A 111349-nucleotide genomic window follows, 5' to 3' on the forward strand; every position below is an offset into this window, starting at 1 on the left:
TGAGCACCCTGCTGGCCCTGGTGGCGGCCGGGCAGGGCCTGGCCCTGCTGCCGGAATCGGCGGGTGGCGAGGCCCCGGTGGTGGCCCTGCCGGTCCGCGGCGAGAGCCTGGCCCGGCCGCTGGGCATCCTGACCCCCACCGGCCGCAGCCTCACCCCGGCGGCTCAGGCCTTCGTCGCCTTGCTCCGGGAGCGGCTGCAGGCCGGCTAGTACTCGAAGGGCTGGCCCAGCTCCTGTTGCAGCCAGTCCAGAAAGCGCCGCACCCGGGCGTAGCGCGAGTGCGCCCGGGGAAACACCAGGTGGTGAGCGGCCACCGGCAGGTCGTCATCCTGGGGCAGCACCCGCACCAGATCACCGCGGGCCAGATAGTCCGCCGCCAGCACCGTGCTCTCCAAGGCGAAGCCCAGGCCATGGCGAGCGGCTTCCAAGGTCATGTAGGAGCGATCGAAACTCAGGGTATAGGGGCGTTCCGGCAGCGCCAGGCCCTGCTGGGCGAACCAGTTGGGCCACTTCATCAGAGTGGCCTCGGACAGAATCAGCTCGCTGTGCAGCAGATCCGCCGGCGACTGGATCGGACGTTTTTCCAGCAACTGCGGCGCGGCCAGGACCGCCAGGCGCTCGCGCTGCAGGGTGCGGATCTCCAGGTTCGGCCAGCTGGGCAGGCCGTGGCGGATGTCGATGTCCACCTTGTCGCGGCTGAAGTGCAGGGATTCGTAGGAGCAGGAGAGATTGATCTGCAGGTCGGGATGGCTCTGGCGGAACTGTTCCAGCCGTGGCATCAGCCAGAGCAGGCCGAAGCTCGGCGCCGAGTGCAGGCGCAGGCATTCCAGGCCGGCATCGCTGGCGGCGCGATCCGTGGCCATGGCCAGCCGGTGCAGCACCTCGCTGACCTCTTCGAGGTATTGCTCCCCGGCCGGGGTCAGGGTCATGCCGCGCGCGCCGCGGACGAAGAGGGCGCGCCCCACCAGGGCTTCGAGCTTGGCCAACTGATGGCTGACCGCCGAGGGCGTCAGCGCCAGTTGCTCGGCCGCGCGGGCGACGTTGGCGAAGCGGGCGGTCTGCTCGAAGGCTTGAAGGGCTTTCAGGGGTGGCAGGGAAAGCGTCTTGCCGGAATCCATGAGTTGCGGGTCCTGTGGCCAGTTCGAGGTCGATTCTCAGGTGGTAAGACCCGACTGCCAAGCCGCAGGCATGAATTTTATTCAGCACGGTCTGACGCAGGCTGCGTTGCTGGGGCCCTGGGGCGGGGGCACTCTGGCCCTCAGCGAAAGCCCTCCACAACAACAAGAAGGATAGCGTCATGCCCCTGCATTCCCTGCTGCTGCAAGACAAGATCGCCCTCGTCACCGGCGCCGCCTCCGCGCGCGGCATCGGTCGAGCCACGGCCCAGGCCTTCGCCGCCCAGGGCGCGCGGGTCATCATCCTCGACCTCGATGCCAGCGCCGCGCGGGATGCCGCCGCCAGCCTCGGCGAAGGCCACCTGGGCCTGGCGGCCAACGTGGCCGACGAGGCCCAGGTCAGGGCCGCGGTCGACCAGGCGCTCGCCCACTACGGTCGCCTCGACGTGCTGGTCAACAACGCCGGCATCACCCAGCCGGTGAAGACCCTGGAGATCGGCCGCGCCGACTACGACCGCATCCTCGACGTCAACCTGCGCGGCACCCTGCTGATGTCCCAGGCGGTGATCCCGGCCATGCGCGAGCAGGGCGGTGGCAGCATCGTCTGCCTGTCCTCGGTGTCCGCCCAGCGCGGCGGCGGCATCTTCGGCGGTCCGCACTACAGCGCCGCCAAGGCCGGGGTGCTGGGCCTGACCAGGGCCATGGCGCGGGAATTCGGACCGGACGGCATCCGCGTGAATGCCCTGACCCCCGGCCTGATCCAGACCGATATCACCGGCGGGCTGATGCACGACGAGCGCCGCCAGTCGATCATCGACGGCATCCCCCTGGGTCGCCTGGGCGAGCCCAGGGACGTTGCCAATGCCGCGCTGTTCCTGGCCAGCGATCTCTCCGGCTACCTGACCGGCGTCACCCTGGACGTCAACGGCGGCATGCTGATCCACTGATCGCCCCCTCGTTTTCAACGCTCTGCATCGACAAGGACGCCGCGCCTACTGCGTCCATAACAACAAGAGATCAGACCATGACTACGCTCACCCTGGCAGCGGCCACCTCGGCGCGCGCCAACGCCTATCGCAAGACCGCCTGGCGGCTGATGCCCTTCCTCATGCTGTGCTACTTCTGCGCCTATCTGGACCGGGTCAACGTCGGCTTCGCCAAGCTGCAGATGATGAACGACCTGGCCCTGAGCGAAGCCGTCTACGGCCTTGGCGCCGGCATGTTCTTCATCGGCTACTTCCTTTGCGAGGTACCCAGCAACATCATCCTGCACAAGGTCGGCGCCCGCCGCTGGATCGCCCGCATCATGATCACCTGGGGCATCCTTTCCGGGATGTTCGCCTTCGTCGAGACGGCCTGGCAGTTCTACCTGCTGCGCTTCCTGCTCGGCGTGGCCGAGGCCGGCCTGGCGCCGGGCCTGCTGCTCTATCTCACCTACTGGTTTCCTTCCTACCGCCGCGCTCGCATGACGGTGCTCTGGTTCGTCGCCATCCCGCTGTCGGGCATGATCGGCGGACCGCTGTCGGGCTGGATCATGAATCAGTTCGCCGGGGTCCATGGCTGGGCCGGCTGGCAATGGATGTTCGTCATCGAAGCCATCCCCACGGTGGTGGTGGGGCTGATGGTGCTCGGCTATCTCAAGGACGGCGTGCACCAGGCGACCTGGCTGGACGACGACGAAAAGGCGCTGATCCAGAAGGAGCTGGCCGAGGACAACCAGCACAAGACCGAGCACGCCAGCGTGCGCGACTTCATCCGTGATCGCCGGCTGTGGCTGCTGGCCGCCATCTACTTCTGCGTGGTCATGGGCCAGTACGCCATCACCTTCTGGCTGCCGACCCTGGTGCGCAATTCGGGGGTCGCCGATCCGCTGCACATCGGCCTGCTCACCAGCCTGCCCTATATGTGCGCCATCGTCGCCATGCTGCTGGCCGGGCGCAGCGGCGACCGGCACCGCGAGCGCCGCTGGCACCTGGTGATTCCCATGCTGCTGGGCGCCTGCGGCCTCAGCCTCGCGGCGGTGTTCGGCCACAACGTCACCCTGTCGATCCTCAGCCTGTGCCTGGCAGCGGCCGGCATCCTCTCCGCGTCCTCGCTGTTCTGGATGCTGCCCACCACGCTGCTGGGCGGGGTCACCGCCGCCGCCGGCATCGCCGCGGTGAACAGCTTCGCCAACCTGGCCGGCTTCTGCTCGCCCTACCTGATCGGCTGGATCACCACCAGCACCGGCTCCAGCGCCATCGGCATGTTCCTCATCACCGGGGTGCTGGTGATCGGCGCCACGCTGGTCCTGCGCATTCCCGCCGCCCTGGTCAATCGCTAATCGAGGTACAGATCATGACCGCTTCTTCGCCACAACCCACAACGCTCTCGCTGGCCGAGCGCGCCCACAACATCCGCCGCCATGCCCTGCGCATGGGCCAGATCCAGGGCCAGGGTTATGTCGGCCAGGCCCTGGGCGTCGCCGACGTCCTGGCGGTCGCCTACTTCCATGCCCTGAGCTACCAGCCCCAGGAGCCCGAATGGGAAGGGCGCGATCGCTTCTACCTGTCCATCGGCCACTACGCCATCGCCCTCTATGCCGCGCTGATCGAGGCCGGGATCGTGCCGCAGGAAGAACTGGAGACCTATGGCTGCGACGACAGCCGCCTGCCCATGTCGGGCATGGCTGCCTACACCCCCGGCATGGAGATCACCGGCGGTTCCCTCGGCCAGGGCCTGGGCATCGCCGTGGGCGCCTGCCTCGGCCTCAAGCGCAAGCAGTCGAAATCCTTCGTCTACAACCTGCTGTCCGATGGCGAACTCAACGAAGGCGCCACCTGGGAAGCGGCCATGTCGGCTTCCCACTGGCAACTGGACAATCTCATCGCCCTGGTGGACGTGAACAACCAGCAGGCCGACGGCCACTGCCGCGAGATCCTGGCGTTCGAGCCCCTCGCCGAGCGCTGGCAGGCCTTCGGCTGGTTCGTCCAGCGCGTCGACGGCAACGACCGCGCGGCGCTGGTCGCCGCCTTCGACCGGGCTCGCCAGCACCCGGGCGCGCAGCCCCGGATCATTCTCTGCGATACCCGCATGGGCAAGGGCGTGCCCTTCCTGGAAACCCGCGACAAGACTCACTTCATCCGCGTCGAGGCGCACGAATGGGCCCTGGCCCTCGACGCCCTGGATGCCGGGAGGGACTTCTGATGACTACCACCGCCACCAAGCCACGCCTGACCACCTCGGCGATGATCGCCAGCATCGCCGCCGAGGGCCAGCCGACCCGACCAGCACCGTTCGGCCATGCCCTGGCGGCCCTGGCCGAGCAGCGCCAGGACATCGTCGGCCTCACCGCCGACCTCGCCAAGTACACCGACCTGCACATCTTCGCCAAGGCCCATCCCGAGCGCTTCTACCAGATGGGCATGGCCGAGCAGCTGCTGATGAGCGCCGCCGCCGGTATGGCCCGCGAAGGCTGCGTGCCCTTCGCCACCACCTATGCGGTGTTCGCCTCGCGACGCGCCTACGACTTCATCTGCATGGCCATCGCCGAGGAGAATCTCAACGTCAAGATCGTCTGCGGCCTGCCCGGGCTGACCACCGGCTACGGCCCCAGCCACCAGGCCACCGACGACCTGGCGATCTTTCGCGCCATGCCCAACCTCATGGTGATCGACCCCTGCGATGCCCTGGAGATCGAGCAGGCGGTGCCGGCCATCGCCGCCCACCAGGGGCCGGTCTATATGCGCCTGCTGCGCGGCAACGTGCCCCTGGTGCTGGATCGCTACGACTACCGCTTCCAGCTCGGCAAGGCCCAGGTGGTGCGCCCCGGACGCGACGTGCTGGTGGTGTCCACCGGCCTGATGACCATGCGCGCCCTGGAGGCCGCCGAGGCCCTGGCCGCGGATGGCGTGGACGTCTCGGTGCTGCACGTACCGACCATCAAGCCACTGGACGAAGCCACCCTCCTGGCGGAAGCCCGCAAGCCGGGGCGGCTGGTGGTGGCGGCGGAGAACCATTCGCTGATCGGTGGCCTGGGCGAGGCCGTCGCGACCACCCTGTTGCGCAACGGCGTGACGCCCACCTTCCGCCAGATCGCGCTGCCCGACGCCTTCCTCGACGCCGGGGCGCTGCCGACCTTGCACGACCGCTACGGCATCTCCACCACGGCGGTCTGCCAGCAGATCAAGGGTTGGTTGTAGGGCGGGGAGAGGGCGCCTGGTTACCTCAGGGAGTGCACTGAGGAAGCCAGGCGCCGCCAGGGCGATTCGAAGACTCGACGCCGTCCGCCCATCCGGGCAAGGTGATCAGCTGTCTCTCATCGCCCGCTGGCCGCCATGTCCGATACCGATGACCTCACCCTGCGCAAGCTGGAGATCTTTCTGGCCTTCATGCGCAGTCGCAACCTGGCGCGGGCCGCCGCCGAGCTGGGCACCAGCCATGTCAGCGTGCACCGCGCCATCCATTCGCTGGAGAACGCCCTGCGCTGTCCGCTGTTCAAGCACGAGGGGCGTACCCTGACGCCGCTGGACGGCGCCTTCGTTCTGGAGGCGCGCGCCGAGCGACTGCTGCAGGACCTGGCGGAGACGGTGCGGCTGACCCGGCAGGCGGCGGGCTTCTCGGCCGATCGCTTTCGCCTGGGTGCGCTCTATTCGCTGACGGTCAAAACCGTGCCCCAGCTGATCATGGGCCTCAAGCTCAGGCGCAGCGAACTCAACATCGACCTGGTGCTGGGTTCCAACGCCGATCTCGCCGAACAGCTGCACGACTTCAAGCTGGACGCCATGCTGGTGGCCCTGGACGACGCCGTGGTGGATGCCGATTGCGAGAGCGTCGAGCTGTTCAGCGACGATATCTTTCTCGCCGCACCCAGCGACTCGCCCTTCGCCGACCAGGCCGAGGTGGACCTGCGCGATCTCGCCGGGGTGCCCTTCGTGACCCTGACCCAGGGCTTCGCCACCTTTCGCGACGGCCGCCAGGTGTTCGCCCAGGCCGGCTTCGAGCCGGAGGTGATCATGCAGGTCAACGACATCTTCTCGCTGATGAGCATGGTCAGCTCAGGGGTGGGCTACGCCCTGCTGCCCGGGCGGGTCGAGGCGGTCTACCAGAACCGCCTCAAGCTGCTGCCCCTGGCCCCGCGCTACCGCCTGCAGCAGCGCATCGGCGCGGTCTTCCTGCGCAGCCGCGAGCGCGATCCCAATCTGCTGGCCTTCGTCGCCGAATGCCGGATGTACGCGCGCAACTAACCCACCAGCGCCCGCACGCAGAAAAACAGCAGCGACGGCCCCAACAGGCAGCCCAGACCCGTGTGGAAGGTGGCGGTGAGGGCGCCATAGGGCACCAGGCGGCGGTCGGTGGCGGCGAGCCCCGCGGTGACGCCGCTGACGGTGCCGGCCAGACCGCCGAAGACCATCGCCGAGCGCGGGTTGTCCAGCGCCAGCAGGCGCGCCGACGCGGGCGTCGCCACCATGACGATGATCGCCTTGATCAGGCCGGTGGCGATGGACAGCGCCATGACGTCGGAGCTGGCGCCCAGGGCGGCGCCGGTCACCGGGCCGACGATGTAGGTCACCGCGCCCGCGCCTATGGTGGTCATGCTCACCGCGTCGCGGTAGCCGAAGGCCCAGGCCACGGCGGCGCCGACGATGAAGGGCAGCACGGTGCCGAGCAGCAGGGCCACGGCGCCGATCATTCCGGCCTTGCGCGCCTCGGTGGCCTGGACCTCGAAGGCGGTGGCGACGATGGCGAAGTCGCGCAGCATGGCGCCGCCCATCAGGCCGATACCGGAAAACAGCGCGAGGTCGGCCAGGCCCTTCTGGCCGCCGGTGACGGTCCCGCCGACCCAGGCCAGTACCAGGCCGATGACGATGGCGATGGCCGAGCCGTGCACCCGGCCAAAGGTCAGTCGGCGCGAAAGGATCACCGAGATCCACATGATCAGGCCGATCAGCGCGAACGCGGCAACCAGGCCGTTGTGTTGCAGGGCTTTGGTGACGATGTCGTTCATCCTAGCGACCTCCGACCGGTGCGGGATGGGCGACCGCTGATGCGGGGGCCACGGCGGCGTCCGGCAAGGGCGGTAGCGGTTCGCCGCGATGGCTGCGGCTGATCAGGGCGATGGTCAAGCCGCAGATCCCCACGGCGCCCACGGCAGCCAGCACCGCCACCGGTCCGCCGTGCAGGGCGGTGACCACGTTCTGCTGGGCCGCCATGGCCACCACCACCGGGATGTACAGCGCGCCCCAGAAGCCGACGCCGAATTCGCATTCCTTGCTCATGCCGCCATGCCGCTCCATGTAGAGCCGGGCGCAGATCAGCAGGAGCATGGCGATGCCCACCCCGCCGACATTGGACTTGACCCCGAGCAGGACGCCCAGGAAGTCGCCGATGATGACGCCTGCAAGCATGCAGACGGCCAGGAGCGCTACACCGTAGATGATCATTGTTGTTGTCCTCGGTTGTGCTTGGGGTGGGGTGAAGCCTGGGGCAGCGCTCCCGCTCTTGCCCCCTCTCCCTGAGGGAGAGGGCTGGGGTGAGGGCAGCCGCCCTGTCTGAAGGTCTCCGTTGTTCCTGTAGGTTGGGTGTAAGCCTGGCACGGCTCCCGCTCTTACCCCCTCTCCCTCAGGGGGAGGGCCGGGGTGAGGGCGGCCGACTCGTGCGAAAAGCTCAGTCCAGTCGCGCCGCCTCCTCGCGCCGCAGCGCGTCCAGGGTATCGGGGTGGGTATCCTGCCAGGCCAGAACACCGCTGGCGGGCAGCACGCGCCTGGCCAGCTGGGTGAGCACGCTGCCCGGCGCCAGCTCAATGGCCAGGCGCACGCCGCGCTCGCGGGCGGCTTCCAGGGTGGCGTGCCATTCGATGGGCCGCGCCATGTTGAAGGCAAGGTCGTCGCGCAGCTGTTCGGCGCGCACCAGCCGCCGTGCCGAAGTACCGCTCAGATAGGCCAGTCGCGGCGCGCGCAGCTCGACGCCGGCGAACGCCTCGTCCAGGGTCACAGCGGCCTCCGCCAGCAGCGGGCAGTGGGACGGCACGCTCATGGCCAGGCGCTTGGCTGCCGCCGCGCCCTCGGTGCGCGCCGCCTCGGCCAGCACGGCCAAGCCCGCGTCGCTCCCCGCCACCACGTATTGCTGCTCGGCATTGGCATTGGCCAGGTACAACGGCGCGTCAGGACGCTGGTGGTCAGAGACCAGCTTCTCGACCGCGCCGCGCCCCAGGCCGAGGATCGCCAGCATGCCGTAGCCCGACGGGTAGGCCGCCTGCATCAGCTCGCCGCGCCGTGCTACCAGGCGCAGGGAGTCGGCAAAGTCCAGGGCCTCGGCCACCACCGCGGCGGCATAGGCGCCGATGGACAGCCCGGCCACCAGTTGCGGCACCGGGCCGCGACTCAAGAGCAGGCGCGCCGTGGCGACGCCGGCGATCAGCAGGCAGAGCTGCACGGCGCGGGTGTGTTCCAGGGTCTGGGCGGAGTCCAGGCTCAGGGGGTCGGTGTCCAGCACCTCGGCGGCTTCCGCCAGCGTCCGCCGGATCTCGGCGTCGTCGGGCAGAGCGTGCAGCATGTCGGGCCGCTGGGCGCCCTGGCCGGGAAACTGGAAGAGGGTACTCATGCGGCATGCGCCTCCGGCCAGGGATCGCCTACCAGCCGGGGGCCGGCAGTGGTCTTGAGCAGCACGCGTGGGGCGTTTCCGGCCCAATCGGCCAGGGCCACGCCGCCGAGCGGAGTTTCCAGCAGGATGTCCAGACGACAAAGCGCTTGCCCCTGCAGGGACGTCAGCAAGGCCCGGGCCTGGTCGCGCGACAGCGGGGTTGCGCAGCGGATCAGCAGATCCAGATCGCTCCCGGCGTGCAGCGCCGGCCAGCCGGAGGCCAATTCATAACCCGCGGCGCCGGTGGGTCCCCAGGGCAGCCCCAGGTCATCCAATAGCGGTTCGATAAAGGCCAGGGTCGAGAAGACGGGCAGGTCACGGCAATCACTGGAGACTCTCAGGGCCTCGGGTGAGAGCTGGCGTCTCACGGCAGCCGGCTCCAGCCAGGCCGCCATCCGTTCGGCGCGGGTGGTGCCGCGCAGGCCGACCGGAATGCGGTCAGCCTCGGGTGCAGCCCGCCGGACCACCACCGGCAGGCCGGCCTGGACAACCTCTACCGCCCAGGCCGGGGCTTCCGGCGGGAGGCCATCCGGCGTCAGGCCCCAGAGCAGGTCGTGGGGTCTGTATTGGGCTCCCATCGACCGCCCGCTCATCACGCGTTCCATCCTGCCCGCAGGCGTTCGCGCACCTCGCGAGAGGCCGCGCGATTGGCGCCATCCAGCCGCAGCCTGAGATCGGTGGCTCCGCTGGCCAGGACATCCGCCTGGGCGTCGGCCAGGGCCTGGCGCACCTGCTGCACAGCTTCGGCCGAGGGCTGGTCGGGCTGAGCCACTTCCAGCTGGCGCCAGAGCAGGCCCAGGGAGGCATAGCTGTCCAGATCATAGGCCATGGGTGGAATGTCGGCCGCCAGGCGTTCCAACTCCTCGACGCTACGCAGGGTGACCCGCGCCGCCGAGGCCTTGCCCATGGCATGCACCTGCACCTGGGGATCGCGCAGGGCCAGCAGGCGATTGGCCTGGTAGCCATGGGCGAGAAAGCCGCCGGACATGGCCTTGCCCACCAGCAGGCCCAGCACCGGATGCCCGGCCAGACGCGCCTCGGCATAAGCCCCGGCGGCCCCGGCCAGGGCCTGGTGGATGCCAAAGGCTTCCTCGCGGCGCCCATAGGCCTGGCTGGGGACGTCCACCAGGGCGATTAGGGTGCGTTTCACCGCGGCGTCACGATCTTCGGCGATGGCCTGCTGGATGGCCCGGGCCAGGCCCCAGCCCTCCAGCAGGCCCACCTCGCCCTGGCGGGCGCGGGGAAAGGGATTGCCGGCATCCGCTACCACCGCCAGCCAGCGCGCGGGGCGTCCGGCCAGTTCGAGGTCGGCGACGCGCAGGGAGGCGGGCAGGCCGGTGACGGCCTCGCCCTGACCGGCCAAGGCCTGGAACCAGGTCAGGCCGCGTTGCGAAGGCTGGGTGCTCATGGCTGGTCTCCGGCATAGAGGTGGCGAACCGCGGCGGCGTCCGCTTGGGGACGGGTGTCGAGATCGGCAAGACGCGTCAGATAGTGTTCGGCCTGCTGGCTGCGCAAGGCGCCGGCAACGCCCCGGGTGAAGCCCTGGCGGATGGCGGCGGTCACGGCGGCGCTGTCGTCGGCGACGAAGACATCGGCCAGGCCTGTGGCGACCCGTTGCTCGCCGCCGGTCAGGCTCCAGATGAAGGGGCGGTCGCGGGAGTCGTATTCCTCGATCCCGGCTTCCTGCTCGATCACCTGGGGTCCGTTGAGGCCCAGGCGGGCCTCGCGGGTGACGATCAGCTGACTGCATAGCCCCGCGGCGATGGACATGCCACCAAAGCAGCCGACGCTGCCGGCGATGACACCGATCACCGGCTGGTGGCTGCGCAAGGCGACGATGGCCGCCTGGATCTCGGCGATGGCCGCCAGCCCCAGGTTGGCTTCCTGCAGCCGTACACCGCCGGTTTCCAGCAGCAGCACGGCGCGGGTCGGGGTGCCGGAGAGGTTGTCTTCCAGCGCCAATTCCAGCGCCCCGGCGATCTTGGCGCCGCCCACTTCGCCCATGCTGCCGCCCTGGAAGGCACCTTCGATGGCGCAGACCACCGCCGGCTGGCCGTCGATCAGCCCCTTGGCCACCACCACGCCGTCATCGGCCTGGCAGACGATGCCCTGCCTGGGCAGCCAGGGCGACATCAGCCGCTCGAAGGGCCCGACCAGCTCGCGAAAGCTACCGGCGTCGAGCACCGTGCGCGCCCGTTCGCGGGCACCGAGTTCGACGAAGCTGCGGCTGTGCAGCAATTCCTGCACGTCGGGAAGGGTGGCTTCAGACATGGGCGGCTTCCTCCAGGTCGAGGGTTTCCAGACCCTGCTCCAGGCGCAGGCGCACCACGCCCGGGGTGGCGCCGAAGTCGTGGATGTCCAGGGTCAGGGCCGGCAGGTCGTCACGGGCGGCGAACAGCCGGTCGAAGAGGGCACGCCAGCGCGGTTCGCTGCCATTGACCGAAGTGGTCACCCTGAGGGTGAAGTCGGCGTCGGCGGGTTCGAGCAGGACCTCCAGGTCCCCCGAGCCGACGCAACCCACCAGGGCCCGACACCGGCGGCGCTGGCTGGCCGGATAGCTGCAGCTGAAATGTTCCATCAGAGGTCTCCAGGGAGCCGTGGCTCCAGGCGATCGACGAGAAGGGTGGCGGCCAGCAGATCGGCGGCCCCACCGGGCGAGGCATTGGCGGCCAGCAACTCCCGATCCAGGGCCAGCAGCTGGCGGCGCCCGGCCAGGCTGGCGCTGCCACCGGCGTCCAGTACCGCCTGGGCACCCTGGTGCATGGCGCTGAGGGCGGCGGGGCCGCCGCGGTGCAGCACGCAGGTGTCGTCCAGCCGGGTCATGATCGCCAGCAGGGCATCCAGACGGGCGTTCTGCTCGCCGGCACCCGCCTGGCGGCTGGCGCGCAGTTGCGGCAGGCCGCGCTGATGGATGGCGGGAAAGCCCGCGGCCGCTTCGGCCCGGGCGCCGCCGACGCCATAACGTTGGGCGACGCGCTGGCCGTGGCTCGGCAGAGTGCAGGGAGCATCAGGATCCGGGAGGCTAGCCAGGCGACCTGCCGCAAGGCACAAGGCCTCAGCAGAGCCAGGATGCCCATGCACGGCCGCCGTCACCAGCAGCCCCAGCGCCCAGATGGCGCCGCGATGGGTGTTGACGCCACCGGTCACGCTCAGCATCGCGGCTTCGCCATCGCGACCCAGGCGGCCGATCAGGCGGCGCAGGTCGGCCATGGGCAGCCCCAGTTCAGCGGCTTCGGCCATGGCCTGGAAACAGGGCCTCAGTGCCTGGGCGGAGGTCAGCATCAGGCCAAGGCTGAGGTCCTGGTGGGCACCCTGGCCGCGACGATCCACCAGGGCCGGCTTGGGCGAAAGTTCGGCTTCGTCCACCAGGGCCGTTACGGCCAGGTCGGCCAGGTGCTCGGCGGGAGACGGGGCAAGACGGGCGAGGGCGCGCATCACCAGCTCCTGAATTTGGCCGGGGGTTGATAGAGGCCGCCGGACCATTCCACCAGTTCGCCGATGCTCTTGGCGGCGAGCAATTCGCGACTGGCGTCGGTGCGGCGGATGCCGAGGTCCTCGGGCAGCGCGACAAGGCCTTCCTGGCGCAGCCGCCGCGCTTCGGCCGGATCGCTGCGCAGGCCGATGGCGGTGACCCCGGCCACGGCGGCGATCATCGCCCGGCGCTCCTCCAGGGAGCGGGCGCGATAGAGATAGGCGATGCCTTCCTCGGTGAGCAGGTGGGTGACGTCGTCGCCATAGACCATGATGGGCGCTAACGGCATGCCGCTCTTGCGCGCCACCTCCACGGCATCCAGGGTGTCGACGAAGGTGGGTTTGCCGCCTTCCTGGAAGGTCTCGACCATCTGCACCACGAGCTTCTTGCCGCGCTCCAGCAGCGCCGGGGCGCTGTCGCCCGTCTGTTGGCGCATGTCCAGCCAGGCCGGGGTGGGATGCCGGCGGCCGCGCGGGTCATGACCCATGTTGGGCGCGCCGCCAAAGCCGGCCAGGCGCCCGCGGGTCACGGTGGAGGAATGGCCATCGCCATCCACCTGCAGGGTGGCGCCGATGAAGAGGTCCACGGCGTACTGACCGGCCAGCTGGCAGAGCAGGCGGTTGGAGCGGAGCGAACCGTCCCGACCGGTAAAGAAGACGTCCGGACGCTGGGCGATGTAGCCCTCCATGCCCAGCTCGGTGCCGAAGCAGTGCACGCTTTCCACCCAGCCGCTCTCGATGGCCGGGATCAGCGTGGGGTGGGGATTGAGCGTCCAGTGCCGGCAGATCTTGCCCTTGAGTCCCAGGCGCTCGCCGTAGGTGGGCAGGATCAGTTCGATGGCCGCGGTGTTGAAACCGATGCCGTGGTTGAGCGACTGCACCTGGTGGCGCTCGTAGATGCCGCGGATGGCCATCATCGCCATGAGCACGTGCACCGGCTTGATATGGCGCGGATCGCGGGTGAACAGGGGTTCGATATAGAAGGGCCGGTCGGCCACCACCACGAAATCCACCCAGTCCGCGGGGATGTCGACCCGCGGCAACTCGGACACGTCGTCCACCAGCTGGTTGACCTGGACGATGACGATGCCGTCGCTGAAGGCCGCCGGCTCGATCAGCGCCGGGCTGTCCTCGGTGCTGGGGCCGGTATAGATGTTACCGGCGCGATCGGCCATGAAGCCGGCACTGAGCACCACCTTGGGGATGAGGTCCACCAGCAGCCGGGCATAGAGTTCGATGTAGGTGTGGATGGCGCCCACTTCCAGCAGCCCGTCTTCCAGCAGCTGGCTGATCCTCAGGCTCTGGGTGCCGGCAAAGGAGAAGTCCAGCTTGCGGGCGATGCCGCGTTCGAAGAGATCCAGGTGCTCGGCGCGACCGACGCTGGGCATGATCATGTGCAGGTCATGCAGCCGGGCCGGATCGACCTGGGCGAGACTGCGGGAGAGGAAATCGGCCTGCTTCTGGTTGTTGCCTTCCAGCACCACCCGGTCGCCGGGGGCGAGCAGCTGTTCCAGGGCCGCGACGATGGATGCGGTGGGCAGCACCTTGCCATCGGCCAGCGCGGCCACCCGGTCCAGGCGCTGCTGCTTGTCACCGCGGCGCCTGGCGATCCGAGCCGGTGGGTGGGATGTCGTTGTCATTGGAGTCTCCACGAATCACCTGTCGTGGAGTCACCCTAGACCTCGCCTCCCTGGCGTTCAATCAACCTGAAGGCGGAATCGTTACGCTGAAGTTAACGATCCCGCCTGCATCAGGCCGCCGCGACCGGCTCAGGTCTTGTCGACCGGAGTGAACACCGTGGTGGTCTTGGAGAACCAGCCGGTGGGGGTCACGTCGACGTTGGCGTTGTCATATCTCAGGCTGTTCTGCACCTGCTTGAGCGTCAGGTTGGCCTGCCAGTATTGCTCGTGGCCCAGCTCCTGATTGGCCCGGTGCACCAGATCCAGGGTTTCCTGGGCCGGCAGCACGGCGGTGGAGTAGTCGACGTCGACGCCGGCCACCTTGAGGATCTCGCCGGCGGCCTTGGTATCGCCCTGCTGGATCTTCTCGTTGGCCTGGACCACGGCCTGGTTCTTGGCCGGGGTGGCGACATAGTCGTCACGCAGCGCCATGCCGCTCCAGATCGGCAGCCAGGACGTGGCCTTGGCGTCCTGCGCGGAGACCTGCATGAGTTTGCCGTCCTGACCGCGCAGGTCCCTGGCCGACTTGAGGTAGGCGGTCTTGTCGGTCTGGGCGGTCTGCAGCGCGCTCTCGGCGGCGGCCAGGTGCTGCTTGGCCTGATCGACATGGGCCTCGAAGAGGTCCTGGCGGGCGGCGACCACGTCCATGAAGGCCTGCTGGCCCTGCTGGGAGATCGCCGGCAGGGTGGCGACCTGCTGGGTGGCGATGTCGGGTCGGGTGTCGGCCAGGGCGGCGGTGGAAAACACCGAGGCGATGGTCAGGACGAGGAGGCTCTTGGCGATACGACGATTGAGGTTCATGTGCTTCTCCCGGATACGAAAGTAACTGGAACCGCGGGGGTATCGGGCAGGGTTGCGAGATACCTTGGGGTCAGTGTCCATCCGGTGAGCTTAACGAACGCTTAGCAGGCTATCGGTAGGTGTAATTCCAGGTGTCGGACGCTGGAACGGAAACAGCGCCCGCCCCGGAGAGTCCGGAGCGGGCGCTGTTGGCGGGCCGAAGGGCCTAGCGCACCAGGCAGGGCTTCTTGTTATCGAAGGTCCAGTTGGGCGAGAGGAATTGCATGGCCATGGCGTCGTCGCGCGCACCGAGGCCCTTGGCCTTGTACAGCTCGTGGGCGCGGGCCAGGGCGTCCAGGTCCAGCTCCACGCCCAGGCCACCCTGCTGCGGCACCGCCACCAGGCCGCCCTTGATCTCCAGCGGTTGCCGGGTCAGGCGCTGGCCGTCCTGCCAGATCCAGTGGGTGTCGATGGCAGTGATCTTGCCCGGCGCCGCGGCGGCGACGTGGGTGAACATGGCCAGGGAGATGTCGAAGTGGTTGTTGGAGTGCGAACCCCAGGTCAGGCCCCAGTCGTTGCACATCTGCGCCACCCGCACCGAGCCCTGCATGGTCCAGAAGTGCGGATCGGCCAGGGGGATGTCCACCGATTGCAGCTGGATGGCGTGACCCATCTGGCGCCAGTCGGTGGCGATCATGTTGGTGGCGGTGGGCAGGCCGGTGGCGCGGCGGAATTCGGCCATCACCTCGCGTCCGGAATAGCCGTTCTCGGCGCCACAGGGATCCTCGGCATAGGCCAGCACATGGTGCTGGTCGCGGCACAGGCGGATGGCTTCCTTGAGCGACCAGGCGCCGTTGGGGTCCAGGGTCACGCGCGCCTCGGGGAAGCGCTCGGCCAGGGCGGTGACCGCCTCGATTTCGGCGTCGCCGCTGAGTACGCCGCCCTTGAGCTTGAAGTCCTTGAAGCCGTAACGGTCATAGGCCGCCTCGGCCAGGCGCACCACGGTCTCGGGGGTCAGGGCCTCTTCGTTGCGCACGCGGAACCAGGGGTCGTCGCTCTCGGCTTCGCTGCGGTAGTCCAGGGTGGTCTTGTTGCGGTCGCCGACATAGAACAGATAGCCGAGCATCTCCACGGCGTCGCGCTGCTGGCCTTCGCCGAGCAGGGCCGCCACCGGCACCTCCAGGTGCTGGCCGAGCAGGTCGAGCAGGGCGGCTTCCAGGGCGGTGACGGCGTGGATGGTGATGCGCAGGTCGAAGGTCTGCAGGCCACGGCCGCTGGCATCGCGACCGGCGAAGGCCTGGCGGACCTGGCCGAGGATGCGCTGGTACTGCCCCAGCGGCTGGCCGATGAGGAACTGGCGGGCGTCTTCCAGCGTCTGGCGGATGCTCTCGCCGCCGGGCACCTCGCCGACGCCGGTGCGGCCGGCGCTGTCCTTGAGGATCAGCACGTTGCGGGTGAAGTAGGGGCCATGGGCGCCGCTCAGGTTGAGCAGCATGCTGTCCTGGCCGGCGACGGGCACGACTTCCAGCGAGGTGACCACCGGGGTGCCGGTGTGCAGGGCGGGGGTGGCGTTGAATTGGGTCATGGTCGGGCTCCTTGGCGATCAGCGAGAGGTTTCAGCGGCGAGCGGGGCTTCGGCAGGCGGCGTGGGCACGCCGCGCAACTCGACGCGCTTGATCTCGCCGACGACGAACAGGTAACTGATGGCGGCCACCAGGGCATTGGCACCGACGAACACCAGGGCCATCTTGAAGGAACCGGTGGCGGCGATGATGTAGCCGATGATGATCGGGGTGGTGATGGACGACAGGTTGCCGATGGTGTTGAACAGGCCACCGGAGAGGCCGGCGATCTGCTTGGGCGAGGTGTCGGAGACCACCGCCCAGCCCAGGGCACCGATGCCCTTGCCGAAGAAGGCCATGGCCATGAAGCCCACCACCATCCAGTCGGCGTCGACGTAGTTGCAGAGGATCATGCTCATCGACAGCAGCATGCCGGCGACGATGGGGGTCTTGCGCGCCACGCTCAGGCTGCTGCCGCGACGCAGCAGCCAGTCGGAGATCACCCCGCCGAGCACGCCGCCGATGAAGCCGCAGATGGCCGGCAGGGAGGCGATGATGCCGGCCTTGAGGATGGTCATGCCGCGTTCCTGCACCAGGTACACGGGGAACCAGGTGAGGAAGAAGTAGGTGAGGGCGTTGATGCAGAACTGGCCCAGGTAGATGCCGGCCATCATGCGATTGGTCAGCAACTGGCCGATGTAGCTCCACTTCGGACCTTCGCTCTTCTTGCCGGGGGTGTCCAGGTCGACCAGGCCGCCGTTGCTGGCGATGTACTCGACCTCGGCGCTGTTGGCGCGGGGATGTTCGCGGGGGCTGTAGATCACCGCCATCCACACCGCCGAGAAGGCGATGCCCAGGGCGCCCATCACCACGAAGACGTGCTGCCAGCCGAAGTGGTAGACGATCCAGCCCATCAGCGGCGCGAACAGCACGGTGGCGAAGTACTGCGCCGAGTTGAAGATGGCCGAGGCGGTACCGCGCTCCTTGGTGGGGAACCAGGCGGCGACGATGCGGGCGTTGCCGGGGAAGGAGGGCGCTTCGGCCAGGCCGACCATGAATCTCAGGGCGAACAGCAGGAACACCGCGGTGCCGATGCCGAATTCACCGATGTAGCCTTGCAGCATGGTGAACACCGACCAGGTGAAGATGCTTGCCGCATAGACCTTCTTCGACCCGAAGCGATCGAGCAGCCAGCCGCCGGGGATCTGGCCGAGCACATAGGCCCAGCCGAAGGCGGAGAAGATGTAGCCGAGGGAGACGGCACTGATGCCGAGGTCTTTTTGCAGGGCGGAGCCGGCGATGGAGATGGTGGCGCGGTCGGCATAGTTGATCGTGGTCACCACGAACAGCATGAACAGGATCAGATAGCGGACGCGCGTCTGCTTGGTTTCGTGCATGGAGAGCTCCCACTGGTTTGTTTTTGTGTGCGGGCTGACATCGTGTAGCGGGCTTAGGTTGTAAGTCGTCTGACAACGATAGCGCTATCATTAAACAGATAACGCTATCATTCAACTGCTAAATCTGTGGCTGGGCGCAAAAAAGTGGCTAGGAACTCTGCCGCTCGATCAGGGCAAAACCGGTGTCGAGGCTTACCGCAGTTTGATCGCCCGCGAGACGGTCGAGCAGCGCCTGGGCGACACGCTGGCCCATGGCATCGGCGTTGACGCTGACCGTGGACAGCGCCGGGGTGGCGAAGCGGCCGTTGGTGGTGTCGCCGAAGCCGACCACCGCCAGCTGTTCGGGGATGCGCAGGCCGCGGCTGCTGGCTTCGGCGACCACACCCAGGGCCAGGGTGTCGGAGCTGCACAGCACCAGTTGCGGGGGCTCGGGGCGTTCCAGCAGGCGCGCCAGGCCGATGCGGCCGACTTCCCAGGTGGCGGGTAGTGGCAGCACTTCCATGGGCAATTCGGGGATGCCCAGTTCGACCAGGCGGGCCTGCAGAGCCAGGTTGCGGCGCATGGCGCGAGGATCGTCCACCGAGATCACCCCGAAGCGGCGATAGCCGCGGGCGACGAAGTGCTCCGCCAGGGCCACGCCGACCTGCTCGTGGGAAAAGCCCACCTGCATGTCCAGGGCCTCGGCGCTCAGGTCCCAGGCTTCCACCACCGGGATGTTCAGCGCCGCCAGCCGCGCGCGACTGGCCGGGGTGTGCAGGGTGCCGGTGAGGACGATGCCATCGGGGCGGCGGCCGAGGATGGCTTCCAGCAGTTCCTCTTCCTTTTCCGGCGAATAGCCGGTCGGACCGATCAGCGCCTGGTAGCCCGCCGCGGTGAGGCGATCCATGATCGCCTGCACCACGGTGGCATAGATGGAATTGGCGATGGTGGGCAGCAGGATGGCCACCAGCCGGCTCTTGCTGGAGGCCAGGCTGCCGGCCAGCAGATTGGGCACGTAGCCCAGTTCCTTGACCACGGCCAGGACATGCTCGCGGGTGGCGGCGCTCACCAGGCTCGGGCGGTGCAGTGCCCGGGACACGGTAATGGGCGACACCCCGGCGGCGAGGGCGACCTCGCGCACGGTGAGGGGCAGCTCGGTGGTGCCATCGAGCTGGGCGATTTCGCGTCGGGACTTCCTGGCCAAAGCGGGTCCTTGGATGAGAGAGGCCGCCATTATGAGAGCAAGCCCCGGCGGTTGCCATGGGCGCCCGCCGGAGCCCCGGCTAGTTGACCGCTCGCGTTGCCCGGGCGCGGCCGACCCGCGATTGATTGGGGCGACCGAGCAGGGCGGAAACGTTCTGTCCGACCTCGACCAGTCTCTTCAGGTCGACGCCGGACGCTATGCCCAGGCCGTCGAGCAGATAGACCAGGTCCTCGCTGGCGACATTGCCGCTGGCGCCCTGGGCATAGGGACAGCCGCCGAGCCCGGCGACGGAGCTGTCGAACACCGCGACGCCTTCGAGCAGGCTGGCGTAGACGTTGGCCAGGGCCTGGCCATAGGTGTCGTGGAAATGCCCGGCCAGTTGGCTAAGGGGCACCTCCCGGCCCAGCCGCTGCCAGAGCGCCCGGGTCCGACCCGGGGTGCCGACGCCGATCGTATCGCCCAGGGAGACCTCGGCGCAGCCCAGCTCCAGCAGTTCGCGGGTCACGCTCGCCACCTGGTCGGTTGCGACCTCGCCATCGTAGGGGCAGCCCAGCACGCAGGACACATAGCCGCGCACCCGGATGCCCGCCGCCCGCGCGCCCTCGACCACGGGCACGAAGCGCGCCAGGCTCTCGGCGATGGAGCAATTGATGTTGCGCTGGGAGAAGCCCTCCGAGGCGGCGGCGAACACGGCGATTTCGTCCACCCCCGCCGCCAGGGCGGCTTCGAAACCTTTCAGGTTGGGCACCAGTACCGAGCGCACCACGCCCTCGGGCCGGCAGAGTCCTGCCAGTACCTCGGCGGTCCCGGCCATCTGCGGCACCCAGAGTGGCGAGACGAAGCTGCCCACCTCCAGATGATGCATGCCACTGGCGATCAGCGCCGTGCACAGCTGGATGCGCTCGGCGATGCCCAGCGCCTGGGGCTCGTTCTGCAGGCCATCGCGGGGTCCGACCTCGACCAGCCGCACCCGGGACGGCAGGGCATCGCTCATGGTGCCACCTCCTCCAGTTCCACCAGCGGGGCGCCCTCGGCCACCAGCTCGCCCGGGCTACAGAACAGCGCCGCCACCACGCCCGCACGGGGCGCGCGGATGCTGTGCTCCATCTTCATCGCCTCCAGCACCACCAGCGGGGCCCCGGCTTCCACGGCGTCGCCGACGGCCACCGAGACGGCTACCACACTGGCGTTCATCGGCGCGGTAAGACCACCGGCATCCGCCTGGCGCGCGACCTCGGCCAGCGGATCGGCCCAGGTGACGGCTTCGAAACGGTCCTGCCATTCGAGGAACAGCGTCGGCCCTCGGCGATGGAGGCGGGCGCTGTGGCGAACGCCGTCCACCTGCCAGTGGAGCCGATCACCGCTCAATGCGACGGCCAGCGGGTCGACCAGGCTCAGGGTGCGCACCTCGCCACGACAGGCCAGGCGCAGCGCGATGCGCGGTGGTCCACCCAGGCGCCAGCCCTGGCGGGACGCCCAGGGTGACGTGGGATCGGCAGCGGCGGGCAGCGTCGCCAGCCAGGCCTGGCCCGCCCGGGTCCAGAAGGCCTCCGGCAGTTCTGCGGGTGCGGGCAGCAAGGCCGCCTGATGCCGCTCGATGAAACCGGTGTCCAACTCCGCCGCGGCAAAGGCCGGATGGGCGAGCAGGCGCTGCAGGAAGGCGAGGTTGGTGGCGAAGCCGCCCACCGCGGTGTCCTGGAGCATGGCCAGCAACCGCTTGCGCGCCTGTTCGCGGCTGTCGCCCCAGGCGATCAGCTTGGCCAGCATGGGATCGTAGAACGGCGACACCTCGTCACCTTCCTCCACGCCGCTGTCCACTCGCCGCCCGGGACCGGCCGCGGGCTCGCGATAGAGTTGCAGGGTGCCCGAGGCCGGCAGGAAGCCCTGGTCGGTGTCCTCGGCATAGAGGCGCACCTCGATGGCGTGGCCGTGCAGCGGCACCTGGGCCTGGGTGAGGGGCAGGGCTTCGCCTGCGGCCACGCGCAGCTGCCAGGCCACCAGGTCCAGGCCGGTGATGGCCTCGGTGACCGGGTGCTCCACCTGCAGCCGGGTGTTCATCTCCATGAAGAAAAAGTCGCCACGGGCGTCGAGCAAAAATTCCACGGTGCCGGCGCCGACATAGCCGATGGCCTGGGCCGCCTGAACCGCCGCCTCGCCCATGGCCCGGCGCAATTCGGGCGTGAGACCCGGCGCGGGCGCCTCCTCGATCACCTTCTGGTGGCGGCGCTGGATGGAGCAGTCGCGTTCGTTGAGATAGAGGCAATGGCCGTGCCCATCGGCGAACACCTGGATCTCCACGTGGCGCGGTTGCAGCACGTATTTCTCCACCAGCATCCGCGCATCACCAAAGGCCGAGAGCGCTTCGCGCTGGGCCGAGGCGAGGCCCTCGGCCAGGTCGGCTTCGTGTTCGACGATCTTCATGCCCTTGCCGCCGCCGCCGGCGGTGGCCTTGAGCAGGACCGGATAGCCGATGCGCGCCGCGGCGTCGCGAAAGGTGGCCAGGGACTGGCCCTCGCCGTGATAGCCCGGCACCAGGGGCACCCCGGCATCGGTCATCAGCGCCTTGGCCGCGGACTTGCTGCCCATGGCGCGGATCGCCGCGGCGGGAGGGCCGACGAAGACCAGCCCGGCCGCGGCCACCGCCTCGGCGAAGGCGGCATTCTCGGACAGGAAGCCGTAGCCCGGATGGATCGCCTGGGCGCCGGCGGCCAGGGCCGCGGCGATGATGCGCTCGCCCAGCAGATAGCTGTCGGCCGGCTTGGTCCCGCCCAGGTCCACTGCCTGATCGGCCTGGCGCACATGGCGGGCGTCGACATCGATGGCGCTGTGCACGGCGACGGTACCCAGGCCGAGGGCCTTGGCCGTACGCATCACCCGGCAGGCGATCTCGCCGCGGTTGGCGACGAGCAGACGGTCGAAGGTCATGGCGAGGTCTCCTGCCAGGCGGGACGACGTTTCTCCAGAAAGGCCTGCAGGCCTTCCTGGGCTTCGGGGGTGACGCGTACCTCGGCGATCAGGCCCTCGGTGAAGGAGCGCACCTCGTCGGGGGGTGCGCCCGCGCCAGCGCCGTCCAGCAACCGCTTGCAGGCGCGCAATGCCTGGGGCCCGTTGTCCAGCAGCCGGGCGATCCAGGCCTCGACCAGGGTGTCCAGGTCGGCAGCCGGCGCCGTCTCGGCCACCAGGCCCAGTTCGGCGGCGCGTTCGCCGGAAAAGCGCTCCGCGCCGAGCATGTAGCGCCGCGCCATGCGCTCGCCCAGGGCGCGAGTCACGAAGGGCGCGATGACCGCCGGCACCAGGCCGATGCGCACCTCCGACAGGCAGAAGATGGCGTCGCCCGCGGCCAGGGCCAAGTCGCAGCAGCTGACCAGACCCACCGCGCCGCCAAAGGCCGCGCCCTGGACCACCGCCAGGGTCGGCATCGGCAAGGCCTGCAGGCGATACATCACCTCGGCCAGGCGCTCGGTGTCGGCGCGATTGGCGGCGGCGTCCAGGCGGGCCGAGGCCTGCATCCAGGCGAGGTCGGCGCCGGCGCAGAAGTGCCGCCCGTGGCCACGCAGGAGCAGAAAGCGCAGGGCTTGATCGCTGGCGAGCTCGGCGAGCACGCTGCCCAACTCGGCGATCAGCTGCGCATCCAGGGCATTGTGGCGATCCGGGCGATCGAGCCAGAGGGTGGCGAAGCCGCGTGGATCACGAATCAGTTCCAGGGTGTGGAAGTCAGTCATGGCCTACATCCGGAAGACGCCGAAGGTCGTCGGCTCGAGAGGGGCGTTGAGACTGGCCGACAGGGCCAGGGCGAGGACCTCGCGGGTCTGGGCCGGGTCGATCACCCCGTCGTCCCACAGCCGCGCGCTGGAATAGTGGGCATGGGCCTGGCGTTCGTACTGCTCGACGATGGGGGCCTTTATCCGCGCCGCCTCCTCGTCGTCGAAGGCCTCGCCGGCGCGTTCGGCCTGCTCGCGCTTGACCTGCACCAGCACCCCGGCCGCCTGCTCGGCACCCATCACGCCGATGCGCGCGTTGGGCCACATCCACAGGAAGCGTGGATCGTAGGCGCGACCGCACATGCCGTAGTTGCCGGCGCCAAAGCTGCCGCCGATGATCACGGTGAACTTGGGTACCCGGGCGCAGGCCACCGCGGTGACCAGCTTGGCGCCGTGCTTGGCGATGCCGCCTTCCTCGTATTTCTTGCCCACCATGAAGCCGGTGATGTTCTGCAGGAACAGCAGCGGGATGCGACGCTGGCAGGCCAGTTCGATGAAGTGCGCGCCTTTCTGCGCCGATTCGGCGAAGAGGATGCCGTTGTTGCCGAGGATGGCCACCGGATGGCCGTGCAGGTGGGCGAAGCCGCAGACCAGGGTGGTGCCGAATTGCGCCTTGAATTCATCGAAGACGCTGCCGTCCACCAGCCGCGCGATCACCTCGCGCACCTCCAGCGGCTGCTTGGGATCGGCCGGCACCAGACCGTGCAGTTCCTCGGCCGGGTGGAGGGGCGGGATAGGCGTCTTCAGTTGCAAGTCGCCCAGCTTGCGCCAGTTGAGGTTGGCGATGCAGCGCCGGGCCAGGGCCAGGGCATGGGCATCGTCTTCGGCGTAGTGATCGGCCACGCCGGAGGTCCGGCAATGGACATCGGCGCCGCCCAGCTCCTCGGCGCTGACCACCTCGCCGGTGGCGGCCTTCACCAGCGGCGGGCCGGCGAGAAAGATGGTGGCCTGCTGGCGCACCATGATGGTCTCGTCGCTCATGGCCGGCACATAGGCGCCACCGGCGGTGCAGGAACCCATCACCACGGCGATCTGCGGGATGCCCTGGGCGCTCATGGTCGCCTGGTTGAAGAAGATTCGCCCGAAGTGCTCGCGGTCGGGGAAGACGTCCTCCTGGCGCGGTAGGTTGGCGCCGCCGGAATCCACCAGATAGAGGCAGGGCAGCCGATTCTGCAGGGCGATGGCCTGGGCGCGCAGGTGCTTCTTCACCGTGAGCGGATAGTAGGAGCCGCCCTTCACCGTGGCGTCGTTGGCGATGATCATGCACTCGACGCCCTCAATGCGGCCGATGCCGGCCACCACCCCGGCGGCCGGTACCTCTTCCTCGTAGACGTCGAGGGCGGCCAGGGCGCCGATTTCCAGGAAGGGCGAGCCTGGGTCCAGCAACAGATCGATGCGCGCGCGGGGCAGCAGCTTGCCGCGCGCGGTATGGCGCGCCTGGGCCCTGGCCCCGCCGCCTTCGCGGATGCGCGCCAGCAGCCCGTCGAGCCGGGCCAGTTGTTCGGCCATGGCGGCGGCGTTGCGCTGGTAGTCCGGGGTGCGCCGGTTCAGCGTGGAGGTCAGCACGGTCATGAAGGCGTCCTCACCGGGTTTCGTTGAACAGCTCGCGGCCGATCAGCATGCGGCGGATCTCGCTGGTGCCGGCGCCGATCTCGTAGAGCTTGGCGTCGCGCAGCAGGCGACCGGTGGGGTATTCGTTGATGTAGCCGTTGCCACCGAGGATCTGGATGGCTTCCAGGGCCATCTGGGTGGCCTTCTCGGCGGTGTAGAGGATCACCCCGGCGGCGTCCTTGCGGGTGGTCTCGCCGCGGTCGCAGGCCTGGGCCACGGCATAGAGATAGGCGCGGCTGGCGTTGAGGCCGGTGTAGAGATCGGCCACCTTGCCCTGGATCAGCTGGAATTCGCCGATGCTCTGGCCGAATTGCTTGCGGTCGTGGACATAGGGCAGCACCACGTCCAGGCAGGCCTGCATGATGCCCACCGGGCCGCCGGCGAGGACCACCCGCTCGTAGTCCAGGCCGCTCATCAGCACCTTGACCCCGCCATTGACCTCGCCCAGCACGTTGTCCTCCGGCACCTCCACGTCGTCGAAGAACAGCTCGCAGGTGTTGGAGCCGCGCATGCCCAGCTTGTCGAACTTGCTGCCGCGGCTGAAACCCTTCCAGTCACGCTCGACGATGAAGGCGGTGATGCCATGGGCCGCCTTTTCCGGTTCGGTCTTGGCGTAGATGACATAGGTGTGGGCATCGGGGCCGTTGGTGATCCAGGTCTTACTGCCATTGAGCACATAGCGATCGCCGCGGCGTTCGGCGCGCAGCTTCATGGAGACCACGTCCGAGCCGGCGTTGGGTTCGCTCATGGCCAGGGCGCCGACGTGCTCGCCGCTGACCAGGCTGGGCAGGTAGCGGGCCTTCTGCGCGGCGCTGCCATTGCGGTGGATCTGGTTGACGCAGAGATTGGAGTGGGCGCCATAGGACAGGGCCACCGAAGCCGAGCCGCGGCTGATCTCTTCCATGGCCACCGCATGGGCCAGGTAGCCGAGTCCTGCGCCGCCGTATTCCTCGCCCACGGTGATGCCGAGCAGGCCCAGGTCACCGAAGGTGCGCCAGAGGTCCATCGGGAAGCTGTTGCTGGCATCGATCTCGCCCGCGCGGGGCGCCACCTCGCGGGCGACCAGGGCGCGCACCTGATCGCGCAGCAGGTCGAGGGTCTCGCCCAGGGCGAAGTTGAGACTCGGGTAGCTCATGGGGTCACCTGTTGTTGGGATTGTCGGGTGCGAGCGGTCAGCCGAACAGGCGTGCGCAGGGCGGCCGCCAGGCACGGTGCGGAGCGGAAAGGGACAGGGCGGGGCTGTTTCATCGGCCAGGCGCGGGCGTGGCCCGAAAGCGATAGCCGCAAGGACGTCGGGCAGGGCCGCCGACGGCGGGGCAAGGGTGCGCTCGACGCGCGGGTGCGGAACGCGGGCGCCAGGGCGCTCATGGTCCGTCCTCCTGTTCATTGTTCTTGTCATGGCGACCGCGAGAGGAAGGCGGCGCGCCTGTGCCTCTGAGTCTAGGAGGAGAAATGCGCTATCGTGAAACGATAAAAATAGAATCCAGGTATTGGAAAATCAGATGGCACTGCTCAAGGACATCTCGATGCGGCAACTGCGCTATTTCGTCGCCGCCGCCGAGAACAGCCAGTTCTCCCTGGCCGCCAGCGCGGTCAACGTCAGCCAGTCGGCGGTCACCACGGCGGTCAGCCAGCTGGAGGCGAGGCTCGCCGTGCGGCTGTTCGAGCGCCTGCCCCACGGCGTCAAGCTCACCGCCGAGGGCCACCAGTTCTATCACCATGCCCGGCACATCCTCGACACCCTGCAGGACGCCGTCAGCCAGCCGCTGTTCCAGAGTCATGCGCTGACTGGCCAGGCGCGCGTCGGCGCCTCCTATGCAGTGCTCGGCTACTACCTGCCGACCCTACTGGCGCGCTTCAAGCGCAGCTATCCGCAGATCGACATCGACCTGCGCGACATGGACCGACCCAGCATCGAAGCCGGCATCACCGACGGCACCCTGGAGCTGGGCCTCACCGTCATCTCCAACGTCGACGCCACCCAGCCCTTCGAGCGTCATCTGCTGATGCGCTCGCCGCGTCAGCTCTGGCTGCCCAGCGCCCATCCGCTGCTGGCGCCGGAGCGCGTCACCCTGGCCGACATCGCCCCCTATCCCTACATCCTCGCCACGGTGGACGAAGGCGAGACCTCCACGTTGCGCTATTGGCGCGCGGCGGGCCTTGAGCCCAACGTGGTGTTCAAGACCTCGTCCATGGAATCCCTGCGCGGCCTGGTCGCCCACGGCTTCGGCGTGACCATCCTCTCCGACATGCTCTATCGCGGCTGGTCGCTGGAAGGCCGCAAGCTGGAAGCCCGCCCGGTGGCCGATACCATCCCGCCCATGGAACTGGGCCTGATCTGGAGTCCTGAGGAGCGCCTGGGCCCTGGGGCCCAGGCGTTTCGGCAGTTCCTGGTGTCGGCGGCGGGGTAGCGGGGCGGGGCCGCGTCACGCCGGCCTCAGCCCCTGGACTGCGCCGGATCCGCACTGCGTGGATAGGTGCGCTCTTCCTCGATGCGGCCATCCGCGGTGTGGATCTTAACGCTGCCGGTCTTGCCGTCCAGGTATTGCGCGGCCTGGTGGACGATGGCGTCCTTGGTCGAGGCCTTGAGCAGGGCGCGATCGCCATGCTCTTCCTTGAATTCCCAGCCGGTGTCGGTGGGTAGGATGTGGTAGTTCTGCATCTGGTCTCCCTGGGGCCCTTTGGCCCTTGCCTGGTCTTGGGTTGCGCCTGTTTCGACCCGCTTTGGCTCAAGAACATTCGAGCGAAGCGGCCCGGGCAGGCCAGGCAGGGGACCGGGCAGCGCCATTCAGCCCTGCAGATAGACCACCTGGGTGTGGGTGTACTCATAGAGGCCGTGCTTGCCGTCGGCGCCGCCGATGCCGGACTTGCGCACCCCGGCGTGGTAGCCCTGCATGGCTTCGAAGTTCTCCCGATTGATGTAGGTCTCGCCAAAGTCGATCTCGCGCATGGCGTGCATGGCCTTGCCCAGGCTGCGGGTATAGACGGAGGAGGTAAGGCCGTATTCGCAGTCATTGGCCAGGGCGATGGCTTCGTCGAGATCATCGACTATCTGGATCGGCAGCACGGGGCCAAAGATCTCTTCGCGCATGATCGGCATGTCCGCGCGACAGTCCGCCAGCACCGTGGGCTGGAAGTGAAAGCCGCGACCCAGGTCGGCACGACGGCCACCGGTGACCAGGCGGGCGCCCTGGCCGAGGGCGACGTCGACCTTGGCCGCCACCTTGTCCAGACCGGCGGCGTTGATCAGCGGTCCCATCTCCACGCCGGTGTCGGCCTGGGGGTCGCCATAGCGGGTGGCGGCCATGGCGCGGCCGATGCGCTCGATGAAGTCCTCGGCCACCGCGCGCTCCACATAGACCCGCTCGGCGCAGTTGCACACCTGCCCGGTGTTGATGATGCGCGAGTCGCGGATGGCGCGGACCGCCAGGTCCAGGTCGGCATCGGCCAGGACGATGGCCGGCGCCTTGCCGCCCAGTTCCAGATTGAGCTTCGTCAGATTCGGTGCGGCAGCGGCCATGATCCGCGAGCCGGTGGCGACGCTGCCGGTAAAGCTGACCATGTCGATGCCAGCATGGGCGCTGAGCTGGCCCCCTACGGAACCGGCGCCGCTGACCAGGTTGAACACCCCGGGCGGCAGATCCGTCTCGGCCACCAGGCGGGCGAATTCATGGGCATTGATCGGGGTTTCTTCGCTGGGCTTGATGACGATGGTGTTGCCGGTGAGCAGCGCCGGCGCCAGCTTGCGGGCGATCAGGAAGAAGGGGAAGTTCCAGGGCAGGATGCCGGCCACCACGCCCAGTGGCTTGCGCAGCAGAAAGATCTGCTCGTCGGGTCGGTCGCTGGTGATGATCTCGCCTTCGATACGCCGCGCCCACTCGGCCATGTAGTCGAGGTAGTCGGCGGTGAAATTGACCTCCACCTCGGCCAGACCGTGGATCTTGCCCTGTTCGGCGACAATGGTTTGCGCCAGTCGCGGTGCCTGCTCGCGCAGCTTGGCGGCGATGCGCCTGAGATGGCCGGCCCGCTCGATCGCCGGTTTGCGGGCCCAGGCCTTTTGCGCGCGGCGAGCGGCGGCGATGGCCTGGTCGACGTGGTCGCGGCTGGAGGCCGGCACCCGGGCCAGGGCCTCGCCGGTGGCCGGGTTGTGGACGAGAAAGTCCTCGGCGGCCGGCAGGAAGCGGCCATCGATGTAGTTCTGGTAAGCGGGCAGATCGGCCATGGCGGACTCCGGGTCAGTAGGTGCGAGAAGGCGCCTGGGGCGCTTCGAGGGGGCGATAGCGGGCCAGGTTGGTCAGTGCCGCCTGGCGGAACAGGCTGATGTCGATACCGACGGCGACGAACTGGCAACCCCAGTCGCGATAACGCCGGGCATCGTCTTCCTGGGGCGCCAGGATCCCGGCCACCTTGCCGGCGGCGCGGGTGGCGTCGATGGCGGCGCGGATGCGCGCCTGCACCTCGGGATGGCCCGGATTGCCGGCATGGCCCAGGCCGCTGGAGAGATCGGCTGGACCGACGAAGACGGCGTCCACCCCTTCCACCGCGGCGATTTCGGCGACGTTGTCGCTGCCCAGCCGCGATTCCACCTGGACGATCAGGCACAGCTCGCGATGGGCGTTGTGCAGGTAGTCGGGCACCGCGTCCCAGCGGGTGGCGCGGGCCAGGCCGCCGCCGACGCCACGGATGCCATGAGGGGGATAGCGCATGGCCCGCACCAGGGCGCGGGCCTGGTCGGCGGTCTCCACCATGGGCACCATCAGCGTCTGCACGCCGATGTCCAGCAATTGCTTGATCAGCACTGCATCGCCGGTCACGCAACGCACCACCGGCGCCGTGGGGTAGGGCGCCACCGCCTGCAACTGGGCGAGGATGCTCGGCACCGTGTTGGGCGCGTGCTCGCCGTCGATCAGCAGCCAGTCGTAGCCGGTGCTGGCGGCGATTTCGGCGGCATAGCCGGTGGCGAAGCCGGCCCAGAGGCCATAGAGGGTATCGCTGCCCGTGAGGCGGGCCTTGAAGGGATTGCGTGGCAGGTCCATGACGGTGGTCTCCAGGGGAATCAGGAAGGGGTATCGGGCAGGCGCACCAGCAGGCCGTAGCTCAGGGCGCCAGCCACCGCGACCGCGGCGGCGATGCCGAGGGCGAGGCCGAAGGAGCCGGTCTGCTGGACGATCATGCCGGTGATGACCGGGGCGAAGGCGCCGCCGAAGTAGCCGCCGAAATTCTGGATGCTGGCCAGCGAGGCCACCTGGTGCGAGGGCACGGCGACGCTGACCAGCGACCAGGTGCCGGCCACCGCCACGTTGAGGCTGAACAGCGCCAGGCTGAAACAGAGGATGACGCTGCCGATGCCGGTCACCCCGGCGCTGCACAGGGCGAACAGTCCGGCTGCGGCCAGACCGCCGCAGATCGGCAGCTTGCGGCTGAAGGCCAGGCTGCGCCCGCTGCGGGTCAGGCGATCCACCAGCAGGCCGCCGCCGATCACGCCACAGGCGCCGGCCAGGAACGGCAGGCTGGCGACCCAACCGGCCTGGGACAGGGACAGGTGATGGACCCGTTCCAGGTAGGCCGGCAGCCAGGTCAGGAACAGCGACAGCATGTAGATGATGCCCACGTAGCCGATCACCACGCCCCAGGTCAGGCGGCGGCGGAACAGCCCCAGCCAGTCGGCGAAGGTCAGTCGCTGGCCGGCGTCCTGGGGTGGCAGCCCGGCGTCCAGGTGCGCCCGCTCGGCGGCGTCCAGCGCCACCTGGACCCGGTCGCGATAGCTCAGGTACCAGAGCGCCGCCACCAGGACGCCCAGTACGCCCATGGCGATGAACATCTGTCGCCAGCCCAGCCACAGCAACAGGGCGGTGAGGATCGGCTGGGAGATCGCCGGTCCCAGGGAGGAGGAGAGGTTGAAGATGCCGGAGGGCAGGCCGCGCTCGCGCACGTTGAACCACTCGCTGACCACCTTGGCGCCGGCCGGGAATTGCGGCGCCTCGCCAATGCCCAGGCCGACGCGGGCGAGGATCATCAGGTGCAGGCTGCTGAGCAGCCCGAGCACGCCCTGGGCGATGGACCAGAGGCAGATGCCCAGGCCCAGGGTCAGGCGCGCGCCGAAGCGATCCAGCAGGCCGCCGATGGGCAGCTGGGCGAAGGCATAGGCCCAGGCGAAGGCCGACAGCAGCAGGCCCATCTCGGTCGGCGTGAAGCCCAGTTCGCCGCTGATGGTCTGGTTGGCGATGGCCAGGGTGCTGCGGTCCAGGTAGTTGACGAAGCCGGCCAGCACCAGCAGCGCGAGGGCGATCACCTGGACCCGCTTGAGCCGGGCGCTCTTGGGTGGCAGCGGCGTCGCCGCGGGGCGCGCATCCGGCAGGGGCGTCGCCAGGGTGTCTTGGGTCGCTTTCATCCAGCCCTCCTGGGCAAGGCCTCAGTGGCGATAGGGACGTTCCAGGGCGCACTCCGGATTGAGGCGCACGCCGAAGCCGGGCCGATCCAGCGCCGAGGCGCGCATGCGGCCGCGCACCGGGACGGGTTCGTCGAGCAACTGCGGATGGAACATGGGCACCACCTCGTCGGCCTTGGGCGCCATCATCAGGAACTCGGCGAAGGGACTGTTGGTGCGGGTGATGACGAAGTGGTAGCTGTAGACCGAGGAGCCGTGGGGAACCACCAGGGCGTTGTGGGCATCGGCCAGGGCCGAGATGCGGATCAGCTCGGTGAGGCCGCCGCACCAGCCGACGTCGGGCTGGAGGATGTCGCAGCAACCCATCTCCAACAGCAGGCGGAAACCCCAGCGGGTGGCTTCGTGCTCGCCGGTGGTGACCAGCATGCCCTTCGGCACGTTGCGTTTGAGTTCGGCATAGCCCCAGTAGTCGTCCGGCGGCAGCGCCTCCTCGATCCACTTGAGACCGAATTGCTGGGCGCCCTGGGCCAGGCGGGTGGCGTAGTTGAGGTCGAGGCTCATCCAACAGTCGAGCATCAGCCAGAAGTCGTCGCCGACCCGTTCGCGCATGGTCGCCAGGGCCTCCAGGTTCTTGCGCAAGCCTTCCTCGCCCTCGGCCGGGCCATGCTGCAGCGGCAACTTGCCGCCGATGAAGCTCATCTCCTTGGCCAGGTCCGGCCGGGCGCCGGTGGCATAGAACTGCAGTTCGTCACGTACCGCGCCGCCGAGCAACTGGTGCACCGGCTCCTGGCGCAGCTTGCCGAGCAGATCCCAGAGCGCGAGATCCACCCCGGAGATGGTGTTGAGCACGATGCCCTTGCGCCCGTAGTAGAGGGTGGAGAGGTACATCTGGTCCCAGATCTTTTCCAGGTCGGTGACCTTGGCCCCCTCCAGGAAGCGCGCCAGATGCCGCTCGACGATGAAGGCGCCCAGCTCGCCGCCGGTGGTGACGGCGAAGCCCACGGTGCCGTCGCTGGCCTCGACTTCCACCACCAGGGTGCCCAGCACATTGATGCCGAAACTGCGCCGGCTCTGGCGGTATTCCGGGTACTTGGCCATGGGCGTGGCGATGTGGTCGTCGATCCAGTGGCCGTCGCCCTGGTCGTGGTAGTCGGCGCCGCCGCCGCGAAGGGTGTAGGCGCGCACCTGCTTGATGGTGGGTAGGGTCATGGCGAGGCTCCCTTAATGACTGGGCGTGAGCTGGGGTTGGGGATCGGCCTGGTCGCGGCGGCGCAGGCCGAGGATCAGGGCGGCGGCGACCAGGGTGGTGCCGGCGAGCAGATAGAGGCCGGCGCCGGGGTGGGCGAAGGTCACCTCGGCCCAGCGCTTGGCCAGGGGCGCGATGAAGCCGCCGATGGCGCCGCAGGTATTGATCAGGGCGATGCCGCCCGCGGCGGCGCTACCGCGCAACTGGTCGGACGGAAAGGTCCAGAACAGCGGCTGCACGGCGATGAAGCCGGCGGCGGCAAAGCACAGGGCGATCAGGGCATAGAGCGGCGAGAAGGTCACCGAGGCGGCGATGCCCAGACCGGAGATGGCCAGGGTGGCGGCGGCGGTGCGCCGGCGTTCGCCGGTGCGATCCGACCAGCTGGGGATCAGCCAGGCGGCGAGCAGGGCGCAGATCCAGGGAATCGCCGAGACCAGGCCGACCAGCAGCCCGACCTTCTGCCCGAGCAGCCCGGCCACCTGGGTCGGCAGATAGAAGACCACGCCATAGACGCTGGCCTGGATCAGCAGGTAGATGCTGCACAGCAGCAGGATGCGCGGCTGTCCGAGCAGGCGCAGCAGGCCGCCGTGGTGCGGCTTGGCGGCGTCCTCGGCGTCCAGCGCCTGCTGCAGCGTCTGCTTTTCTTCCGCACTCAGCCAACGGGCATCGCGCGGCCGATTGTCCAGGTAGAACCAGGCCCAGACACCCACCAGGCTGGCCAGTAGCCCTTCGACCAGGAACATCCACTGCCAGCCGTGCAGACCGCCGAAGCCGTCGAATTCCAGCAGCAGGCCCGACAGCGGACTGCCGAAGATGAAGGCCAGGGGCGCGCCGAAGTAGAAGAAACCCAGGGCCCGGGCGCGGTAGCGCGAGGGGAACCAGTAGGTGAGGTAGAGGATGACGCCCGGGAAGAAGCCGGCTTCGGCCACCCCGAGCAAGAAGCGCAGCACATAGAAGGCCGTCGCCGTGTGGGCGAACATCATGGCGGCGGAGATCAGACCCCAGCTGACCATGATCCGGCACATCCACAGCCGGGCGCCGACGCGGTGCATGATCAGGTTGCTGGGAATCTCGAGAAAGGCGTAGCCGACGAAGAAGACCCCGGCGCCAAAGGCGAAGGCCGCGTCGGAGATGCCGGTGTCGGCCTGGAAGGCGACCTTGGCGAAACCCACGTTGGCCCGATCGAGAAAGGCCATGACGTACATCAGCAGCAGGAAGGGCAGCAGGCGCCGGGTGACCTTGGCGACCAGCCCCGGTGACAGGGTGGTGTGCATGGCGATCTCTCTTGTTGTTGTGATTCGGCCACGGCTCAAGGTAGTCGCAGTTGCAATGCCTGGATAATCGCTTTTTGTTTAGGACCGATACCCTTAAGGTATCGATTCGCGCGCGGGGCTTGGCCAGAGCCTTCCCGCCCTGCAGGACCCGCCGCCGCTCGCCCCATCAGGACGCCGCCGATGAACGCTTCCCCCCATGCCCGCGCGCTGTTCAGTCGCCTGCGCTACAAGCACCTGCTGATGCTGGTGACCCTGGCCGGCACCCGCAATCTGCACCGCGCCGCGGAAGCCCTGCACATGTCGCAGCCAGCCACCACGCGGATGCTGCAGGACGTCGAGGAAGCCTTTGGCTGCGCGCTGTTCGAACGCCAGGCGCGCGGCCTGAAGCCCACGGCGCTGGGCGCGGAGATCCTGGAGTTCGCCCGGCGCGCCCTCAATGGCCTGGATCGCTGCGCCGAAGACCTCGATGCGCGGCGCTCCGGTGGCTATGGGCATCTGGCGGTGGGCGCCATCATGGGCGCCTTGCCCGATCTGGTGGTGCGGGCCATCGCCGAGAGCAAGGCGCGCCAGCCGGGCCTCCAGCTACGCATCCTTGGCGACACCAGCGACCAGCTCACCGAACTGCTGGAGCAGGAGCGGATCGATGTGGCCATCGCCCGTTTCACCCAGCCGGCCGATCTCGGTCGCTTCACCTTCGAGCCCCTGGGCAACGAGCACCTGGCGGTGGTGGTGCGCACCGGGCATCCGCTGGCCGGGCGCGCCGCGCCCGATCTGGCCGAACTGGTGGCCGAGTGGCCGTGGATCCTGCAGCCCGAAGCCAGTCCGGCCCGGGTGGCGCTGGAGGCCGCCTTCGCCCGGCGCCAGTTGCCACCTCCCGCGGACGTCATCGAATGCGGCTCGGTGTTCGCCATGCTGCAGCTGGTACAGATCACCGACGCCATCCTGGTGCTGACCGAGGCGGTGGTGCGCGATCACCTGCGTACCGGGCTGATGGTCTCGCTCGACCTGGAGATCACCGAACCCCTGACGCCCTTCGGTATCCTGCTGCGCACGGGGCAGGTACCCAGCGCGGCCCTGGAAGGCTTTCTCGGCCTGCTCAGGCAGCAGGCCGCTGGCGCCGCGGCCTGAAAGAGACGGGGGACGCCGCCGGCTGTGCACGGCGAGAAATATTTTCGCTACGCCTGTTGTTTCTTCCCTGATAAATCAGTATCTTAGCGGCCGCTGGTGCAGAGAACCCCGCTGAACAGGTTCTCGGCAAGTGCCAGCAGGATGCCGCAAGGCTTCCATGCGCAGCGGTAGTTCAGTCGGTTAGAATACCGGCCTGTCACGCCGGGGGTCGCGGGTTCGAGTCCCGTCCGCTGCGCCACCTACCACCCGCGAGCTCTGGCTTGCGGGTAACGAAAGAAGCGGCCCTCGAGGCCGCTTTTTTTCGTCCTGCACTTTTGTCGCCAAGTCTTGCCGACAGGAAACCCCCGACGCTTCGTTAGTCTCCAATGGCCTAACGTCGATGCGTAGGAGTGGCCATGAAGATCGCCTGTCTGGGTTGGGGGTCGTTGATCTGGAAGGCGGCGGAATTGCCGGTCGCCTCGGACTGGTTCGAGGACGGCCCCAGGTTGCCCATCGAATTCGCCCGGGAAGGTGACAGCGGCGAGTTGGCCACGGTCATCTGTGACGGTGTGGCCGAGGTCCAGGTGCTCTGGGCCTATCTGGCGGTCGACACCCTGGAAGAAGCGCGCGACGCCCTGCGTGAGCGCGAGGGGGTGCCAAGAGAGCAGCCCGAATGCATCGGCAGCTGGCCGAGTGGTCCGCATTCGCCCTTTCAGCCGCGCATCGCCGCCTGGGCCGCGGAGCAGGGCGTCGACGCCGTGGTCTGGACGGCCTTGCCGCCGCGCAGTGGTGGTCTGAATCAGCGCATGCCCACGGCGGCGGAAGCACTCCACTATCTGCGCACCCTCGATCACGAGCGGCAGGCCCATGCGCGGGACTATATCCGGCGCACGCCCGTGGCCATAGATACCGAATACCGCCGGGTAATAGCCCAGACCTTCAACTGGCAGCCCCTGCCCGAAGCCCAGCCAGACCTGGACGCCTCGGCCTGAGGCGCATGCCAGAGCGTCTAGCCAGGTCCAAGCCCGGAAGTTTTGCCAACTTCTGCATGATTATGCAGTTTAGTTGAGCGTTCTTACTTGGCTGGCTGTTCTTTGATGGCTTCGGTTACTACCGGGTAACTTGCGAAGAGGCCTCGCAAGACCTTGTTGGCGCCAATCCGCCGGCCTGGCTTAAGGTTTTCTTAATATTCAAACTTGCAGACACAAGAAGTGGCCTCTATTTTTTCAAAAGGATTACTTGTCGCTGGCATCCGGGGCATCAATCCTTTATTGTCGCGTGCAACTTTCGCCCGCGGGCGAAGTTTCCACCCGCTTTTTCAAATAGCCCTCAGGAGTGCCCATGTCCCGTCTCGCCGAATTCCGTGCCGCCGAAGAGCAACTTCGCGCCCAATTGCAGCTGCTCGAAGATCTCAAGCAGGACAGTTCCCTGCAAAAAGAAATCGAATTCGAAAGTAAGCTCCAGGCCCTGATGGATGAATACCACATGAACCTGGGCGATATCATCGGCATCCTGGATCCCAACGCTGCCCCCAAGCACAAGGCGCAGACGCCGCATCCGGAAAAGCCGGCAGGCAAGCGTCGTCCGCGCAGCACCAAGCGTTATCAGCATCCCAAGACCGGCGAAATCATCGAAACCAAGGGCGGCAACCACAAGTTGCTCAAGGCTTGGAAAGCCGAATACGGCGCCGATACCGTGGAAGGCTGGTTGCAGTAACGTCTCGACGGGATTGCAGTCGGTAGTCGTGCAAGGCGAGTCTACCGACTGGAATCTTTTCCCACCGCTGCAGCCTCTTCACCTCGCGCACTTCCGCCCACTTCAAGTCCTTACCAGGGACGAATATGTTCCAGGCAGCTGCTCTAGCTGCAATCACCCCCGCATTCATCATATCTTTTAGTCGCCTCTAGGCTCATAAGAAAGGCCAGTGCCATTCAGACTTATGCAGAGGGTCTAGGGTGCGGGGATAACGGCGAAGGCGGCTTGTTTCCGCACTGGATAAGCGGCATTCAGCCCAGCAAGGCTAACCTTCGGCGCGCAGGCGATAACCCACGCCGGGCTCCGTGACGATATAGCGCGGTGCTACCGGGTCGTCCCCGAACTTCTGTCGGAGATGGCCAATCACGATGCGCAGATAATGACTGTCCTGCGCATGGGTCGGGCCCCAGATATCGATCAGCAATTGCCGCTGGGTCACCACCCGTCCCGGATGTTGGGCGAGGGCGGCCAGCACGGCGTATTCCTTGCGCGTCAGGGCCACTTCGCTGCCGCCCAGTGTGACCCGGCGATAGGCGAAATCCACTTTAAGATCGCCAACCTCCAGCGCCGCCACCTGCTGGCTCGCCGTGGCCGAGGTCTGGCGCAACAGGGCGCGACTGCGCGCCAGGAATTCCTGGATACCGAAGGGCTTGGTCACGTAGTCGTTGGCGCCGGCATCCAGGGCGCGGACCTTCTCGCGTTCGTCCGCCCGCACCGACAGCACCAGCACCGGCACCGCGGACCATTCGCGCAATTCGACCAGCACCTCCTGGCCGTCGCGATCGGGCAGACCCAGGTCGAGAATCACCAGGTCCGGCTGGCCCAACGCCGCCTGGGCCAGGCCTTCGGTGCCGGTGGCGGCTTCGCTGACCTGGTAGCCCTGGGCCGCGAGACTGATGCGTAGGAATTTGCGGATCTGGGGTTCATCGTCGATGACGAGGACGTGAGCGGGCATCTGAACGGGTTCCACACGAGAGGGCGTCATCATAGCCGCTGCGGCTGCCGCATGAGCCAGTCTTATGCCGCCGGAGGAGCGGGCAGCGGCAGGTGCATGCGCATCGTGGTGCCGCGACCGTCCAGGCCGTCTTCCACGCTGACCCGTCCGCCATGGGCGCCAACCATGCCCTGGCAGATCGCCAGACCCAGACCGGTACCCTGGCCACCGCGATCGCCGCGCGCCGCGGTATAGAACATGTCGAAGATCCGCGTGCGATCCTCGGGCGGAATGCCCGGGCCTTCGTCGGCCACGGCCAGCTGCAGTTCATTGCCCTGGCGCAGCAGGCTGATCTCCAGCCGCCCGCCGGGTGCGGAGAAGCGGATGGCGTTCTCCAGTACATTGACGAGCGCCTGTTCGATCAGCGCCGGATGAACCCAGAGCAGCGGCAGACCCGGCTCGATCCGGGTGGCTACCCGCAATCCCGTCAGCAGCGGCTGCAGGCGTTGCAGGGCACTGGCGAGGATGTCGCCGGGGTCGACCCAGTCCCGCGCCAGCTGCAGGCTGCCGTGGCCGAGGCGGGTCATGTCCAACAGATTCTGGATATAGCGGTCTAGGCGTTCGGCCTCCTGGCGGGTGGCGTCCAGCAACTCCTGGCGATCGCTGGCGGGTATGGCTTCGCCCAGAGTCGCCAGGGCATCGATGGAGCCGCGCATCACCGTCAGCGGTGTGCGCAGGTCGTGGGACACCGAGGCGAGCAGGGCGCTGCGCAACTGTTCGGTCTCGCCGTGCAGCCGTGCGGCCTCGAGATCCTCGCTGAGGCGCACCCGGGCCAGGGCCTGGGCCAGCGGCTGCGCCAGGCTGGCCAGCTGGCGACGCTCGGCGTGATCCAGCGGCTGGCCGTCGTCACGCCGTACGCCCAGCACGGCCAGGCTGCCGCCCTCGCCGAGCAGCGGCCACCACCACCAGCCGCCGGAGGGCAGGGTATCGGTGCCGCGACCCGCCGGCTTTTCCTGCTTCCAGGCCCATTCGGCGGCGATGCGCTCGTTGTCGGCCAGGTGCAGATCGCCCGGTTGGCTCACCAGCTGCCCCGCCTTTTCCGGCAACAGCAGGCAGACGTGGCGAGTGGCGTCGCCCAATTGCTTGAGGGTGACGCTCGCCACCGCCTGACGATCGCTGGCAGCGCTCAGCTGGCGGGTGAAGTCCAGCAGCGCCAGGGTCTCGCGCTGGGTCCGGCGCAGCGCCTGCAGCTGGCGCCGCTGACGGGCGGCCAGGTCGCCGGTGAGCAGGGCCATCAACAGGAAGAAGGCCAGGGTGAGGACGTCCTGCTCGCGGTTGATGGTCAGCGAGAAGGCCGGCGGGATGAACAGGAAATCGTAGGCGAGAAAGCCCAGCAGGGCGCAGAACAGCGCCGGACCGCGACTGCTGCGTACCGCCACCAGCAGGACGGCGGCCAGAAAGATCAGCGAGATATTGGGCAGTTCCAGCAGTCCTGACAGGCCTTCGGCGATGGCCGCGGCCACGGCGGTCGCCAGGACGGCGGCGCCATAGGGTCCGGGCTTGATGGACCGGCGCGGGCGGGCGGCGGGCGGGGCGTCGCGATCCAGATCGAGGATGGCGATCTCCAGCCCCTGGGCCAGGCGCAGCAGGCGACTCGCCAGACGGCGCCGCAAGCTGAAGCCGCGCGGCCGGCCGCGGCCGATCAGCAGCACGCTGGCGCGCTGGTCGCGGGCATGGCGGACCAGGGCGCGGGCCGGATCGCTGTCGCGCAGGGTCAGCACCTCGCCGCCCAGGCGTTCGGCCAGGCGCTGGCTGGCCTGGAGGTTGGCGCGGGCGGCGTCGTCCAGCGGCTGGCCGGTGTCGACGTGGACCAGGGTCCAGGGCAGGTGGCGCTGGTCGGCGAGGCGACTGGCATGGCGCACCAGGCGCTCCGCCGAAGGTGCGGTGCCGGCGCCGACGATCAGGCGACCCAGTAGCGGCGGGGCGGCCTGGCCCTGCTGGCGGTATCTCAGGGCGAGCGCCGAATCCACCTGGGCGGCGGCGGTGCGCATGGCCAGCTCGCGCAGGGCGGTGAGATTGGTCTGGCTGAAAAAGGCATCGATGGCCGCGCGCGCCTGCTCGGGCACATAGACCTTGCCCTCGCGCAGGCGCTCCAGCAATTCCCGGGGTGGCAGGTCGATGAGCACCAGGTCATCGGCGTCGAGCAGCACCTGGTCCGGCACGGTCTCGCGCACCTGGACGCCGGTGATGTCGCGCACCTCGTCATTGAGGCTTTCCAGGTGCTGGACATTGACCGTGGTGTAGACGTTGAGGCCGGCGGCGAGCAGGTCTTCGACGTCCTGCCAGCGCTTGGCATGGCGACTACCGGGGGCGTTGCTGTGGGCCAGCTCGTCGACCAGCACCAGCTCCGGCGGATCCGCCAGCAGGCCTTCCAGATCCAGTTCGCTGAGCTTGAGGCCGCGGTGCTCGACCCGCCGCAGGGGTTGCTGCGGCAGGCCGGCGAGGAGGGCGGCGGTCTCCCGCCGCCCATGGGTTTCGACGATCCCGGCGCGCACCCGGCGGCCCTGGCGCAGGGCGGTCTGGGCCGCCTGCAGCATGGCGTAGGTCTTGCCCACGCCGGGCGCCGCCCCCAGGAAGACCTTGAGGCGGCCACGGCCTTCGCGGTGTTCGGCGAGCAGCGCTTCGGCGCGCCCGGTGCTGTCGGTCATTTGCTCAGGTCTGCCAGGGCCAGGTTGAGGAGCAGGACATTAACCGTTGCCGGACCGAAGCGCGAGGTGCGCGTCTGTTCGCTCACCAGGGCTTGCAGGCGTTCCGGGGCCAGGCCGCGCGCGGCCGCGACCCGGGCGATCTGATAGCGGGCGCCGGCCGGGGTGAGGTCCGGGTCGAGGCCGCTGGCGGAGGTGGTCACCAGTTCCTGGGGCACCGGGCCCTGGCCGGTCACCTGGACCTCGGGCAGTGCCTTCTCGATCCGCTCGCGCAGCGCCGGTGCCGACTGGGCCAGGTTGCTGGCGCTGCTGGAGACGGTGGCGTAGTCGCCAGCCGAGGGGCGCGGCTGGAACCACTCGGGGCCGCTGAATTTCTGCGCGATCAGGCGTGAGCCGACCACGCTGCCGTCGGCGCGCTGGATCAGGCTGCCGCCGGCCTGGTCGGCGAACAGCACCTGGCCGAGCACCGTCACCAGCAGGGGGTAGGCGCCCCCGGTCAGGGCGCTGAGCAACAGGAGCATCAGCACGGCGGAACGCAATTGCATGAGCATGGCGGTCTCCTCAGACCAGACCCAGGGCGCCGAGCGCCAGGTCGATAGCTTTGATGCCGACGAAGGGCACGACGATGCCGCCCAGCCCATAGATCAGCAGGTTGCGGCGCAACAGGGCGGCGGCGCTGGCGGCCTTGACCCGCACTCCGCGCAGCGCCAGGGGAATCAGCGCGACGATGATCAGGGCGTTGAACACGATGGCCGACAGGATGGCGCTCTGCGGACTGGCCAGGTGCATCACGTTGAGCACGTTCAGCTGCGGATAGATGCCGGCGAACAGCGCGGGCAGGATGGCGAAGTACTTGGCCACGTCGTTGGCCACCGAAAAGGTGGTCAGGGCGCCGCGGGTCACCAGCAACTCCTTGCCCACCTGTACTACGTCCAGCAGCTTGGTGGGGTCCGAATCCAGGTCCACCAGGTTGGCGGCCTCGCGGGCGGCCTGGGTGCCGTCGTTCATCGCCATGCCGACATCGGCCTGGGCCAGCGCCGGGGCGTCATTGGCGCCGTCACCGCACATGGCTACCAGCTTGCCCTCGGCCTGTTCGCTGCGGATGCGCTCCAGCTTCTTTTCCGGCGTGGCTTCGGCGATGACGTCGTCCACCCCGGCCTCGGCGGCGATGGCGGTGGCGGTCAGGGGGTTGTCGCCGGTCACCATCACGGTGCGGATGCCCAGGGTACGCAGCTCGGCGAAGCGCTCGCGGATGCCCGGCTTGACCACGTCCTTGAGGTGGATGGCGCCCAGCAGCCGGCCTTCGCCGCAGACCAGCAGCGGGGTGCCGCCACTCTTGGCGATGGTCTCGATCTCCCGGGCCAATACCTCCGGCAGGTCGGCGCGGGTCTGGCCGAGAAACATCAGCACGGCGTCCACCGCACCCTTGCGATACTCGCGGCCCTGCCAGTCGATGCCCGACAGGCGCGTCTCGGCGCTGAAGGGAATGGGGATAACCTGGGCGCGCGGCGGCTCTTCCAGCGGGTGCAGGTTGCGCAGGTACTCCACTATCGAGCGGCCTTCCGGGGTCTCGTCGGCCAGCGAGGCGTAGAGCGCACCCTCGGCCAAGCCCTTGGGCGTGATGCCGGGGGTAGCGTACAGGGCGCTGCAACGGCGGTTGCCGAAGGTGATGGTGCCGGTCTTGTCCAGCAGCAGGGTATGGACGTCACCGGCGGCTTCCACGGCGCGCCCCGAGGTGGCGATCACGTTCAGTCGGACCAGGCGATCCATCCCGGCGATACCGATGGCCGAGAGCAGGCCGCCGATGGTGGTGGGGATCAAGGTCACCAGCAGCGCCACCAGGAACAGCAGCGGCAACTCACCACCGGCCAGGGCAGCGAAAGGCTGCAGGGTCACCACCACCAGCAGGAAGATCAGCGTCAGGCCGATCAGCAGGATGTCCAGGGCGACCTCGTTGGGGGTCTTCTGCCGCTTGGCGCCTTCCACCAGGGCGATCATGCGGTCCAGGGTCGACTCGCCGGGGTTGGCGGTGATGCGCACCCGGATCCAGTCCGACACCACCCGCGTGTTACCGGTGACCGCCGAGCGATCACCACCGGATTCGCGGATCACCGGTGCCGATTCCCCGGTGATGGCCGCCTCGTTGACCGCGGCCACGCCTTCGATGATCTCGCCGTCACCGGGGATCAGCTCGCCGGCTTCCACCCGCACGATCTGGCCCTTGCGCAGCGAGCTGGCCGGCACCATCCGGTGCTCGCCGTTTTCCTCCAGGCGGGCGGCGAGATTCTGGCCAATGCCCTTGAGGCTGTCGGCGCGCGCCTTGCCACGCCCCTCGGCGAGGGCTTCGGCGAAGTTGGCGAACAGCAGGGTGAACCACAGCCAGAGGGTGATCTGCACCGCCACCCCGGTGCTCACGCCATTGTCCGGCGCCAGGCACAGCAGCGTGGAAAACAGCGCGGTGATCTCGACCACGAACATCACTGGCGAGCGGATCTGCTGGCGCGGGTCGAGCTTGACGAAGGCCTGCCGCAGCGCCTGGCGCCACAGGGTGCCAGGGGTAGGAGTGGGCAGGGTGTGGGTCTGGGCATCCATTTCAGCGGACTCCGAACAGTTGCAGATGGTCGGCGATCGGCCCCAGGGCGAGCGTCGGCAGGAAAGTCAGGCCGCCCACCAGCAGCAGGGTGATCACCAGCAGGGTGACGAACAGCGGGCCGTGGGTGGGAAAGCTGTTGGGGCCGAGCGGCACGGGTCGCTTGGCGGCCAGGCTGCCGGCGATGGCCAGGATCGGCAGGATGTAGCCGAAGCGACCGATCAGCAGGGCCAGGCTCAGCATCAGGTTGTGGAAGGGGGTGTTGGCGCTGAAGCCGCCAAAGGCCGAGCCGTTGTTGGCCGTGGCCGAGGTGTAGGCATAGAGCAGCTGGCTGAAGCCATGGGGGCCCGTCGAGCCGATCCCGGCCACGCCGGCCGGAACGCTGGCGGCGATGGCGCCCAGCACCAGTACGCCCAGCGGCATGACCAGCAGGGTCGCCACCAGCAGCCGTACCTCGGGGGCTTCCAGCTTCTTGCCCAGGTATTCCGGGGTACGACCCACCATCAAGCCGGCGATGAAGACGGCGATCAGCACATTGAGCAACATGCCGTAGAGGCCGGCGCCGACGCCGCCGAAGATCACCTCGCCGAGCATCATGTTGAACAGGGCTATCAGGCCGGTCAGGGGGGCCAGGCTGTCATGCATGGCGTTCACCGAGCCGTTCGATGCCGCCGTGGTCACCGTCGCCCAGAGCGCCGAGGCGGTACCGCCGAAGCGGGTCTCCAGGCCTTCCAGGGACGCCCCCTGGGTGATCGACAAACCGGCCAGCGCGGGGTTGGCGTGATTCTGGGCGCCGATGGCCACGGCGCCGCCGACCACCAGCAGGCCGAGCATGGCGGCGAAGATCGCCCAGCTCTGTCGCCGATCCTTGACGTAGTGGCCAAAGCTGAACACCAGCGCGGCCGGAATCATCAGGATGGCGGACAGCTCCAGCAGATCGCTCAGCGCCGTGGGGTTCTCGAAGGGGTGCGCCGAGTTGACGCCAAAGAAGCCGCCGCCGTTGGTACCCAGCTGCTTGATCGCGATCTGGCTGGCCGCCGGGCCCAGCGGCAGGGTCTGGCTGGCGCCCTGCAGGGTGGTGGCATCGACATAGGCGGCGAAGGTCTGGGGCACGCCCTGCCAGATCAGCAGCAGCGCCAGGGGCACGCACAGCGGCAGCAGCACATAGAAGGTGGCGCGAAACAGATCGACCCAGAAATTGCCGATCTCCTGGGCGCTGCGGCGGGTGATGCCGCGGGCCAGGGCGGCCAGCACGGCGACGCCCACCGCGGCGCTGACGAAGTTCTGCACGCCCAGGCCGACCATCTGGCTGAAGTAGCTCAGCGAGGCTTCGCCGCTGTAGGCCTGCCAGTTGGTGTTGGTGACGAAGCTGATGGCGGTGTTCAGCGCCAGGGTCCATTCCAAGCCGGGCAGGTGCTGCGGATTGAGCGGCAGTTCGCCCTGCAGCAGCAGGATGGCGAACAGCAGGATGATCCCCAGCAGGTTGAACAGCACCAGGGCAATGGCATAGGTGCGCCAGTCCTGGCCACGGCCATCGGTGCCCACCACCTTGAGGGTCAGGCGCTCCAGGGGCCCGCCGACAAAGGTCAGCCAGGTCCGCTCGCCTTCCAGCGCGCGGTAGAAGTAGCGCCCCAGGAAGGGCGCGGGAAGAAAGGTCAGGGCCAGGAAGGCCAGGATCAGGAACGCGGCTTGGCTGTCCATGCCGCCTCCCTAGGACCGGCCGGCGCGCAACAGCGCCGCCAGCAGATAGACGAACAGACCCAGTGCCAGGAGCAGGGCCAGAAGATTCCAGGGGGTCATCGCGAGTTCTCCAGAGACGGCCGTTGCCGCGTGGAGAAATTGTCGGGAGGAGGGGCGTAAAGAAGCGAGGCGGGGAGCGGTGGCGGGGCGTAAAGAAAGCGTTAAATCGGCCCCGCCCGCCAGTGCTGGCGGGGCCTTGCGGCTATTGCTTGGGCGCGGCCTGCTGTTCTTCCTTGGCCTTCTTGTTGGCCTCGTGGTGCCCGATGGCGCAGCCCGCGGCGGCACCGGCAACGCCGTGACCACCGGCGACATGACCCGCGGCGCCGCCGACCACGGCGCCCTTGACGCAACCGGCGGCGAAGGTGGCTTGGCTGGCGCCGAGCAGCAGAGCAGACAGGGCAAGGGTAGGCAGGAGCTTCATGGTGGCGACCTCTCGTGGGTGCGAAGTAATGTCCTGTAACAATTGACCTGGCGAGGCTCCGGGGGTTCGCCGCCTTGTGCAAATCTTCCGTGGACAAGCCGCAGGCCAGAGCCTGCCAGCCGCCAGGCTACGGGTGGGGCGCCTGATGCAGGACGGCCCAGTAGGCTGGTTTCGGCCGTTGCTGGCGGTCGAACAGCAGCGGCTGGTCGTCTCCCGGTACGCCGGGCGGGTTGTTCAGATAGCTGTGGTCGTCGGTCACGCCCCACCAGGTCACGGCGCTCACCTCGGGGTGCCTCAGGACCATGGCCATGAAGTCGCGATAGCGTTCGGCCTGAAGGTCCAGCCGCTGCGGCAGACCGAGTACGGGGTGGTAGTCGTGGTGCTGATAGAGACTCATGTCCAGCTCGGTGATCTGGTTTTCCAGCCCCAGCTTGGCGAAGGTGGTGAGCGACTGATCGATGGCCGCCAGCGCTGGCCAGTAGATACTGATATGGGTCTGGTGGCCGATGCCCTGCACCGGCACGCCCTCGGCCAGCAGGCCCTTGACCACCCGCGCGAGGCAGTCGCGCTTGGCGGGCTCGTGGGTGTTGAATTCGTTGATGAACAGGCGCGCCTGGGGATCGGCGGCGTGGGCGGCGCGAAAGGCCTCGGCCAGATAGTCCGGACCGACCACCTGCAGCCAGCGATCGTCACGCAGGCAACTGGGCTGGTTGGGATCTATGGCCTCGTTGACCACGTCCCAGGCATAGACCCGCCCGCGATAGTGGCCGACCACCGTGGCGATATGCGCTCGCAGGCGCTGCAGCACCTGCTCCCGGGTGGCCGGCTGCCCGTCGGCACCCCGCCAGAACCAGTCCGGGGTGTGGCTGCCCCAGAGCAGGGTATGGCCGCGCACCGCCAGGCCGTGCTGCTCGGCGAAGGCGACGATGGCATCGGCCGGCCCGAAGACATAGCGATCTTCCTGCGGATGGATGCGCAGGGGCTTCATGGCGTTCTCGGCCACCAGGCTGCCGAATTGCTGCGCCAGCAGCGCCCCGTCGGGGCCCGCGAGCTGATCGGGTTCGATGGCGGCGCCGATCTTCAGGCGCCCGCCATAGGCCGCCGCCAGGGAGCGGGTAGCGATCGGCTCCGCGGCCAGGGCAGCGGCACTCCAGAGACCCAGAGACACCAGCAGGGCGAGCAGAGCGCGCGGCATAGTGATGATCTCCCAGCAATCGGTAGTGGGTGGCGGACGGCCGTTCAGCCATGAGTATGCGGCGACTCTTCCTTGGCCTTGGCCGCCAAGTGGTGGCCGATGACGCACCCGGCCACCGCACCGGCGATGGCATGGTGACCGGCGACATGCCCGGCCACCCCGCCGACCACGGCACCCTTCATGCAACCCGCCGCCAGACTCGCCTGGCTGAGGGCGAGCAGGAAAAATGACAGGGTGATGACCGCAAGACGTTTCATGGCAGGTATCCGAGGCGTGCTGGAGCGCCGAAGGTAACGGCACCCGGGTTAACAGGCGCTTAAGACCAGCGCCTATGCCGCTGCCCGCGTAGCGTGGAAAACGGCGCAGCCTTTTCCACCGACAGCCAACAGCACATCGCTTGGTCTCCCGCGTGGACAAGCTTCGCGTTGTCCACCCTACGGCGAAATCCCCATAAAAAAACCGCCCCGAGGGGCGGTTTTTCAGTACCGAACGCTACGTCAGACTTCGACGGCGGCGATGCGGGCCTTTTCCGCGCTTTCACGGAATTCGGCGATCTGATCGAAGCTCAGGTAGCGGTAGACGTCCGCGGCCATGCTGTCGATGCTCTTCGCGTATTCCATGTACTCCTCGACGGTGGGCAGCTTGCCCAGGATCGAGGCCACCGCCGCCAGTTCCGCCGACGCCAGGTAGACGTTGGCGCCGTCGCCCAGGCGGTTGGGGAAGTTGCGGGTGGAGGTGGAGACCACGGTGGCGTTGGCGGCCACGCGGGCCTGGTTGCCCATGCACAGCGAGCAGCCCGGCATTTCCATGCGCGCACCGGCCTTGCCATAGATACCGTAGTAGCCTTCCTCGGTCAGCTGGTGCTGGTCCATCTTGGTCGGCGGCGACAGCCACAGACGGGTCGGGATCGAACCCTTGACCTTGTCCAGCAGCTTGCCGGCGGCGCGGAAGTGGCCGATGTTGGTCATGCAGGAACCGATGAACACCTCGTCGATCTTGTCGCCGGCCACCTGGGACAGCAGGCGGGCGTCGTCCGGATCGTTCGGGGCGCACAGTACCGGCTCGTTGACCTCGGACAGGTCGATCTCGATGACTTCGCTGTATTCGGCGTCGGCATCGGCGGCGAGCAGTTCCGGGTTGGCGATCCAGGCTTCCATGGCGCGCGCGCGGCGCTCCAGGGTGCGCGGGTCACCGTAGCCTTCCTCGATCATCCAGCGCAGCAGGGTGATGTTGGACTGCAGATACTCGGTGATCGACTCGGGCGACAGCTTGATGGTGCAACCGGCGGCGGAACGCTCGGCGGAGGCATCGGACAGCTCGAACGCCTGCTCCACGGTCAGGTCTTCCAGGCCTTCGATCTCGAGGATGCGGCCGGAGAAGATGTTCTTCTTGCCCTTCTTCTCGACGGTCAGCAGGCCCTTCTGGATGGCGTAGTAGGGGATGGCATGCACCAGGTCACGCAGGGTGATCCCGGGCTGCATCTTGCCCTTGAAGCGCACCAGGACCGACTCCGGCATGTCCAGCGGCATGACGCCGGTGGCCGCGGCGAAGGCCACCAGGCCGGAACCGGCCGGGAAGGAGATGCCGATCGGGAAGCGGGTGTGGGAATCGCCACCGGTGCCGACGGTGTCGGGCAGCAGCATGCGGTTCAGCCAGCTGTGGATGATGCCGTCGCCCGGACGCAGGGAGACGCCGCCACGGGTGCGGATGAAATCCGGCAGGGTGTGGTGGGTCTTGACGTCGATGGGCTTGGGATAGGCCGCGGTGTGGCAGAAGGACTGCATCACCAGGTCAGCCGAGAAGCCCAGGCAGGCCAGGTCCTTCAGCTCGTCGCGGGTCATCGGGCCGGTGGTGTCCTGGGAACCGACGGTGGTCATCTTCGGCTCGCAGTAGGTGCCGGGGCGCACGCCCTCGACGCCGCAGGCCTTGCCGACCATCTTCTGCGCCAGGGTGTAGCCCTTGCTGCTCTCGGCCGGCTGGTCCGGCTTGTTGAACAGGTCGGTCGGACCCATGCCCAGTTCGGCACGCGCCTTCTCGGTCAGGCCGCGGCCGACGATCAGCGGGATACGGCCGCCGGCGCGGACTTCGTCCAGCAGCACGGGGGTCTTGAGTTCGAAGGTGGCGAGCACCTCGTCACTGCCGTGGCGGGTGACCTTGCCGGCCTTGGGATAGACGTCGATGACGTCGCCCATTTCCAGCTCCGACACGTCGAATTCGATCGGCAGGGCGCCGGCGTCTTCCATGGTGTTGTAGAAGATCGGGGCGATCTTGGAGCCGAAGCAGAAACCACCGGCGCGCTTGTTGGGCACGTAGGGGATGTCGTCGCCAAAGAACCACAGCACCGAGTTGGTGGCGGACTTACGGGACGAACCGGTACCGACCACATCACCGACATAGGCGACCGGGAAGCCCTTGGCACGCACTTCCTCGATCTGCTTCAGCGGACCGATGCTGCCTTGCTGCTCGGGCACGATGCCGTCGCGAGCCATCTTCAGCATGGCCAGGGCGTGCAGCGGGATGTCCGGACGCGACCAGGCGTCAGGCGCAGGAGAGAGGTCGTCGGTGTTGGTTTCGCCCGGCACCTTGAACACGGTCAGGGTGTACTTCTCGGCGATTTCCGGACGCTTCTTGTACCACTCGCCCTCGGCCCAGGACTGCATGACGGCCTTGGCGTGGGTATTGCCCGCCTTCGCCTTCTCGGCCACGTCGTGGAAGGCGTCGAACATCAGCAGCGTGTGCTTGAGTTGTTCGGCGGCCACGGCGCCCAGTTCGGCGTCGTCCAGCAGCTCGACCAGGGTGGCGATGTTGTAGCCGCCCTGCATGGTGCCCAGCAGCTCGGTGGCGCGCTGCTTGGAGATCAGCGGGGACTGGGCTTCGCCCTTGGCGATGGCGGAGAGGAAACCGGCCTTGACGTAGGCGGCTTCGTCGACGCCCGGCGGCACGCGGTTGGTAACGAGGTCGACGAGGAATTCTTCTTCGCCGGCCGGGGGATTCTTCAGCAGTTCGACCAGACCGGCCGTTTGCTCGGCGTTCAGCGGCTGGGGCACGATGCCCTGGGCGGCACGCTCTTCTACGTGTTTACGATAGGCTTCAAGCACAGGTTGACCCTCATCAGTGGTCCAATATTGCGTCCGGGGGCTGGCGCCCCGAAATGTATCCGGCAGGGTAAGACGGGGGAGGCTGCGGGCAGGACCGCCGTCGCGCCGGACGCATTCCGCTGGAAGCTGTTTTCAAAGTTTTACGCCGGCTGCTGGAGAGCTGATCGGCAGTAGGGCGGTTGATGAGGCCGCCGCTGCCGGATCGCCGGATACTTTGCTCGTGACGCTTTGAAAACAGCTTCGTATCGGACATTGCGCCTATAAGGCTGCCTAATTCTACGCCAAGCCTCGAGCGAAGTTAAGCGCCGCGTTGTCGCATCGCTGCGTCGGCTGTTTAGACCTTGGCCGCAGGCTGCTACCGGCCCAGGTGCGCGAAGCGTCCGCTGAAGGGTTTGGCGATGGGGTAGGCCAGGTCACCGTGCTTGCTGGTGCCCAGGCCCAGGTCGACCAGGGATTCGGCCAGCTTGACCGCGGCGCTGACGCCTTCGATCACCGGAATGCCGATGGCTTCGCTCAGGGCCTCGCGCAGATCGGCCATGCCGCCACAGCCGAGCACGATGGCGCCGGCGCCTTCCTCGTCACGGGCGCGGCGGCCCTCGGCGGCGATCAGTTCGATCAGGCTGTCGTCGGCGGCTTCCAGGGCCAGCACCGGCAGGTCGATGCAGCGCACCGAGGTGCACAGCTCGGCGAAGCCGTAACGCTGCAGCAGGTGCTCGGCGATGATGCGCGTGCGGGTGAGGGTGGTCACCACCGCGAAGCGGGTGGCCAGCAGGCTGGCCAGGTGAAAGCCGGCCTCGGCGATGCCCAGTACCGGCCCCTGGGCCATTTCCCGCGCGGCCAGCAGGCCCGGATCGCCAAAGCAGGCGATGACGTGGGCCGCGCAGCCTGCCTCGACGCCCTTGCGCATCTCTTCGATCACCCCGACCGCGGCCACGGCCTCGTCGTAGTGACTTTCGATGGACACCGGACCGGCGTCCGGATTGCTGGCGAGAATGGTGGTGCCCGGTCGGGCAATGGCCTGGGCCGCGCGACCGATCTTGGCGGTCATGCTGGCGCTGGTGTTGGGATTGATGACCTGAATCTGCATGGGAGCCTCAGCTGCGTTTGAAGATGCTGCGGAAATCGGGCTCGGCGGCCGTGGGCCGGTCGATCCGGAGGGATTCGCGGATGAGGCGCAGGTGCTGCGCCATCCACTCGCTGGCGGCCGTGCCGTCGCCGCGGGCGAGCAGGTCCAGCAGGTCTTCGTGCTGACCGCAATCGCAGCCCAGGCTGTGCCGCGAGCCATAGATGGCGATCAGCAGCGAAGAGCGACTGGCCAGTTGGGCCACCTGTTCGGTCAGCACCTGGTTGTCGGCCAGGGCGGCGAGTTCGACGTGAAAGCGCGCGGACAGCTGGATCGCCAGGCTGTGGCGACCGCCATGCTGCGCTTCGTGCTCTTCGAGGCACAGTTGCCGTAGGGGCGCGAGCTGGGCGCTGTCGACGCGGGCGGCCACCAGCGGCATCAGCGCCGGTTCGATCAGTTGGCGCGCAGCGAGGATGTCCTGGGCCTCCTTGGCGCTGGGTTGGGCGACCTGGGCGCCGCGATTGGCGCGCAGGGTCACCAGCCGCTCTAGGGCCAACCGCTGCAGCACCTTGCGAATGCCGGTGCGGCTGATGCCGAAGGTTTCCGCCAGGGTGTCTTCCGGCAGCCGGGTGCCCGGGGTCAGACGATGCTCGACGATGGCTTCGAGAATGTCCTGGTAGATCCGTTCGTCCCGGGGCGAGGCGGCAACGGCGAGCGGCGAGGGTACTGCACTCATGGGCTGACTCCGGCGATTTGCCTGAATTGTATACAAAGTCTCGGGCGACGACGATGGGCGAATGCGTTCCGCCTCGTGCGCCAAGGTAGCGCCTGTCTGCCACCAAACGCCCCAGAGAAGTGCATCTGCGGTAACGCCTACAGGCCTGGGTTAGAGCCTCTTTTCCTCAAAATTCTCTATCGAGCCAGGAGGTTAAGGACATTTTTCGGTAGCTGGCACGTTCTCTGCCTGGTGGATTGTATACAAAACAAGGCGGGCGCCGTATGCAGGTGCCCGCCACCACGGAGGAGGCTATTAATGAACCAGCAGATTCCCCCGGGCTACAGCCCGCGCCTGTACAACGAAGACCTCGGCCCGGTCGAGCAGAAATGGAGCTGGTACAACATCTTTGCCTTCTGGATGAGCGACGTGCACAGCGTTGGCGGCTATGTCTTCGCCGCCAGCCTGTTCGCCCTGGGGCTGGCCAGTTGGCAGGTACTGATCGCGCTGCTGGTGGGGATCTGCATCGTGCAGGTGGTCGCCAATCTGGTCGCCCGGCCCAGCCAGCAGGCCGGCGTTCCCTATCCGGTCATCTGCCGGCTGGCCTTCGGCGTCTTCGGCGCGAACATTCCGGCGGTGATCCGTGGCCTGATCGCGGTCGCCTGGTACGGCATCCAGACCTACCTGGCCTCCAGCGCCCTGGTCATCGTGGTGCTGCGCTTCTTTCCCGCGCTGGCGGTCTATGGCGACAGCAGCTTCCTGGGTCTTTCCTATATGGGCTGGGGCGGCTTTCTGACCCTCTGGTTCCTGCAGGCCTGCGTCTTCTGGGCGGGCATGGAGTCCATCCGCCGCTTCATCGACTGGGCCGGCCCTGCCGTCTATGCGGTGATGTTCCTGCTCGCCGCCTGGATCGTCTGGCGCGCCGGCTGGAGCAACATCAGCTTCACCCTGGCGGAAAAGCAGCTGACCGGCTGGGCGGCCTTTGGCCAGGTGATCGTCGCCATCGCTCTGGTGGTGTCCTATTTCTCCGGCCCCACGCTGAATTTCGGTGACTTCAGTCGCTACTGCCGCTCCATGCAGGATGTCCGGCGCGGCAATTTCTGGGGCCTGCCGATCAACTTCCTGGCCTTCTCTCTGGTCACCGTGGTGATCGTCTCCGGCACCCTGCCGGTATTCGGCGAGATGATCCACGACCCCATCGCCACCGTGGCCCGTATCGACAACACCACCGCGGTGCTGCTGGGCGCTTTCACCTTCGTGACCGCCACCATCGGCATCAACATCGTCGCCAACTTCGTCTCGCCGGCCTTCGACTTCGCCAACGTGGCGCCGAGCAAGATCAGCTGGCGCGCTGGCGGCATGATCGCGGCCGTGGCCTCGATCTTCATCACCCCCTGGAACCTGTTCAACAACCCCGAGGTGATCCATTACACCCTGGATGTCCTGGCCGCCTGCATCGGCCCGCTGTTCGGCATCCTGCTGGTGGACTACTACCTGCTGCGCAAGGGCCGGATCGACGTCGATGCCCTGTTCGACGATTCCCCGCAGGGCGCCTACTGGTATAGCGGTGGCGTCAACTGGGTCGCGGTCCAGGCGCTGGTGGCCGCGGCGCTGATCGGGTTGTGCTTCACCTTCGTGCCCTGGTTCAAGCCGATCGCCAACTTCGCCTGGTTCACCGGCTGCTTCCTCGGCGGGCTGTTCTTCTATGCCCTGAGCCGGCGCAGCGCCAGCCCGCTGCCGAGCCGCGGCGTCGCCGCGGTGTGATTTGACCTGAGGTTCTGCACGACCGGCGCGGGCCACCCGCGCCGGTCGTTGCCGTTTCCGGCTAGACTAGGCGTTTTGCTCCAAGGCTTGCCGCCCATGCCCGCTCCTGTCATCAAGACGCCCTGCGTCGGCCTGTGCTCGACGATGTTCGGCGACCACGTCTGCCGTGGTTGCAAGAGATTCCACCACGAGGTGGTGAACTGGAATCTCTACGGCGAAGAGGAGCGTCGCGCCGTCTGGGCGCGCCTGGAGCTGCTGCTGGTGCAGGTGGTGTCGGCCAAGGTCGATGTCTTCGATGCTGCGCTGTTGCGCCAGCAGTTGCAGCAGCGCAGCATCCGCTTCCGGCCGGATCAGTCCGAGTATTGCTGGGCCTATCAGTTGCTGGCCCGCGGTGCGCGCCATATCCAGCAGCTGGACGCCTATGGGGTGCGCCTCTTGCCGGAATTTCGCGAGCGCCCGCTGGCCGAGTTGCGCGACGCCATCGATCGGGAATTCTTTCTGCTCTCCGAAGCCCACTACGACCGTTACATAGCCCCGCGCTTCCTGCTCGAAGGAGTCGACAGCCGCGTCTGAGCGTCAGCAGGCGAGCGGCGCTGCCCAGGCGCGCGCCTTTCTCTATAATGCGCGGCTTTTGCACGGGATTACACTGATGTCCTTGCCCGAGATGAACGAATTCCTCGGTTGCCGTACGCCGGATGCCTGGGTCGAGGCCGCGCTGCAGGATCTGCCGACGCTGCTGCAGGACCACGCCAACAACGAGAAGAAAGCCGCCGGCGCCGCCTTCCACTATCTGTTCACCTATTCCAATCGCGCCGAACTGTCCTGGAAGATGTCGCGCATCGCCCGTGAAGAGTTGCGCCACTTCGAACAGGTGCTGCAGATCATGAAGCGCCGCGGCATCGAGCATCGCAACGTCAGCTCGGCGCGCTATGCCGGCGCCCTACGCAAGCTCTGCCGCAACCATGAGCCGCTGAAGCTGACCGACAGCCTGGTGATCGGTGCCTTCATCGAATGCCGCTCCTGCGAGCGCTTCGGTGCGGTGGCGCCCCATCTGGACGCGGAGCTGGGCAAGTTCTACAGCGGCCTGCTGGCCTCCGAGGCCCGGCATTTCCAGGACTATCTCAAGCTCGCCTATCTCTATGGCGAGCGCGACGACGTCGACGCCAAGATCGCCGAGGTTCGCGCCCTGGAGGTGGAACTGATCACCTCAAGCGATAGCGAGCTGAGATTCCACAGCGGTATTCCAACCGCTGCCTGAGTCGCGCTACTTGCAGGCCTTGGTCTGGCCCACGTAGGGATTGCCATGGCCCATGATGCAGGCCAGGCGCTGATTGCGCTGGCGCTCCCAGGCCTCGGGCGGGTACTGCTTGGTCCAGGCGGTGTACAGCTGGCTGTCCTGCTTGGACAGCCGCAGGCCGTAGCGATCGCTCATGTAGAAGTAGGTGCGGGCGACCATGCCGCGGATCTCCGGACGCGGCATGGCGGTCTTGGCCTTGAAGTCCACCACCATCTGGCAGGCGCCGTACTGGCTGGGTTTCTGCGGCAGCCAGCCAAAGGCGAAGTTGCTGCGATCGCCATTGACCTCGCCGACTACCGGCACCAGGTTGAAGAGATCGGCCTCGGCCTTCTGGTACACCGGATCGCTGGCCGTGCAGTTCTTGCGACCGCCTTTCTGCCAGCACTGACGCTGGTGACCGATCACCCACGCCGGCACGATGTGCTCCCACTCGATGCGGCTGGCGCGCTGGGCGCTCTTGCGCGGGACGTAGCCGCAGCTCTTCAGATCCACGGTCTTGCCGCTGTAGTGGCAGCCGCAATAGAAGTCCACGCCCTGCTTGGCATAGACCTTGGTCGCGACCACCTTGGCTTCGCTGAAGGTGCGGGGTGGCTGGGGTGTCGCCAGGGCGCTCAGGGAAGCCAGGCTCAGGCAGAACAGCAGGGCGGGGCGCAACGACATGGAGAATCCGTCCGAAAAAGCGCGGATACTACCGACCCGCCTGGGGGCGCGGTGTGACTGGGTTCACTGGAATCTGCCGCGCATCACCCGCTGGCTGAAGCGAAACACGATTCGATATCAATGACTTAGAGGTATGGCATGGCAGCCTGGGACATCTTCTGCACAGTGGTGGACAACTATGGGGACGCGGGTATCACCTGGCGTCTGGCCCATCAGCTGGTCGCCGAGCATGGACAGCAGGTCCGCCTCTGGATCGACGACCTCTATCCCCTGGCGCGGATCCAGCCGGGGGTCGATGGCACGGCCGAGCAGCAGTGGCATCGCGGGGTCGAGGTACGCCTCTGGCATGCCGACTGGACGCCGGCCGAGCCGGGCGACGTGGTGGTGGAGGCCTTCGCCTGCCAGTTGCCGGAAGGCTTCATCACCGCCATGGCGGGGCGCGCCGAGCGACCGCTCTGGCTCAATCTGGAATACCTGAGCGCCGAGGAGTGGATCGAAGGCTGTCACGCCCTGCCGTCGCTGCAGCCCACCGGGCTGAACAAGTACTTCTTCTTTCCGGGCTTTACCGCCAAGGTCGGCGGTTTGCTGCGCGAGCGAGACCTGCTCGAGCAGCGGAACGGCTTCCAGCAGGCGGCCGCGACGCGGGACGATTTCCTTGCCGGGCTGGGTGTCCACCGGCAACCGGGCGAGCGCCTGTTCTCGCTGTTCGCCTACGAGAATCCGGCGCTGATCGACTGGCTCGACGCCCTGAGCGCCGGTAATCGACCGACCTGCCTGCTGGTGCCGGAGGGGCGCGTGCTGGCCAACGTCGCCGCCTGGCTGGGCGTCGACTGGCTCAAGGCCGGCGACAGCCACGGCCGTGGCGCCCTGCGGGTGCAGGTGCTGCCCTTCGTCTCCCAGCAGCAATACGACCGCCTGCTGTGGTGCTGCGACTTCAACGCCATCCGTGGCGAGGACTCCTTCGTCCGCGCGCAATGGGCCGCGCATCCCTTCGTCTGGCACATCTATCCGCAGGAAGAAGACGCCCACTTCGTCAAGCTCGAGGCCTTCCTGGCGCGCTATGTGGCGTCCGGCACCCCTGAACTGGGCGCCGCGGTCAGTGCCCTGTGGCTGGCCTGGAACGGTCGCGGCGACCTGGCTGCGGCCTGGTCGGCGCTGGATACGCAGGTCGAAAACTGGCGTCTGCTGGCGCGCGACTGGAGCGATCGGATGGCTTCTCACAGCGATCTTACCGCCAGCCTGGTGCATTTCCATACAGATTGGCTATCATATGGCGCCTCGAAATCCCGTTCTTCCATCCATACGGATAACCGCATGAAAACCGCACAAGAGTTCCGTGCCGGCCAAGTGGCCATGATCGACAACGCTCCCTGGGTCATCCAGAAAGCTGAATACAACAAGTCCGGCCGTAACGCTGCAGTGGTCAAGATGAAGCTGAAGAGCCTGCTCTCCGGCAGCGCGACCGAGACCGTCTTCCGCGCCGACGACAAGCTCGAGCCGGTGATTCTGGATCGCAAGGAAGTAACCTATTCCTACTTCGCCGATCCCCTGTACGTCTTCGTCGACGCCGACTACAACCAGTACGAAGTGGAGAAGGACGACCTGGGCGAAGCCATCGCCTTCATCGAAGACGGCATGACCGACGTCTGCGAAGCGGTGTTCTACAACGACCGCGTCATCTCCATCGAACTGCCCACCACCATCGTGCGCCAGATCGCCTACACCGAGCCGGCCGTTCGCGGCGACACCTCGGGCAAGGTCATGAAGACCGCTCGCCTGAACAACGGCTACGAGCTGAAGGTCTCCGAGTTCTGCGATATCGGTGACCACATCGAGATCGACACCCGTACCAACGAGTACAAGTCGCGCGCCAAGGTCTAAACCAGACGTCTCGATCAGAAAGCCCGGCTTGCCGGGCTTTTTGCTGTCTGGGCTTTCGTCGCGGGCCGGTCTGGCCGGTCTCTCCAAATCCCTTTGCCGCTGGATAGAATTGCCGTGGAATCGCTGTTTACCTTGTTGATCGATGTCGTCCTCGGGGCGGTGCTGGGTGTGGTGGGTGGGCTGTTCGGCATCGGCGGTGGCCTCATCGCCATTCCGGTGCTGGCGCTGCTGTTCGGCCTCGACCAGCAACTGGCCCAGGGCACCGCTCTGGTGATGGTGGTGCCCAACGTGCTGCTGTCGGTCTACAAGTACAACCAGCGCAACCGCATCGACTGGCAGCGCGCCGCCTTGCTAGCGGGCGCGGGCATGGTCTCGGCCCTGGTGGGCACGGCACTGGCGGTCTCCCTGGACGCCCGCTCCATGCGCCACGGCTTCGTCGGCTTCCTGCTGCTCCTTGTGCTCTACAACCTCTGGCAACTCTATCGCCGTGGCCAGCCACCGCTGACCACGCCGAGCCGTCCGGGCCTTGGCGTGCTGGGGCTGGTGGCGGGACTGGTCGGTGGGCTGTTCGGCGTCGGCGGGGCGGTGATCGCCACGCCCATCCTGGCGGGCGTGATGGGGCTGACCCAGGTCGCGGCCCAGGGCATGTCCCTGGCCATGGCGTTGCCCACCACGGGCGTCACCCTGGCCAGCTATGCCTGGCATGGCGAAGTGGATTGGAGCGTCGGCATTCCCCTGGCCATCGGCGGCCTGCTCAGCGTCAGCTGGGGCGTGAAGCTGGCCCACCAGTTGCCCGAACGGCTGCTGCGCCTGCTGTTCTGCGGTTTTCTGCTGCTCTGCGCGGTGCTGCTGGCGCTGCGCTGACTACTGCCGAAAGCCCTCGGCGATATGCTCGGCGAGGGTGTCGATGATCGGCGAGGCGCTGCGTGGATTACGCAGCAGTTCGATGGAACAGGAGGGCAGGTCGGGCATGCCGTCGGCTTCTCCCAGCCGGCGCAATTCGCTCGGCAGCAGGCTCTCCAGCTGCGCGGTGACCGCCAGGCCTGCCTTGACGATGCCCAGCAGCGCGGCAAGGCTGGGGCTGCTGTAGGCCAGGCGATAGCCACGGTCGCGATTGTCCAGGGCGCGGCGGGCCCATTCGCTGAGAAAGCAGGAGGTATTGAACATCGCCAGCGGCAGCGGATCGCGCTGGTGAATGTCGAACCCGGGTGCCTCGGCCCAGACGAAGCGTTCCCGCCGCAACGGCAGACCGATCTCGTTGCCCGGTTCGCGGGTAACGATGGTCAGATCCAGATCCTGGCGCTGCAGCAGACCCGCGGTGGGCTCGCAGTGGACATCCACCTGCACCAGCGGGTAGGCCTTGGCGAAGCCCGCAAGGATGCCCGGAATGAACCTCATGACGTAGTCGTCAGGGGTGCCGATGCGCACCGTCCCCACCATGTGCGGCTCGCGCAGGGTGGTCATCACCTCCCCATGCAGCTTGAGGATCCGCCGAGCGAAGCCCAGCAGGACCTGGCCTTCCGCGGTCAGACGCACCTGGCGGCCGTCACGCTCGAACAGTCGCCGCTGCAGCACGTCCTCTTCCAGCTTGCGCATCTGCATGCTCACCGCCGACTGGGTGCGGTTGACCACCTCGGCCGCGCGGGTGAAGCCGCCCTGATCGGCGATGGCGACAAAGGTGCGCAGCAGATCGGTCTCTATGCTGGGGTAGTTCATGGCATCAGCTCGGTGAATGGATCGCATCAGAAAGATTCGTTGGATTGATGTTAAGCCGGCTTCCAGACTTGAGCCATACCCTCTGGAGAAGGAGATGCACCATGGCTCAGCTCATAGCTCACCGAGATTCGTCCGGGCGTTCCCCTGGTGTTGCGGGCGTCACCTCTCGTCTGCGGCAGGCCTGGGCCTGGTTGCGGCGGGCGATGGAGCTTTCCCGCCAACGCCGAGCGCTCTATCGGCTGGATGAAAACGCGCTGCACGACCTCGGCCTGAGTCGCGCCGATGCCTGGCAGGAGGCCGACAAGCCGTTCTGGCAGCAGCCCGCGGAGGAGCGCCGCCGCCGATCCTGCTAGGGTGAAAGATCCCTTCCTCTATCAGGAGCTCGGATGGACAGCCTTTCCCTGCGCGAGGCCCGGCGTCTGGCCTTGCGCGCCCAGGGTTTCGGTAATCAACCCAAGGGTGGCGCGGGTCCGGCCGCCCTGTATCGCCAGGCCGCACGCCTGAACGTGCTGCAGATCGATTCGGTCAATGCGCTGGTGCGCTCCCACTACCTGCCGCTGTTCAGCCGTCTCGGCCACTATGCCTTCGCCGATTTCGATGCCCTGGCCTGGGGGCAGGGGCGCAAGCGCCAGCTCTATGAATGCTGGGCCCACGAGGCTTCGCTGGTGCCGGCCGAGGTCTGGGCCGAGCTGCGCTGGCGGCGCGATCAGGCGCGCCAGGGCATCGGCATCTATCGGCAGCTGGCGCGTTTCGCCGTCGAACAGCCGCAGGTCGTCGCCCAGACCCTGGAGGCGGTGGTGCAGCGCGGTGCCCTGGGCGCCGGCAGCCTGGCCAAGCGGGTCGAGCAGGCCGGTCCCTGGTGGGACTGGAGTCCGGGCAAACTGGCGCTGGAGTGGCTGTTCGCCGCCGGCGAGGTGACGGTGGCCGGGCGGCGCGGCTTCGAGCGTCTCTATGACCTGCCCGAGCGGGTGCTTCCGGCGGAGATCCTTGCGGCGCCGGCCGTTGCGCCCGAAGCCGCCCGCCGCGCCTTGCTGCTGCGCAGCGCCCGTGCCCTGGGCGTGGCGAGCGAGGTCCAGCTGCGTGACTATTTTCGTCTCAGTCCGGCCGAAGCCCACCAGGGCCTCGCCGAATTGCTGGAGGAGGGCAGTCTGCAGCCCCTCCAGGTGCAGGGCTGGTCGAAGCCGGCCTATGTCGCCGAGACGCGCAATCCCGGGCGCCCGGTGCGCGCCGCGGCGCTGCTGTCGCCCTTCGATTCGCTGGTCTGGGAGCGCGAGCGCACCGAGCAGCTGTTCGGCTTTCGCTATCGACTGGAGATATACACGCCGGCGGCCAAGCGGGTCTATGGCTACTATGTGCTGCCCTTTCTCTACCGGGAGCGGCTGGCGGCGCGGGTGGATCTGCGCGCCGAGCGGGCGCAGTCGCGGCTGGCGGTGCATGCCGTGCATCTGGAGGCGGCGGGGCTGGATGACGAGGGGCTGGACGCCCTGGCGGGGCAGTTGCGTGCCCTGGCCGACTGGCTCGGTCTCGCCGACCTGCAGTTGCACGGGCCGGCGGACGTCTTGCGCGAGGCGGTGGCGCGGCACTAGAGCGCGCCGCGCCCTTCCTTAGCGGCGAATGCCCTTGAGCGTCTCGGCGATCATGAAGGCCAGTTCCAGGGACTGGTCGGCATTCAGGCGCGGGTCGCAATGGGTGTGGTAGCGATCGGACAGGGCGTCTTCGGTGACCGGGCGGGCGCCGCCGATGCACTCGGTGACGTTCTGGCCGGTCATCTCGATATGGATGCCGCCCGCGTAGGTGCCCTCGGCCTGGTGCACGCCGAAGAATTCCTTGACCTCGCCCAGCACGCTGGCGAAATCCCGGGTCTTGTAGCCGGTGGACGCCTTGATGGTGTTGCCGTGCATGGGGTCGGAGCTCCACAGCACCTGGCGACCCTCGCGCTCGACGGTCTGGATCAGGCGCGGCAGGTGATCGCCGACCTTGCCCACGCCCATCCGCACGATGAGGTTGAGGCGACCCGGATCGTTCTCGGGGTTGAGGGTGTCGATCAGGCGGATCAGGTCTTCGCTGGTAGTGGAAGGACCGACCTTGACGCCGATGGGGTTGTTCACGCCGCGCAGGAATTCCACGTGGGCACCGTCCGGCTGGCGGGTGCGGTCGCCGATCCAGAGCATGTGCGCCGAGCAGTCGTACCAGTCGCCGGTCAGGCTGTCGCGGCGGACGAAGGCTTCTTCGTAATTGAGCAGCAGCGCCTCGTGGGCGGTGAAGAAGTTGGTTTCCTTGACCTGGGGCGCGGTGTCCAGGCCGCAGGCGCGCATGAAGGCCAGGGTCTCGTCGATGCGGTCCGCCAGCTGGTGGTAGCGGTCGGCCAGCGCCGAGTTGGCGATGAAGTCCAGATTCCAGCGATGCACCTGGTGCAGGTCGGCGAAACCGCCCTGGGCAAAGGCGCGCAGCAGGTTGAGGGTCGCGGTGGACTGGTTGTAGGCCTGGATCAGGCGCTGCGGGTCGGGGATGCGGCTGCCTTCGGTGAAGTCTATGCCGTTGACGATGTCGCCACGGTAGGCCGGCAGGGAGACGCCGTCCTGGACCTCGTCGCCGGAGGAGCGCGGCTTGGCGAACTGGCCGGCCATACGGCCGACCTTGACCACCGGGCAGCCGGCGGCGAAGGTCATGACCACCGCCATCTGCAGGAGCACCTTGAAGGTGTCGCGAATCTTGCCGGCGGAAAATTCGAAGAAGCTTTCCGCGCAATCGCCGCCCTGCAGCAGGAAGGCCCGGCCCTGGGTGACCTCGGCGAACTGCCGGCGCAATTCGCGGGCTTCGCCGGCGAACACCAGTGGCGGATAGCCGGCCAGGGTGCGCTCGACATCGGCGAGACGGGCTTTGTCGGGGTATTCGGGCTGTTGCTGGATGGGCAGGCCTCTCCAGCTGGTGGGGCTCCAGGGCGCGGACATGATTCTCTCTGAGGGTGCGATGAAGCCGTCCATGGTAACCGATAGCGGCGGCATGGCTCGATAGACAGTGCCCATCGCGGCTACCATGGACGGCTATAGAGGAGGGTGGTGATGGTCGAGACGGAAGTGTTGCTGGAAGAGGTCGTCGATGACCATGGCCGGATCCGGGTGGTGGAGGTGGGGCCTTATCGCTTCCTGGAGTTTGGCGAGGAGGTGGAGCAGAGCTGCGTCTTTACGGCGGACCCCGCCTGGCTGGAATACGACTACAACCGCGCCATGCTGCTGGGCGCGCTCTGCCACCCGCAGCCGCGGCGAGCGCTCTTTCTCGGCCTGGGCGCCGGCACCCTGACCCAGGCCTGCCTCAAGTGGTTGCCCCTGGAGGCGGTGGAAGCCCTGGAACTGCGCCCCGCGGTACCGCGCCTGGCGCGCCAGCATCTGGGCCTCGACGAGGACCCGCGCCTGGCCATCCGCATCGGCGATGCCCTGGACCTGCTCGACAGCGCGGCGCCTGCCGATCTGATCTTCGTCGACCTCTATACCGATGTCGGCCCCTCCAGTGCCCACTTGGCCTGGCGCTTCCTGGAAAATTGCCAGGCCAAGCTCAACCCTGGCGGCTGGCTGATGATCAACCAGTGGAGCGCCACCGACGGCAAGCCCCTGGGCGCCGCACTGCTGCGCGGCCTGTTCCGCCATCATTACTGGGAGTGCCCGGTGGTCGAGGGCAATGTCATCCTGCTGGTGCCGGCCAGTCGGGAGCAGGAGCTGGACGTGGCGGGCACGCGGCAGCGCGCCCGGGAGTTGACCCCGCGGATAGGGTTCGATGTGGAGGCCTATCTGGACAACCTGCGTGCGGCAACCTGACCACAAAAGTAGACCAAGGTTCTCTGGAGAAATGTCCAGGGTTCGGGTATCATTCGCCCCGGTCTTTTTGACCTTCCGTTCAGGAACTGCATTTTCCCGGTCCGCCGCCATGGCCACACCGGTCGTGCGTTCGCCCGACGGCGAACAATCCTAGACGCTTCACCCCTTTTTCATCCGCTATTTCGCAAAAAGCTCACACCTTGGCTGCCTGGGCGACTTCGGTCATTCGGATAAGCGCAGCTCTTGGCTTTGGGGTCTTTGCGAAGCACACGAGGCAAGACAATGACCCAGGACACCAGCGGTTTCGCTGCGCTCAATCTCAATCCCGCCATCCTCGCCGCCATCAAGGCCGTCGGCTACGAAGAGCCGTCGCCCATCCAGTCGCAGTCCATCCCGGTGATTCTCTCCGGCCACGACATGATCGGCCAGGCCCAGACCGGTACCGGCAAGACCGCAGCCTTCGCTCTGCCGCTGCTCTCCAAGCTCGACCCGTCCCGCCGCGAACCCCAGATTCTGGTGCTGGTTCCCACCCGTGAACTGGCCCTGCAGGTGGCTACCGCCTGCGAAACCTATTCCACCGAGATGCCCGGCGTGAAGGTCGTGGCCCTCTACGGCGGCGCGCCCATGGGCCCGCAGCTGAAGTCCCTGCGCATGGGCGCCCAGGTTCTGGTCGCCACCCCCGGTCGTCTGTGCGACCACCTGCGTCGCGACGACAACCTGCTGGCCACCGTCCAGCACCTGGTGCTCGACGAAGCCGACGAGATGCTCAAGCTGGGCTTCATGGATGACCTCGAATTCATCTTCGAAGCCATGCCGGAATCCCGCCAGACCGTGCTGTTCTCGGCGACCCTGCCGCCGTCGATCCGCGCCATCGCCGAGCGTCACCTCAAGGAGCCGCAACACGTCCGCATCGCGGCCAAGACCCAGACCGTCGCCCGCATCGAGCAGGCGCACCTGATGGTCCACGCCGACCAGAAGCCGGCCTCGGTGCTGCGCCTGCTGGAAGTGGAGAACTTCGACGCCCTGATCGCCTTCGTGCGCACCAAGCAGGCGACCCTGGACCTGGCCGAGCTGCTGGAACGCCAGGGCTATCGCGTCAGCGCCCTGAACGGCGATATGCCCCAGGCCCAGCGCGAGAAGACCATCGAGTCGCTGAAGGATGGTTCGCTGGACATCGTGGTCGCCACCGACGTCGCCGCTCGCGGCCTGGACGTGGCGCGCATCACCCACGTCCTGAACGTGGACATGCCCTACGATCCGGAATCCTACGTGCACCGTATCGGTCGTACCGGCCGTGCCGGTCGTGAAGGTCGCGCGCTGCTGCTGGTCACCCCGCGCGAGCGCCGCATGCTGCAGGTCATCGAGCGCGTCACCGGTCAGCGCGTCGGCGAGATCCGCCTGCCCGACGCCGAAGCCGTGCTGGAAGCCCGTATCTCCCGCCTGGCCGATGGCGTGGGTTCGCTGCTGGCCGATGCCGACACCACCCATGGCGCCCTGCGTCAGGAGCTGTGCGAGCGTCTGCAGTGCGATCCCTCGACCCTGGCCGCGGCCCTGCTGGCCAAGCTGACCAGCGGCCGCGCCCTGGACATCGAGTCGGTCCGTCGCGAGCAGCCGCTCACCCCCGGCGCCGGCCGTGGCGAGCGTCCCCGTGGCGAGCGCAGCGAACGGGGCGATCGTCCCGAGCGTGGTGAGCGTCCGGACCGTGGCGAGCGTCGTCCGATGCAGCCGTTGCCGGAAGGCCGCGTGCGCTGCCGCACCGCCCTGGGCGCCCGTGATGGCGTCGCCGCCAAGAACCTGCTGGGTGCCATCATCAACGAAGGTGGCATGGATCGCGAGGCCATCGGCCGCATCCAGATCCGTGACTCGTTCAGCCTGGTGGAGCTGCCCGAGGAAGGCCTGGAGCGTCTGCTGACCAAGCTCAAGGACACCCGTGTAGCCGGCAAGGCCCTGCGCCTGCGTCGCTATCGCGAGGATTGATCCCCAGGCTTTTGCTTGGCGATAAGAGGCCCCGGCGCTGTAAGGCGTCGGGGCCTTTTTGTTGCGCAGGACGTCTGGTACGACCAACCTGTGCTCACGCGCGTATACGCTACGGGTCGCCGTTTTCCCCCTTGCGAAGGGACTGGTAGGCCGCGAAATCCACGGGAACGGTCTCAGGCAAGAACCGTGGGAGGAGTGGGATTGCGAGCGCTGCTAAGGGCTAGCTGCCTCTGACAGCGAGATGTACCTGGTAATGTTCCAGAACGTACTGGACGTCTTCGGCGACTCTTTGCCGCTCCCCACAGAATACGAAAGTACCCAGGCCATCCTTGTGGCAGAAAAAGGCGCCCGACGCTATGTCTCCCGGACGCGGTAGGGTCTTCATGCTCAATGTCGAAAGGCTTTCGATCGCTGCGAGCGTCACGTGGGAGACATGGAGCGTTTCGCGGGACAGGTGCTTTTTCGGAAACATCATATAGGCCCAGGCTTCGCAGCGGCGGCTGGTCTGCAGGGATTCACAGAGGCCGAGTTGCAGGGCGAGGTGAAGCAGGCGCAGGTCCAGGCCATGAGCGAACGCTATCATCTCGGTCGTATGTCCGCCGCCCGGGCGGAAGGCGATTTCCAGCAATTCCAAACCAGCGCCTGCGTCGCCGAAGGCTTCGATGTGATAGACCCCGTCAGGGCAATCGAACGCAGCTATCACCTGTTCGGCGAAGGGACGCCAGAGCGCCTCGAGATCCTCCTGGGGAACTGAGAGATACCCCAGTGGTTGCTCGGCAAGGTAGTCGATGGGTTTCCCCAGGTATTCACCGGCACTGAGGAACGCCAGTTGCTTGCCGAGAACGATGGCATCGAGTTGATACAGAGGCTGGCTGTTATAGGTTTCGATGATGTACTGGTGTTCGCTCATGTCCTGGTAGCTGTCACCCGTATCGCGGGGGAGGCCGGAGAGCTCGCGGGCATCGGTGATGATCCTGACCCCCACGGCGCCCGCCAGCGATCGGGGTTTCAGAATGACCGGAAGGGTCGCCGCGCCGCTTTTCAGCTCGTCGAAGGTGACTTCCTTGGCGGTGGGTATGTTGAACAACTGGGCGATCTGTTTCATCCGCTTCTTGTCGCGAAAGCGCACAGCCATATCGAGCGTAAGCCCTGGCAAGCCCCAGCGATCGTTGGCCCACGCCGCGACGTGCACCGCGAATTCGTCATTGGGAAGGACTGCGGTAATGGCGTAGGTGTCGGCGATTCGACCAAGGACGCTGTCAATTTCGCCATGGACGGCGAAATCCCGGACCAGGAAGGTGTCGCTCCGCATCAATTCCGCTCCAGCCTGGCCCAACAGGTCCTCCAGGAGGTAGACGAATGTCCATCGCGCTAGCTCATAGGTGTCTCTGAGTCTGGCGACCACCTCATCGACATCCAGTTCGGAGGAAATGATCAATAGGGTGTTGGGCTGGTCAATTCTCATGATGAACGGGGCCTTTGGTCGTGACGGATATCTGTGGGAGCAGCGGTCCCAGGCCGCTATCTACGGTTCAGCGGCCACAGCGACGCTGTAATGCCTGTTCAGGTAGTCGATGTCCTGAAGCACGAGATCGCGATCGCCGCAAAAGACGAATGAGCCCAGCGAGTCCTTGTAGCAGTAGAATTCTCCCGAAGCGACGTCGCCGGCCTTGGGTATCGAATGGGTGCTAAGCGTTGGCAGATTTTCCAGGGGTGGTAAGGACACCTGGGTGACGTAAAGCGGTGTGAGGGAAAGGTGCTTTTTAGGAAAGGTCATATAGCCAAAGGCTTGGGCCTTCCGCTGGATATCTAGTGAAGGTTCCAAGCCCAGTTGTGCCGCGAGATGGATTAGCTTCAGGTCCAGTCCGTAGACCATCTCTATCATCTCGACAATGGCCGCGCCGCCAGGTCGATAGGCGATTTCCAGCAGTTCTGCGCCAGCAAAGGCCTCTATGTGATAGACCCCGTCAGGCGCATCGAAGGCGGCTATCACGGCTTCGGTAAAATGGCGCCAGATATTCTCGATCATCTCCTCGGGAACCGCTATCACGCCGACCGGTTTTTCCTGCAGGAAATCCATGGGTTTGCCTAGATATTCGCCGACCGATAGGAAGGCCAGTGTTCCTTTACGGACGATACAATCAATATGGTAGATGCAGGCTGGATTATAGGTTTCGATAAGATACTGATGTTTGCTCATATCCTGATATTCAGGGTTCGAATCGATATCGATGGACGACATTTCGTCTGCTTCGTTAATGATCCGGACGCCTTGAGCGCCCGCTAGTGAGCGCGGTTTGACGATGATGGGAAACTGCACCTGCCCAAGCTTGATTTCATCGAGCGTTATTTCTCTGGCGGTCCTGATTCCTGCGCGCTGAGCGATCTCTTTCATTTTCTTCTTGTCGCGAAACCTTTGCGCCTCTTCTCGGGTGATGCCTGGAAGTTGCCAGCGCTCATTTGCTGAAGCGGCTACGTAGAGCGAAAATTCGTCGAAAGCCACCGCGGTAGAAATGCTGTAGTGGCGAGCTATCTTATCAAGGGCTGCCTCTACCTCGGTGGCGATGGCGAAGTCAGAGACGAGAAAGTTTTCCGGGCGTTTCAATTCCTCTCGCGCCTCGCCCAGATAATCCTCCAGCAGGAAGACGAACCTCCAGGTCTGCAGGTCATACTTCGCCTTGAGCGCCGCTACGTTCAAGGCGACATCCAGGTCGGAAGAAACGATCAGTACCGTATGTTCGAGCTGCATTTCCAAATCCTGTCATGCTTGCGGCTATTGGTGCGCGCAGGGCCTCGGGCCCTGCGCGCCTAGAGCGCCCCACTATTTCCAGATGGGCGCCGGAAGTCTTCAGATATAACTTTTCAGGCTTCCGCGCCGTTTGACATCCAGCGTGGCACAGTGGAAGGAACCACCGAAGGTCTGAAAGTGCTTGAAGGGACAGAGGATGGTCTTGAAACCCCACTGGCGGAAGGCGTTGATCAGAGCCTCCTCGTCCTGCTCGACGACCACCGTTCTTTCGTCCAGCATCAGCACATTGATGTGAATCCACTTGGAAGTGATGTAAAGAGGATGGTCGTCGGGCAGGTTGGACGGCGGCGGAGTCAGGATTTCCCAATCTTTGAAGATGTCAGGAATTTGCGGTACCCAGCCCTTGTTGACGAGTACGCGGCCTGGCGCCAGCGGCAGTATCGTCGTGTCGATGTGCATGGGTCCTGGCTCTTCGAACTCATAGATATGGATGCGATAATCCGATCCGAGGGTTCTGCGCAGCCATTCGATGCCCTTGTTATTCGTTACATGGCTACGCTGGCCGATGATGTCGCGGCCCATCTTCATGAAGTCGGCCGCGTCAAATAGCGGTTCCACCTCGGTGATTATGGAGTTGAATGGAATCTCCTGGTCGAAGTCATAATCCCTTTTCCAGATGTTGTCTTTCAGCATCGGCTTGGGGGCTGAGATCCAGTCAGCACCTCTGCTGAAGTAATCGTTCAGGATGTCACGAAAAGCGAAGGTCTCGAAGTAACGGCTGCGCCAGGCCATGGGCACTTCAATGATCTTTTTGCCGATTGCGAAAAGGCAGTCCCTTGGCATGGCGGAGTAGAAGGTGCCACCTGTAGTGAAATGGGGAGTCACTATGGGCTGATGGTGATTGAACTCGTTTGGCCGTTTTACTCTTATGCCCTCGGCTTCCAGGATCCTGGCCAGCGTATTGACTTCCTGCCTGGCCTTGATGACCAGCTCTTCCGGAAATCGCTGTCCAGAGTATGTCTGGAAAAAGTCGCTCGACTCTCTGGGTATGATGGCTCTCAGACCGGTATCCCATTCAGGTACGCGGATGTCATCCATTATGCCAACTATGACCTCCTCCAGGGGATCCCACTCCGTATAGACTTCTACGGGGCTTTCCAGGTTGGAAAAGGATGACGGCTCTTCTGTTTGGAATTCCATGATAAATGGCCTTCGGCAGTAAATGAAGAGTATATGTTTGGCGAAAAAATAGTGGGTGGCAAGAGAGGCGGTTAGGAAGTTATATATTGTCGGATTATAAGATGACGGTATTCGTATGTGGTGGTCGGGTGCCGGTGCTAAGGGTGCGGGTGAGTGTACGCGCCTTCTGCTTAATTGATAGTTCTTGCTTGGGTGGTGATTTGTAGTGGATGTTCCTGATTACTGCTGCGTTTTTCTGAAATACCTGTGGTTGGCGGCTTGGCCTGGTTAGGCTAGTTCATATAACGAAGATGCGCCGGTCCGCGCGATAGGTATTGGCATGCATGTAATAAGCAGGCCGAAAATTGATATGCTGATAGTATTTCTTTGGAAATCATGCTGCTGGCATGTTCATGGCTTATTAAAGTCGCTTCGCGAGATTCCACGTTGCGGGGAGGGGCTACGGGGCGCTATCGAAGGCCCACTGTGGAAGTTGCTCAGGAGGTTGGGCTGCACCTTGCCAGCATCGGTACCCTGTGACGCGAAGATACGCTGGTCAAGGCTGATCGCCGCCCGGCTGTGCCTTTCCTGCAAATCGGGATAGGCCGGTTCGCCAGCGGCACAAAGGGAGATGCCTAATCACTGGAGTGCTCGTCCTGGAGTCACAGATAAGTCTTCGGCGTCGAATGCTCCTGGAAGGGGCAGGGCAGCCTGGGTATCGAAGGCCTGGGCCTTTCCAGCGGGGCCGCAGCAGCACGTTCGCTTCAGCTCAGACCGCTGTCTCTTTGCCGAGCCAAGATGCGATCTGGTGGGCGGCAATGAGTATTGCCAAGGGAGGGCGGGCTTGGCTGTGCTTCGTGGCTGTCAGCGATATATCAGCATCCTACCGGGCAGCGGTCCGGATGCCGCCTGCGCTAGCGGTCTGATTGCGCCCAGCCAAGGGCGCCGAGGTACGTCCAGATTCGGCCGCAGGGTCTGTGGTCGCTTTAAAGAATTACCTTGTCCTTGAGCTTTTCCGCCGCCAGCTGCAGCGCCTGGATGACCCGCTCCTTGTCGTAGTTCTGGATATTGTTGGTGTCCAGGTACATGGAGAAGCCCGGCAGTTCGTGCTCGACATAGCTGGGAGAGGCGCCCAGGTCGCGACGGAAGTCCACCACCTGATAGATCTGCACCGGCTTGCTGAAGCCCTTGACGGTGATCCAGCTCTTGTCGCGGCACATGATGGTTTCCTTGACCAGCGAGTAGGTCTCGTGGCTGATCAGGATCTCGCCGGCATCGGCGGCATTCTCCAGGCGGCTGGCCAGGTTCACTTCGCGACCGATGATGGTGTAGTCCATGCGCGTGCTGGAGCCGAAGTTGCCGACCGTGCAGTAACCGGTGTTCAGGCCCATGCGGATCTCCAGCGGCTTGTTGATGCCCTGGCTGCGCCACTGCTGGCGCAGGACCTTCATGTGCTTGCGCATGGCGATGGCCATGGAGACCGCGGCCACGGCGTCCTTCTTGGCGCCCTGGCTGTTGGCGTCGCCAAAGAACACCATGACGCAGTCGCCGACGAACTTGTCGATGGTGCCACCGTATTTGACGGCGATCTTCGACATCTCGTTGAGGTAGTTGTTGAGCATGTCGGTGAGGGCTTCGGCCTCGAGTTCTTCGGACAGCTCGGTGAAGCCCTTGATGTCGGAGAAGAACACCGTGATCTTCTTGCGCTGGGTACCCAGGGCGATGTGCTGCTTGCCGGTGAAGATGGACTCCCAGACCTGGGGCGAGAGGTATTTGGCCAGGTTGTGCGCGAGGATCGCCGACTTTTCCTGCTCGCGCTTGAGATCGTCGTTGATCTGGATGAGGCGCTTGCGCTGGCGATGCAGGAAGTAGCCGGTGCCCCAGAGGTGCAGCATGGTGCCCACCACGCTGGTGACCGCCACCAGCAGCGGACTGGTGAGGTCGACACCCTGGAAGAAGGTGGCGCTGCCCAGCGCCGCGGCGCTGGTGGCGAACAGCAGGCACAGGCCGAGCAGGCGCGGGCCACCGCGCAGCATGCTGGTATAGCCGAGCATGAACAGCAGCATCAGGGTGGGCATCAGCGGGAAGCGCAACACCACCGCGGCCATGCCGACATGGATGGCGTCCAGGGCGGCGAGGATGATATCGGTCTGGGCGCCGCGATCGCGTCTGAGCTTGAGACTCAGGGTCTGGGCCACATGGGGGTAGAGCAGGGCATAGGGGATCAGCCACAGGCCCACCGCATCGGCCTGAGTGTAGTACCCGGCGGTGACGCTGGCGGCGGCGATCAGGTAGGCGAATACCCGGGCGTAGTAGACGCCCAGGCTGTCACCGGACGCAGCGAGGAACCGGTTGAGCGCAAACTTCATCTGTCGGGTCCGTTTCGAAAAAGGCGAGAGGTCGGGATAACTCCGTTCGCGACGATGAAAGCGGCCGGGTTTTCTAGCATTCGCGATCTTAGCCGACCGCCCCGGTAGCGGCCAAGAATGTCAGCCATTCCGCTGCTGTGACAGCCAAATTCGGCAGTCGTCCCTGGGGTACACTGCGGCATCTTTACAGGAGAGACGCTATGGATGCCCTCGAAGCCCTTTGCAATCGCGCCTCGGTCGGTCGCCTGACCGAACCGGGCCCAACGCCCGCGCAACTCGAGACCCTGCTGCGCGCCGCGGACCGAGCGCCGGACCACAAGCTGCTGCGCCCCTGGCGGCTGATCCTGGTGAGCGGCGCCGGCCGCACGGCGCTCGGCGAGCTCTATGCCGATGCCCTGCGCCGGCGCGAGCCCGACGCCGATGCGGCGGCCCTGGACAAGGCGCGGCGCATGCCGCTGCGGGCCCCCCTGGTGATCGCCGTCGTCGCCACGCCCCAGGAACACCCCAAGGTGCCGGTCCAGGAGCAGATCATCACCGCCGGCTGCGTCGCCCACGGCCTGGTCAACGCGGCCTTCGCCCTGGGCCTGGGTGCGGTCTGGCGTTCCGGTGAGTTCAGCTACGATCCCTGGGTGCTGCAGGGGCTGGGACTGGCCGAGGACGAACAACTGGTGGGCTACATCTACCTGGGCACGCCGGAGATGGCGCCGCGGATCCCGGCGCCGCGTGATCTGAGCGGCCAGGTCAGCCATTGGTCAGGACCGGTCTGAGCGGCAGGGTGACGGTGGCGAGAAAACCACCGTCCGGGTGATTGCTCAGGTGCAGCTCGCCACCATGGCGCTGGATAGCGCGGCGGGCGATGGCCAGCCCCAGGCCATAGCCGGTGGCCTGCTGCTGATCCGAGCGGAAGAAGGGCTCACCCAGCCGGGGCAGGTCGTCGACCTTGACTCCGGGGCCATGGTCACGCACCTGGATGCGCACCTCACCCGCGGCGGCGGTCGCCGAGATGACGATCGGCAAGGCGGGCGGGTTGAAGCGCAGCGCATTGCGCAACAGATTGTCCAGGGCCCGTTCCAACACATCGGGCCAGCCGTCCAGCCGCAGGGCGGCGGGAACGTCCAGCTCCACCCGCTGCTGGGGGGCGCTAAGTTGGGCATCCTCGACCAGGCCTTCCAGCAGCGGGTGCAATTCCAGCTGCTCGGGCGGGCCGGGATCCGCTTCCTGGCGGGCCAGGGCGAGAATCTCGCCGATCAGGGTTTCCAGGCGATCGCATTCCATGGTCAGGCGCGGCCACATGTTGCCCAGGTCATGGGGGTCGGAGCGTTCGGCCAGCGCCAGGGCGATGCGCAGGCGAGCCAGCGGGGAGCGTAGCTCGTGGGACACGTCACGCAGCAGCTGCCGCTGGCTGTCGATCAGGCGCTGCAGATGGGCGCCCATGCGATTGAAGTCTTCGGCCAGCACGCCCAGTTCGTCCTTGCGGCGGGCGAGGCGGGCGAGGGTGTCTTGCTGATAGGCGGTCTGCCCGAGATCATGGACCGCACGCCTGAGATGATTGAGCGGGCGGGTCAGGCTGAGGGTCAGCAGCAGGCTGAACAGGGTCAGTACCACCGTGGCGATGGCCAGCATGCCGACCGGCCAGAACAGGCTCTGGCGGCGCCAGGCGCCCAGTTCGGGGGTGGGCAGGTGGTAGATGAACAGGTAGGTCTGGCCGCTCGGGCTGGTGTATTCGTCGGTCAGGCGTCGCCAGGGCAGCGGCCGGTTGGGGTCGCGGGCGCCAGGACCGGGGCGCTGCTGACGCTGCGGCTGGTCGAGATCCTGGTCGAAGATGCGCGGTGGCAGGGTGCCGCGCACCAGGGGCGAGCCGTTCTCGCCCAGCACCAGCACATCGATGCCGTAGCGGCCCTTGCGCTGTTCGAGCAGGCCTTGGGCGGCGGCGGGACCGTCGTTTTCATAACGTTGCACCCACTGTTCGGGGAGGTCGCGCAGGCCGGGATGCTGCGCGAGGATCCAGGAATCCTGGTCGGCCAGGTGGCCGAGCAGCATGGTCAGGCCGACCGCGGACAGGATGGCCAGCCAGAAGGTGGCGAAGATGCGCCAGAAGAGGGAACGAAAAACCATGCAGTCGCCTTAGAAGCTGCTCAAAGTCTGCTGCGCGTCGGCCAAACGGCGTTGAAAATGCCTTCGGAATGCTCATTTACCACTCGTAAACTCCGCTTCCTCAGACATTTTCGCCTTGTTTGTCTCTAGCTCGCGAGATTTTGGGCAGGTTCTTGGTCAGACGCTGCGCCGAGGACCATCGGCGCAGCGATCGGGGATCAGGAGGACTTGTGGTCCTGCTTCCATTGCTGGAACTCGGCCCACTCCTTGGCGCGATCCTCACGCTTCTTTTCCATTTCGTCGAAGCGCTTCTGCTGATCGGGCTTGAGCAGGGCGCGAATGGACTGACGGGTCTTGTCGCGACTGCCATCCAGCTGATCGTGCAGGGCCTTGCGCTGATCCTCGGGCAGCTTGTCGAGGTAGCTCTTGACGATCTCGCGCTGCTGCTGGCGCTCCTCGCCCATCAGCTTGCCGACCTGCTCGCGTTGCTCGGGGGTCAGCTTGAGGCCGCGCAGGGGGCCATCGCCACGCGGACCGCCATCCATCAGCTTGCCGTGGGGCGGCGGGGTGATGTCGGTGCTGTCCTGGGTAGCGGCCAGGGTCAGGGTCGGCAGCAGGGCGGCGAACAGCACGGCGGGCATGAGTTTGCGCATCGGGAAATCTCCTTGGGATGACCGGTGCAACACCGGATGAGCCCAGTCTAGGAGCGGGGGAGTCAGTGGCGGTCAGCGGGGGTAAAGAGGGGGTAAAGGCTGCGCGGTGGGCTAGACGCTGTAGTAGTAGCCGCGGCCCCGCAGCGCCAGGATGCGCGGACGACCGTCGGCATGGCTGCCGAGTTTGCGGCGCAGATTGCTGACATGCATGTCCAGGCTGCGATCGTAGAGGGTCAGCTTGCGGCCCAGGGCCGCTTGGGCTAGGGCCTGCTTTTCCAGGGGTTCGCCCGGTTGCCGCAGCAGGGCTTCGAGGATGCGGCTCTCGGTGAGGGTCAGGGTGATCTCGGTTTCGCCGATGTTGGCGACGCCGCGCGCCAGACTCAGCGACAGGTCGCCCAGCTGCAGGCGGGCCGCGGGCTGGGCCGGATGACTGCGTCTGAGGATGGCTCGGAGGCGCGCGGTGAGTTCGCGCGGATCGCAGGGCTTGGCCAGGTAGTCGTCGGCACCCAGCTCCAGGCCGAGGATCCGGTCGAGGGGTTCGCCCCGTCCCGACAGCATCAGCACGGGCAGTTGCGGATGATCGCTGCGCAGCTGCTTGAGCAATTCCAGGCCACTGCCGTCAGGCAGCATCACGTCCAGCACCACCACATCCGGTGTCGCCTCGCGCAACTGGGTGCGGGCGTCGCTGCCGGCATGACAGGCGTTGACCTCGAAGCCTTCCTGTTTCAGCCAGGCACCAAGCAGGTCGCACAGTTCTTGGTCGTCGTCGATCAGCAGTATCTGACTCATGGGATCAGTCTCGCGGTTCATCCATGGGTTGCAGATGGCGCGCCAGATAGAGGCCCTGACCGAGCATGAACACCAGGGTCATTGCCAGACTGCCAAAGACCTTGAAGTCGACCCAGAAGCTTTCGTAGGTGAAGGCCACGTAGAGATTCGCGCAGCCGCAGACGATGAAGAAGACGATCCAGGCGATGTTCAGCCGCGTCCAGATAGGGGCTGGGAGGCGCACCGCGTGGCCCAGCATGCGCTGGATCAGCGGCTTGTCGCCGATGAACTGGCTGCCCAGGAAGGCCAGGGCGAACAGCCAGTTCACCACCGGCGCCTTCCATTTCAGGAAGGTCTCGCTATGGAAGGCCAGGGTCATGCCACCAAACACCAGGCAGGCGATCAGCGTCAGCCACTGACTCTTCTCCAGCCGGCGCTGGGTCGCGAAGATCGCGCCGTAGACCACCAGGGAAGCGATGATCAGCACCGCGGTGGCGCTGAAGATGCCGCCCAGGGTGAAGGCGTGCCCGGCGAACTCCAGCGGACGCGGATCGAGCTTGTAGACCAGGAAGAACAGGAGCAGGGGGATGAAATCGATGAATTGTTTCATTAACGCAGCCGATAGCAGTGCATCGCGGCATAATACCTGATGAAGCCGGAGGAGAAAGCCATGCGTATCGACCTGCACTGTCATACCACCGCGTCGGACGGCGCCTTCGCGCCCGCCGAGGTGGTCAGACGCGCCCATGAGCGCGGGGTGCAACTGCTGGCCATCACCGACCACGACACCCTGGATGGCTATGCCGAAGCCCTGGAAGCCGCGGACGGCCTGGGTCTGCGCCTGCTGCCCGGGATCGAGATGTCCTGTACCTGGGGTGGGGCGACCCTGCATGTGCTGGGCTACAACTTCGCCCCCGAGGCGCCCGAATTGAACGCTGCGCTGGAAGCCCTGCACGAGGGACGCTGGGAACGCGCCCAGGAAATCGACCGGCGGCTGGCGGCCAAGGGCATGCCCGGCACCCTGGACGGCGCCCGGGCGGTGCAGCTGGCCCTGGGCGACAGTCGCAATGCGCCGGCCCGGCCGCATTTCGCCGAATACCTGGTGCAGGCGGGCTTCGTCGAAGACCGCGGCGATGCCTTTCGCAAGTGGCTGGGCGGCGGCAAGCTCGGCGACGTCAAGCAGCACTGGCCGACCCTGGCCGAGACCCTGGCGACCCTGAAGGGCGCCAAGGCATGGATCAGTCTGGCCCACCCGCTGGCCTATGGCTTCACCCGCACCAAGCTGCGCAAGCTGATCGGCGAATTCGTCATCGGCGGTGGCCACGCCATCGAGGTGGTCAATGGCGTGCAGCCGGCGGAGCAGGTCGGCACCCTGGCAATTCTGGCGCGGGAATTCGGTCTGATGGTCAGTGCGGGCAGCGATTTCCATGCGCCGGCCGACTGGTCGGAGCTGGGGATGTACCGCCCGTTGCCCGAAGATCTGCCGCCCCTCTGGGCGCGCTTCAGTCAACCGCTGTACCCTCAGAATCGGGAACCCCAATGAGCCAGTTCATCGAGATTCATCCGCAGAATCCCCAGCCGCGGCTGATTCGTCAGGCCGTGGAAATCATTCAGTCCGGCGGTGTCATCGCCTATCCCACCGATTCGTCCTATGCCCTGGGCTGCCGTATCGGTGAGAAGAGCGCGGTGGAGCGTATCCGCCGCATCCGCCAGCTCGACGACAAGCACAACTTCACCCTGGTGTGCTGCGACCTCTCCGAGCTGGGCATCTATGCCAAGGTGGATACCAGCGCCTTTCGCCTGCTCAAGGCCTACACACCAGGACCCTATACCTTCATCCTCAACGCCACCCGCGAGGTGCCGCGCATGCTGCTGCATCCCAAGCGGCGCACCATCGGCGTGCGGGTGCCCCAGCATCCCATCACCCTGGCGCTGCTGGAGGCGCTGGGCGAGCCGCTGATGAGCGTGAGCCTGATCCTGCCGGGGGATGACGAAGCCCTGGGCGATGCCTGGGAGATCCGCGAGCGTCTCGAGCATTTCGTCGACCTGGTGATCGAGGGCGGTCCGGGTGGCTTGCAGCCGTCCACCGTGATCAGCCTGGCCGACGACGAACCGGAAGTGATTCGCGTCGGTGCCGGAGATCCGACGCCCTTCATGATCGAAGCATGAGCGAAGCCCTGGACCCCCAGCTGCTCGAACCCGAGCAGCTGCGCCTGGCGCTGGTCTATGGCGAGGCCTTCACCGAACTGCCCCAGGACCTCTATATCCCGCCGGATGCCCTGGAGGTCTTTCTCGAAGCCTTCGAGGGGCCTCTCGACCTGCTGCTCTATCTGATCCGCAAGCAGAACATCGACATCCTCGACATTCCGGTCGCCGAGATCACCCGGCAGTACATGAGCTACGTCGAGCTGATGAAGGCGGTGCAACTGGAGCTGGCCGCCGAATACCTGCTGATGGCCGCCATGCTGGCGGAGATCAAGTCGCGCATGCTGCTGCCGCGCGCCGAAGGCCTGGAGGCCGAAGAGGAAGATCCGCGCGCCGAACTGATCCGCCGGCTGCAGGAATACGAGCGCTTCAAGAAGGCCGCCGAGGACCTCGACGACCTGCCGCGGGAGGGACGCAACTTCGTGGTGCCCAGCTTGCCGGCGCCCGAGGCGCGGGCGCGCAAGCTCCTACCCGAGGTGGAGCTGGGCGAGTTGCTGCTGGCCATGGGCGAGGTCCTGCGCCGCGCCGACCTGTTCGAGAGTCACCAGGTGACCCGCGAGGTGCTGTCCACCCGCGAGCGCATGAGTCAGGTGCTGGAGCGCCTCAAGGATGGCGCCTTCGTACCCTTCGTGGCGCTGTTCACCCTGGATGAAGGCCGGCTCGGGGTGGTGGTGACCTTCATGGCCATCCTCGAGCTGGTCAAGGAATCCCTGGTGGAGCTGGTGCAGAACGAGCCCTTCAGCCCCATCCATGTCCGCGCCCGGGTCAGAGACACTGATGCGGAAGAGGTCGCTCAGGCGTAAGCCAGCGCTGCCGTCGCGGCCGCGCTCTTGCGCTTGCCGACCCGCAACCGGGCGCCTTCACCGGCCGCGGCCAGGGCCGCGGCTTCAGCCACGCTGGGACTGCCGGTGTGTTGCAAGGCGACCGCACTCGGCGCGGCGATGCCCTCCTGTTGCGCCAGACGTTCGGCGGAGAAGCCCTGCAAGGGCAGTTGCCAGCGCTGGGCCAGGTGTTGCAGTGCGTTTTCCTCCACACGGCGGTCCACCGTCGCCAGCGCCGTGAGGGCGTTGGGGTCGCAGCCGGCCTCCTGCAGCACTGCCAGGGCCAGCGCGGTCAGCTCCTCCACCGAACAGCCCCGGCGGCAACCCAGGCCCAGGACCAGCGCCATCAGGCCTGAGGCGCTTGGCGATGGAACAGCCAGCTGCAGGCGAGTCCCAGGAGCAGCCAGAACGGCAGGTTGCTGGCCAGCACGGCGATCTGGAAGTGCCGTTGCAAGGCCTCCGGTGCCAGGCTCGCCTGAGCGACGGGTTGGGGCGCACCCAGCAGATGGGGAATGAGCAGCAGCCCGAGGGCGGCGATCTTGAAGCCGGGATGGCGAGTGAACGCCAGGAGCGCGAGCGCCGCGGCAGTGGCACCGGCAGTGCCCAGCCACCAGGCTTGACGCAGGGTGAGATCCGCCGCGGCCGTGCCGGGTAGCTCCGGCGGCAGGCCGAGGCTGGGCGCCAGGCAAAAGGTGGCATAGCCGGCCAGGCTCCACAGCAGGCCCTGGTGCAGGCGGGTCGGGCCTCTTAAATTGAACAGGCCCGCCAGGATCAGGCCGAAGCCTACCGCCACCACCAGGTTACCGCCAAAGGTCGACAGGGTTCGCGGCCAGCCATCCGCCGGCGTCCAGGCTGCTTCTTCACCATGATGATGCTGTCCGGCCATGGCGGGCGCCTCGGTCTGGACCTCGTAGGTTTCCGCCTGGAGGATGAGCGGGGTCAGCCACAGGCTTTGCAGGGCACTCAGCAACAGGGCCGCAAGGAGGCCGGCCACGCCGGCACTGAAGGCAATACGCTGGAACATGGCGAACTCCTTTTAGTGGCAGGGGAAGCCTTCGCTATGGCGGGTATCGTGAGCGCCGTTGTGCAGCGCCTCGACATGGGAGAAACCGGCCAGAAGCACCAGGCCCAGGCCGAGCAGGCAGGCGAGCAGCGTGGCGGTCAGACGCTGGGTGCGGGTACTGGTCTGGGGCAGGGCGGTGGTCGAGCGGGTAGCGGTCATGGCAGGCCTCGGAGTCGAAGCGGCAGGGACGCGCCGAGGCAGCGAGCCGCAGGCGGCCGCCGTCCAGCACGACCGCCCACCGCGGGTTGCTTGAAAGCAGCAGGCCGGTCTCCGGACTCACGAGGGTTGCAGGCTGCAACTACCAGGATCGCCTTCCCCAGACTTGCCGGCCGGGTGGCTCTGTGATCCTGCGCTCGTCTACCGTTGCGGGGGCAGTGCCGGACTCGGACCGGCTTCCCGTTTCACCGCGACCCATGGCGGAGTCGCGACACCTGAAGCAGCGGCGAGCAGACCACGCGCCTCGTCCGCCGGTCAAGTCTGGCCGATTGACACCCCGGCGGGGCGCTCGTAGCCTGTCGCGTTTCGAGGTGCTCTTGTCGGCAAGAGCTTGAAAGGGAACGCGGTGCGACACCGCGGCTGCCCCCGCAACTGTAAGCGGCGTTTTTAGCCTCTCCACTAGAGCCTGTTCATAATTTGCTGCGCGTCGGCCAAACTGCGTTGAAGCTGCTTTCGGAATGCTCATTTACCATTCGTAAACTCCGCTTCCTCAAGCATCTTCGCCTTGTTTGACTCTAGCTCGCGAAATTATGAACACGCTCTAAGGCCACTGCTCACGCGGGAAGGCCGGAGCCGGGCGCCGCGAGCCAGGAGACCTGCCTCGCCACGTTTCGAACACGCAACCGGGCGGGGTGATCCGGGCTGCCATTGGGGCCTCGCCGCGGCGCGAGCGCCTGGCATGCCTGCCCGTCTTCTTTCGCTTTCTCTCTAAGGGCAGCCCATGAAAACCCTGGCCAAGACCCCCGTCACCATCGTCACCGGCTTCCTCGGTTCCGGCAAGACCACCCTGCTGCGACACATGCTCGACCACGCCGAAGGCCGCCGCATCGCGGTGATCGTCAACGAATTCGGCGAGCTGGGCATCGACGGTGAAATCCTGCGCCAGTGCAGCATCGGCTGTACCGAGGAAGAGGCCCAGGGCCGCGTCTTCGAACTGGCCAACGGCTGCCTGTGCTGCACTGTGCAGGAAGAATTCTTCCCGGTGATGAAGGAGCTGGTGGCCCGCCGCGGCGACATCGATCATATCCTCATCGAGACCAGTGGCCTGGCCCTGCCCAAGCCCCTGGTGCAGGCCTTCCAGTGGCCGGAGATCCGCAACGCCTGCACGGTGGATGCGGTGATCACCGTGGTCGACAGCCCCGCGGTGGCGGCCGGCACCTTCGCCGCCCATCCCGACCAGGTGGACGTCCAGCGCCGCCAGGACCCCAACCTCGACCATGAATCGCCGCTCCACGAGTTGTTCGAAGACCAGCTCGCCAGCGCCGATCTGGTGATCCTCAACAAGGCCGATGGCCTGGATGCCGAGGCCCTGGCGCGGGTACGTGCCGAGGTCACCGAGGAGTTGCCGCCGGCGGTCAAGGTGGTGGAAGCCAGTCGCGGCGTGCTGCCGCTGTCGGTTCTGCTGGGGCTGCAGGCCGAATCCGAGGCCCATATCGACAGCCGTCCCACCCACCATGACCTCGAAGGTCATGAAGACCACGATCACGACGAATTCGACTCCTTCGGCGTCCAGCTGCCCGAGGTGGCCGAGGCGACCCTGCTGGCGGCCCTGGCCGAGGTGGTCAAGACCCATGGTGTGCTGCGGGTGAAGGGCTTCGCGGCCATCGCCGGCAAGCCGCTGCGACTGCTGGTCCAGGGGGTCGGCACCCGCTTCGACAAGCACTTCGACCGCCCCTGGAAGACCGATGAGACTCGCAGCACCCAGCTGGTGCTGATCGGCCAGGAGTTGGACCAGGCGGCCATCACCGCCCAGTTGCGCGCCGCGGTCGCCTGACGCCAGATGCATCTGCTGCGTACCCAGCCGGGCGGCTTCGTCCCCGACGACGGCATCGCCCACCTGGCGCAGACGCCCGGTGAGATCGTCGTGCTCTGCAGTGGCGATTCGCACCTGGCGCTGCTGGCGGAGGCGACCCGTAGCCTGGACGAGGACTATCCGAGTCTGCGCCTGGCCAATCCCATGCAGTTGCAGAACCACGCCTCGGTGGACCTCTATGTCGAGGAGGTGCTGAGCCAGGCTCGGGTGGTGTTCATCTCCCTGCACGGCGGCCAGGGTTACTGGCGTTATGGCATGGAACGGCTGGCCGAGTTGGCCGCGCGGGGGCTGACCCTGATCGCGGTACCCGGCTGCGATCGGCCCGATCCTGAGCTGATGGCCCTGGGTACGGTGGCCCCGGAGCTGGCCGAACGGCTGTGGCGCTATCTGCGCCAAGGAGGGCTGGGCAATGCCCAGGATTTCCTGCATTGCCTGGCGGCCGAATGCCTGGGTGCCCCGTACACCTACCAGCCGCCACGGGAATTGCCGCGGGTGGCGGTCTATCAGCCGGAAGGCCTGGGTCTGGACGGCTGGCGCCAGCACTGGCGACCGGATTGGCCGACCGCGGCGCTGCTGTTCTATCGCACCCATCTGCAGTCGGCCAACACCGCCTTCGTCGACGTCTTCTGCCAGCAGCTGGCCGCCGAAGGGCTGAATCCGTTGCCTATCGCCGTGGCCAGTCTCAAGGAGCCGGCCTGTCTGGAGGAGGTGGAGCGGCTGCTGGACGAGATCAACGCCGCGCTGATCCTCAATACCACCGGCTTCGCCCAGTCCAGTCCGGAGCGGCCGAATCTGACGCCGTTCCGTCGCCCGGTGCCGGTGCTCCAGGCCATCTGCGCCCAGGACAATCGCGAACGCTGGATCGAGAATCCCCAGGGTCTGGGTGCCCGCGACCTGGCCATGCATATCGCCCTGCCGGAATTGGACGGGCGCATCATCACCCGGCCGATCAGCTTCAAGGGCCTGGCCTGGCGCTGCGAGCGCAGCCAGAGCGACGTGGTCAACTACCAGGCCGATGGCGAACGCATGGCCTTCGTCGCCCGTCTGGCGCGCAACTGGATCGAGCTGGCGCGGCGGCCGGCGGCGGACAAGCGCATCGCCCTGATCCTGGCCAACTATCCGACCCGCGATGGCCGCATCGGCAATGGCGTGGGCCTGGATACCCCGGCGGCAGCGCTCGGGGTGCTGCAGGCCCTGCAGACGGCTGGCTATCCGGTGGCCAACGTGCCGGAGAGCGGCACCGCCCTGATCGAGCGCCTGCTCGGTGGGGTGACCAACGACAGCGCCCTGCGCGATCTGCGCCCGGCGTTGCAGAGTCTGGCGCTGCAGGACTACCAGGCGTTGTTCGCCGGGTTGCCGCTCAGCCTGCAGCAGGCGGTGACCGAGCGCTGGGGCGGACCCGAGACCGATCCCATGCACCGTCGCGGTCGGCTCATGGTGGCCGGGGTGCGCTTCGGCCTGACCTTTGTCGGCATCCAGCCGGCACGTGGCTACGACGTCGATCCGGCGGCGGTCTACCACGATCCTGCGCTGGTGCCGCCCCATGGCTACCTGGCCTTCTATTTCTGGCTGCGCGAGGCCTATGGCGCCCAGGCCGTGGTGCATCTGGGCAAGCACGGCAATCTGGAATGGCTGCCGGGCAAGGGCGTCGGGCTGTCGGCGGAGTGTTGGCCGGACGCCATTCTCGGACCGCTGCCCAACGTCTATCCCTTCATCGTCAACGACCCGGGCGAGGGCGCCCAGGCCAAGCGCCGCACCCAGGCGGTGATCATCGATCACCTGATGCCGCCGCTGACCCGAGCCGAGAGCTACGGGCCGCTGCGCGATCTGGAGCGCCTGGCCGACGAATACTATGACGCCAGCCTGCTGGATCTGCGGCGCGCCACCGAGTTGCGCGGCGAGATCCTGCAACTGGTGCGCGAGACCGCGCTGGATCGCGAGCTGGGGCTGGTGATCACCGACGATCCGGACAGCTGGCTGCCGCAACTGGACGCCTACCTGTGCGATCTCAAGGAATCCCAGATCCGCGACGGCCTGCATGTGTTCGGTGAATCCCCGACCGGGCAATTGCGTCGCGATACCCTGGTGGCGCTCTTGCGCATCCCCCGTGGCGATGCCCAGGGCGGCAATGCCAGTCTGTTGCGGGCGCTGGCCAAGGATCTGCAGCTGGAGTTCGATCCCCTGGCCGCCGACCTGGGCGAGCCCTGGCAAGGGGCGCGCCCGGCTTGCCTGGCGGCGCTGTCCGCCGAACCCTGGCGAACCCTGGGCGATACCCGGGAGCGCCTGGAATTGCTGGCCCTGGCGCTGGTCGCCGCGATGGTCGATGCCGAGCCCTTGCCGTTGGCGCTGGACGAATTGTCGGCGACCCGTCCGGTGCTGGAACACCTGGTCACCCAGGTGGCGCCGGCACTGGACGGCTGTGGCCCCGCTGAAATCGTCGGCCTCCTGGCGGCCCTGGACGGGCGCTTCGTGCCGGCCGGTCCCAGCGGCGCGCCCAGTCGCGGGCGGCTGGATGTCCTGCCCACCGGGCGCAACTTCTTTTCCGTGGACGTGCGCAACCTGCCGAGCATGACCGCCTGGCGGCTCGGCTGGCAGTCGGCCAATCTGCTGCTGGAGCGTCATCTGCAGGAGGAGGGCGACCACCTGCGCCAGCTGGGTCTTTCGGTCTGGGGCACGGCGACCATGAGGACCGGCGGCGACGACATCGCCCAGGCCATGGCGCTGTTGGGTGTGCGCCCGGTGTGGCAGACCGGCAGCGCCCGGGTCGAAGACTTCGAGATCCTGCCGCTGTCGCTGCTGGATCGTCCGCGGGTGGACGTCACCCTGCGCATCTCGGGTTTCTTCCGCGATGCCTTCGGTGGTCTGGTACGGCTGTTCGATGCCGCGGTCCAGGCGGTCGCTGCCCTGGACGAGCCGGAAGATCTCAACCCCCTGGCCGCCCAGGTTCGCCACGAGCGCGCTGCCCTGGAAGCGGCCGGTACCGCTGCTGACCTCGCCCGGCGTCAGGCCGGCTGGCGCATCTTCGGCGCCCAGCCCGGTGCCTATGGCGCCGGTGTTCAGGGCGCGGTGGAAGAACGCCAGTGGCAGGATCGCAGCGAACTGGCCACGGCCTACCTCAACTGGGGCGGCTACGCCTATGGCGCCGAGGATGAGGGCACCGCCGCTCGCGATGACTTCTCCCGCCGCCTCGGTCGGCTGCAGGCCGTACTGCAGAACCAGGACAACCGCGAGCACGACCTGCTCGATTCCAACGACTACTACCAGTTCCAGGGCGGCATGCTGGCCGCCGCCGAGACCCTGAGCGGCCAGCGGCGCGCCAGCTACTTCGGCGACCATGCCCAGGCCGATCTGCCGAAGATCCGCACCCTGAAGGAAGAGCTGGGCCGCGTGGTGCGCTCCCGGGCAGCCAATCCCAAGTGGATCGCCGGCATGAAGCGCCATGGCTACAAGGGGGCCTTCGAGATGGCCGCCACCGTGGACTACCTGTTCGGCTTCGGCGCCACTACCGAACTGGTGGAGGATCACCAGTACCGGCAACTGGCCGATGCCTATCTGCTCGACGCCGATACCCGTGACTTCGTCGAGCGCCATAACCCCGAGGCCCTGCGCGACATGACCGAGCGCCTGCTGGAGGCCCAGCAGCGCGGTCTCTGGCAACAGCCGGGCGACTACCGCGAAGCCCTCGAACAGCTGCTGATGGATATGGATGAAGCCTGAGATGACCGCCCCCGTCTTTCCCCTGGCCGCCGTGGTCGGCGCAGACAGCCTCAAGTTGGCGCTGTGCCTGAATGCCATCGATCCCCGTATCGGCGGTGTGCTGATCGAGGGTCCCCGGGGCATGGCCAAGTCGACCCTGGCCCGGGGCCTGGCCGATCTGCTCGGCGGCGGTCCCTTCGTCACCCTGCCTCTGGGCGCCAGCGAAGAGCGCATCGTCGGCACCCTGGATCTGGATGCGGCGCTGGGCGAAGGCCGGGCGCGCTTCGCGCCGGGCGTACTGGCGGCGGCCCATGGCGGCGTGCTCTATGTCGACGAGGTCAATCTGCTGCCGGATCACCTGGTCGACCTGCTGCTGGATGTGGCGGCCAGTGGGGTCAACCGGGTGGAGCGCGACGGCATCTCCCATGAGCACGCCGCGCGCTTTTTGCTGGTGGGCACCATGAATCCGGAGGAGGGCGAGTTGCGTCCGCAGTTGCTGGACAGGTTCGGCTTCGCCCTGGCGCTGGACAGCCGGCCGGCCCCCCGGGAGCGGGCGGAGATCCTGCGCCGGCGGCTGGCCTTCGACAGCGATCCGTCAGCCTTCATTGCGCAGTGGGAAGCGGCGCAGGGGGAACTGCGTCAGCGCTGCGCCGTGGCCCGTACACGGCTGGCCGACATTCCCCTGGACGATGCCGCCCTGGAGGCCATCACCGCCGGCTGCCACCAGGCCGGTGTCGATGGCCTGCGCGCCGACCTGGTCTGGCTACGCGCGGCGCGCACCCATGCGGCCTGGCGCGGCGCCACGGCGATCGAAAACGCCGATATCGCCGCCGTGGCCGAATTCGCCTTGCGCCATCGGCGCCGCGAACTGGCGGATGGTCCCTCATTAATACCACCCTTACAGGATGATTTGACTCCCACTACTCCGGAGCGAGAGCCTGGCGATCAACAGGAGCAGGGGGATGCCGAGACCGCGCAGGGCGAGGGCGATAGCTGGGGTGCCCTGGCGCCGGAGCCCACTGCAACGGGTCCCAGACGCCGATTGGGCGGGGCAAAAAAGCCCTAGGCATCCGATCATCCGGCACCCTGGATCGCGATGCCCGAAGCGGGACGGGCAAGGCCGCAGGCGGTCGCCAGGGCGCGCGTTCGCCGGGTACCGAAGGCCCTGTTGCCTGGGTGCCGACGCTGCTCCGCGGGCGTCCCCGTCGCGCGGGTGATCTCCTCCGGCAACCACGCCGGCAGCGTCCGGCCCAGCTTTGGCTGGTGATCCTCGATCACTCCGCGTCCACCCGCCGCCACGGTGCCCTGGCCCAGGCCAAGGGGCTGCTGGCCGACTGGTTCGAGCAGGCCTATCGCCAGCGGGTCAGGGTCGCGGTCCTGCAGACGGCGGGGGCGCGACCCGAATGGTCTTTCCAGGGCCAGCGTAGCGGGCAGGCCCTTCAGGCATGGCTGGAGCAGCTGGGCGCGGGAGGCGGAACGCCTTTGCTGGCGGGACTGGCGGAAGCTCAGGCCTGGTTGACGAGCCGTCGGCGGCAACACCCCGGCGAGGAATGCCAGCTGCTGCTGGTCACCGATGGACGTCTGCGTGAGCTGGAGGGGTTGGCCGTACCGGACTGTCCCATCCGGGTGCTGGATATCGAGTTGGGACCACTGCGCCTGGGACGGGCAGGGGAACTGGCTCGGCGCCTGGGCGCGGAATACCTTCACCTCGAGGAGGTACCGGTGGTCTAGCCACCGGTGCGGCGTAGGTCGGGTTGAGGCGGTCCCATCGTCGAAGCCCGACATCGGGGAACTCGAGCCTCGTTCTGTTGGGCTTCGCTGCGCTCAACCCAACCTACCAGAGAGCCTCAATGCCCGCCCTTCATCGCCTTGACCAGGGTATCCACGTTGTAGCGGAACATGGCGGCATAGGTGGGCGCCGGGCCGTCCGCCGGAGACAGGGCTTCGACGTACAGCTCGCCACCCGGCTGGGCGCCGCTCGCCTTGGCGATCTGCTGTACCAGGCGCGGATCGTTGGAGTTCTCGAAGAAGTAGGTGGCGACATGCTCCTGCTTGATCTGGCGGATCAGCTTGGCGACGTCCTGGGCGGACGCCTCGGCTTCGGTCGACAGACCCAGCGGCGAGATGAAGGTCACGCCATAGGCGTCGGCGAAGTAGCCGAAGGCATCATGGGAGGTCAGTACCTTGCGTTTGGCCTTGGGTATCTGGCCGATCTGCTCGCGGGCATAGCGATCCAGGGCTTCCAGTTCGGCGATGTAGCGATCGCCGTTGGCCTTGAAGGTGGCCGCGTCCGCCGGATCCACCGCGGACAGCGCCTTCACCACGTTGCGGGTGTAGACGACCACGTTCAGCGGGTTGTTCCAGACATGGGGATCGATACCGCCATGGTCGTGATCATGGTCCGCGTTGCCATGTTCATCCTCGTCTTCCGCCATCTCGCGGGTCTTGATCCCCTCACTGAGCACCACCGGCGGGCGCGCCTGGCCGGAGGCCTTGATCAGGCGGTCCATCCAGCCTTCCAGGTGCAGGCCGCTCATGAACACCACATCGGCCTGCTTCAGCGCCTGGGCATCGGTGGGCGTCGGTTCATAGGCATGGGGATCGCCATTGGGACCGACCAGGGAGGAGACCTGCACCTGATCGCCACCGACCTGTTTGACCACGTCGGCGATCACGGTAAAGGTGGCGACGGCCTTGACCGGTGCGGCCTGGGCCTGGCCGGCAGCCGCGAGCAGGAGGGCAGCGCCCAGGGAGAACAGGGATTTCATGGTGACTCCTTTCAGTGGGTGAGGTGGGGGCGGGGGCGCAGTCGCCGGTAGAGACCCAGGCGACCGAACAGCAGGGACAGGAGGTAGCAGCCACCCGCAGTGAGGACGATGGCCGGACCCGAGGCGCAGCCAAGGTGGTAGGACAGCACCAGGCCGATCAGGCCGCTGAGGCTGGCGATCAGGCTGGCTACCGCCATCAGTCCGGGCAGGCTGTTGGCCCAGAAGCGCGCCGCGGTGGCCGGCAGCATCATCAGACCAACCGCCATCAGGGTGCCCAGGGCCTGGAAGCCGGCGACCAGGTTGAGCACCACCAGCAGCAAAAACAGCAGGTGATAGAGCGAACCGCGACCACCCACGGCGCGCAGGAAGCCCGGATCGAAGCACTCCAGCGCCAGCGGCCGGTAGATCACCGCCAGCACCAGCAGCGACAGGGTGGCGATGCCGGCGACCAGATAGAGCGCCGTGGCGTCGATGGCCAGGATGGTGCCGAACAGCACGTGCAGCAGATCCACGCTGGAGCCGTGCAGTGACACGATCAGCACCCCGGCGGCCAGGGACATCAGATAGAAGCTGGCGAAGCTGGCATCCTCGCGCTGGCTGGTGAAGCGGCTGACCAGGCCGGCGAGACCGGCCACCAGCAGGCCGGCGAGCATTCCGCCGATGCCCATGGCCGGCAGCGACAGCCCGGCGACCATGAAGCCCAGGGCTGCGCCTGGCAGCACGGCATGACTCATGGCATCGCCCACCAGACTCATGCGCCTGAGCATCAGCAGGACACCCACCGGACCGGCGCCCAGCGCCAGGGCCAGGCAGGCCACCAGGGCGCGGCGCATGAAGCCGAATTCGACGAAGGGTTCGACGAGGAATTGATAGAGAGTCATGCGCGTTCACAGACCGCCGCGTTGGCGTCCCAGCGTTCGGCGAGATTGCGCGCGCGGGCCAGATGCTCGCTGACCAGCACCTGATCGGTGTCGCCCCAGGCGATGGCTTCCCGGGCCAGCAGCAGGGTCTCGGGAAAGTGCTGGCGAACCTGCTCCAGATCGTGCAGCACGGCGATCACCGTGCGGCCCTGGCCATGCCAGCGGCGGACGATGGTCAGCAGGTCTGCGGTGGTGCGCGCATCAATGGCGGTGAAAGGCTCGTCCAGCAGCAGCACGGGAGCGTCCTGCAACAGCAGGCGGGCGAACAGTACCCGCTGGAATTGCCCGGACGAGAGAGCGCCGACCAGGCGGTCCTCCAGGCCTTCGAGACCGACCGCCTGCAGCGCCCTGGCCGCTTCCTCCCGGTGGGCGGCGGTCACCCCGCGCCAGAGGCCCAGGCCGCGCCAGGCGCCCAGCACCACGGTTTCCAGCACGCTGAGGGGAAAGCTGCGGTCGATCTCGGCGGCCTGCGGCAGGTAGCCCAGACGGCGTTGCGGCACCGCGCGGTTGACCCGGCCACTCACTGGTCTCAGGGTGCCGGCGATGGCCTTGAGCAGGGTGGACTTGCCGGCGCCGTTGGGGCCGACGATCGCGGTGAGGCTGCCGGTCCGGAAGCAGCCGCTGAGATGATGGATGGCCGGATGTCGCTGATAGGCCAGGGTCAGGTCCTGGAGCTCGATGGCCGCGCTCATGGCAGGGCGACCGCCCAGAGCACGGCCAGCCACAGGGCGACCAGGGGAATGCTGGCGAGCAGCAGGCGGGCGGGTACGGAGAGCAGTAGAAGGGAAGCGCGCGGGGATGCCATGATCGAGCCTTGGATAACGTGCAAAAGTTATAACATAACAAATGCAGTAGCGTCATCAGGGCGCGCGGGATGAATCACGCTAGGCGAGCAGGGTCGGGCTTTGCCGCAGAATGTTCCCTGCCCCAAGCAAGAGGCAGGGAAGGGCGCGACCCTGTCAGGCCGCCTGGGTCTCCGCCATCCGCTCTTCCAGCCGTTGCAGGAAGTTGAGCAGCAGCACCTCTTCTTCCTTCAGCCCCTTGCGCTTGCGCGGTTTGGGCAGGGTGCAGAGGTCACCGGCGAGGAAGGCATCCAGCACCCCGGGATGGATGTAGCACTTGCGGCAGACCGCCGGGGTATTGCCCAGGGTGCGGGAAACCGCCTTGACCATGTCCACCAGTTCCTTCTTGGCATCGGTCTGGGTCTCGCAGCGCAATTCGCGCAAGGCTTCCAGGGCAAGGGCGCTGCCCGCCCAGGTGCGATAGTCCTTGGCGGTGAAGTCGGCGCCGGTGAGTTCGTGCAGGTAGGCGTTGACGTCCGACGAGGTCACGGTATGGCGTTCGCCATCACCGTCCACATACTGAAAAAGGTGCTGGCCGGGCAGCTCCAGGCACTTCTTCACGGTGCGCGCCAGCCGCGGATCGCTGACCTTGATGTCGTGCTCCACCCCGCTCTTGCCGCGGAAGTGGAAGGCGATGGTATTGCCATGCACCTCGGCGTGCCGGTTGCGCAGCGTGGTAAGGCCATAGGACTTGTTGCTCTTGGCATACTGGGCGTTGCCGACCCGGATCAGGGTCGCGTCGAGCAGGCTGATGACCGTGGCCATGACCTTTTCCCGACAGAGGCCGCGGCGGGCGAGATCCTCTTCCACCCGCTGCCGCAGCTTGGGCAGGGCCTGCCCGAAGGCCAGCATCCGCTCGTACTTGTCGGTATCACGGATCTCGCGCCAGCGCGGGTGGTAGCGATACTGCTTGCGACCGCGGGCGTCGCGTCCGGTAGCCTGCAGATGGCCGTTGGCGTCCGGACAGATCCAGACGTCGGTATAGGCCGGCGGGATGGCCAGCTTGTTGATCCGCTCGACTTCCGCCTGGTCGCGGATGCGCTCGCCAGTGGGAGTGAAGTAGGCCCATTTGCCACGCAGCTTGCGCCGGCTCAGACCCGGCTGGCTGTCGTCGACGTAGTTGAGGTCGGGCGGCAGGGGGGTGCAGAGGGCGGTACCGGTGTCGTCACGCTCATCGGCGGGGATGGGCAGGTCGGTCTGGGCGAGGCGTTGCATTACTTTCGAGGGTTTCGAGCGAGAGGTCATGACTGCACCGACGATTTACTGGTCGAAAAGGTGGACTCCAGGAAACAGGACCCGGTTCTCATGACAGCGCTCGAGCCGACCGACGCACAGTTGCGCGAAGCCTTGCTGGCCAAGGCACGGGCGCGCCGCCCAGGGACCACCTTCTGTCCTTCGGAAGTTGCGCGCGACCTTGCGGCGGACTGGCGACCACTGATGGAGCCCCTGCGCGAGGTGGCACGGGAGCTGGCTCGCGCAGGCCAACTACGGGTGACGCAGAAGGGCGAGGTCCTTGATACCGAAGCGACCTGGCGCGGTCCGATCCGATTAAGCTTGGCTTAAGCGGCGTTTAAGTTTCGATTAATGGCCGATGGCTACTCTGGAAACCGTTCAGACAGCAACCAGAGGCATCACCATGAAAAAGCTTACCGCCCTTGCGACCGCCACCCTCTTGCTCACCGGTATGGGCGTTGCCCAGGCCCGCGATCTCGGCCCCGACGAAGCCCTCAAGCTACGTGACAGCGGCAAGATCAAGAGCTTCGAGGTGCTCAACCAGGCCGCCATCGCCAAGCATCCGGGCTCGACCACCCACGAGACCGAACTGGAAGAAGAATACGGTCGCTACATCTATCAACTGGAACTGCGTGACCCCAAAGGTGTGAAATGGGATCTGGAACTCGACGCCACCACCGGCGAAGTCCTGAAAGATCAGCGCGACGACTGACCGTTGTCCTCGCCGGACTCTTGCTGCTCGGCAGCGTCTCGCCGCTGATCCAGGCCCGCGACCTGGATCAGGACGAGGCCCTCAAGCTGCGCAAGGAGGGGGTTATCCGCCCGCTGGAGACCCTCTTGCAGCGGGTCAACGAACGCTATCCCCAGGCTCGGCTGCTGGAAGCCGAACTGGAAGAAGAAGACGGTCAGTATCGCTACGAGATCGAGATCCTCGTCGGCGATGTCGTCCGCGAACTGGAAATTGGCGCGATGGATGGCGCCATCATGAAGGACGAGGTGGACGACTAGATGCGCCTGTTGCTGGTGGAAGACGATGTCGCCCTGGCCGACGAAATTTCGGCGTTGCTTGCCCGCCAGGGCTATGCCGTGGACTGGCTCGCCGACGGCCGCGACGCTGCCTGGCAGGGTGCTCAGGAGCCCTATGACCTCATCGTGCTCGATCTCGGCCTGCCGGGGCGGCCAGGGCTCGAGGTGCTCAGGGAGTGGCGCGCAAAGGCGCTGGCGACGCCGGTCCTGATCCTGACCGCCCGCGACAGCTGGGCGGAGCGCATCGACGGTCTCAAGGCCGGTGCCGACGACTACCTCACCAAACCCTTTCACCCCGAAGAGCTGGGCCTGCGCATCGCCGCCTTGCTGCGGCGGGTTCGCGGCGTGGCCAACCAGCCGCTCCTGCAGGCCGCCGGACTCGCGCTGGACGAGGCGCGCCAGTGCGTGGTGCGTGGCAGCGAAACCATCTCCCTGAGCGCCGCGGAATTCCGTCTGCTGCGCTGTTTCCTGCTGCATCCCGGGCAGATCCTCTCCAAGACGCGCCTGAACGACCACCTCTACGACGGCGAGAGCGAGCGCGACTCCAATGTCATCGAGGTGCACGTCAATCACCTGCGGCGCAAGCTGGGGCGGGAAGTCATCGAGACGCGGCGCGGCCAGGGCTATCGCCTGGGCGGTGTCGATTGAGGTCCATCCAGGCCCGCCTCAGAGTCGGGCTGGTGGCCATTCTGCTGGTGGCGGGCCTGGTGCTGGTCCTGGGGGGCGCCTGGCTGGTGGACCATGCCTTGCGCCGCTATCTGGAGACCGGGCTGCGCGGCGAGACGGAAAATCTGCTCGCCGCCCTGGTACGTGGGCCCCATGGCCTGCAACTGGACGAGGGCCGCCTGGGCAGCCTCTACACCCGCCCGCTGTCCGGTCGCTATTTCCTCATCGAGATCCCGGCGCTGGATATCCGCTGGCGCTCGCGCTCCCTGTGGGACGCGCAACTGGAAGCGCCGCCCAGGAGTGGCCTGAGCGAGACCCTGGCGGACGGCCCCAGCGGCCAGCGATTGCTCACCTACCGCGCTGACTACCAGCGCTATGGCCAGACGGTACGGGTCGTGGTGGCCGAGGACTACAACCCGCTGTTGACCAACCTGACGCGCATCCTCGCGTTCGGTGCCCTGCTGGGGCTGGCGACCCTGCTACTGGTTCTGCTGCTGCAACGGCTGATCGTGCGCCGGGCACTGCGCCCGCTGGATCAGGTGCGCGAGCAGATCGCCCAGCTGCATCAGGGGCGCCGTTCGACGCTGGACGCCGGCGTGCCCATCGAGCTTGCGCCGCTGGTGGAGGAGATGAACGCCTTGCTGCGCCATACCGAGGACGGCCTGAAGCGCGCGCGGCATGGCATCGGCAACCTGGGGCATGCGCTCAAGACGCCGCTGGCGGTGCTCACCAGCCTGGCCGAGCGTCCCGAGCTCCAGGCACTGCCCGAGCAGCGCGAGGTCTTGCGCGAGCAACTGGCGCGTATCCGCCAGCGGCTGGAGCGGGAGTTGCGCCGCGCCCGGCTAGCCGGCGAGGCCCTGCCAGGCGCTCATCTGGATGCTGCCGAACTGCGCGAGCTCTGCCGGCTGCTCAATCGCCTGCATGGCGAGCACCTGCGGTTCGACTGCCATCTGCCCGAAGGACTGCGCCTGCCCTGGGACCGGGAAGACCTTCTGGAGCTGTTCGGTACCCTGCTGGACAATGCCGGAAAGTGGGCGGATCGGCAGGTTCGGCTGGAGGTGGCGCAGCGGGAAGAGGGTTATCTGATCCGGATCGAGGACGACGGACCCGGCGTGCCGGAGGCGCAGCGCGAGGCCATCCTCGAGCGGGGTTCCCGACTGGACGAGGCGGTGGCCGGTCATGGCCTGGGGCTGGGGATCGCCAAGGACATCGTCGAAGGTTGCGGTGGAACCCTCGCCCTTGAGACTTCCCGGCTGGGTGGGCTGGCGGTGGTCATCCGCCTTCCGGCGCCGGTGCGCACAGCGTCTACGAGGTGACTTCTCGGTCAAGTTCTGCAGCGCGATGCCGATAACGGCATCAGCTCTTGCGATCAAGGAGAACCTCGTGAGCCTCAAACTTAAAGTCACCTTACTGGCGGTCCTGCCCGTCTGCCTGTTCACGCTCGTACTAGGTGGTCTGTCTTACTGGGTCTTGCACGAGCAGGCGCTCAAGGACGTCGCCGATGCCCGCGAGCGGCTGATGGTGCAGAGTCGCAACGGCCTGCAGAACACCGTGGAAGCGGCCATGACCGTGGTCAAGCCGCTGTACGACAAGGCCGCCGCGGGTGATACCGAGGCGCGCCAGGAGGCCATCCGCCTGCTGTCCGCCATCAGCTACGGCAAGGATGGCTATATCTTCGGCTACGATTCCAACGTGGTCCGCCTGTTCAAGGGCAACGACCCGGCCGGGATCGGCAAGAGCTTCAAGGACAATCGCGATCCCAGCGGCGTCTACCTCAACCAGGAACTGGTCCGGGTCGGCAAGGATGGCTCGCATTTCAGTCGCTACAGCTCTTCGCTGCCGGGCAACAAGGACGTGCTGGTGCCCAAGCTCGCCTATACCGACTACCTGCCCAAGTGGGATCTGGTGATCGGTTCCGCGGTGAACCTGGATGGCGTGGAGGCCGAGGTCGCCGCCGTGGCCGACCAGGTCGCCAAGCGTACCCAGGACCAGCTCTGGCTGATCTTCGGTACCTCCGGCGTGCTGCTGGTGGTGATCGGTTTCGCCGCGCAACTTTTTGCCGCCCGGACCCTCAGGCCCCTGGCGCAGATTCGCGAGAACCTCGATGACATCGCCGCCGGCGAGGGTGATCTGACCCGCCGCCTGCCGGTCAACGGGCGTGACGAGATCGGTGAACTCGCCGCTGCCTTCAATCGCTTCGTCGATCGCATCCAGGGCACCATCGCCCAGGTCGTCGACATCACCCACCAGTTCACCGGTCTGCTTGACGATGTGGCCCAGCAGGCCCAGCGCACCGATCGCGACATGCAGCGTCAGCGCAGCGAAACCGATCAGGTGGCGACCGCCATCAACCAGATGTCCGCCGCGGCACAGGAGGTGGCGAGCAGCGCCCTGCGGGCCTCCGAAGCCACCCGCCAGACCGAGGAGAAGGGCCGGCTGGCCCGGGAGACGGTGGCCACCAGCGTGGCGCGCATCCACGAGCTGGTCGAGGAGGTACGCCAGAGCAGCGTCTCCCTCGATGGCCTCAAGCAGGACGTCGGCGCCATCGTCGGCGTACTGGACGTGATCCGCGCCATTGCCGAACAGACCAATCTGTTGGCACTCAACGCCGCCATCGAAGCGGCTCGGGCCGGTGAGGCCGGTCGCGGCTTCGCCGTGGTCGCCGACGAAGTACGCGCGCTGGCCAGCCGGACGCAGCAGAGCACCCAGGAAATCCAGGGCATGATCGATCGTCTGCAGCAGGCCACTGGCCGTGCGGTGGGTGCCATGGAGCGCTCGGGAGGCATGGGCGAGGCCACTACGGCCCAGGCCGAGCAGGCGGGGACAGCCCTGGCTGCCATCAGCGAATTGATCGCCACCATCAATGCCATGAACACCCAGATCGCCAGTGCGGCGGAAGAGCAGACAGCGGTGGCGGAGGAGATCAATCGCAGCGTCCATACCATCGCCGGTGCCGTGGACAGCATGGCCCAGGGGGCTCAACAGGGTGCCCAGAGTACTGCCGGCATGGTCGGTCTGGGCGAGCGGCTGGACGGATTGGTTCGCCAGTTCCGTGTATGATCGCCGGCGCGTCGGGTTCTCCGGCGCGCCTCTTCAGGTCGAGTTGGGGGTGCTCACGGGAACCCCACGGCTTCCGAGGCTCTAAGCAAGGCCTGTCATCCTTGTTTGGAATCGCGAAAGCCAATGAAAAGTGCTCGGCTGGAAAACAAGACGTTCCTGATCCTGCTGGTGGTGGTCTCACTGGCCTTCGTCTGGATCCTCACCCCGTTCCTGGGGGCGGTGTTCTGGGGCGCCATCCTCGCCATCCTGTTCGCCCCGCTGCAGCGCTGGTTCGTCCGCCGCTTCAACAACAGGCGCAACCTTGGGGCGCTCTGCACCCTGTTCGTAATCCTGCTCATCGTCATCCTGCCGGTGGTGTTCATCGCCATTTCCCTGGTCCAGGAAGGCTCGCTGCTCTATCAGCAGATCAGCAGCGGTCAGCTCAACTTCGGCCAGTACTACCAACAGATCTGGGGCGCCTTGCCGGATTCGGTACGCAGCGTCCTGCAGCGCTTTGGTGCCGGTGACCTGGACGGCATCCGCCAGAAGCTCTCCGCTGGTGCCATGCAGGGCAGCCAGTGGGTCGCCACCCAGGCCTTCAGCTTCGGGCAGGGCACCTTCCAGTTCCTGATCGGCTTCGGCGTGATGCTCTATCTGCTGTTCTTCCTGCTGCGCGACGGTTCGCAGCTGGTGGCGCTGATCCGCAAGGCCATTCCGCTGAGCGACATGCACAAGCGCAGCCTGATGGCCAAGTTCACCGCCGTGGTGCGCGCCACGGTCAAGGGCAACATCATCGTGGCCGTGGTGCAGGGCGCCTTGGGCGGCTTCATCCTCGGCGTACTGGGTGTGCAGGGCGCGGTGCTCTGGGGCACCCTGATGGCCTTCCTCTCGCTGCTGCCCGCGGTCGGCTCGGCGCTGATCTGGGTGCCGGTGGCCATCTACTTCCTGGCCACGGGAGCGGTGATCAAGGGCGTGATCCTGATCGTCTTCGCCGTGGTGGTGATCGGCCTGGTGGACAACCTGCTGCGCCCCATCCTGGTCGGCAAGGACACCAAGATGCCCGACTACGTGGTGCTGATCTCCACCATCGGCGGCATGTCGCTGTTCGGCCTCAACGGCTTCGTCATCGGCCCGCTGATCGCCGCGCTGTTCATGTCGACCTGGGACCTGTTCAGCCACCGCGACGATATTTGATGAGCGACGTGCTCCAGGGGACTGGAGCACACGAACGGGCAGGGCGCGTCAGCCTTGGTCGGGCTCCGAGGGATAGCGGGTCGCGACCAGACTTTCCTTTACCTTGCGCAGGTGCGGCTGGAAGTCCACGCCGCGCTTGAGCGTGACCCCGGTAGCCAGGATGTCCAGCACGGTGAGCTGGATGATCCGCGAGGTCATGGGCATGTAGATGTCGGTGTCTTCCGGCAGCGGAATGTCCAGGCTGTGGGTGCAGACCTTGGCCAGCGGGGTGTTGCTGGCGGTGAGGCCGAGCACCGAGGCGCCGTTGTCGCGGGCCAGCTTGGCCACGTCCACCAGTTCGCGGGTGCGGCCGGTGTAGGAGATGATCACGAAGAGATCGCCGGTCCTGGCGATGGAGGCGAGCATCCGCTGCATCAGCACGTCCGAATGCGCCGACACCGCCATGTTGAAGCGAAAGAACTTGTGCTGGGCGTCGAGGGCCACGGGCGCCGAGGCACCCAGGCCGAAGAAGTGGATCTGCCGCGCCTGGATCATCAGGTCGACCGCGCGATCCACGGTGCGGGCGTCCAGCCGCTGGCGGGCGCTGTCCAGCGAGGCGATGGTGCTGCTGAAGATCTTTTCCGCGTAGGCCTCGGGTTCGTCGTTGGCTTCCACCGCCTGGCTGACATAGACCGCGCCACTGGCGATGCTTTGCGCCAGCTGGATCTTCATTTCCGGATAGCCGCTCACGCCCAGGGAACGGCAGAAGCGGTTGACGGTGGGCTCGCTGACCTGGGCCGCCTGGGCCAGGGCGGCGATGGTGTAGCGGGTGGCCTGCCGGGGATTCTGCAGAATGACCTCGGCGACCTTGCGTTCTGCGCGGTTGAGTTCGCCGATACGGGTCTGGATGGTTTGCAGCAGGGTGCTGGCACGATCCATGAGAACTCCTAGTGGTTGTTGTGCCTCTATCCTAAGGCTATAAAAGGTGTGGGCCGGGCTTACCCTTGCGCCGTATTTTTTAATATAAAGACTACGCGAATCGCCCCGGCTCCCCTATGATGGTGCTGGAATATCTCAAACTTTAAGTAAAAGAACGAATATTTATGGCTGGCGTCCGAGTTCTACCCTGTACCCTGGCAATCTTCGGCGCATTGGGCGATCTGGCCCTGCGCAAACTTTTCCCTGCCCTGTATCAGCTGGATCGTGAAGGTCTGCTGCACGAGGATACCCGCATCATGGCGCTGGCGCGTGACCAGGGCGATGGGGTCAAGCAGCTGGAACACATCGAGGAGCGCCTGCGCCACTATGTGCCCAAGGCCGATTGGGACGAACCGGTATGGACCCGGATGCGTGGTCGTCTCGGCTATCGCGCCATCGATTTCCGCAATCGCGAAGACTATACGGGACTTGCCGAGGATGTGGGTGAGACGTCGCCGCTGATCGCCTATTTCGCCACCCCGGCGCTGGTCTACAGCGCCATCTGCGAGAACCTCGCCGCCGTCGGCCTGTGCGAGCGTACCCGGGTGGTGATGGAAAAGCCCATCGGCTACGACTTGGAATCCTCCAAGGTGGTCAACGATGCCGTGGCGCGTTTCTTTCCCGAAGACCGCGTCTATCGCATCGACCACTACCTGGGCAAGGAAACCGTCCAGAACCTCATCGCCCTGCGTTTCGCCAACAGCCTGTTCGAGACCCAGTGGAACCAGAACTACATCTCCCACGTGGAGATCACCGTGGCCGAGAAGGTCGGCATCGAGGGTCGCTGGGGCTACTTCGACCAGGCCGGCCAGCTGCGCGACATGGTGCAGAACCACCTGCTGCAACTGCTCTGCCTGACCGCCATGGATCCGCCGGCGGATCTTTCTGCCGACAGCATCCGCGACGAGAAGGTCAAGGTGCTCAAGGCGCTGGAGCCCATCACCGCCGACCAGCTCGCCAGCCGGGTGGTCTTGGGGCAGTACACCGCCGGCTACAGTGACGGCAAGCCGGTGCCGGGCTATCTGGAAGAGCCCAATTCCAACACCGAGAGCCGCACCGAGACCTTTGTCGCCATCCGCGCCGACATCCGCAACTGGCGCTGGTCCGGTGTGCCTTTCTATCTGCGCACCGGCAAGCGCATGCCGCAGAAGCTGTCGCAGATCGTCATCCATTTCAAGGAACCACCACACTACATCTTCGCCCCCGAGCAGCGCAGCCTGATCAGCAACCGTCTGATCATCCGCATCCAGCCGGACGAAGGCATCTCGCTGCAGGTAATGAGCAAGGATCAGGGCCTGCGCAAGGGCATGCAGCTGCGCAGCGGGCCGCTGCAGCTCAACTTCTCCGAGACCTTCAAGCACCTGCGCACGCCGGATGCCTATGAGCGACTGCTGCTGGAAGTCATGCAGGGCAACCAGTCGCTGTTCGTCCGCAAGGACGAGATCGAGGCGGCCTGGAAATGGTGCGACCAGCTGATGGATGGCTGGTCGAAGATGGGCGATTCGCCCAAGTCCTATGCCGCCGGCAGCTGGGGTCCGCTGACCTCCATCGCACTGATCGCACGAGACGGGAGATCCTGGTATGGCGACGTCTGATCTGGGGCAGGGCGTGACCCTGCGCGAACTGCCTGACCGCGACGCCCACGCCGCGGCGCTGGCCGAGACCGTTACCACCGCGCTGCGCGAAGCCCTGGCGGCCCGCGGCGAGGCGCTGCTGATCGTCTCCGGCGGTCGCAGTCCGGTGCCCTTTCTGGAGCGCCTGGCCCAGGCCGAGCTGGACTGGTCCAGGGTGTTGGTGACCCTGGCGGACGAGCGCTGGGTACCCGCTGACCATCCGGACAGCAATGCCGGTCTGCTGCGCAAGCACCTGTTCCAGGGGCCTGCCGCCGCGGCCGGCTTCGTCGACCTCTACAGCCCGGCCAGCTCCACGGAAGAGGGCATGGCCCTGACCGAAGCCCGGTTGCGCGACGCCCTGGCGACGCCCGATGTGCTGGTGCTGGGCATGGGTGACGACGCCCATACCGCCTCGCTGTTCCCCGGCAGTCCCGGCCTGGAAGAGGCCCTGGACCCGGCCAGCGAGCGCCTCAGCTTTCCCGGCGTGGCACCGTCCGCGCCCCAGACCCGCATCACTCTGAGCCGTGCCTACCTGAGCCGCGCGCGGCAACAGATCCTCGCCATCCAGGGCGCAGGCAAGCGACAGGTGCTGGAAACCGCTCTGGCCGAGGGCGACGAGCTGGCCACTCCGATCAAGGCGTTCCTGCGCGAACCCCTGGTCGTCTTTTGGTGCCCCTGACGAGGAGTTGAGTTTTGGACATGCAGAACAAGATCGCGACCCTAGATGCCCTGTGCGCCCGCGCGCGGATCCTCCCGGTGATCGTGATCAACGATCCCGCTGACGTGCTGCCGTTCGCCGACGCCATGGCTGCGGGGGGACTGACCGCCTTGGAAATCACCCTGAGATCGGCCCACGGGCTGGACGCGGTGCGCCTGCTGCGCCAGGAACGTCCCGAGCTGGATGTCGGTGTGGGCACCGTGCTGGACGTGCGGATGTTCGACGCCGCGGTCGAGGCCGGCGCCCAGTTCATCGTCACCCCGGGCACCACCGAGGAGATCCTCCAGGCCGGGGTATCGGCGCCCATCCCGCTGCTGCCCGGCATCGCCACGCCCTCGGAGATCATGCAGGCTTACCGCCTGGGTTATCGCCGCTTCAAGCTGTTTCCTGCCAACGTCTATGGCGGCGTGGATGCGCTCAAGGCCTTTGCCGGTCCCTTCGCCGAACTCAAGTTCTGCCCCACCGGCGGCGTCAACCCGGGCAACGTGAAGAACTACTTCCAGCAGCCCAACCTGCTGTGCGTCGGCGGCAGCTGGATGCTGCCCGGCGACGTGGTGAAGGCCAAGGACTGGAACCGCGTCGAGCAGCTGTGCCGCGACGCCCTGGCCACACTGGACTGACACTGCGGCCATCCGTCACCCGCCAGGCTAGTGCGGTGTCTCTGAAGTTCGCGCAAGAATTGGCGAGTGATTTTTTGGCTATGGCTAGGCGCCGGTACGAGTCATAGCAGGGCTATGGCGAGGAGTGGCAACGCCGCCATAGCCGAAAAAGCGCCGCCAAAATTGTGCAGTCAACTTCTGAGACACCACACTCGCTAGGCTGGCGCGAGCAGGGGCGCTATCATGCGCCCCTGTCTTTTTCCTGGCGCCCGTTCCGTGGCGCCTTTGTCGTCCACTACACCGGGAGGTGCCTGATGACCCTCGACAAGAATCCCCCAAACGAAATCCTCGAAGAAAGCGCACCCGCGCCGGCTGGCGAAAAGCTGCAGAAGGTGCTGTCGCGCCTGGGCGTCGGCTCTCGTCGCGACGTCGAGGCCTGGATCGGCGAAGGCCGCATCAAGGTCAACGGCGTGGTCGCGCCCCTGGGCCTGCGCGTCATGCCCAAGGACGCCATCGCGGTGGACGGTCGCCTGCTCAAGCGCGACCAGGCCGAGGAAGTGGTACGCCGCGTGCTGATCTATAACAAGCCCGAAGGCGAGATCTGCACCCGTGACGATCCCGAAGGCCGACCCACCGTCTTCGACCGCCTGCCCAAGCCCAAGCAGGGCCGCTGGATCAATGTCGGTCGCCTGGATATCAATACCACCGGCCTGCTGCTGTTCACCACCGATGGCGAACTGGCCAACCGGCTGATGCACCCGTCCTACCAGATGGACCGCGAGTACGCGGTACGGGTACGGGGCGAGGTGACCGAAGAGATGCTGCTGCGCCTGAAGAACGGGGTGATCCTCGAAGACGGCCCGGCGCGCTTCACCGATGTCCAGCAGGCGCCGGAAGGCGACGGCTTCAACCACTGGTTCCATTGCGTGGTGATGGAAGGCCGCAACCGCGAAGTCCGCAGGCTGTGGGAATCCCAGGGCCTGGTGGTGAGCCGGTTGAAGCGCGTACGTTTCGGTCCGGTGTTCATGACCAGCGATCTGCCGGTCGGGCGCTGGCGCGAGATGACCCAGGGGGAGATCGACATCCTCGCGGGCGAAGTCGGCCTGCCGCCGGTGGCGCTGCCGTCCATGGGCGGCAAGACTAAGGAAAAGCTCGAGCGTCAGCAGCGCAAGACGGCGCGGCCGATCGATGCCGGTCGGGGTTCGCGCAACAAGCTCAACAAGACGGGCAAGACCGGCAAGCCCCAGGGGTCGGCCGTGGCCGAGCGTCCCAGCGAAATGGGCCGCAAGCCGGTCAGCAAGGGCCGTACCTCGCCGGGCATCGCCCCGCGTCGTGGTCCCAGTGGCGGCGGTACCGGCAAGGGCGGTCGCCGCTAAGCAGAGAGGTCGCCTGGTCCCAGGCGACCGCTAGGCCAGGCTGCAGAATCGATTGCGGCCTTCGGCCTTGGCCTGATAGAGGGCGCGATCCGCGCGCAGCAGCAGGCAGCGCGGAGACTCGACGTCGCGCAGGGTCGCCAGGCCCAGGCTCAGGGTGACCGGTAACGGGATGGCACCGGCGGTCTCCGACTGGGCCTCCACCGCCGCTCTCAGGCGTTCCGCCACGATATGCGCCGCTTCATGGCCAGTGGCCGACAGCAGTACACAGAATTCCTCGCCGCCAAAGCGAAAGACCATGTCCATGCTTCTCAGGCTGTTGCCGAGGGTGCGGGCGGTCTGGCGCAGCACGTCGTCACCGACGCTGTGGCCGAATCTGTCGTTGATGCGCTTGAAGTGATCCAGGTCCAGCATCAGCAGCGACAGCGGCTGCTGGGTGCGGCGGGCGAGTTCCAGTTCCCGCACCAGGGCACGATCCAAGGCGCTGCGATTGCCGACACCGGTCAAGGCATCGCGCAGGGCGTTGTTCTGGGCCTCGCGGTAGAGCAGGGCGTTGCGCAGGGGAAACAGCAGGCTGCCGAGCAGGTATTCCAGCGCCCCGAGTTCGCTGTCCTGGAAGCGCTCCTGACGGTAGAAGGTCAGATCGCCCAGACGCAGGTCCCCCTGGCTCAGGTGATAGTGCACCTGATGACCCTGTTCTTCGCCCAGGCCGATGGCCACGTCTTCCGCGGCATGTCGGTAGGTGAGGCCGGGCAGGTCCACCAGGGTATCAACCTCCTGCCGGAAGAGTTGCAGGACCCGTTCGAGCTCCAGCGAGGTCTGCAGGACGCTGAGCAGCCGCTGACGCAGTGCGCCCAGCACAGCCGGATCGCTGTCGCGGGCGGGGGCGGCCAGGTTGGCGTTGCGCTGCTGGCGAGCGCGATCGAGATTGATGGTGTTGGACGAGGGCGGGACCATGCCTGTTCTCCTTGGCGGATAGTCCCTCTACAGCGAGAAGCGTGCCAGTCTTTCAGCGCCATTAAAATCAATGACTTAGGCGTATGGTGGCGATTGGCCGTCTGTAAGTTGACGCCTGAAGGCCAGGCGGGTCGCTTTCGCGACCCGCTCGTGACGACTTTCCGACGCGGGGCCTACACCTTGAGCACCAGCTTGCCGAAGTTCTCGCCGGAGAACAGCTTCATCAGGGTCTCGGGGAAGGTATCCAGACCTTCCACCACATGCTCGCGGGATTTGAGCTGGCCGTCGGCCAGCCAGATCGCCAACTGCTTCTGCGCCTCGGCATAGCGAGCGGCGTGATCGAGCACGATGAAGCCTTCCATGCGCGCGCGGTTGCTGAGCAGCGCCAGATAGTTCTGCGGGCCCTGCACCTTGTCGCTGTTGTACTGACTGATGGCGCCGCAGAGCACCACCCGTGCGCGGAAATTGATCTGCGCCAGCACCGCGTCGAGGGTCGGACCGCCGACGTTGTCGAAATAGACGTCGATACCGTTGGGGCACTCGCGCTGCAGGGCGGCCGCGAGGTCCGGTTCTGCCTTGTAGTCGATGGCGGCATCGAAGCCGAGCTCCTCGATCAGATAGCGGCATTTCTCCGCGCCACCGGCGATGCCCACCACATGGCAGGCCTTGAGCTTGCCGATCTGGCCGACCATGCTGCCCACCGCGCCGGCGGCGCCGGAGACCACGATGGTCTGGCCGGCCTTGGGCTCGCCGACCTCCAGCAGGCCGAAGTAGGCGGTCAGGCCGGTCATGCCGAGCACGGAAAGGTACTGGGGCAGGCTGGCCTTGCTGGGGTCCACCTTGTAGAAGCCCTGGGGCTCGCCCAGGTAATAGTCCTGGATGCCGAGCATGCCATTGACGGTATCGCCCACCTTGAAGTCCGGGTGGTTGGACGCCACCACCTCGCCGACGCCCAGGGCGCGAATGACCTCGCCGATGCCGATGGGCTTGATATAGGACTTGCCCTCGTTCATCCAGCCGCGCATGGCCGGGTCGAGGGACAGGTACAGATTCTTGATCAGCACCTGACCGGCGCCGGGTTCGCCGATCGGCTGCTCGACGCGCTCGAAGGTGTCGGCGGTGGGTTCGCCGGATGGGCGTTTGGCGAGCAGGAATTGGCGATTGGTACGGGACATGGTGTTCTCCTGACGGGAAGGATCCAGTTCCGACCCGTCAGGAGGGGCGCGGGTTCTAACGGCGGCGTGCGGTCAGTAGCAAACTGGCCAAAAGACCGGCGACCAGGCCCCAGAAGGCCGAGCCGATCCCGCCCAGGGTCAGGCCCGAGGCGGTGACCAGAAAGGTGATGAGTGCCGGTTCGCGCTGGCCGGGGTCGGCGAGGGCGCCGTGCAGGCCGTTCATGATGGAGCCGAGCAGCGCCAGGGCGGCTACCGAGATCACCAGTTCGCCTGGCAGCGAGGCGAACAGCGCTGCCAGGGTGGCGCCGAACAGCCCGGCGATGCCATAGAAGAGTCCGCACCAGACCGCCGCGGTATAGCGCTTGCTGGCGTCCTCATGGGCCTGGGGACCGGTGCAGATCGCCGCGCTGATGGCCGCCAGGTTGATGCCATGGGAGCCGAAGGGTGCCAGCAGCAGCGAGGCGAGGCCGGTGGTGGCGATCAGCGGCGAGGCCGGGACCGCGTAGCCATCGGTGCGCAGCACGGCGATACCGGGCATGTTCTGCGAAGCCATGGCCACCACGAACAGCGGGATGGCGATGCCGATGGTAGCGGCCAGGGAAAAGGTCGGGGTGGTCCATACCGGCACCGCCAGCTCCAGGCGCAGGCTGTGGAAGTCCAGCAGGCCCAGCCCGGCGGCCAGCAGCAGGCCAGCCACCAGGGCGACCAGCACGCAATAGCGCGGCCACAACCGCTTGGCCACCAGGTAGGCCAGGGCCATGCCCAGCACCAGCGCGGTCTGGTTCTGGACCGCGGTGCAGATCTCGATGCCGATGCGAAAGAGGATGCCGGCCAGCAGGGCGGCGGCCAGCGCCGGCGGGACCCGGCGCAGCAGGCGGTCGACGCTGCCGGTGATGCCGCAGAGGGCGAGCAGCACGGCGCACAGCACAAAGGCGCCGATGGCATCGCTGTAGGGCACCGATGGCAGGCTGGTGACCAGCAGCGCGGCGCCCGGGGTCGACCAGGCGATGACGATGGGGGTGCGGTACTTCAGCGACAGGCCGATGGTGGTCAGCGCCATGCCGATGGACAGTGCCCAGATCCAGGAGGAGATCTGTCCGCTGCTCAGGCCGGCATTCTGGCCGGCCTGGAACATCAGCACCAGGGAACTGGTGTAGCCCACCAGCATGGCGACGAAGCCGGCGACCACGGCGGCAGGCGAGGTATCGGCCAGCGGGGAAAGGCGTTGCGGAGCCGCGTGCATCGATAAACCTCAGTGATGGCCGAACAGGATGGGGTAGAGGGACAGCACCAGCAGCAGGGCCATGCTCCAGTTGAACAGCCGTAGCCGTGCCGGACTGCTGAGCAGACGGCGCAGGCCCATGCCGAACAGCGTCCAGAGGCTGACGCTGGGCAGGTTGATCAGGGCGAAGAGCAGGGCGACCAGCAGCAGGTTGGCGGTGAAGTTCTCGGCCGGAATATAGGCGGTGACCGCGCCGATGGCCATCACCCAGGCCTTGGGGTTCACCCACTGGAAGGCCGCCGCCTGGAAGAAGCCGAAGGGTTTGCCGCTGCCCGACTCCCGCGGTGTGGGGGCAGAAGCGGTAGCCAGCTTCCAGGCCAGATACAGCAGGTAGGCGCCGCCAATGACCCGCAAGGCGATCTGCAGCGGCGGATAGAGCACGAACAGCTGACCCAGGCCGAGGCCGGTGCAGATGACCAGCAGCATGTGGCCCAGGCTGATGCCGAACATGTGCGGCAGGGTCCGCCGAAAGCCGAAATTCACTCCCGACGCCAGCAGCATCATGTTGTTGGGGCCGGGCGTGGCGGAGGAGACGAAGGCGAAGAGCATGAAGGCGGAGAGCAGTTCGACGGTCATGAGAGGCATCTCTGGGCTTTGCGCCAGCTTAGCCAGGCCGCTCGGGCCGGTATCCGTACACCGAGGCCGCGAACCAGCGGTACAGTTTTCAGGAGTCGACCGAAGGGCTCGAACTGTCCTGGCTTTCGGTTTCGCTCTCCTGGCGACCGGCCAGGGCCTGATTGAACGCCAGCCAGCCCTCGGCCGCGTCCGCTCCCGCCGAAGCCAGCGCCGCCTGCACCAGGCGCATCTGTTCACGTCTCAGGGTCTGCTCCAGGGCGGCGCCACCCCGGGTCAGGGATAGCCGTCGCTTGCGCTTGTCCGCGGCATCCGTCTCCATGGCCACCAGTTGCATTTCCAGCAACTGCCGCAGCGGAATGTTCAACGCCTGCTTGCTGACGTTGAGCACCTCCAGCAGCGCCTTGTTGCTCAGGCCCGGCTCGCGCGCGATGAAGAACAGGATGCGCTGGTGGACCCGGCTCAGGCCGCGCCGCGCCAGCATGTCGTCGGCCTTGGCGGTGAACGCCTGGTACCCGAAGAAGAAGGTCTCCATGACCAGGCGCTGCTGGGAGGTCTGATTTAGGTCAAGCATATTGACTTGTCTTTCCGGAGTGGATTAGGGTCGGTCAAGTAGTTTGACTCATTACCAGGCCACGGGCCACAGGAGGGCAGATGGCATTTTCCGAACGGGTGACCCGACTCAAGAGCAGCCTGATCCGCGACATCCTGGCGGCGGCGCAGCGCCCGGAGGTGATGTCCTTCGCCGGAGGGCTGCCGGCCGAGCGCTGTCTGCCAGCGGTGGACTGGAGCACGATGCCGGCCGGCCTGGGTCAGTACGGCATGAGCGAGGGCGAGCCGGCGCTGCGCGAGGCCATCGCCGCCCAGGCCCGCGCCTATGGCCTGGACTGCACGGCGGACCAGGTGCTGGTGACCACGGGTTCGCAGCAGGCCCTGGATCTGATCGCCAAGCTCTATCTCGACGTCGGCACCCCGGTGCTGGTGGAGGGCCCGACCTACCTGGCGGCGCTGCAGAGCTTCCAGTTCTTTGGCGCCGAGTGCCTGGAGGTCAGTCTGACGCCGGAGGGCCTGGATCTGGAGGCCTTGCGCCTGCGCCTGGAAGAGCAACGCCCGGCCTTCGCCTATCTGATCCCGACCTTCCAGAATCCTTCCGGGGTGCGCTATTCCGCAGCCAACCGTGCGGCGGTGGCAGCCCTGCTGGACGAGTATGGCGTGACCCTGGTCGAGGACGAGCCCTATCGCGAACTCAGCTATGACGGCGCGCCGGCGCGACCGCTGTGCGGCCAACTCCGGCGCAGCGCCTGGATTCACACCGGCAGCCTGTCCAAGACGCTGCTGCCCGGCCTGCGCGTGGGCTACCTGATCGCCTCGCCTGAATTGCTCAAGCCCCTGCGCGCGCTCAAGCAGGCGGCCGATCTGCACACCTGCCGCATGAGCCAGTGGCAGGTGCTGCAATGGCTGGGTAGTGAGCGCTATGCCCAGCACCTGGAGGAGGTAAGGACCTTCTACCGTGAGCGTCGCGATGGCTTCGCGCGGGCGCTGACGCGACACTTCAGCGACATCGCCGACTGGCAGATTCCCCAGGGTGGACTGTTCTTCTGGTTACGGCTGAAAACGCCCCTGGATACCCGTACGCTGCTGGACGCTGCCCTGGCGCAGGACGTCGCCTTCATGCCGGGCGAGCCATTCTTCGCCGAACCGGATCGTCACCGCGGTCTGCTGCGGCTCAATTTCAGCCATGTGCTGCCCGAACGGCTGGATACGGGCCTTGCGCGCCTGGCCAGCGTGATCCGGGAAGCCACCCCCCATGACAAGGAGCTGTGAGATGTATCAGGTCTATGGCGATCGTCGTTCCGGCAACTGCTACAAGGTGGTGCTGATGCTGCACCTGCTCGGCCTGGAGTATCGCTGGCACGAGGTCGATATCCTCGCTGGCGAGACGCAGAGCGAAGCCTTTTTGGCGAAGAATCCCAATGGCAAGATTCCGGTGCTGGAGCTGGAAGACGGCACCTGCCTGTGGGAATCCAATGCCATCCTCAACTTCCTCGCCGACGGCACGCGCTTCTTGCCCAGCGAGCCGCGGCTGCGGACCCAGGTGCTGCAGTGGCAATTCTTCGAGCAGTACAGTCACGAACCCTATGTGGCGGTGGCGCGTTTCATCCAGTTCTACCAGGGGCTGCCGGCGGAGCGCCGGGAGGAGTACGAGGTCTGCCTGGTGCGCGGCTACAAGGCCTTGCGGGTGATGGAGCAGCAGTTGCAGCGCACGCCCTTCCTAGTCGGCGAGGACTACTCGATCGCCGATATCGCGCTCTATGCCTACACCCACGTCGCCCACGAAGGCGGCTTCAGCCTGGACGACTATCCGGCCATCCAGGCCTGGCTGGCGCGGGTAGCGGCGCAGCCGGGGCATATCGCCATCGGCTGAAACGCGAGCGGGGAGCCAAGGCTCCCCGCGGGACGCCCGGGCGTGATCAGCGAGCGCTGACCACGAATTGCCAGTACTGGTTGAGGCGGCGCTCGCCACCGTTGGCGGTCAGCAGCACGGAGGACGGCGGCTTGGTCTGCAGCTCCGGCAGGGATTTCATCAGCGTCAGCCAGTTGCTGTAGTAGGTCTGCAGGCAGCGGCGGGCGGTGCCGTTGTTCTGCAGGGAGGTGAGGGCCTTCTGGTAGGCCGGCTCGATCTGCGACAGTGCCTGGACGACACAGCTGTCGGTATCGGAGAAGCGAGCCGTATCGCCGATGCGGGTTCCGGCGATCACCGCCTTGTTCGCGCAGCTCTTGAAGGCGACCATGCTGGCCTGCTCGAACTGCAGGGCATCCTGGTCCATGGCGAAAACGGGTGCGCTGCAGACAGCGGCTGCAACAAGGGCTAAGGCGTAAGCGTGGCGTTTCATGGTGGCGTCCCTGGCTACGTCATACAACGTGATGGCATCAATGCACAGCGGCAGACTGCACCGCCGGGCAAATGTTCAGCGCGAAAGGCGGCAAAGCGCCATCAGGTGAATTCCACCAGACCGACGGTAGTGAGACCTATGAACAGGGCGGTCAGGGCGACCATGGCGAACGCCAGGAGATAATCTTCCATCAGGGCTTTCCCTACTACGATGACGGCAGTAGGACCGATGGCAATTGGCCAGGTTCGTGCGGAAGCGCAGCGCGCGCAAGCGGGCCGACGAAAGGTCATCGGGCCGAGGGGAGGGCGACGACGCCCGATGGGCGCCGTCGCCTAGACATCACTCTTCCAGACGGTTCTTGTCGAGTTGCTTGGCCAGGCCGGCGCCCAGATCGGCACCCGTTACCGGTGCAGCATTCGGATCCGACATGGTGCGGGTCGCGAGCTGTTCGACCGCCTTGGCCTGCATCGGCGGCAGCTTGACGCTGGCCAGGCCGTCGCCGCCGTCCACGGCGGGGCTGGGCTGTTCCACGAACTCCCAGTCCTGACCCTGATTCCAGGGACCGCGCATATCGCCTTCGCCTTGCGACATGTTGTAGTAGACGCTGGCGAATTCCGGCCGCGGTGGCATCTTGCCCTGGGGGAAGTTGGGCTGGATGGAGTGCAGCGCGTTCTCGAAAGACTTCTGGTGCGCGATCTCGCGGGTCATCAGAAAGCTCAGGGTGTCCTTGATGCCGGCATCGTCGGTGACGTTGATCAGGCGCTCGTAGACGATCTTGGCCCGGGCCTCGGCGGCGATGTTGGATCGCAGGTCGATGGTCGGCTCGCCGACGGTGTCGATGTAGGCCGCGGTCCAGGGCACCCCGCCCGAGTTGATCAGTTGCGGGCCGCCACCGTAGAGGATCTGGGTGAGGTGGGAATCATTGCCGGCACCGGTCAGGGAGCGGTACATGTCCGCTTCTTCCTGGGTCTTTTCCGCCAGGTCGCCCTTGGCGCCCTTGTTCAGCATGGCGATCATCGAACCGATGACTTCCAGGTGGCTGAGTTCTTCGGTGGCGATGTCGAACAGCATGTCCTTGCGGCCCGGGTCGAGTTCGGCTATCGCCTGGGTGAAGTAGCGCATGGCGGCGGCGAGTTCGCCTTGGGGACCGCCGAATTGCTCCAGCATCAGGTTGGCGAGACCGGGATTGGGTTCGGACACGCGCACGGTGTATTGCAGTCGCTTGTTATGGACGAACATGTAACCTCCAGGGGCTAGTCACGGTATAACTCGGGCGTTTCAGCGCTTCGCGGTCAGATCGGGGTCGGCGGAGCGTTCCAGGAAGGCGCGGGTGGTGGCGGGCAGGTCTTCCAGCAGCCAGGCCGCCATGGCCTTCTCCTGTTCGAGGATGCGTTCGCAGGCCTGCTGCGTTTCGCTGTCGCCGATCTCGGCAGCGGCCGCGATCAGCGTGGTGTAGGTGGCGATTTCGATGTTCTCGAAGACATAGCCGGCGATGGCCCCCTTGATGACCTCATCGCTCATGGGTGCGCCGCCGATGGCCTGGCCCAGCGCCATCAACTTGCCGCCCATGTCCTTGAGGGTCGAGGGGCTGCTGCCGTGACGGCTCAGGCAGCCTTCGATCACCTGCCGCTGTTCCTGGGTCTCGCGGATGTGCTGCTCGATACGCTGGCGCAACTGCGGATAGTGCTCCAGGCGCGCGGCCTGGGCGGAGAGCATCTTCTCGGCCTGTTCCTCCATGGCATGGGCATCGCGCAGCCAATCGATGAGGTTGTCTTGCTTGGAAGCGGTCATGGAAAACTCCTGCTCGTGGAGAGTGGCGACAACGGGCTGCAGCGCCCCGCCAGATTGCGTTCTGTCTGCTTATTAGTGGCCCTGGCCTAGCCAGAGATTCGGCTCATGGTGGCCTTTCGGATCGATGGGGAAGCCCTGGGCTTTTTGTTTTACAAGCCCAGCGGCAGAGGATTGTCTGGAACGCCGAGTTGTTGGACAGGCGCCTGTCGGCTGTACAACTCTTGTATTAGCCAAATAGCGTCTTTAGTCATATCTTTGCCGTTCACCCCCTCGAGCAAACCGTTCATTCCGTACTTGCCGAAGCCAGGGACATCTGTGTCAGGATCCGGCGAATGCATGGGAAGGAGTCAGCATGAAAGGGGCTGAGGAACAGCTGCCAGGCGTAGGCCCGGTCAGGCCGCCGGAGGCACGCTGGCCGGATCCGAATGTGCCGGGGCTGGAGCCGGACGAGATCATCGCGCAACTGCGGGCGTCGGCTGCGGGCGCTGACTGGGCCTGGTACCAGCGCCGTGGCCACTGGTCTTGCATGGCCACCGGAAATGACGCCGGTGGCTGGCCGGAATTGCTCGACGACGAGGAACTGGCGCTACTGTCCGCCCAGACCTCGCTCCGCTGCTATCCCACCGGCAGTGGCCCGACCCCGCTGGGCTGGTTGCTCGCCCGTCCCGATGGCCGTACCGATTTCGCCGCCCTGGCCCTGAGATTCGGCTTCGTACTGCAGCGCCTGCAGTTGCAGCGGGCCCAGGCCATCCAGCAGGTGCTCTACGACATCACTTACCTGGCCAGTTCGACCCTGGATCGCCAGCTGTTCATGCAGCGCACGCACGAACTGCTGGTCTCGCTGATCGATGCCGAAAATTTTTTCCTGGCGCTGCAGGATGCCGATTCGGACCAGATCCACTATCCCTATTATTTCGACCAGCGCGACGAGAGTCCCCCCGAGCCCGGCTCCTTCGAGCTGCTGGATCGCGAGCGGCCCTGCCTGACCGCCTATGTGCTCATGCACGGGACACCGCTGCTGCTGCCCAAGGAAGCCATTGAAGCGGCGCAGGTGTCAGGGCCCTACTATTGCCAGGGCTCGGTCCCCGAGTTCTGGATGGGCATCCCGCTCAAGGATGGCGCCGACCGGACCTTCGGGGTACTCAGCCTGCAGGTCTATGATCGCGAGCGCCGCTACGGACCCGAGGACCAGGCGCTGTTCCAGGTCATCGCCCGTGACGTGGCCATGGCCCTGGATCGCATCCTCCGGCGCGAATCGCTGGAGGCCACCGTGGGCCAGCGCACCCAGGAGCTGTCGGAGGTCAATGCCCGGCTGCGCGAGCAGATCGCCGAGCGCGAACGCGCCGAGCAGTTGCAGGCGGCGCTGTTCCGCATCGCCGAGCTGTCCAGCGCCAGCACCGACATGCCGGAATTACTGGGGGGGCTGCACCGCGTCGTCGGCGAGTTGCTCTATGCCCACAACTTCTACATCGCCCTCTACGACGACGCCTCGGGCGAGGTGAGCTTTCCCTATTTCGCCGATGAGCGCCGTGCCGCGGCCCCCGTCGCCCGGCGCGGCAGCCGCGGCTATACCGAATACACCATCCGGCAACGGCGGCCCTGCATCATCGATCGGCACAAGGCCCGCCTGCTCATCGAGCGCGGCGAGATCACCCCGGTCGAGGGCACCCCGGAAGCCTGTTCCTGGCTGGGCATCCCGCTCTATGACGGCAAGCAGGTGCGCGGCGTACTGGCGGTGCAGAGCTATCGCGAAGACGTCCGTTACAGCCAGCGCGACCAGGAGCTGCTGACCTTCGTCTCGCGCCACATCGATACCGCCTTGTCCCGGCGCAGCGCTGCGGAAGCCATCCAGCAGTCGCGCCAGGCCCTGGAGGTCAGGGTGCAGGAGCGCACCCGGGCCCTGGATGCGGCCAATGCCCGACTGCTGTACGAGAACAATCACGATGCCCTGACCCGGCTGCCCAATCGCAGCTTCTTGCAGCAGCGCCTGGGCGAACTCTGGACGGCGCTGGAGCGCGACGGCGCCGGCCTGGCGGTGATGTTTCTCGACCTGGACAGGTTCAAGCGCATCAACGACCAGTTCGGCCATCCCTTCGGCGATCTGCTGCTGGTGGCGGCGGGGGAGCGGCTGTCCGGCTGCCTGCGGGAGACCGACCTGCTGGCGCGGCTGGGGGGCGACGAATTCGCCATCCTGGTGCCCGGTGGCGGCCTGGATTCGCCGGTGGCCATCGCCCAGCGCATCATCGACGCCTTCGATCGCCCGCTGGTGATCGACGACCACAGTCTGTTCGCCTCCTGCAGCATCGGCATCGTGGTGGCCGATCCCAGTCTGCATCGCCAGCCGGATGACCTGCTGCGCGATGCCGACACGGCCATGTACCGGGTCAAGCAGGGCGGCCGCGACAACTTCGCGGTGTTCAACCAGGAACTGCGCCAGGTGGTGTCCGACCAGGTGGTGCGCGAAGGCGCGCTGCGCAAGGCGCTGAAGAACGGCAACGAACTGGAGCCCTTCTTCCAGCCGATCATCGAGGTCGGCACCGGTCGCGTGGCGGCGCTGGAGGCGCTGATCCGCTGGCGACAGCCCGAT

105 protein-coding genes, 1 tRNA gene, 1 pseudogene and 2 riboswitches (2 of these 109 running past the window's edge) are annotated in these 111349 nt (G+C 66.6%); of the genes and pseudogenes, 43 read left to right on the forward strand and 64 right to left on the reverse strand.

The features are described from left to right. Positions 1 to 209, forward strand: the end of a protein-coding gene (locus POR01S_RS03780) for a LysR family transcriptional regulator (protein ID WP_042133873.1). It extends 673 nt beyond the left edge of the window; only the last 209 of its 882 coding nucleotides appear in the window; its start codon lies off the left edge, out of view; it ends in the stop codon at positions 207 to 209. Here POR01S_RS03780 and POR01S_RS03785 read toward each other — a convergent pair. Then, complete coding sequence (locus tag POR01S_RS03785; protein WP_027599558.1) at positions 206 to 1117, reverse strand: LysR substrate-binding domain-containing protein; 912 nt, start codon at positions 1115 to 1117, stop codon at positions 206 to 208. The genes POR01S_RS03780 and POR01S_RS03785 overlap by 4 nt on opposite strands. Positions 1118 to 1311: 194 nt before the next feature. Here POR01S_RS03785 and POR01S_RS03790 point away from each other — a divergent pair, with 194 nt between their 5' ends. The 5 genes from POR01S_RS03790 (at position 1312) to POR01S_RS03810 (ending at position 6339) form a co-directional block, all read left to right on the forward strand. Beyond that, the gene (locus tag POR01S_RS03790; RefSeq protein ID WP_027599557.1) at positions 1312 to 2061 is read left to right on the forward strand and encodes an SDR family NAD(P)-dependent oxidoreductase; all 750 of its coding nucleotides are present in this window, start codon (positions 1312 to 1314) and stop codon (positions 2059 to 2061) included. A gap of 77 nt (positions 2062 to 2138) precedes the next feature. Then, a complete protein-coding gene (locus tag POR01S_RS03795; protein WP_042133875.1) occupies positions 2139 to 3437 on the forward strand; it encodes an MFS transporter in 1299 nt (432 codons plus the stop codon). Positions 3438 to 3451: 14 nt separating this feature from the next. Continuing rightward, positions 3452 to 4300: a transketolase gene (locus POR01S_RS03800; RefSeq protein WP_042133877.1), complete on the forward strand. Its 849-nt coding sequence runs from the start codon at positions 3452 to 3454 to the stop codon at positions 4298 to 4300. Next, positions 4300 to 5295: a transketolase family protein gene (locus POR01S_RS03805; protein WP_007158546.1), complete on the forward strand. Its 996-nt coding sequence runs from the start codon at positions 4300 to 4302 to the stop codon at positions 5293 to 5295. Before POR01S_RS03800 ends, POR01S_RS03805 begins: the two co-directional genes overlap by 1 nt. 135 nt (positions 5296 to 5430) lie before the next feature. After that, a complete protein-coding gene (locus tag POR01S_RS03810; protein WP_042133879.1) occupies positions 5431 to 6339 on the forward strand; it encodes a LysR family transcriptional regulator in 909 nt (302 codons plus the stop codon). On the opposite strand, the gene madM is transcribed toward POR01S_RS03810, so the two are convergent. The 18 genes from madM to POR01S_RS03900 all read right to left on the reverse strand — a co-directional run bounded on the left by madM (position 6336) and on the right by POR01S_RS03900 (position 25313). Then, a complete protein-coding gene (gene madM, locus POR01S_RS03815) occupies positions 6336 to 7100 on the reverse strand; it encodes a malonate transporter subunit MadM (protein WP_027602155.1) in 765 nt (254 codons plus the stop codon). The two genes, POR01S_RS03810 and madM, sit on opposite strands and share 4 nt — an antisense overlap. A 1-nt stretch (position 7101) precedes the next feature. Continuing rightward, positions 7102 to 7536 (reverse strand): malonate transporter subunit MadL, encoded by a 435-nt coding sequence (madL, locus tag POR01S_RS03820; protein WP_042133880.1) that lies wholly within the window; start codon positions 7534 to 7536, stop codon positions 7102 to 7104. A 223-nt stretch (positions 7537 to 7759) separates the two neighbouring features. Continuing rightward, entirely contained in the window at positions 7760 to 8695 is a 936-nt protein-coding gene (gene mdcH / locus POR01S_RS03825) for a malonate decarboxylase subunit epsilon (protein WP_042133882.1), read from the reverse strand. Further along, positions 8692 to 9312 (reverse strand): malonate decarboxylase holo-ACP synthase, encoded by a 621-nt coding sequence (locus POR01S_RS03830; protein ID WP_042134432.1) that lies wholly within the window; start codon positions 9310 to 9312, stop codon positions 8692 to 8694. The genes mdcH and POR01S_RS03830 overlap by 4 nt, the downstream gene beginning before the upstream one ends. 14 nt (positions 9313 to 9326) lie before the next feature. After that, a complete protein-coding gene (gene mdcE / locus POR01S_RS03835; protein ID WP_042133884.1) occupies positions 9327 to 10142 on the reverse strand; it encodes a biotin-independent malonate decarboxylase subunit gamma in 816 nt (271 codons plus the stop codon). Next, on the reverse strand, positions 10139 to 11005 hold the full coding sequence (locus tag POR01S_RS03840; protein WP_042133886.1) for a biotin-independent malonate decarboxylase subunit beta: 867 nt from the start codon (positions 11003 to 11005) through the stop codon (positions 10139 to 10141). The genes mdcE and POR01S_RS03840 overlap by 4 nt, the downstream gene beginning before the upstream one ends. Then, the gene (locus POR01S_RS03845) at positions 10998 to 11312 is read right to left on the reverse strand and encodes a malonate decarboxylase subunit delta (protein WP_042133888.1); all 315 of its coding nucleotides are present in this window, start codon (positions 11310 to 11312) and stop codon (positions 10998 to 11000) included. The genes POR01S_RS03840 and POR01S_RS03845 overlap by 8 nt, the downstream gene beginning before the upstream one ends. Then, complete coding sequence (locus POR01S_RS03850; protein WP_042133890.1) at positions 11312 to 12169, reverse strand: triphosphoribosyl-dephospho-CoA synthase; 858 nt, start codon at positions 12167 to 12169, stop codon at positions 11312 to 11314. Before POR01S_RS03850 ends, POR01S_RS03845 begins: the two co-directional genes overlap by 1 nt. Continuing rightward, positions 12169 to 13845 carry a malonate decarboxylase subunit alpha gene (gene mdcA / locus POR01S_RS03855; RefSeq protein WP_042133892.1) on the reverse strand — a complete coding sequence of 559 codons (1677 nt, stop codon included), beginning with the start codon at positions 13843 to 13845 and terminating at the stop codon, positions 12169 to 12171. Before mdcA ends, POR01S_RS03850 begins: the two co-directional genes overlap by 1 nt. 129 nt (positions 13846 to 13974) lie before the next feature. Beyond that, positions 13975 to 14685 carry a YfdX family protein gene (locus tag POR01S_RS03860; protein WP_027599545.1) on the reverse strand — a complete coding sequence of 237 codons (711 nt, stop codon included), beginning with the start codon at positions 14683 to 14685 and terminating at the stop codon, positions 13975 to 13977. A gap of 205 nt (positions 14686 to 14890) precedes the next feature. Continuing rightward, complete coding sequence (gene gudD / locus POR01S_RS03865; protein ID WP_042133895.1) at positions 14891 to 16249, reverse strand: glucarate dehydratase; 1359 nt, start codon at positions 16247 to 16249, stop codon at positions 14891 to 14893. A gap of 18 nt (positions 16250 to 16267) precedes the next feature. Further along, positions 16268 to 17623, reverse strand: coding sequence for an MFS transporter (locus POR01S_RS03870; protein ID WP_027602164.1), 1356 nt, complete (start codon positions 17621 to 17623; stop codon positions 16268 to 16270). Positions 17624 to 17771: 148 nt separating this feature from the next. Next, the gene (locus POR01S_RS03875) at positions 17772 to 18806 is read right to left on the reverse strand and encodes a LacI family DNA-binding transcriptional regulator (protein ID WP_042133898.1); all 1035 of its coding nucleotides are present in this window, start codon (positions 18804 to 18806) and stop codon (positions 17772 to 17774) included. A gap of 79 nt (positions 18807 to 18885) precedes the next feature. After that, positions 18886 to 19800, reverse strand: coding sequence for a hydroxymethylglutaryl-CoA lyase (locus POR01S_RS03880; protein WP_042133900.1), 915 nt, complete (start codon positions 19798 to 19800; stop codon positions 18886 to 18888). Then, entirely contained in the window at positions 19797 to 21731 is a 1935-nt protein-coding gene (locus POR01S_RS03885; RefSeq protein WP_042133901.1) for an acetyl/propionyl/methylcrotonyl-CoA carboxylase subunit alpha, read from the reverse strand. The genes POR01S_RS03880 and POR01S_RS03885 overlap by 4 nt, the downstream gene beginning before the upstream one ends. Then, positions 21728 to 22528 (reverse strand): enoyl-CoA hydratase-related protein, encoded by an 801-nt coding sequence (locus tag POR01S_RS03890; protein WP_042133904.1) that lies wholly within the window; start codon positions 22526 to 22528, stop codon positions 21728 to 21730. Before POR01S_RS03890 ends, POR01S_RS03885 begins: the two co-directional genes overlap by 4 nt. Before the next feature lie 3 nt (positions 22529 to 22531). After that, positions 22532 to 24139 (reverse strand): carboxyl transferase domain-containing protein, encoded by a 1608-nt coding sequence (locus POR01S_RS03895; RefSeq protein WP_042133905.1) that lies wholly within the window; start codon positions 24137 to 24139, stop codon positions 22532 to 22534. A gap of 10 nt (positions 24140 to 24149) precedes the next feature. Further along, on the reverse strand, positions 24150 to 25313 hold the full coding sequence (locus POR01S_RS03900) for an isovaleryl-CoA dehydrogenase (RefSeq protein ID WP_027599537.1): 1164 nt from the start codon (positions 25311 to 25313) through the stop codon (positions 24150 to 24152). A 367-nt stretch (positions 25314 to 25680) separates the two neighbouring features. Here POR01S_RS03900 and POR01S_RS03905 point away from each other — a divergent pair, with 367 nt between their 5' ends. Beyond that, positions 25681 to 26589: a LysR family transcriptional regulator gene (locus tag POR01S_RS03905; protein WP_042133908.1), complete on the forward strand. Its 909-nt coding sequence runs from the start codon at positions 25681 to 25683 to the stop codon at positions 26587 to 26589. Positions 26590 to 26615: 26 nt separating this feature from the next. Here POR01S_RS03905 and POR01S_RS03910 read toward each other — a convergent pair whose 3' ends face one another. From POR01S_RS03910 to POR01S_RS03935, 6 genes are all read right to left on the reverse strand, one after another. Further along, positions 26616 to 26840 carry a DUF2188 domain-containing protein gene (locus POR01S_RS03910; protein WP_042133910.1) on the reverse strand — a complete coding sequence of 75 codons (225 nt, stop codon included), beginning with the start codon at positions 26838 to 26840 and terminating at the stop codon, positions 26616 to 26618. Positions 26841 to 26966: 126 nt separating this feature from the next. Then, complete coding sequence (gene aldA, locus POR01S_RS03915; protein WP_042133911.1) at positions 26967 to 28400, reverse strand: aldehyde dehydrogenase; 1434 nt, start codon at positions 28398 to 28400, stop codon at positions 26967 to 26969. Between the two features lie 13 nt (positions 28401 to 28413). Further along, positions 28414 to 29214, reverse strand: coding sequence for an aldolase/citrate lyase family protein (locus POR01S_RS03920; RefSeq protein WP_042133912.1), 801 nt, complete (start codon positions 29212 to 29214; stop codon positions 28414 to 28416). A 20-nt stretch (positions 29215 to 29234) separates the two neighbouring features. Further along, positions 29235 to 30569, reverse strand: coding sequence for an MFS transporter (locus POR01S_RS03925; protein ID WP_042133913.1), 1335 nt, complete (start codon positions 30567 to 30569; stop codon positions 29235 to 29237). A gap of 21 nt (positions 30570 to 30590) precedes the next feature. Continuing rightward, positions 30591 to 31775, reverse strand: coding sequence for an L-rhamnonate dehydratase (gene rhmD / locus POR01S_RS03930; RefSeq protein ID WP_042133914.1), 1185 nt, complete (start codon positions 31773 to 31775; stop codon positions 30591 to 30593). A 12-nt stretch (positions 31776 to 31787) separates the two neighbouring features. Further along, a complete protein-coding gene (locus POR01S_RS03935) occupies positions 31788 to 33086 on the reverse strand; it encodes an MFS transporter (protein ID WP_027602175.1) in 1299 nt (432 codons plus the stop codon). 180 nt (positions 33087 to 33266) lie between these two features. Here POR01S_RS03935 and POR01S_RS03940 point away from each other — a divergent pair, with 180 nt between their 5' ends. From POR01S_RS03940 to POR01S_RS03955, 4 genes are all read left to right on the forward strand, one after another. Beyond that, positions 33267 to 34214, forward strand: a complete 948-nt coding sequence (locus POR01S_RS03940) for a LysR family transcriptional regulator (RefSeq protein ID WP_007158516.1) — start codon at positions 33267 to 33269, stop codon at positions 34212 to 34214. 161 nt (positions 34215 to 34375) lie between these two features. Continuing rightward, a tRNA-Asp gene (locus tag POR01S_RS03945) sits at positions 34376 to 34452 on the forward strand. 157 nt (positions 34453 to 34609) lie between these two features. Next, positions 34610 to 35185, forward strand: coding sequence for a hypothetical protein (locus tag POR01S_RS03950; RefSeq protein ID WP_027599529.1), 576 nt, complete (start codon positions 34610 to 34612; stop codon positions 35183 to 35185). A gap of 349 nt (positions 35186 to 35534) precedes the next feature. Beyond that, on the forward strand, positions 35535 to 35909 hold the full coding sequence (locus POR01S_RS03955) for a histone-like nucleoid-structuring protein, MvaT/MvaU family (RefSeq protein WP_042133915.1): 375 nt from the start codon (positions 35535 to 35537) through the stop codon (positions 35907 to 35909). Positions 35910 to 36213: 304 nt separating this feature from the next. On the opposite strand, the gene POR01S_RS03960 is transcribed toward POR01S_RS03955, so the two are convergent. The 12 genes from POR01S_RS03960 to POR01S_RS04010 all read right to left on the reverse strand — a co-directional run bounded on the left by POR01S_RS03960 (position 36214) and on the right by POR01S_RS04010 (position 50430). Continuing rightward, the gene (locus tag POR01S_RS03960) at positions 36214 to 36903 is read right to left on the reverse strand and encodes a response regulator (RefSeq protein ID WP_027599528.1); all 690 of its coding nucleotides are present in this window, start codon (positions 36901 to 36903) and stop codon (positions 36214 to 36216) included. Positions 36904 to 36965: 62 nt separating this feature from the next. Next, entirely contained in the window at positions 36966 to 39590 is a 2625-nt protein-coding gene (locus tag POR01S_RS03965; RefSeq protein ID WP_042133917.1) for a DUF4118 domain-containing protein, read from the reverse strand. After that, positions 39587 to 40138, reverse strand: coding sequence for a potassium-transporting ATPase subunit KdpC (gene kdpC / locus POR01S_RS03970; RefSeq protein ID WP_042133918.1), 552 nt, complete (start codon positions 40136 to 40138; stop codon positions 39587 to 39589). Before kdpC ends, POR01S_RS03965 begins: the two co-directional genes overlap by 4 nt. 10 nt (positions 40139 to 40148) lie before the next feature. Then, positions 40149 to 42179 (reverse strand): potassium-transporting ATPase subunit KdpB, encoded by a 2031-nt coding sequence (gene kdpB / locus POR01S_RS03975; protein ID WP_007158510.1) that lies wholly within the window; start codon positions 42177 to 42179, stop codon positions 40149 to 40151. A gap of 1 nt (position 42180) precedes the next feature. After that, on the reverse strand, positions 42181 to 43878 hold the full coding sequence (gene kdpA / locus POR01S_RS03980; RefSeq protein ID WP_042133921.1) for a potassium-transporting ATPase subunit KdpA: 1698 nt from the start codon (positions 43876 to 43878) through the stop codon (positions 42181 to 42183). 9 nt (positions 43879 to 43887) lie between these two features. Beyond that, a complete protein-coding gene (locus POR01S_RS23630; protein ID WP_017640468.1) occupies positions 43888 to 43977 on the reverse strand; it encodes a potassium-transporting ATPase subunit F in 90 nt (29 codons plus the stop codon). Positions 43978 to 44119: 142 nt separating this feature from the next. Further along, positions 44120 to 44338 carry a hypothetical protein gene (locus POR01S_RS03985; protein WP_027602181.1) on the reverse strand — a complete coding sequence of 73 codons (219 nt, stop codon included), beginning with the start codon at positions 44336 to 44338 and terminating at the stop codon, positions 44120 to 44122. A gap of 127 nt (positions 44339 to 44465) precedes the next feature. Next, positions 44466 to 45533 carry an endo-1,4-beta-xylanase gene (locus tag POR01S_RS03990; protein ID WP_042133923.1) on the reverse strand — a complete coding sequence of 356 codons (1068 nt, stop codon included), beginning with the start codon at positions 45531 to 45533 and terminating at the stop codon, positions 44466 to 44468. A 44-nt stretch (positions 45534 to 45577) separates the two neighbouring features. After that, positions 45578 to 45790, reverse strand: coding sequence for a hypothetical protein (locus POR01S_RS03995; RefSeq protein WP_042133925.1), 213 nt, complete (start codon positions 45788 to 45790; stop codon positions 45578 to 45580). Between the two features lie 240 nt (positions 45791 to 46030). Beyond that, a complete protein-coding gene (gene acnB / locus POR01S_RS04000) occupies positions 46031 to 48631 on the reverse strand; it encodes a bifunctional aconitate hydratase 2/2-methylisocitrate dehydratase (protein ID WP_042133928.1) in 2601 nt (866 codons plus the stop codon). A 355-nt stretch (positions 48632 to 48986) separates the two neighbouring features. Next, a complete protein-coding gene (locus POR01S_RS04005) occupies positions 48987 to 49718 on the reverse strand; it encodes an aspartate/glutamate racemase family protein (RefSeq protein ID WP_027599521.1) in 732 nt (243 codons plus the stop codon). A 7-nt stretch (positions 49719 to 49725) separates the two neighbouring features. Then, entirely contained in the window at positions 49726 to 50430 is a 705-nt protein-coding gene (locus tag POR01S_RS04010) for a GntR family transcriptional regulator (RefSeq protein ID WP_007158502.1), read from the reverse strand. Between the two features lie 297 nt (positions 50431 to 50727). Here POR01S_RS04010 and POR01S_RS04015 point away from each other — a divergent pair, with 297 nt between their 5' ends. The 3 genes from POR01S_RS04015 (at position 50728) to POR01S_RS04025 (ending at position 53431) form a co-directional block, all read left to right on the forward strand. Then, positions 50728 to 52173 carry an NCS1 family nucleobase:cation symporter-1 gene (locus tag POR01S_RS04015; protein ID WP_027602187.1) on the forward strand — a complete coding sequence of 482 codons (1446 nt, stop codon included), beginning with the start codon at positions 50728 to 50730 and terminating at the stop codon, positions 52171 to 52173. A gap of 96 nt (positions 52174 to 52269) precedes the next feature. Further along, positions 52270 to 52746, forward strand: coding sequence for a DUF1289 domain-containing protein (locus tag POR01S_RS04020; protein WP_027602188.1), 477 nt, complete (start codon positions 52270 to 52272; stop codon positions 52744 to 52746). 73 nt (positions 52747 to 52819) lie between these two features. Continuing rightward, positions 52820 to 53431, forward strand: a complete 612-nt coding sequence (locus tag POR01S_RS04025) for a MiaE family protein (RefSeq protein ID WP_161796600.1) — start codon at positions 52820 to 52822, stop codon at positions 53429 to 53431. Between the two features lie 6 nt (positions 53432 to 53437). On the opposite strand, the gene POR01S_RS04030 is transcribed toward POR01S_RS04025, so the two are convergent. Further along, positions 53438 to 54130: an endonuclease gene (locus POR01S_RS04030; RefSeq protein WP_007158498.1), complete on the reverse strand. Its 693-nt coding sequence runs from the start codon at positions 54128 to 54130 to the stop codon at positions 53438 to 53440. Between the two features lie 138 nt (positions 54131 to 54268). Here POR01S_RS04030 and earP point away from each other — a divergent pair. The 3 genes and pseudogenes from earP to POR01S_RS04040 all read left to right on the forward strand — a co-directional run. Further along, positions 54269 to 55396 (forward strand): annotated as a pseudogene (gene earP / locus POR01S_RS04035) (elongation factor P maturation arginine rhamnosyltransferase EarP); the annotation flags it as partial. Between the two features lie 48 nt (positions 55397 to 55444). Beyond that, positions 55445 to 56011 (forward strand): elongation factor P, encoded by a 567-nt coding sequence (gene efp, locus POR01S_RS23760; protein WP_007158497.1) that lies wholly within the window; start codon positions 55445 to 55447, stop codon positions 56009 to 56011. 123 nt (positions 56012 to 56134) lie between these two features. After that, on the forward strand, positions 56135 to 56875 hold the full coding sequence (locus tag POR01S_RS04040; RefSeq protein ID WP_042134436.1) for a sulfite exporter TauE/SafE family protein: 741 nt from the start codon (positions 56135 to 56137) through the stop codon (positions 56873 to 56875). Here the strand turns inward: POR01S_RS04040 and POR01S_RS04045 are convergent, their stop codons facing one another. After that, the gene (locus POR01S_RS04045) at positions 56876 to 57727 is read right to left on the reverse strand and encodes a LysR substrate-binding domain-containing protein (protein WP_007158495.1); all 852 of its coding nucleotides are present in this window, start codon (positions 57725 to 57727) and stop codon (positions 56876 to 56878) included. A gap of 101 nt (positions 57728 to 57828) precedes the next feature. Here POR01S_RS04045 and POR01S_RS04050 point away from each other — a divergent pair, with 101 nt between their 5' ends. Both POR01S_RS04050 and POR01S_RS04055 read left to right on the forward strand, forming a co-directional pair. After that, on the forward strand, positions 57829 to 58080 hold the full coding sequence (locus POR01S_RS04050) for a DUF1127 domain-containing protein (RefSeq protein ID WP_052382620.1): 252 nt from the start codon (positions 57829 to 57831) through the stop codon (positions 58078 to 58080). A 33-nt stretch (positions 58081 to 58113) separates the two neighbouring features. Beyond that, the gene (locus POR01S_RS04055) at positions 58114 to 59313 is read left to right on the forward strand and encodes a winged helix-turn-helix domain-containing protein (protein WP_042133931.1); all 1200 of its coding nucleotides are present in this window, start codon (positions 58114 to 58116) and stop codon (positions 59311 to 59313) included. An 18-nt stretch (positions 59314 to 59331) separates the two neighbouring features. Here the strand turns inward: POR01S_RS04055 and POR01S_RS04060 are convergent, their stop codons facing one another. Further along, complete coding sequence (locus POR01S_RS04060; protein ID WP_007158492.1) at positions 59332 to 60678, reverse strand: class II 3-deoxy-7-phosphoheptulonate synthase; 1347 nt, start codon at positions 60676 to 60678, stop codon at positions 59332 to 59334. A gap of 111 nt (positions 60679 to 60789) precedes the next feature. On the opposite strand from POR01S_RS04060, the gene POR01S_RS04065 reads away from it, so the two are divergent. Together POR01S_RS04065 and POR01S_RS04070 are read left to right on the forward strand one after the other, a co-directional pair. Next, positions 60790 to 61539, forward strand: a complete 750-nt coding sequence (locus POR01S_RS04065) for a spermidine synthase (RefSeq protein WP_042133933.1) — start codon at positions 60790 to 60792, stop codon at positions 61537 to 61539. 282 nt (positions 61540 to 61821) lie between these two features. After that, positions 61822 to 63516 (forward strand): DEAD/DEAH box helicase, encoded by a 1695-nt coding sequence (locus tag POR01S_RS04070; protein WP_007158490.1) that lies wholly within the window; start codon positions 61822 to 61824, stop codon positions 63514 to 63516. 220 nt (positions 63517 to 63736) lie between these two features. Here POR01S_RS04070 and POR01S_RS04075 read toward each other — a convergent pair whose 3' ends face one another. The 4 genes from POR01S_RS04075 to POR01S_RS04090 all read right to left on the reverse strand — a co-directional run bounded on the left by POR01S_RS04075 (position 63737) and on the right by POR01S_RS04090 (position 69813). Next, positions 63737 to 64981 (reverse strand): ATP-grasp domain-containing protein, encoded by a 1245-nt coding sequence (locus POR01S_RS04075; protein WP_042133935.1) that lies wholly within the window; start codon positions 64979 to 64981, stop codon positions 63737 to 63739. A gap of 60 nt (positions 64982 to 65041) precedes the next feature. After that, positions 65042 to 66265, reverse strand: a complete 1224-nt coding sequence (locus POR01S_RS04080; RefSeq protein WP_042133937.1) for an ATP-grasp domain-containing protein — start codon at positions 66263 to 66265, stop codon at positions 65042 to 65044. A 99-nt stretch (positions 66266 to 66364) separates the two neighbouring features. Beyond that, positions 66365 to 67465 (reverse strand): amidinotransferase, encoded by a 1101-nt coding sequence (locus tag POR01S_RS04085; RefSeq protein WP_042133939.1) that lies wholly within the window; start codon positions 67463 to 67465, stop codon positions 66365 to 66367. A gap of 965 nt (positions 67466 to 68430) precedes the next feature. Beyond that, on the reverse strand, positions 68431 to 69813 hold the full coding sequence (locus POR01S_RS04090; RefSeq protein WP_007158489.1) for an adenylate/guanylate cyclase domain-containing protein: 1383 nt from the start codon (positions 69811 to 69813) through the stop codon (positions 68431 to 68433). 200 nt (positions 69814 to 70013) lie between these two features. On the opposite strand from POR01S_RS04090, the gene POR01S_RS04095 reads away from it, so the two are divergent. Continuing rightward, positions 70014 to 70580, forward strand: coding sequence for a nitroreductase family protein (locus tag POR01S_RS04095; protein ID WP_042133943.1), 567 nt, complete (start codon positions 70014 to 70016; stop codon positions 70578 to 70580). On the opposite strand, the gene POR01S_RS04100 is transcribed toward POR01S_RS04095, so the two are convergent. The 4 genes from POR01S_RS04100 to POR01S_RS04115 form a co-directional block, all read right to left on the reverse strand. Then, entirely contained in the window at positions 70555 to 71928 is a 1374-nt protein-coding gene (locus tag POR01S_RS04100) for a sensor histidine kinase (protein WP_042133945.1), read from the reverse strand. The two genes, POR01S_RS04095 and POR01S_RS04100, sit on opposite strands and share 26 nt — an antisense overlap. A gap of 197 nt (positions 71929 to 72125) precedes the next feature. Then, complete coding sequence (locus tag POR01S_RS04105) at positions 72126 to 72560, reverse strand: Spy/CpxP family protein refolding chaperone (protein ID WP_007158486.1); 435 nt, start codon at positions 72558 to 72560, stop codon at positions 72126 to 72128. 111 nt (positions 72561 to 72671) lie between these two features. Beyond that, a complete protein-coding gene (locus POR01S_RS04110; RefSeq protein WP_007158485.1) occupies positions 72672 to 73349 on the reverse strand; it encodes a response regulator transcription factor in 678 nt (225 codons plus the stop codon). 4 nt (positions 73350 to 73353) lie between these two features. Beyond that, positions 73354 to 73938 (reverse strand): septation protein A, encoded by a 585-nt coding sequence (locus tag POR01S_RS04115; protein ID WP_042133947.1) that lies wholly within the window; start codon positions 73936 to 73938, stop codon positions 73354 to 73356. Between the two features lie 60 nt (positions 73939 to 73998). On the opposite strand from POR01S_RS04115, the gene POR01S_RS04120 reads away from it, so the two are divergent. From POR01S_RS04120 to POR01S_RS04130, 3 genes are read left to right on the forward strand one after another with little or no spacing between them, the layout of a single operon-like run. Beyond that, positions 73999 to 74871 (forward strand): PHP domain-containing protein, encoded by an 873-nt coding sequence (locus POR01S_RS04120; RefSeq protein WP_042133949.1) that lies wholly within the window; start codon positions 73999 to 74001, stop codon positions 74869 to 74871. After that, positions 74868 to 75497, forward strand: a complete 630-nt coding sequence (locus POR01S_RS04125; RefSeq protein WP_027599504.1) for an L-threonylcarbamoyladenylate synthase — start codon at positions 74868 to 74870, stop codon at positions 75495 to 75497. Before POR01S_RS04120 ends, POR01S_RS04125 begins: the two co-directional genes overlap by 4 nt. Further along, positions 75494 to 76336 carry a segregation and condensation protein A gene (locus POR01S_RS04130; RefSeq protein ID WP_027602203.1) on the forward strand — a complete coding sequence of 281 codons (843 nt, stop codon included), beginning with the start codon at positions 75494 to 75496 and terminating at the stop codon, positions 76334 to 76336. Before POR01S_RS04125 ends, POR01S_RS04130 begins: the two co-directional genes overlap by 4 nt. On the opposite strand, the gene POR01S_RS04135 is transcribed toward POR01S_RS04130, so the two are convergent. The 3 genes from POR01S_RS04135 to POR01S_RS04145 are packed head-to-tail and all read right to left on the reverse strand — an operon-like array spanning position 76327 to position 77576. Beyond that, entirely contained in the window at positions 76327 to 76701 is a 375-nt protein-coding gene (locus tag POR01S_RS04135) for a cobalamin biosynthesis protein (RefSeq protein ID WP_027599502.1), read from the reverse strand. The genes POR01S_RS04130 and POR01S_RS04135 overlap by 10 nt on opposite strands. Beyond that, positions 76701 to 77378 (reverse strand): CbtA family protein, encoded by a 678-nt coding sequence (locus POR01S_RS04140; protein ID WP_042133952.1) that lies wholly within the window; start codon positions 77376 to 77378, stop codon positions 76701 to 76703. Before POR01S_RS04140 ends, POR01S_RS04135 begins: the two co-directional genes overlap by 1 nt. 12 nt (positions 77379 to 77390) lie before the next feature. After that, the gene (locus POR01S_RS04145; RefSeq protein ID WP_007158478.1) at positions 77391 to 77576 is read right to left on the reverse strand and encodes a CbtB domain-containing protein; all 186 of its coding nucleotides are present in this window, start codon (positions 77574 to 77576) and stop codon (positions 77391 to 77393) included. Positions 77577 to 77661: 85 nt separating this feature from the next. After that, positions 77662 to 77867, reverse strand: a riboswitch (cobalamin riboswitch). Positions 77868 to 77925: 58 nt separating this feature from the next. Further along, a riboswitch (cobalamin riboswitch) is annotated at positions 77926 to 78251 on the forward strand. A gap of 103 nt (positions 78252 to 78354) precedes the next feature. On the opposite strand from POR01S_RS04145, the gene cobW reads away from it, so the two are divergent. Genes cobW through POR01S_RS23280 form a run of 4 tightly spaced genes read left to right on the forward strand, consistent with a single transcriptional unit; the run spans position 78355 to position 84873 of the window. Then, positions 78355 to 79407 (forward strand): cobalamin biosynthesis protein CobW, encoded by a 1053-nt coding sequence (cobW, locus tag POR01S_RS04150; protein WP_042133954.1) that lies wholly within the window; start codon positions 78355 to 78357, stop codon positions 79405 to 79407. Positions 79408 to 79413: 6 nt separating this feature from the next. Then, positions 79414 to 83163, forward strand: a complete 3750-nt coding sequence (cobN, locus tag POR01S_RS04155; protein WP_042133956.1) for a cobaltochelatase subunit CobN — start codon at positions 79414 to 79416, stop codon at positions 83161 to 83163. A gap of 1 nt (position 83164) precedes the next feature. Next, positions 83165 to 84208, forward strand: a complete 1044-nt coding sequence (locus POR01S_RS04160; RefSeq protein WP_042133958.1) for a magnesium chelatase ATPase subunit I — start codon at positions 83165 to 83167, stop codon at positions 84206 to 84208. A gap of 20 nt (positions 84209 to 84228) precedes the next feature. After that, positions 84229 to 84873, forward strand: a complete 645-nt coding sequence (locus POR01S_RS23280; protein ID WP_169742409.1) for a vWA domain-containing protein — start codon at positions 84229 to 84231, stop codon at positions 84871 to 84873. 116 nt (positions 84874 to 84989) lie between these two features. Here POR01S_RS23280 and POR01S_RS04170 read toward each other — a convergent pair whose 3' ends face one another. The 4 genes from POR01S_RS04170 to POR01S_RS04185 form a co-directional block, all read right to left on the reverse strand. Continuing rightward, positions 84990 to 85910, reverse strand: a complete 921-nt coding sequence (locus tag POR01S_RS04170; RefSeq protein ID WP_042133961.1) for a metal ABC transporter substrate-binding protein — start codon at positions 85908 to 85910, stop codon at positions 84990 to 84992. Positions 85911 to 85921: 11 nt separating this feature from the next. Next, a complete protein-coding gene (locus POR01S_RS04175; protein ID WP_007158472.1) occupies positions 85922 to 86791 on the reverse strand; it encodes a metal ABC transporter permease in 870 nt (289 codons plus the stop codon). Further along, positions 86788 to 87522, reverse strand: a complete 735-nt coding sequence (gene aztA / locus POR01S_RS04180; RefSeq protein ID WP_042133963.1) for a zinc ABC transporter ATP-binding protein AztA — start codon at positions 87520 to 87522, stop codon at positions 86788 to 86790. Before aztA ends, POR01S_RS04175 begins: the two co-directional genes overlap by 4 nt. Positions 87523 to 87789: 267 nt before the next feature. Beyond that, entirely contained in the window at positions 87790 to 88887 is a 1098-nt protein-coding gene (locus POR01S_RS04185) for a DNA topoisomerase IB (protein WP_042133964.1), read from the reverse strand. A 90-nt stretch (positions 88888 to 88977) separates the two neighbouring features. Here POR01S_RS04185 and POR01S_RS04190 point away from each other — a divergent pair, with 90 nt between their 5' ends. From POR01S_RS04190 to POR01S_RS04220, 7 genes are all read left to right on the forward strand, one after another. Next, a complete protein-coding gene (locus POR01S_RS04190; RefSeq protein WP_042133966.1) occupies positions 88978 to 89235 on the forward strand; it encodes a DUF3253 domain-containing protein in 258 nt (85 codons plus the stop codon). Between the two features lie 73 nt (positions 89236 to 89308). Beyond that, positions 89309 to 89617, forward strand: coding sequence for a PepSY domain-containing protein (locus POR01S_RS04195; protein ID WP_007158467.1), 309 nt, complete (start codon positions 89309 to 89311; stop codon positions 89615 to 89617). 20 nt (positions 89618 to 89637) lie between these two features. After that, a complete protein-coding gene (locus POR01S_RS04200) occupies positions 89638 to 89913 on the forward strand; it encodes a PepSY domain-containing protein (protein ID WP_007158466.1) in 276 nt (91 codons plus the stop codon). Then, positions 89914 to 90579 carry a response regulator transcription factor gene (locus tag POR01S_RS04205; RefSeq protein ID WP_042133968.1) on the forward strand — a complete coding sequence of 222 codons (666 nt, stop codon included), beginning with the start codon at positions 89914 to 89916 and terminating at the stop codon, positions 90577 to 90579. It abuts the gene before it with no gap. Continuing rightward, complete coding sequence (locus POR01S_RS04210) at positions 90576 to 91913, forward strand: ATP-binding protein (RefSeq protein WP_042133970.1); 1338 nt, start codon at positions 90576 to 90578, stop codon at positions 91911 to 91913. Before POR01S_RS04205 ends, POR01S_RS04210 begins: the two co-directional genes overlap by 4 nt. 25 nt (positions 91914 to 91938) lie before the next feature. Continuing rightward, entirely contained in the window at positions 91939 to 93657 is a 1719-nt protein-coding gene (gene ctpM / locus POR01S_RS04215) for a methyl-accepting chemotaxis protein CtpM (protein WP_042133972.1), read from the forward strand. A gap of 123 nt (positions 93658 to 93780) precedes the next feature. Further along, the gene (locus POR01S_RS04220) at positions 93781 to 94830 is read left to right on the forward strand and encodes an AI-2E family transporter (protein ID WP_027599490.1); all 1050 of its coding nucleotides are present in this window, start codon (positions 93781 to 93783) and stop codon (positions 94828 to 94830) included. Positions 94831 to 94878: 48 nt separating this feature from the next. Here the strand turns inward: POR01S_RS04220 and POR01S_RS04225 are convergent, their stop codons facing one another. Beyond that, on the reverse strand, positions 94879 to 95748 hold the full coding sequence (locus POR01S_RS04225) for a MurR/RpiR family transcriptional regulator (protein ID WP_007158461.1): 870 nt from the start codon (positions 95746 to 95748) through the stop codon (positions 94879 to 94881). Between the two features lie 164 nt (positions 95749 to 95912). On the opposite strand from POR01S_RS04225, the gene zwf reads away from it, so the two are divergent. From zwf to rluB, 4 genes are all read left to right on the forward strand, one after another. Then, the gene (zwf, locus tag POR01S_RS04230) at positions 95913 to 97382 is read left to right on the forward strand and encodes a glucose-6-phosphate dehydrogenase (RefSeq protein ID WP_042133974.1); all 1470 of its coding nucleotides are present in this window, start codon (positions 95913 to 95915) and stop codon (positions 97380 to 97382) included. Further along, a complete protein-coding gene (gene pgl, locus POR01S_RS04235) occupies positions 97369 to 98079 on the forward strand; it encodes a 6-phosphogluconolactonase (RefSeq protein ID WP_042133977.1) in 711 nt (236 codons plus the stop codon). Before zwf ends, pgl begins: the two co-directional genes overlap by 14 nt. Positions 98080 to 98099: 20 nt before the next feature. After that, the gene (locus tag POR01S_RS04240) at positions 98100 to 98738 is read left to right on the forward strand and encodes a bifunctional 4-hydroxy-2-oxoglutarate aldolase/2-dehydro-3-deoxy-phosphogluconate aldolase (protein ID WP_042134440.1); all 639 of its coding nucleotides are present in this window, start codon (positions 98100 to 98102) and stop codon (positions 98736 to 98738) included. A 293-nt stretch (positions 98739 to 99031) separates the two neighbouring features. After that, on the forward strand, positions 99032 to 100093 hold the full coding sequence (gene rluB / locus POR01S_RS04245) for a 23S rRNA pseudouridine(2605) synthase RluB (RefSeq protein ID WP_042133979.1): 1062 nt from the start codon (positions 99032 to 99034) through the stop codon (positions 100091 to 100093). 30 nt (positions 100094 to 100123) lie between these two features. On the opposite strand, the gene POR01S_RS04250 is transcribed toward rluB, so the two are convergent. The 5 genes from POR01S_RS04250 to POR01S_RS04270 all read right to left on the reverse strand — a co-directional run bounded on the left by POR01S_RS04250 (position 100124) and on the right by POR01S_RS04270 (position 104651). Further along, positions 100124 to 101047, reverse strand: coding sequence for a GGDEF domain-containing protein (locus tag POR01S_RS04250; protein ID WP_027599487.1), 924 nt, complete (start codon positions 101045 to 101047; stop codon positions 100124 to 100126). A gap of 173 nt (positions 101048 to 101220) precedes the next feature. Continuing rightward, complete coding sequence (locus POR01S_RS04255; RefSeq protein ID WP_007158455.1) at positions 101221 to 102222, reverse strand: NADP-dependent oxidoreductase; 1002 nt, start codon at positions 102220 to 102222, stop codon at positions 101221 to 101223. Positions 102223 to 102277: 55 nt separating this feature from the next. Further along, positions 102278 to 103465 (reverse strand): benzoate/H(+) symporter BenE family transporter, encoded by a 1188-nt coding sequence (locus tag POR01S_RS04260; protein WP_042133983.1) that lies wholly within the window; start codon positions 103463 to 103465, stop codon positions 102278 to 102280. A 9-nt stretch (positions 103466 to 103474) separates the two neighbouring features. After that, positions 103475 to 104080 (reverse strand): LysE family translocator, encoded by a 606-nt coding sequence (locus POR01S_RS04265; RefSeq protein ID WP_042133985.1) that lies wholly within the window; start codon positions 104078 to 104080, stop codon positions 103475 to 103477. Between the two features lie 88 nt (positions 104081 to 104168). Then, complete coding sequence (locus tag POR01S_RS04270) at positions 104169 to 104651, reverse strand: MarR family winged helix-turn-helix transcriptional regulator (protein WP_027599483.1); 483 nt, start codon at positions 104649 to 104651, stop codon at positions 104169 to 104171. A gap of 80 nt (positions 104652 to 104731) precedes the next feature. Between POR01S_RS04270 and POR01S_RS04275 the strand changes: the two genes are divergently transcribed. Both POR01S_RS04275 and POR01S_RS04280 read left to right on the forward strand, forming a co-directional pair. Further along, complete coding sequence (locus POR01S_RS04275) at positions 104732 to 105901, forward strand: aminotransferase-like domain-containing protein (protein WP_042133987.1); 1170 nt, start codon at positions 104732 to 104734, stop codon at positions 105899 to 105901. Between the two features lies 1 nt (position 105902). Beyond that, a complete protein-coding gene (locus POR01S_RS04280) occupies positions 105903 to 106502 on the forward strand; it encodes a glutathione S-transferase family protein (protein ID WP_042133989.1) in 600 nt (199 codons plus the stop codon). A gap of 46 nt (positions 106503 to 106548) precedes the next feature. On the opposite strand, the gene POR01S_RS04285 is transcribed toward POR01S_RS04280, so the two are convergent. The 3 genes from POR01S_RS04285 to POR01S_RS04295 form a co-directional block, all read right to left on the reverse strand. Next, a complete protein-coding gene (locus tag POR01S_RS04285) occupies positions 106549 to 106905 on the reverse strand; it encodes a hypothetical protein (protein ID WP_042133991.1) in 357 nt (118 codons plus the stop codon). Positions 106906 to 107310: 405 nt separating this feature from the next. Further along, entirely contained in the window at positions 107311 to 108210 is a 900-nt protein-coding gene (locus POR01S_RS04290; RefSeq protein ID WP_042133993.1) for a manganese catalase family protein, read from the reverse strand. A gap of 39 nt (positions 108211 to 108249) precedes the next feature. Next, positions 108250 to 108762 carry a ferritin-like domain-containing protein gene (locus POR01S_RS04295; RefSeq protein WP_007158447.1) on the reverse strand — a complete coding sequence of 171 codons (513 nt, stop codon included), beginning with the start codon at positions 108760 to 108762 and terminating at the stop codon, positions 108250 to 108252. Positions 108763 to 109114: 352 nt separating this feature from the next. Here POR01S_RS04295 and POR01S_RS04300 point away from each other — a divergent pair, with 352 nt between their 5' ends. Then, positions 109115 to 111349 carry the 5' portion of a sensor domain-containing phosphodiesterase gene (locus tag POR01S_RS04300; RefSeq protein WP_255211791.1) on the forward strand. The gene runs 630 nt beyond the window's last position, so the window shows 2235 of its 2865 coding nt (coding positions 1–2235); its start codon is at positions 109115 to 109117; its stop codon lies beyond the right edge, outside the window.

Source organism: Pseudomonas oryzihabitans NBRC 102199, assembly GCF_000730625.1.
Classification (GTDB): Bacteria; Pseudomonadota; Gammaproteobacteria; order Pseudomonadales; family Pseudomonadaceae; genus Chryseomonas; species Chryseomonas oryzihabitans.

Bases quoted from the DNA above. Each gene is read 5' to 3' on its own strand.
- POR01S_RS03785 (WP_027599558.1), bottom strand. From the start codon at position 1,117: ATGGATTCCGGCAAGACGCTTTCCCTGCCACCCCTGAAAGCCCTTCAA.
- POR01S_RS03795 (WP_042133875.1), top strand. From the start codon at position 2,139: ATGACTACGCTCACCCTGGCAGCGGCCACCTCGGCGCGCGCCAACGCC.
- POR01S_RS03800 (WP_042133877.1), top strand. From the start codon at position 3,452: ATGACCGCTTCTTCGCCACAACCCACAACGCTCTCGCTGGCCGAGCGC.
- POR01S_RS03805 (WP_007158546.1), top strand. From the start codon at position 4,300: ATGACTACCACCGCCACCAAGCCACGCCTGACCACCTCGGCGATGATC.
- POR01S_RS03810 (WP_042133879.1), top strand. From the start codon at position 5,431: ATGTCCGATACCGATGACCTCACCCTGCGCAAGCTGGAGATCTTTCTG.
- madM (WP_027602155.1), bottom strand. From the start codon at position 7,100: ATGAACGACATCGTCACCAAAGCCCTGCAACACAACGGCCTGGTTGCC.
- madL (WP_042133880.1), bottom strand. From the start codon at position 7,536: ATGATCATCTACGGTGTAGCGCTCCTGGCCGTCTGCATGCTTGCAGGC.
- mdcH (WP_042133882.1), bottom strand. From the start codon at position 8,695: ATGAGTACCCTCTTCCAGTTTCCCGGCCAGGGCGCCCAGCGGCCCGAC.
- POR01S_RS03830 (WP_042134432.1), bottom strand. From the start codon at position 9,312: ATGGGAGCCCAATACAGACCCCACGACCTGCTCTGGGGCCTGACGCCG.
- mdcE (WP_042133884.1), bottom strand. From the start codon at position 10,142: ATGAGCACCCAGCCTTCGCAACGCGGCCTGACCTGGTTCCAGGCCTTG.
- POR01S_RS03840 (WP_042133886.1), bottom strand. From the start codon at position 11,005: ATGTCTGAAGCCACCCTTCCCGACGTGCAGGAATTGCTGCACAGCCGC.
- POR01S_RS03845 (WP_042133888.1), bottom strand. From the start codon at position 11,312: ATGGAACATTTCAGCTGCAGCTATCCGGCCAGCCAGCGCCGCCGGTGT.
- POR01S_RS03850 (WP_042133890.1), bottom strand. From the start codon at position 12,169: ATGCGCGCCCTCGCCCGTCTTGCCCCGTCTCCCGCCGAGCACCTGGCC.
- mdcA (WP_042133892.1), bottom strand. From the start codon at position 13,845: ATGACAACGACATCCCACCCACCGGCTCGGATCGCCAGGCGCCGCGGT.
- POR01S_RS03860 (WP_027599545.1), bottom strand. From the start codon at position 14,685: ATGAACCTCAATCGTCGTATCGCCAAGAGCCTCCTCGTCCTGACCATC.
- gudD (WP_042133895.1), bottom strand. From the start codon at position 16,249: ATGACCCAATTCAACGCCACCCCCGCCCTGCACACCGGCACCCCGGTG.
- POR01S_RS03870 (WP_027602164.1), bottom strand. From the start codon at position 17,623: ATGCACGAAACCAAGCAGACGCGCGTCCGCTATCTGATCCTGTTCATG.
- POR01S_RS03880 (WP_042133900.1), bottom strand. From the start codon at position 19,800: ATGAGCGATGCCCTGCCGTCCCGGGTGCGGCTGGTCGAGGTCGGACCC.
- POR01S_RS03885 (WP_042133901.1), bottom strand. From the start codon at position 21,731: ATGACCTTCGACCGTCTGCTCGTCGCCAACCGCGGCGAGATCGCCTGC.
- POR01S_RS03890 (WP_042133904.1), bottom strand. From the start codon at position 22,528: ATGACTGACTTCCACACCCTGGAACTGATTCGTGATCCACGCGGCTTC.
- POR01S_RS03895 (WP_042133905.1), bottom strand. From the start codon at position 24,139: ATGACCGTGCTGACCTCCACGCTGAACCGGCGCACCCCGGACTACCAG.
- POR01S_RS03900 (WP_027599537.1), bottom strand. From the start codon at position 25,313: ATGAGCTACCCGAGTCTCAACTTCGCCCTGGGCGAGACCCTCGACCTG.
- POR01S_RS03905 (WP_042133908.1), top strand. From the start codon at position 25,681: ATGGCACTGCTCAAGGACATCTCGATGCGGCAACTGCGCTATTTCGTC.
- POR01S_RS03910 (WP_042133910.1), bottom strand. From the start codon at position 26,840: ATGCAGAACTACCACATCCTACCCACCGACACCGGCTGGGAATTCAAG.
- aldA (WP_042133911.1), bottom strand. From the start codon at position 28,400: ATGGCCGATCTGCCCGCTTACCAGAACTACATCGATGGCCGCTTCCTG.
- POR01S_RS03920 (WP_042133912.1), bottom strand. From the start codon at position 29,214: ATGGACCTGCCACGCAATCCCTTCAAGGCCCGCCTCACGGGCAGCGAT.
- POR01S_RS03925 (WP_042133913.1), bottom strand. From the start codon at position 30,569: ATGAAAGCGACCCAAGACACCCTGGCGACGCCCCTGCCGGATGCGCGC.
- rhmD (WP_042133914.1), bottom strand. From the start codon at position 31,775: ATGACCCTACCCACCATCAAGCAGGTGCGCGCCTACACCCTTCGCGGC.
- POR01S_RS03935 (WP_027602175.1), bottom strand. From the start codon at position 33,086: ATGCACACCACCCTGTCACCGGGGCTGGTCGCCAAGGTCACCCGGCGC.
- POR01S_RS03940 (WP_007158516.1), top strand. From the start codon at position 33,267: ATGAACGCTTCCCCCCATGCCCGCGCGCTGTTCAGTCGCCTGCGCTAC.
- POR01S_RS03950 (WP_027599529.1), top strand. From the start codon at position 34,610: ATGAAGATCGCCTGTCTGGGTTGGGGGTCGTTGATCTGGAAGGCGGCG.
- POR01S_RS03955 (WP_042133915.1), top strand. From the start codon at position 35,535: ATGTCCCGTCTCGCCGAATTCCGTGCCGCCGAAGAGCAACTTCGCGCC.
- POR01S_RS03960 (WP_027599528.1), bottom strand. From the start codon at position 36,903: ATGCCCGCTCACGTCCTCGTCATCGACGATGAACCCCAGATCCGCAAA.
- POR01S_RS03965 (WP_042133917.1), bottom strand. From the start codon at position 39,590: ATGACCGACAGCACCGGGCGCGCCGAAGCGCTGCTCGCCGAACACCGC.
- kdpC (WP_042133918.1), bottom strand. From the start codon at position 40,138: ATGCTCATGCAATTGCGTTCCGCCGTGCTGATGCTCCTGTTGCTCAGC.
- kdpB (WP_007158510.1), bottom strand. From the start codon at position 42,179: ATGGATGCCCAGACCCACACCCTGCCCACTCCTACCCCTGGCACCCTG.
- kdpA (WP_042133921.1), bottom strand. From the start codon at position 43,878: ATGGACAGCCAAGCCGCGTTCCTGATCCTGGCCTTCCTGGCCCTGACC.
- POR01S_RS23630 (WP_017640468.1), bottom strand. From the start codon at position 43,977: ATGACCCCCTGGAATCTTCTGGCCCTGCTCCTGGCACTGGGTCTGTTC.
- POR01S_RS03985 (WP_027602181.1), bottom strand. From the start codon at position 44,338: ATGAAGCTCCTGCCTACCCTTGCCCTGTCTGCTCTGCTGCTCGGCGCC.
- POR01S_RS03990 (WP_042133923.1), bottom strand. From the start codon at position 45,533: ATGCCGCGCGCTCTGCTCGCCCTGCTGGTGTCTCTGGGTCTCTGGAGT.
- POR01S_RS03995 (WP_042133925.1), bottom strand. From the start codon at position 45,790: ATGAAACGTCTTGCGGTCATCACCCTGTCATTTTTCCTGCTCGCCCTC.
- POR01S_RS04005 (WP_027599521.1), bottom strand. From the start codon at position 49,718: ATGCAGATTCAGGTCATCAATCCCAACACCAGCGCCAGCATGACCGCC.
- POR01S_RS04010 (WP_007158502.1), bottom strand. From the start codon at position 50,430: ATGAGTGCAGTACCCTCGCCGCTCGCCGTTGCCGCCTCGCCCCGGGAC.
- POR01S_RS04015 (WP_027602187.1), top strand. From the start codon at position 50,728: ATGAACCAGCAGATTCCCCCGGGCTACAGCCCGCGCCTGTACAACGAA.
- POR01S_RS04020 (WP_027602188.1), top strand. From the start codon at position 52,270: ATGCCCGCTCCTGTCATCAAGACGCCCTGCGTCGGCCTGTGCTCGACG.
- POR01S_RS04030 (WP_007158498.1), bottom strand. From the start codon at position 54,130: ATGTCGTTGCGCCCCGCCCTGCTGTTCTGCCTGAGCCTGGCTTCCCTG.
- efp (WP_007158497.1), top strand. From the start codon at position 55,445: ATGAAAACCGCACAAGAGTTCCGTGCCGGCCAAGTGGCCATGATCGAC.
- POR01S_RS04045 (WP_007158495.1), bottom strand. From the start codon at position 57,727: ATGAACTACCCCAGCATAGAGACCGATCTGCTGCGCACCTTTGTCGCC.
- POR01S_RS04050 (WP_052382620.1), top strand. From the start codon at position 57,829: ATGGCTCAGCTCATAGCTCACCGAGATTCGTCCGGGCGTTCCCCTGGT.
- POR01S_RS04055 (WP_042133931.1), top strand. From the start codon at position 58,114: ATGGACAGCCTTTCCCTGCGCGAGGCCCGGCGTCTGGCCTTGCGCGCC.
- POR01S_RS04060 (WP_007158492.1), bottom strand. From the start codon at position 60,678: ATGTCCGCGCCCTGGAGCCCCACCAGCTGGAGAGGCCTGCCCATCCAG.
- POR01S_RS04065 (WP_042133933.1), top strand. From the start codon at position 60,790: ATGGTCGAGACGGAAGTGTTGCTGGAAGAGGTCGTCGATGACCATGGC.
- POR01S_RS04070 (WP_007158490.1), top strand. From the start codon at position 61,822: ATGACCCAGGACACCAGCGGTTTCGCTGCGCTCAATCTCAATCCCGCC.
- POR01S_RS04075 (WP_042133935.1), bottom strand. From the start codon at position 64,981: ATGAGAATTGACCAGCCCAACACCCTATTGATCATTTCCTCCGAACTG.
- POR01S_RS04080 (WP_042133937.1), bottom strand. From the start codon at position 66,265: ATGCAGCTCGAACATACGGTACTGATCGTTTCTTCCGACCTGGATGTC.
- POR01S_RS04085 (WP_042133939.1), bottom strand. From the start codon at position 67,465: ATGGAATTCCAAACAGAAGAGCCGTCATCCTTTTCCAACCTGGAAAGC.
- POR01S_RS04090 (WP_007158489.1), bottom strand. From the start codon at position 69,813: ATGAAGTTTGCGCTCAACCGGTTCCTCGCTGCGTCCGGTGACAGCCTG.
- POR01S_RS04095 (WP_042133943.1), top strand. From the start codon at position 70,014: ATGGATGCCCTCGAAGCCCTTTGCAATCGCGCCTCGGTCGGTCGCCTG.
- POR01S_RS04100 (WP_042133945.1), bottom strand. From the start codon at position 71,928: ATGGTTTTTCGTTCCCTCTTCTGGCGCATCTTCGCCACCTTCTGGCTG.
- POR01S_RS04105 (WP_007158486.1), bottom strand. From the start codon at position 72,560: ATGCGCAAACTCATGCCCGCCGTGCTGTTCGCCGCCCTGCTGCCGACC.
- POR01S_RS04110 (WP_007158485.1), bottom strand. From the start codon at position 73,349: ATGAGTCAGATACTGCTGATCGACGACGACCAAGAACTGTGCGACCTG.
- POR01S_RS04115 (WP_042133947.1), bottom strand. From the start codon at position 73,938: ATGAAACAATTCATCGATTTCATCCCCCTGCTCCTGTTCTTCCTGGTC.
- POR01S_RS04120 (WP_042133949.1), top strand. From the start codon at position 73,999: ATGCGTATCGACCTGCACTGTCATACCACCGCGTCGGACGGCGCCTTC.
- POR01S_RS04125 (WP_027599504.1), top strand. From the start codon at position 74,868: ATGAGCCAGTTCATCGAGATTCATCCGCAGAATCCCCAGCCGCGGCTG.
- POR01S_RS04130 (WP_027602203.1), top strand. From the start codon at position 75,494: ATGAGCGAAGCCCTGGACCCCCAGCTGCTCGAACCCGAGCAGCTGCGC.
- POR01S_RS04135 (WP_027599502.1), bottom strand. From the start codon at position 76,701: ATGGCGCTGGTCCTGGGCCTGGGTTGCCGCCGGGGCTGTTCGGTGGAG.
- POR01S_RS04140 (WP_042133952.1), bottom strand. From the start codon at position 77,378: ATGTTCCAGCGTATTGCCTTCAGTGCCGGCGTGGCCGGCCTCCTTGCG.
- POR01S_RS04145 (WP_007158478.1), bottom strand. From the start codon at position 77,576: ATGACCGCTACCCGCTCGACCACCGCCCTGCCCCAGACCAGTACCCGC.
- cobW (WP_042133954.1), top strand. From the start codon at position 78,355: ATGAAAACCCTGGCCAAGACCCCCGTCACCATCGTCACCGGCTTCCTC.
- cobN (WP_042133956.1), top strand. From the start codon at position 79,414: ATGCATCTGCTGCGTACCCAGCCGGGCGGCTTCGTCCCCGACGACGGC.
- POR01S_RS04160 (WP_042133958.1), top strand. From the start codon at position 83,165: ATGACCGCCCCCGTCTTTCCCCTGGCCGCCGTGGTCGGCGCAGACAGC.
- POR01S_RS04170 (WP_042133961.1), bottom strand. From the start codon at position 85,910: ATGAAATCCCTGTTCTCCCTGGGCGCTGCCCTCCTGCTCGCGGCTGCC.
- POR01S_RS04175 (WP_007158472.1), bottom strand. From the start codon at position 86,791: ATGACTCTCTATCAATTCCTCGTCGAACCCTTCGTCGAATTCGGCTTC.
- aztA (WP_042133963.1), bottom strand. From the start codon at position 87,522: ATGAGCGCGGCCATCGAGCTCCAGGACCTGACCCTGGCCTATCAGCGA.
- POR01S_RS04185 (WP_042133964.1), bottom strand. From the start codon at position 88,887: ATGCAACGCCTCGCCCAGACCGACCTGCCCATCCCCGCCGATGAGCGT.
- POR01S_RS04190 (WP_042133966.1), top strand. From the start codon at position 88,978: ATGACAGCGCTCGAGCCGACCGACGCACAGTTGCGCGAAGCCTTGCTG.
- POR01S_RS04195 (WP_007158467.1), top strand. From the start codon at position 89,309: ATGAAAAAGCTTACCGCCCTTGCGACCGCCACCCTCTTGCTCACCGGT.
- POR01S_RS04205 (WP_042133968.1), top strand. From the start codon at position 89,914: ATGCGCCTGTTGCTGGTGGAAGACGATGTCGCCCTGGCCGACGAAATT.
- ctpM (WP_042133972.1), top strand. From the start codon at position 91,939: ATGCCGATAACGGCATCAGCTCTTGCGATCAAGGAGAACCTCGTGAGC.
- POR01S_RS04220 (WP_027599490.1), top strand. From the start codon at position 93,781: ATGAAAAGTGCTCGGCTGGAAAACAAGACGTTCCTGATCCTGCTGGTG.
- POR01S_RS04225 (WP_007158461.1), bottom strand. From the start codon at position 95,748: ATGGATCGTGCCAGCACCCTGCTGCAAACCATCCAGACCCGTATCGGC.
- zwf (WP_042133974.1), top strand. From the start codon at position 95,913: ATGGCTGGCGTCCGAGTTCTACCCTGTACCCTGGCAATCTTCGGCGCA.
- pgl (WP_042133977.1), top strand. From the start codon at position 97,369: ATGGCGACGTCTGATCTGGGGCAGGGCGTGACCCTGCGCGAACTGCCT.
- POR01S_RS04240 (WP_042134440.1), top strand. From the start codon at position 98,100: ATGCAGAACAAGATCGCGACCCTAGATGCCCTGTGCGCCCGCGCGCGG.
- rluB (WP_042133979.1), top strand. From the start codon at position 99,032: ATGACCCTCGACAAGAATCCCCCAAACGAAATCCTCGAAGAAAGCGCA.
- POR01S_RS04250 (WP_027599487.1), bottom strand. From the start codon at position 101,047: ATGGTCCCGCCCTCGTCCAACACCATCAATCTCGATCGCGCTCGCCAG.
- POR01S_RS04255 (WP_007158455.1), bottom strand. From the start codon at position 102,222: ATGTCCCGTACCAATCGCCAATTCCTGCTCGCCAAACGCCCATCCGGC.
- POR01S_RS04260 (WP_042133983.1), bottom strand. From the start codon at position 103,465: ATGCACGCGGCTCCGCAACGCCTTTCCCCGCTGGCCGATACCTCGCCT.
- POR01S_RS04265 (WP_042133985.1), bottom strand. From the start codon at position 104,080: ATGACCGTCGAACTGCTCTCCGCCTTCATGCTCTTCGCCTTCGTCTCC.
- POR01S_RS04270 (WP_027599483.1), bottom strand. From the start codon at position 104,651: ATGCTTGACCTAAATCAGACCTCCCAGCAGCGCCTGGTCATGGAGACC.
- POR01S_RS04275 (WP_042133987.1), top strand. From the start codon at position 104,732: ATGGCATTTTCCGAACGGGTGACCCGACTCAAGAGCAGCCTGATCCGC.
- POR01S_RS04280 (WP_042133989.1), top strand. From the start codon at position 105,903: ATGTATCAGGTCTATGGCGATCGTCGTTCCGGCAACTGCTACAAGGTG.
- POR01S_RS04285 (WP_042133991.1), bottom strand. From the start codon at position 106,905: ATGGACCAGGATGCCCTGCAGTTCGAGCAGGCCAGCATGGTCGCCTTC.
- POR01S_RS04290 (WP_042133993.1), bottom strand. From the start codon at position 108,210: ATGTTCGTCCATAACAAGCGACTGCAATACACCGTGCGCGTGTCCGAA.
- POR01S_RS04295 (WP_007158447.1), bottom strand. From the start codon at position 108,762: ATGACCGCTTCCAAGCAAGACAACCTCATCGATTGGCTGCGCGATGCC.